Below are 115,343 nucleotides of genomic sequence, written 5' to 3'. Positions count from 1 at the left end.
GTCGATATCTCCGGTGAGCGTCAGGGCGCCGGAGCCTTCGTTGCGAATGTTCGCACCGTTTCCGTTGATATCCCAGTTGCGGTTCGAGATGTCGCCATCGCCGATATAGATGATGCTGTCGGAATACTGGCTCTGCTGGTTGAAGACGATCGTGCCGTCGGCAACCGTGGTCGGCGCCCCCAGCGAACTTGCCACGCCGAGATCGGCGATCGAGGAGAAATAGGCGAGGCAGACACCATTGCATCCACTGAAGATCGTTGCGCCAGTATAGCTGTTGGCATCGTTCGACAGGCGAACAATGCTGGCCGCGTTGTTGGAGGGGGCGACGCTCACCCTGCCGTTGCCGCTGATCAGCGCCGAGCCGATGCCGGCGCCGGACACGGTCAGGGTTCCGCCGTCTCCGATCGCGATGGATCGCGCCGTTCCGGCGCCATCTATCCGGAGTGTGACGCTGGAGCCCGCCGCTGTCGTGACGGTGTTCGTCGCCGCACCAAGGCCTGCATCCGTTGCTGCGTAGAGAGAACCGCCGAGAAGAGAGATGCTGCCGCTGAATGTATTTGTGCCATAGAGTTGTAGCGTCCCGCCGCCCATCTTGGTGAGACCGGACGTGCCGGCGACGATCGAGTTGATCCGGGTCGTTCCGGTGGCGACGGAGATTGTCGGCGCGGTTCCGCCGAGAGTCAGCGTGTTTCCGGTGAGTATATAGCCGTTCGTGTTGAAGGTCAGGTTATGGGCCGTGATCGGCGAGGCCAGGGTGACGGTCCCGGCGGTGCCCCCGAAAACCCCGTCGTCAAGCGCACTATTGTCCCAAGGGGCAACATAAGGGCCGCTGACGCCATCGCCACTGGGGCTCCAGTTGAGATTGCCGAGGTCCCAGGTCCCAGTCCCGCCGGTCCCGACACCGGTGCCGTTGGCATCCCAGTGACGCTCCTCTGCGTGAGCGGACATGGGAATTCCCGTGGCAAGGACCGCAACAAGCGAAGCGCTGCAAAGAAGGGTACGCGGAACGATCCGGGATGCGTGACGACGCTTGCCTGACCTGCCGGTTCCAACCATGAAATTTACCCCTCGTTCGGATTTCGCGCGCACAGTTATCCGGAGCGCCTAGCACCATCAGACAGTCGTTCCTACATCATAATGATGTAAAATATTATGATTTGGTTAAAGCTGGCGGATCGGAAGGGGTTTATCCGTCATCATTCACACGCATATGATGCATGGCAGAATATCCTTGATCGACAATCCCATAGGCGCGAGGTGATGCCATCCAAGCGAATAGCCCTGTTGATCCGATGCGCTTCCTGGAAGCCGGAGACCTGTCGCGGGCCGAAGCGCTCGTCCGTGCACATCTGGCGAGAGCACCGCATAATTCGGATGCCTTGCGCCTGCTTTCCGCGATAGCGGCCGCAACCGGCCACTTCGCCGAGGCCGAGCGATTGCTACGGCAAACCGCCGCCGGACGCCGGGAACTTATTGGCGCCTATACGGACCAGTCATCACTGCTGTGTCGAATTGGCCGGGCCGATGATGCCATCACGCTTCTCGACCGGATGATCGTCGCAGATCCGGAGAGCATCTGGCCGCTATCGATCAAATCAGGTGTTCTGTCCGCCGAACGCCGTACCGGGGAAGTGCTTAAGATCCATCGGGAACTTGTAGAGCGAGCACCCAATGCCACTGTGCTGTGGATGAATTATGCGAACAGCCTGAGCGCTGTGGGACAAACCGACGAAGCGATTGCCGCCTATCGCCGGTCGCTGCAACTGGATCCCGCCAACGGCGCCGCATGGTGGGGGCTTGCCAATTTGCGCACCATCCTGCTGGACGATGACGATGTTGAGGCGATGGAACGGATATTGCCGCAGATCGGCGATCCGTTCCAGAAGATCCAGATCCAGTTCGCGCTCGGCAAGGCGTGCGGCGATCAGGGCCGGTTTGAACAATCCTTCGGCTATTATCGGCAAGCAAATGCCCTGCGTGGAACGGTTGTTCCCTATGATCCGCAAGCGATCCGGGAAACCGTGCTGGCGCACGAGGAGATCCTGACCCCATCGGTCTTCGCCGAACGCCGAGGTTATGGACACGATTCCGATGAGGCGATCTTCATCATCGGCATGCCGCGTTCGGGTTCCACGCTGGTCGAGCAGATACTTGCCAGTCATCCGATGGTGGAAGGGGCCGGCGAGCTGTTCGAGCTTCAGGAGATTGCGGCAGCGCTTCCCGGCAACGACCCGTCAGGAAAATCTCTGCCCAATGTGCTTTTTCGGCTCATGCCGAACGACAGGAAGGTGCTGGGGCAACGCTATCTGGATGCCACGCGGCGGCACAGAAGGAGCGGCCTCCGCTACTTCACGGACAAGATGCCGGCGAACTGGCGATTTGCCCCGCTTATTCATCTGATCCTGCCCAACGCCAAAATCGTGGATGTCAGGCGGGAGCCGCTTTCCTGCTGCGTTTCGACCTTTTTGACCTATTTCAACCGTGAAAGTCGTTTGCCGACCGACCTGTATGACCTCGGCTGCTACTATAATGACTACAGGCGGATGATGGACTATATGGATACGGTGCTGCCTGCGCGCGTGCATCGGGTGCACTATGAAAAGCTGGTGGAAAGTCCCGAGGCGGAAGTGCGCCGCCTTTTGGACTATCTTGGCCTGGACTTCGATCCGTGCTGCCTGCGCTTTTACGAGAATCCGCGGGCCGTTCACACGCCAAGTGCCCAACAGGTTCGAACCCCGATCAACAGGTCTGGTCTGGATCGCTGGCGCAATTATGAACCGTGGCTGTCTCCCCTTGCAATGAGTCTCAATGGATCTGCCAGAAAGTGAGCGTTGAAACCGCAGCACGCCAACATTTCACACGATGTGAAAACCGTCACTTCAGCGGCTCGGAATAACCTGAGTGGGGTACAGCTTGCGCGATACGGCAGATCTCCAAATCCGCCTCTGATGGGATGCCTGAAATTGCAGACGTCACGCGCGTGATGTCTGCAATGGCCTGCCGACAATCCTCACTTCTTTTTCAGTACATTAGCGAGCTCAGCAGGTGGATCAAGGCCGAGCACCGTTGCGACATCAACAAATTCGATGACGTCGAGCCGCCTCTTGGAGAGTTCATAGCGTGAGATAAATTGCTGAGGTCTGCCAAGCTGGCTGGCGAGTTCAGCCTGAGACAAGTCGATCTCGCGGCGGGCATCGATCAACACCGCGAGAAGCTTTTGATAGCGTGTATCCTGAACGCCTCTTGTCACCAGGGACCACCTTTCCTAGCCTGATACGCATACACCCGATAACGTCACTTTCCCGCCAAATATAACAAGGTTCATGGATCATGTCCCGCGTGATGGTGTAGCGCGACGGCAGGGTGTCGGCATCGGCGTGCCGATTGGTCGCAGTTGGCACTTCGCCGGCGCCGGGTTCGATCTTTTAGGCGAGCCCTCGGCGAGAAGGCCTGGCAGATTTCCCTGAAATTCCCTGCCAAGGGAGAGGGTGTCGTTGGTCGGCGCGCGTTGAAGATGTCGGGTCTCGAACAATGGCCAGGCACCGTGGATCTTGAACGTGATCAGCAGCGGCAGGTCAGGCAAATCCGTATAGGCCCTGTAAACGCTGCCGATCATCAGCCGTAAAGTACAGCTTCGGAGGTTTCCTGGTCTTAAAACTCGATGTCCAGAACGATGTTGTCGACATAATGCCCGACTTGCGGGGTTGTTTGAGCCGGATCGATGCGGGCTCCATAAGTGAAACCCTGCTGAACGATGCCGTCGTAGATGCCGGGATTAACCTGCGCCGCCGCGCTGCTGCGGCGCTCTGCGCCGACACTGCCCCAGCGGATACCCGAAGAGGGGACCTGGTAAATTTCGTAGCGCAAATAATCACTCGTCGCTGCGCGGCGCATTCGCCGCCATCCGCCATCGAAGTTGTTCCCATCGCTTAGGCCCACGCTATAAGCGGCGCCGGCGCTGCAGCGGATAGTGATCGTCTGGGTCGCCTCGGCGAAACTGCCTGCGAGCGGCGCGCTGCCAAAGTCGAGGTCCGGTGCTGCGATCGCGCAATCATTCTCGACGATCATGGTCACCGTCATTGTGGTGAGCACGCCGCTCCCCCAGTTGAGGGGCGTGAGCAGAATCGGCCGTTGAAATCCCGGGCTCTCCGAAAAGTCGCAAATCACGAGCACCCCGAGCGTACAGACCGAGAAATACCACCGCAGATTGACGGTCCCGCTGTAAATGCCTGCCCGCAGCCCCGGCTGCGCCTGCGTCTTGACATAGAGCGGCAAGCTGCCTCCTGGACCGGAAAACAGATTGAGAAGCTGGAAACTCGTAAAGTCGAACTCATTGCCGGTGGCGATTGCCGTGCCTCCCTGCGTTGCGGAGATCGTGAACGGGATGGTCTGGTTATCGGGGCCGCCGGTCAGCAGAAACATTGAACTCTCGACCTTGACCTTGATGTAGGACGTGCTGAGCAACGCCAGCGGCGGCGTACAGGCAAGGCCGCCGGCGCCTGCACTTTCCTGTCCGGTCGATGCCAGATCGAATGAGCTGTGACTGCCAAGATCGGCATCGCTGCTCGAAACCGTGCAATATTTGAACGTCTGCGCCGCACCGGGTGACGGGAACGCGATGATTGCGATGAAGATAAGACAGAGCCAGCGGATATGAACCCATGGCCCCCGATCCGCGACGGTGTGGCAGCTCATGGCTCATTCTCCATCAGGCAGGTCAAAGGCCCAACCTTGCTGATCTGGTCAGGTGCCGCATCAAGGTCGAATGATGCGGCACAGGTCCCGCCATGGGGGAGCGTTATGATGAGCCTGTTTTGCGCCTGAAGGCCCTCAATATAGGCGATGCCGTCCCAGCCGACATAAGCGCCGGGCGTGCCATTGACTGCAACGGCGGCGCCGACCGGAAGGGGCTTTCCAGTCGTGTCGTGCAGCCTGACCATCGCCGCTACGACCCGGGACACAGGAAAGTCGAGAAGATAGCCGCTCCCGCGACGCACGGCGACGCGTTGTTCCACGATCGGAGTTTCGACCGCAGGTGGAAGCCCCAGGGGGTCGATGGCATATTTCGCGCGATAATAGGAACTGGCCCATGGCACCAGCAGATGACCGTTGCCATTGGTCTTGCCGATCAGCTGGTTTTCGTAGCGGACAGGCACGTTCGGCTCGCCATTGGTACTGACGACAGCGAAGGCGTCGTTGATCCGGTTGGCGACAAAAGTCGATCCGTCCATCATGACGATAGAGCCGCTTGCGCCGGCCCAGCGGGTATAATCGCCGTTTGCCCCATAGACGCCGCCGCGCAGTTGCATCAGATCGTTGCGCCAGGTGAGATCGGCCTGGGCATAGCGCTCTGTTCTGCTGCCCTCGGCATAGCCGAGATTCCACCCTATGCCGCCATCGCTCGGTACGGCGCGATTATAGTTGACGCGCCAGGAACTGCCGCGGGCCGAGCTGCGCTCAAATCCGCTGCTCGCGGTTCCCCGGTCACGGCCGAGGGGCATGACCAGCTGAAGCGCCGCCGCCCATTTGCTCTCCCCGATCTCATGGTTGGCCGAGGCATAGAGGCTTGTGCTCTTCCAGAACGGCAATCCCCATGAGAGATTGGCGAGACGCGTTCGTTTTCCGTCGCGTGCGCGCGTATCGAAATAGCCGGCGCCAAGACTGCCAAGGCGGTCCAGCGAAACGCTGCCGGTGATGGATGTGCTTCGCCTGCTCAGGCTGAAGGATCCGGCATCATAGACAGACAGATCGGCGAAGCCCGCGCTGCGCCTGCTATGCAGAGCCGTCATACTGAACTTCCGCGCGCTATACTGGTATCCTAAGGTCCATTGATCGCCACTGCGCCCCTTGTATCGGCTATGGCTCCAGGCCGTGTTGACGATGCCGATGTTACCCAGGCGAACCACCCCGCCGACACCGGCAAGCCCGAACCGCTCGCCCGCTTCGCCATGAAGCTCCAGCGTTAGTGTGTCGCTCATGCCGCGCCGCAAGGATGCGCTGGCGGCGACAGCGCCATAGGAGAAATTTTTCAGCCCATAGTCCCGTCGGACAAACCCCGTCGCCAAAGCAAAATCGGAGAGGCCTTCGCGCAGCAGGGCGCCGCTGACGTAAAAGGGTATTGTGGTCGATGCCTGCCGTCCGAGCGCGTCGGTGACCACAACGACAGCCTCGCCGGCGCCATTGATGGACGGAACATTGGTGAGGGTGAAGGGACCCGGCCTTACCTCGGCACCATCAGCCCGATAGCCGTTTATGAAGAGATCGACGGTCGACGGGACGGAAGCATTGCCCGCGAATTGGGGGAGGGGATAGGTAATGACATCGGGGCGTATCGCAAAATCGCGCGAGATCTGGACGCCGCCCAAACGCATGGTGCTGCCCCAGCTCAAGCTGCGCGTGAGAAGATCACCGGCTTCATAAGTCAGCATGTGTCGCTCGTCGGAATAGCGCCAGTAGCTATCATAGCGCCTGAAGCCATCTTTCCCGCTGGCCCCGGACGCCGCCCGATACACGCCGGTCGTCGAGACAATGCCGAACGATCCGAAGGCACGCAGTTCGTTCCATACGGAAAGACTCGCCGCCCCCCGGTCCGGGTCGCTGGCATAAGCATCATAGTTGATCAGCAAGCCCGGGCTGCTGCGTGCGGGCGCGTAATCATAGCGCCGGTCGCTGCCGATTTTCTGCTCTGGCAGCCATTCAGCCGGCACATAGAGCATCAATCGTAGCGTAGTAGCGTCATATTCGGTGCGCAAACCGGCGATGGAGTCGACGGCAACCATGACGGCGTCCTCGTCCTCGACCGCAATGCCGACACTGCGCAAATCAGCTGCCGTCACATGATAACGGCCGCCGCGGAGCAAGGCCGGAACGATCTTGCCGGTCGGGAGCCTGTTGACGACCAGTTCCAGATGCAGCGTCACCTCGTCGACCGGCTGCTCTGCCTGTGGTGCCGGAGGGAGGGAAGAGCCGGACCAGGCACCGCTTGCAATGGCCGGGCTTGCATGAAAGATCGAGCATAATCCTGCCGAGGCCATAAGCCTGAGCCGCCACCGGCGCGGTTTCCATTCGAAGACGCTTCCCTTTTGCATAGAATGCGTCCGGCATCTATTTCGCCGGCGCGACAGCCAGCGCCTCTGAACCGCCATTGATCGTTGCCATCAGGATGGCGTCCGCTTTGATCGCGTCCGGCAATGGCCGGCGGAGACTCGATCCCGCCAGCACATAGCCGAGCAATCCCTGGGCCAATGTCGTCGATCCGGCGCCATGCCTGAAATAAACGCCGGTCAGCCGCGCATGGACCGGTCCAATGTTATGAATTTCCAGATATGATTTTCCGTTCTGGGCACCAATCCGCCAGGAAAGCTCCGGTTGACCGGCGCTCGCCGGATCGCGTTTCCGGTCGGCCCTCGGCTTCCACCACAGACCCTCGCCATAGACGAAGAGGGGAATGGAATAGCGGAACTGCAAGCGGACACCGACGGATGGACCCGTCCCTTCAGCTGAATCGGTCCCTGCATGGGTGGGCACTTCATCGATGAGCAGCCTGAACGCCCGTTCCACGCCTGGCTGCACCGGAACGGTTCGGGTCAGCCGGACCATTTGACGTTTCCCGGCTTCGATCCTGATCATCGGCGGTGTGCCGATAATTTCCTCCTGGTCCGCATATCGGTCTTCGCCATCGACCTGGGTCCAGGACAGTATCCGCAACTGGAGCAACGAAGATCTGGAGCCGCGATTTTCAAGCCACAGGGCAACGGCTTGCTGATCGTGCTCGATGACAGGGTCGATCGGCCAGACGAGGATTGATCCTGCGGCATGCACCGGCCTGGCGGGAGCGAGCGTGACGAACAGGAACAACAGCGCACCAAGGCACAATCTTGTCCGCCACAGCATCACAGGCTTACTCCCCCCAAGATCCGACCGTGTTTCACCAGGTCAGGGTGACCAGCAAAGTGTCGGTATATGTTCCCGCAGCGCTCCCTCCGGGGAGCGAAACCTGGCCGTAAACATGCAATTGCACGTCGTTCATATTGGCTGCCGTCACAAGGATCGACCGGTCCTGATCTATGGTGATCTCGTCCGTCATCCCCGCATTGGCGTATAGGCGATATGGCAGCCGATCCGCGGTCGATGGTCCGAGTTGCATGTTTCGATTGCCGCCGCTTGCGTGCTGGCCACCTCCGAGCCTCATGCTGAGTGCGACGCCTGGCGTACAGCGCAGGGTAATCATCTGGTTTCCCGTAAGCGCGGCACTATGGCTGGCCGTGGACAGGGTCGTATCATTGCCGAAGTCCAGTGTGCCGATCAGGCCGGCATCGCCGCTCGTGCCGACCCCGTCGGCTGCGCATCCGGCGACGATGGTTGCCGATACTTCGAACGATGCGGTTGTATCGGCTTGGGCAGGGCCAGGCATGGCCATGAGAGCCCATAAGCCGAATATCGGCGGCCAGGCATGTTTCCCTGTCAGGCGATGCATGCCGTGACCCGCCGCTCTTCACAACCCCTGCGTCAGAGTTCCAGCACGACGGTGACGGTATCGTTGTAAGTGCCTGCAATTAGGCCGGCTGCGCCATAGGCGCGGCCATTGACTATGATTGTCTGTTCGGAGCCATCGGCGGAGAGCGCGATGTTATCGCCATTGTTGATCACGGTGACGTCGTCCGCTCGCAAAAGATTATATGCAACATACTGTGTCGTGACGGACGTGTGTTGCATTGCCTTGTTGCCGGAACCCGAGGCGTTCGCATCGTGCAGCCCAGTCTGAAAAATGAGATTGGGTGTCACGCCCGCCGTGCATTGGATGGTGATGCCGGCGCCGGTCCCCGTGACCTGGGCGCTGGCTTCGGAGAAGAGCGTCGTCTGGGTTCCGAAATCGATCGCGCCGAAATCGACACTCCCTGCACCGTCGGCCGCATTGGCGCCATTGATGATGCAGCCGCTCTCAAGCGTGATCGTCGCATCGATCGTTCCGGTGATATCGGCATGCGCAATACTGGGAAGGCCCAGGATCGAAAGACCCAGGACGGCCGGGATCACCTGCTTGATCATGCCCATATTTCCTCCATCTCCTGATGGGGGTCGATTAACCCCTGAATTCATCATTCTTCCTCCATAGCTCGCGTCTCGGTTCTTTACATCAAAAAGATGTAGAATTGGTTCGTTAAATAAGGGTTAGAGTTGCCCGCCCGACCCGTTTGGCCGTTGGCTGCGGGATGGCTCCGAAAATTCGGCGGTCTAAGCGACAGTGCCGGCTGGCAACCATTCACGGCACATGCACAACGTCTGCCCGCATCGCCTTCATGCCATGATCAGCCCGCGCCTGTTCGCCCCAACAGCATCACGTGGATCTACAATCGGCAGTTCCGGGCTGCTTTCGACCAGAAGCTGCTCGGCCTGAGTATTCGATCCGGGTGGGCGTCGTGCAGGACAACTTTGCTGCCAGCGTTCAATGGGCACCGCAGACCTGTCGTCGCCCTGGCCATTGGCATATTATGCCAATGGAAGTATGATCGAAAGGATTCGCATGCAGGAGCTTGAGCCATGCCGACCCGCAACGTCGTTCTGACCGACCATCAGCATGATGTCATTGAGACATTGGTCCGCTCGGGCCGCTATCAGAACGCCAGCGAGGTGCTCCGTGACGGACTCCGCATGGTCGAGCAGCGCGAACGCGAGGATGCGCTGAAGCTCGAGGCGCTGCGGCAGGCCGCGCAGGTTGGGCTTTCCGATCTCGCCGCCGGTCGCTTCGAGGATATCGCTCCTGACGCGATCGACGGCTTCATCGCCGACCTGGGGGCTGAGGCCGGCAAGCGAACAGGCGTGCGCGTTTGACCCGTATTGTCCGGCTTGCCGGCTCGGCGCGAGCCGACATACTCGATATATTGGAGCGCTCCGAGGCCGAATTCGGCGCCGAGGCGCGCGTGCGCTATGAACGGCTGATCTCGGCCGCCCTGCATGATCTCTCTGCGGCGCCGGAGCGCCCCGGCAGCGCCGCCCGGCCCGAATTGGGCGCGGATCTGCGCACCTGGCACCTTCGCGGCAGCCGTGAGCGCGCGCGAGGACCGGACGGGACCGTCCGGCGTCCGCGACATCTGCTGCTCTATACGATCATCGACGATCGGATCGTCGGTGTGCTGCGCGTGCTCCACGACGCGGTGGAACTGCACCGCCATCTCCAGTGGGACGACGAGGACGCCGCACCGAAATAGCGGCGAAGATCCGCCTCTGCCACGTCGCGATCGTTCTGGGGGATCGCGCCTTGGTCGCCGCGATCCCCTTCGGCATGTCGCCGGGCAATCACGACTATGACAATTATAGCTTGTGGGAGGGCGAGAACGGTCCTGGGGCCAGCCGACCGCTTTCAGGCGGGCGGGATGGCTGCGCTTCATGGATTTCCCCGCAGTTGCTGCGATAGGCAAGACGCTGCCGGGCGTCCCTGCCACTAAACGCGGGGATATACGCCGGGGCGCGGCAGCGCGGCCTTTGCGATCAGCGCCATGATCTCAGCGCCGAGGCGCAAATCCGGGGCATGGCCGAAATGCTGTGCGCGGCGGTGGCCCTTGCGGTCGATCAGTACGAGGGTTGGCGTGCCCTGCATCCCATAGCGCGCCATCGTGATCGGCAGACCGCCCGGCTCGCCCGGCGCGTCGACGCCGACCGGGAAGGCGATGCGATATTCGTGGAGAAAGGCCTCGAGCGATGTCGGGTTCTGGGCTTCGTGATGCTCGAAGACGCTGTGCAGGCCAAGCACGACGACATCGTCACGGCTGAAGGTTTCATGGATGCGGGTGGCTTGCGGCAGGCCGTGACTGACGCAGCCGGGACACAGCATCTGGAACGCCTCGATGACGACCACCCGGCCGCGCAGCGCATCGAGCGACGGCGGCGTATCGGTGTTGAACCACTGAACTGCCTCGATCGCGGGCGCTGGTCTTGTCGGTGATGTCATCGCATCGCTCCCGAAAATGAGTGATGGTCCCGGCGACCGCCGCCTCCGGGACCATCCATTCAGGGTTAGCCCTTCACATCAGCGAGCGAGGCGCCGAAATTGATGTGAAAGGGCTGGCCGGCGATCACCAGCGCCGGGACCGAGGCGACGCCAGCCGCCTCGGCCTCCGCGATCCGTCCTGGCGCGTCGCCGAGATGGACGACCTCGACGTCATATTGCGCGGGATCGAGCGCATGGGCGAGGCCCTGTTCGGCGCTGACGCAGACCGGGCACCCGGCATGGTAAAACGTCGCTTTCTGGGGCATGATGAGATGTTCCTTCCTTGCTTTCGAGGGTGGAGAACCGAGCGCCCCGTTCGTTGCCGCGAGCGGGGCGCTCACATATGGGCAGGCTCCTTTAAGAAGCGAGCCCAGCTTTCAAGCCGCGCGGATGCGTCGGCTTCGACGTGATCGCCGCAATCGAGACGCAGCGATGCGTCGCCGAAAGCGGCGTCCACGAAGGCGCAGTGATGCGGCGTGGCCGCATCGGAATGGACATTGGGCCGGAAATGCGTGCAGGAGACGCACATGCGCTGGACAGGGATTGCGCCGCGTATCTGGAGCGCGCCGATCATCTTGGTGAGTCCTTTGAGGAAGGCGGCGCGCTCTCCCTCATCGAGCATCTCGACGGCGCCCAACAGGGCATCCGGCCAGACCGCCATTTCGCCGGCCAGGTGCTTACCTGAGTCCGTCGGATGAAGCCGCACCGCACGTGCGTCATCGGGATCCCGAAGCTTCTCGACATAGCCCTTGCGGACCAGCGCGGCGACGGCGTCGCTTGCCGTCGGATGGGTCACGGCAATCTCGGTTGCGATTGCACCGACGCGCGCGGGGCCACGGGCGACGAGATAAGCGAGGATCTGGGCCTGGGTTGGCGTGAGCCCGGTTGCCTCAGCCTGCCGCCAGCCTTCCGATCGCAGCAGCATCCCGATCCGCGACAATCCGGTCATGATATGGGCGTCGGCGGTCATCGGTCCTCGACTCTAATATAGTAGGAGTCCTATATATAATTATCGGGCAGGTCAAGGAAGGCTGCGTCAGCCCTGAATGAAGGAGGGATGATCGATCCCTTGAACCGACTGGCGCATAATCGCGGCGACTTGCGCAAGCTGGTCCAGTCCCTCTCAAACGAAATGGTCGCCGAGCTGTGTCGACGCCAGCGGGCGCAAAGTCACGGGTCGCCCGTGATCTCTGCCACACATCGCGAAGGTTCGTCGTCCGACCGACACGGCTTTCGGCTGATCCCTATCTCGCTTGGGGAATCGCGGCGCCGAACGGAAACTCAATCTTCCTTCCCGCGGCGCGGGACCGCGTTCAGGAAATCCTTGAGGTCCATCGGGAAGGGAAAGACGATTGTCGAGCTGCGCTCGTTGGCGATCACGTTGAGGGTCGAGAGATAGCGAAGCTGCATCGCTTCGGGTTTCTGGCCTAGGATTTCGGCGGCTTCGAGCAGCTTCTGCGCGGCCTGCTGCTCACCTTCCGCGTTGATGATCTTGGCGCGCCGCTCGCGCTCGGCTTCCGCCTGGCGCGCGATCGCGCGAACCATCGATTCGTCGATGTCGACATGCTTGATCTCGACATTGGCGACCTTGATCCCCCAGGCGTCGGTCTGGGCGTCGAGGATCTTCTGGATGTCGGCGTTGAGCTTGTCGCGCTCGGCCAGCATGTCGTCCAGCTCATGCTTGCCGAGGACGGAGCGCAGCGTCGTCTGGGCAAGCTCGCTGGTCGCCTGCATGAAGTTTTCGACCTGAATGGTCGCCCGTTCGGGATCGATAACCCGGAAATAGATTACCGCGCTGACGCGGACGGAGACATTGTCGCGCGAGATCACGTCCTGTGTGGGCACGTCGAGCACCACCGTCCTGAGATCCATGCGGACCATCTGCTGGACATAGGGGACGAGAAGGATGAGGCCGGGGCCCTTGACGGCGGTGAAGCGGCCGAGGGTGAACACCACGCCGCGCTCATATTCGCGCAGAATCTTGATCGCCGCTGTCAGGAACAGAAGAACGAGGACGAACGCCGGAATGTAGAAGGCCAGACTACCGAGCATATCCATCCTGCTTCTCCTTAGTTTTCCATGGAACTGGCGAAATCCGTATCGGCCTGTGTGACGTCGAGCGTCAGGCCTTCAAGCCCTGTGACACGCACGGACATGCCTGCTGTTAGATCGGCAACGCCCGCAGCCTGCCAGCGTTCGCCATGCGCGAAGACATGACCGGTTCCGTTGTTCCAGTCGAGCACCGTGCCGCTGGCCCCGATCATCTCTTCCCGGCCGCTGACGATTTTTCGTCGCCGCGAGACCAGCGCCAGGCGGGCGATCACGACTGTAAGTGCCAGGCTTGCGATGGCCACACTGGCGATGGCTGGCCAGCTGATCTGGAACTGCGGGACGTCGGTGTCGATCAGGATCGCTCCGCCAAGCATGAACGCGACCAGTCCGCCAATGCCCAATATGCCGAAAGAGGGCGAGAAGGCTTCCGCCGCCATCAGGGCGATGCCAAGCAGGATAAGGGCAGCGCCGGCGTAGTTCACCGGCAAGGCCGAAAAGGCATACAAGCCGGTAAGGAGACAAATCGCGCCGATCGTCCCGGGATAGAGCGCGCCGGGGTTCATGAACTCGAACATCAGGCCATAGATGCCGATCATCATCAGGATCAGGGCAACGTTCGGATCGGTGATCGCGCCGAGAAAGCGCGTGCGCCAGTTCGGCGGCGCATCGGCCAGCGTGAGATCGCGGGTCGCGAGCTTGGCCTCGCGTCCCCCGATGGCGACCGTGCGCCCGTCGAGCTGGGCGAGAAGATCGGCACGGTCTCGGGCGACGAGATCGATGACATTCTGCTCGCGCGCGGCATTCGCGGACAAGCTGGCCGCGGTTTGTACGGCTGCTTCCGCCCAGTCCGCGTTGCGCCCCCTGAGCTCGGCGAGCGAGCGAATATAGGCGATGGCGTCGTTGCGGGCCTTTGCCTGACTTGCATCCTCCGCTTTGGGCGCGGCCGCTTCATCCTTTTCGTCCCCGTCGTGGGGCGGGGACAGGGGATTGCCCCCGCCGCCGATCTGCACGGGCGTCGCCGCGCCGAGATTGGTGCCCGGCGCCATCGCCGCGACATGGCTGGCGTAGAGGATGTAGGTCCCGGCACTGGCGGCCCGTCCGCCGCTCGGGCTGACATAGGTCACCACCGGCACCGGCGAACGCAGGATCTCCCGGATGATGTCGCGCATCGCGCTGTCGAGGCCGCCCGGCGTGTCCATTTCGATGACCACCAGCGGCGCGCGCTCGGCGGCCGCGCGCTCCAGCCCCCGAACAATATAGTCGGAGGTCGCGGGGCCGATCGCGCCCTGCAACGACAGTACCGGGGCCGTACGTGCAGGTTGCGCCAAGCCCGGCGCCGCCCAAAACAGCAGGCCCGCCAAGAGACCCAACAGAACCAGGACGAACGACGGACAGAAGGTGGAGCGGATGCGCGTTATGGGCCTCTCCTTTCGCGGTGATTTACCCGGAAGCGTCCATGCTGGACGCAAGTGCCGCGAACAGCAACCTTATGCGCAACATGCCTTCCTTGCCTTTTCCCAGCCATGACAGCCCTCTCATCCAGTCTCACCTCGGGAAGCACCGCGAGACCGTATGTGACATTGCGGGTTCGATCCCGCAGTGTCGCTACGTGAGTTTCCGTAGCGTCGTTCTATGAGTGGAACCGACGCGTAACGAAATTGCGCTTACATTTTTCGCGTTCACTCTGACGAGGCACGCCGCGCGCCTTCGCCCGGGATGCAGCCGCACCAAAGCTATCGATGGAATGGCCGGAAACGACCACTACTAAGCCTTCGGCACACCGTGCTTCAGGGCCGCCCACTATCATGAATCGAGATATTTCACCTTCAGGTCCTTGAGCATGTCGTGCAGCTGTTCGTGGCGACCTGAGCCCATCACCTCCTCTTCGTGTCGATCAAAGGCGGAGACCAGGCCATCCATCACTTCCGGTGCGACGATGCGATCAGCCATCGGGAACAGGACGGTATTTTCCTTCTCGATATGCGTTCTCATGTGGTCGGCATAAGCAGTCGCTGCTTCTGAAAATTTCGCCGGTAACATTGCTGGTTCGGTTGCATTGGCCATTGCCGCGACAAGCGCGCGGCCCTGTTCATGCTCCGACAGCATCACCGACACCGGTCCGCCATCGGCTGGTAGACCTGCCTCAATCATGGCGGGAAACAACAGGCCCTCCTCTTTGCCATGGTGGCATGTGTCGACAAATTCCCGCAGAAACCCCAGAAACTGCATGATATCCTCTGATGTCGCCTTCCCCTGTCTGGCTTCGTCCGAGATTTGATCGAGTATCTTGAGGGCCATCAGGATGGCGTCATGTTCGTGCTTTAGAACATCAATAGCCTGGCTCACCATCGTCTCCCGCTGATTTATGGCATGGATAGGATGATCAAGCATGGAATAGACGACGCTGTCGACCAGATTTTCAGGACCATTGAGTGGCTTTGTGGGGGTCGCGCGAAGCGTTACTGTCACCTGGTGAATGCGCCGCCAAGGAGCAGCGCTGCCGCAGCCAGATCCTTCACCGCACCGCCGCCGGCCCGCGTTCCAGCAGCGGTTTCCTGTGTGCCACTGACGCCAGATAGACCGGATCCTGCTGAATATGAATCGTGTGATCCGAGCGCTGCTTAACAGCCGAGCCGTGAAATTTGTCGTGGATATCAGGACTTTCGCGACAAGGAAAACTTCCTGCGTAGTATTTCGTGGGGCTTATCTGCGCGACCGCTACAAACTTGGCATGGACCGCTTCTTCGCCGAGCATGATCCGGCGGCACGGACCAGGCTGGCGCATCACATGTTCGATGCCATCAAGCGCGGCGACTGGCGCGCGGATGCGGCGACACGCGCCGAGATCGAGACGCTGGCGGGCGCGCCGTCGTCCGTGTCCGGGGCCGATGCGACAAGGGCATCCACAACCGTGCCCCGGCCACTTGTGCCGGTCGCCCCGGCACCAACTCCGAACACGCCTGCGGTGAGTGGTCCATCCGCTTCCGGAAGGGTCTCCGGCTACGAGCTTGTCCCCGCCCAGTAGGCCCGCAAAGCTATGCCGCAGCAGCCGATCATGCCCTTGGTGATGATCGGCTTGTCGTTGATCGGCTTGTCGTTGATCGTGCTGATCGGGGGAGGGGTGATCATCCGGCTGCGGCACGTCGGACCTTTGCCACTGAACAGCTGAACTTAAATTCCCTGCTCAATTCCGTCCTTGATCTTGACCGGGATGCGTAGGAACCGCACGCCATTGGCGTCCGCGGCTGGAAAGCGCCCGCCACGGATGTTCACCTGAATCGACGGTAGCAGCAACTTCGGCACAGCTAATGTCGCGTCGCGTGCTTCCCGCATTGCGACGAATTCATCCTCGCTCACCCCGTCATGCACATGCACGCTGGCGCGGCGTTGTTCACCCACGGTCGTTTCCCAGCGATAGTCGTCGCGGTCGGGCGCCTTGTAGTCGTGGCAGAGGAACAGCCTTGTGTCGTCCGGGAGGCTGAGCAACTTGCGGATCGAGCGGTATAGCTGGCGGGCATCGCCGCCGGGAAAATCCGCCCGTGCGCTGCCGTAATCCGGCATGAACAACGTATCGCCGACGAAGGCTACATCACCGATCCGGTAGGTCAGGTCGGCGGGGGTGTGGCCGGGCGTGTGCATTGCCTCGACCTCCAGCGTCCCAAGCGCGAAACGCTCTCCATCGACGAAGAGCCGGTCGAAGTCGGAGCCGTCGGTCTTCAGGTCATCGAATGCGAAGACTGGGCGGAAGATCTTCTGCACGTCACGGATATGCTCGCCAATGCCGATCTGCGCGCCGGTCTTTGCCTTGATATAGGGCGCCGCCGACAGATGGTCGGCGTGAGCGTGTGTCTCTAGAACCATGGTGATGCGCCAGCCCTTCTCCTCCGCCATCGCCAGTATCCGGTCGGCCGAGCCGGTATCGACCTCGCCGTTGGGCAAGTCGAAATCAAGCACGGGGTCGATCACGGCGGCAAGGCGCGTGGCGGGATCGATGACCAGGTAGCTGATCGTGTTGGTGGACTCGTCGAAGAACGCTTCGATGATCGGCGTGGCAGTCATGAGAACCTCCATTCGTTCCTTGACTATATATTAGTATATTCTATATTAGCAATATCTAACTGAAAGATGTTGCGATGCTCAAGCCCCCGATGGACCTCGCCGCCTTCGAGAAGAAGGCCGGCGAAGTGGCGCAAATCCTGAAGGCTATCGGCAATGACCGGCGCCTGATGGTGCTGTGCAAGCTCGTCGAACATGGCGAGCGCACGGTCGGCGATCTCGCCGATGACGTGGGCCTCTCGCAGTCGGCCCTGTCGCAGCATCTGGCGAAGATGCGCGATGAAGGGCTGGTCGCCTTTCGCCGCGAGAGCCAGACGCTCTGGTACCGGATCGCCGATCCCCGGACCGAGGCGCTGTTCGCCACCCTCTATCAACTCTACTGTCAGGAGGACTGATCCGATGACGATGACATCCGTTACACCTGCCGAAGCGCAGCGCCTGATACGGAACGGCGCGAAGCTGATCGACATCCGCGCGCCTGACGAACATGCGCGCGAACATATCCCCGGCGCGGACAATGTGCCGCTGGCCGAAATCGACCGCCTTCGGGCCGGTGATTGCCCGGTGGTGTTCCATTGCCGCTCGGGCGCGCGTACCGGGGCCAATGTCGCACGCCTTTCTGCCGCCGCTGCCGGTGCGCCCTGTTATCTGATCGAGGGCGGGATCGACGCATGGCGCCGCGCCGGGCTGGAGGTCGCGGCCGACCGGCGCCAACCGCTGGAACTGATGCGGCAGGTGCAGCTTGCCGCCGGCGGGCTGGTCCTGCTGGGCGTTGCACTCGGTTTTCTCGTTGGTCCCGGCTTTTTCGCCCTCTCCGCTTTTGTCGGCGCCGGGCTGATGCTCGCGGGCGGGACGGGCTGGTGCGGCATGGCGCGGCTGCTGCGACATATGCCGTGGAACCGCCGGATGGCGGCCTGACGATCGTGACCGCGACGGAAATCCTGCTGGCGCTGCTCTCGGGTGGTCTCATCGGCATCGTGCTGGGCCTGGTGGGCGGCGGCGGCTCGATCCTTGCCGTGCCGCTGCTGGTCTATGTGGTCGGCGTCAGCTCGACCCATGCGGCGATCGGAACCGCCGCCGTCGCGGTTGCGGCCAATGCCGCCACGAGCCTTGCCGGTCATGCCCGTGCGAGCATGGTCAAATGGCCCTGCGCGATCGTCTTTGCGGCAGCCGGCATAATTGGCGCCGCGATCGGAGCGGAGATCGGCAAGGCTGTCGATGGAAGCAGGCTGCTGATGCTGTTCGGCCTGCTGATGATCGGCGTCGGGCTTTCGATGCTGCGCAAGCGCCGGCGTGAGGATGATCCGAATGTCCGGCTGTCGCGCACGACAGCTCCGGTGCTGCTCCCCCGGCTGGTGCCGATGGGGCTGGGCGTTGGACTCGCCGCCGGCTTCTTCGGCATCGGCGGCGGCTTCCTGATCGTGCCCGCGCTGATTGCGGCGACGGCCATGCCGTTCGCCTATGCAGTCGGCACCTCGCTGGTCGTCGTCACCGCGCTCGGGCTGACCACGGCCACCTCCTATGCGCTGTCCGGCCATGTCGACTGGCCGCTTACGGCGCTGCTCATCGCCGGTGGTGTCGGCGGGGCAGCACTGGGCATTCTGCTCGGCCGGAAGTTTGCCGCCCACAAGATGCTGTTCGAGCGTGCGTTCGCCCTGCTCGTCATTACCGTGGGCATCTATATCGCGATCGGAGCGGCCTGAGACGCGTCCCGGGGTTTGATTTCCTAGAGTCGGATGCGACCAAGTTGAATCGGCGAGGATTCCCATCGGGCTGATTTTCTGATTCAGAGTGCTGGCTGGGACGGAGGCCGGCATGGGATGGGCAAGCCTTATTCAGATGATCTGCGCGACCGTGTCGTTGCGGCGATGGCGGCGGGGAGGAGCTGCCGTGACGTTGGGGCGGCGTTCGCCATCGCGCCGAGCACGGCGGGCAACTGGTATCGACGCTATCAGCGAACGACGAGCCATGCGGCGCGGCCGATGGGTGGCGACCGGCGCTCGAAGCTGACGGAGCAAGCGGGATGGATCGCCGATCGGCTGGCGCAGGCGTCCGAGCTGACGCTGGGCGAGGTGCGGGACGATCTTGCCAGGCGCGGCGTCGCGGTCAGTTACGCGAGTGTCTGGCGGATGGTCAGGCGGCTCGGGCTGCGGCACAAAAAAAAGGACCATCTTCGCGACTGAGCAGGACCGGCCCGATGTCGTCATCGCCCGCGACATCTGGCGCGCGGCGCAGGCCGGGCTGGACTTCGCTTCGCTGGTGTTCGTCGACGAGACCGGGACCACGACCAGCATGACCCGGCTGCGCGGCTGGGGTCGCAAGGGCAAGCCGCTCTACGGCCAGGCGCCGCATGGCCACTGGATGACGTCCACCTTCGTCGCCGGGCTCCAGCACGATGGCATCCTCGCGCCGATGCTGATCGACAGACCGATGAACGGCAGCATCTTCCGGCAATGGCTCGTCGAACACCTGATCCCCGAGATGCGGCCGGGCAGCATTGTCGTCTGCGACAACCTGCCGGCGCACAAGGTGGCCGGGATCCGCCAATGCCTCGAGGACGCCGGGATGGGACTGCTCTACCTCCCGCCCTACAGCCCCGACTTCAACCCGATCGAACAGGCCTTCGCCAAGCTCAAAGCCTTGCTACGCCGCGCCGCACCCCGATCGTTCGAAGCCATCTGCGACGCCCTCAAGCTCATCCTCAACCGCTTCAGGCCAGCCGAATGCGCGAACTACCTCCGACACTCGGGCTATGTGCAAACCTGAGCGAGTCTGACTCTAGAATGCATGATCCTGGCGAGAACAGCGAAGGACTGTCGCGCACTACTGGGCAGGTGAAGCGGGTACGCACTGGCTCGCCCAGCTCGACCGTTTCGAAAGCATGATCGAACCGATCAGCGAAGCGCTGCTCGTGCAAGCCGCCTATGCTATCGGGGGAGAAGGTGGTCGATGTTGGATGCGCCGTCGGCTGGGCGACGAGGCATATCGCCGAAGCATTTGAAAATACGGGATTTGCACTCGGACTCGACATATCGCCGGAACTGGCGGCAGCTACAGCTGGGGCAATGGGAGATATACTCTACACCGAAGTTTCCGGTGACACGCTGATCGTCGACTTCGGCGAAGGCTACAGCCTCAGGGGCATCGCCGGCTTCCGGGTCCGGTACTGATCAGGCTCCAGGATTCGAATGTTTCGGGAGATATCATGACCACTGGTCAACCGACCACGTGGATACACGTGCGCTGCCGCCTTTACCCTCCGAGTGTCGTCGATCCCGTCATCATATGGGCTACAAGGCGAAGCGGGGCCGATCACCCGTTGCAACTCCGCCATTCACAGCAGCCATTCGATCGGCATTTTGGACAGAATGGAGATGGCCCCGCGCTGCCATCCATTGGTTCCGGGTTCGCTGGTGTGTACGCGCACACCGTCGGGCGTCTGCTCCAGCCAGTTGAGGTGGCCATCTTCGGCAAGGACAACTTCATAGGCATTGGCGGGGATATCGGTCAGGAACGCGTTCGAGACATCGGCGGCAAGCTTCGGGCTGTCGATCACGAACCCCAATTCCGTGTTGAGATGCATCGAGCGGGGATCGAAGTTGAACGAGCCGACGAACAGCCGCTGCCCATCCACCGCAAAGGTCTTGGCGTGCAGCATCGAGGCACTGGAGCGCAGCACCGGGCCATCGCTACCGCCGCTGCTGCCCGAGCCGGTGCTGATGAGGCTGCGCTTGGGCCGCTTTCCATCGGCGCGATCGGGCTCGCGCATTTCGAAAAGCCGGACACCGGCCTTGAGCAGTGACTTGCGGCGCTCCGCATAACCTGCATGCACGATCCACACATCGGTCGATTGGAAGGCGTTGGTGAAAACGGCGACGTCGACACCGCCTGCCGACAGTGTGCCGAGAGCATCGACCCCCGCTCGCCCCGGCACGAAATAACCCGAGACCAGCCGCACGTCGCGGTGAGGTTCACCAATTGCATCGCGCAGCGCCACAGCCAGCAGTGCCCCCCGTGGCGCCTTGCCGACACCCTTGGCGGGATCGTCACTGACCATGTGGACTGGCGCCCATTCAAGCGGAATTGTTCCGGCCAGCGTCTGTTCGATAAACGGCAGCGAACGAATGGCCTCGACATAGGCGCGCGCCGCCGGATCGGTTTCGACCAGCGACGCCTGACGTGATAGCTGCTTCAGCTCTTCCGGCGAGACTTCCGGCAGAATGCGGGCGGCAGGATAGGCCGATTCGCTTACCCAATAGCGGTCGAAGTCCCGCGACATGTCCTCGACGACAGGACCGAGTGCGAGCACGTCGAGATCGAGGAACAGGCCCTCGTCGCGCGCGCCGAAATACTCATCGCCGATATTGCGTCCGCCGATGATGGTCGCCTGATTGTCGGCGGTGAAACTCTTGTTGTGCATGCGCCGATTGAGCCGGGGGAAGTCGGCGAGATAGCCGAGCATCTTGGGCCGGCGCAGCACGAAGGGGTTGAACAGGCGGATCTCGATATTGGGATGCCGGTCCAATGCCGCCAGCACACCGTCCATGCCCGCGATGCCGTTGTCGTCGAGCAGCATCCGCACCCGCACCCCGCGATCGGCGGCCTGGCGCACGGCTTCCAGCAACAAGGTGCCCGATCGGTCGCCGTGCCAGATATAATATTGGATATCGAGGCTGCGGGTGGCGGCGCGCGCCAGCAGGATCCGGGCGGCGAATGCGTCACGACCGTCGTTCAACTGGTGGATGCCCGAACGGCCGTCCTGATCGCGGGACAGATGCGCAACGCCGCGCCCCAACGGCGTATCGCCGGTATCCGTGATGTGCGCCGACGCTGTCCGCGGCTCAAGCTCGGGCAGCGGATAGAGCAGGTGGATGGCGATACCCGCCGTCAGCAGAACGAGCGTCAGCCCGCCCAGGCATTGCAAGACCAGAACCATGTATCTGCGCAGGCGAAGCGACAGAATCAGGCGCGCGCCACCCTGCGTAATCCCAAAGCCAGCACGACGAGGAAAGCGCCCCGGAACAGGAAGCTGATCCCGACGCAAAAGGCGAGGAAGACGAGGCCTGTGCCCGGTCCGCTGAACAGCAGCAGTCCGCCCAGGACAACGTCCAGTACACCGAGAACCAGTCGCCAGGCCCGATCATGGGCGATCCTGAACGCGCTCACGATCTCGAAGATGCCGCTGACCAGCAGCCACGCGCCGATCAGCAGTACCAGTGAGAGCGCACCGGCAAAGGGGTTGAAGATCGTGACCGCGCCCGCAACGATACCCAGCATGCCAAGCAGTAGTTCGATCCAGCGCGCGCGGCGCGACAAGGACGATACTCCGGCAATGATCGCGAAAATGCCGTAGACGACCAGCATCACGCCGATCAGAAGGCCTGTCGCCATTCCGGTCGCGATCGGGTTGAACAGCGCCAGCAGGCCGACCAGGAACACGATCACGCCATAAGCGAGAATCCAGCCCCAGCCCGTTTTGTGGCGAATGTCATCGCTGCCCGATCCCGTCTGTTGACCCATGGAAGTATCGCCCGTCATACAATCGATCTCCGATTTCTCAGCAGTGCGCGTGGGATTGTCCATGCTTTTGCCCGTCGGATCAATGCCGTTAACCTGCCAGACCAATCCTCAATGGCTCAGCAGGGCAATCGCGCGTGCGAGTTTTTCACGGACGGTGTCAGCGGCTTTTAACAACACAGGATTAGTGATGGCCTGCATTGAGGCCACAGGATCAATCGCCGCGACTTCAACTTCATCAGAACCAGACTGCTGCACAATGACATTGCATGGCAACATCAGGCCGACCTTATCCTCCAACTGCAGCGCTTCATGAGCCAACGACGGATTGCAGGCCCCGAGGATCGTATACGGACGGAAGTCGACGTCGATCTTTGATTTGAGGGTCTGCTGGATATCGATCCGACTAATGACGCCAAAACCTTCGGTCTTCAGCGCCGCCTCGGTGCGGACGATGGCGTCATCAAAGGGAACCTGTAACTTGGCGGCAATGTAGTAGGTCATCGTCTATCCTTTCATTTTGCGGAACCGGGCTTCTCCGGCCGATATGCTTGCGGTCACCAGCCCACAGCTGAACCCTTGAATTGGTCAACCCGGTAACCCTGTAACGACCGGGGCCGTAAAATATTCTTCTCAAAGGAACGGGGGGCCGGGTGATAGACCGCTAGTCTTCGCGCCTTCCGCCCTCATGCTCGCCCTCTGCCTCGCCATGCGCGCTGCGGTGGCAACGGACACAGTTCTCGATGTTGGTTATCCCTTCCTCGCGGTGCTTGGCGATAATTTTTGCCTGCTGATGCTCATGGCATCCGTAGCAGGTGTACTCCTTGTAATTGCTATCCAGGTGGCAGGTCGTGCAGGCTGTGTTGTGATCGCGGTCGAGCAGGAAATAGCGGCTGTGGTCGAATGTTGCCGGCTTCCAGTGCGCTGGCTGGTGACACGTCGCGCAGGCCAGGGCCTGGCCGCGATGCAGATCATCGCGCGGAGCCATGTGACAGGACTGGCAGTTCGCGCGCGCGTCAGCTTTCAGCAGGGCGTGATCAAATCGGACTGAGCTGGCCTTGGTCAGCCTCGGTCTTGGGTGATCGCTGTGGCAGGCCATGCAATCGGACTCGGTGAGCGCCTGATGGAAAGCCGGCCTTCGTTCCGATTGCCGGATCTCGATACCCTTTGTTGTGCGCAGGCCGATATCAGCCACGACATGGCAGCTGGTGCAGCGTTCGGCTGACGCCCCCTGAAACGGGGCATGGCACGCGAAGCAATTGTTCTGCAGCGCCGAATGCGCCGGGATCAGGTTGCCGGGACTGACCATCTCATGCGGGCGAAGGAAGCTCAGGGAGATGATCGCCGCCAGTATCAGCGAAATCCCGATCCAGAGGGAGCGTTTCATTTCCACCCCCAGAAGAGGAAGGTCGAAAGGATGTGGGCGGTGGCAAGCACAGCGAAGGCCAGCGCAATCGGCAGGTGAATGGTCCGCCATTTGCGCACCAGCCCCGCCGCCAGGCTGTTCCAGAACAGTTGCTGTTCGATTTCACTGTCGGCGAGTCCTTCATCGCGTAACTCGGTCTTGGCCTGCTTCATCCAGCGCTGCGAACGCTGGACGAGATACTTGCCGGTTAGTCCGCTGGTGATGTTCACTGCCATGGCGGCGACAGCGAGCCAGGCGAGGACGGCATTGAAGTGGATACCCGCGTGGACGAGGACGAGCGTGGCGCCGATCCAGGCCAGCCATTCGTGGAGCCGTAGCAGGCGGACCGGATTTGAGCTCTTGATCACCCCGCGCTTGCGCAGCGAATGGCCAAACGAAAGAAGGATCAGGATCACGCCGGGGATCCCAAGGTAGCGTCCGATCCAGACCAGATCCGTCAGGTGAAGGATGAGATCGATGAACAGGGTAACGGCGGCAAGGACGACCAGCCTGAAGTAGAATGGCAGAATCTCTTTTAGGATAAGGCGGATTTTCATTCTGCACGGCCCGATCGGCACGCCGACATCAATGCCGCCCCGGCAGCATGCGGCGCAAGGTATCGTCTTTGACGACATAATGATGGTATAGGGCCGCAAGTGCATGGAGGCCGATCAGTAAATATCCTATCGTCCCGACCGTCTCGTGTATCGCCTTCACCTGCGCCGCCAAGGTCTTGCTCTGGCCGACCAGAGCGGGGAGCTCCAGGCCAAAGAATGGGATCGTTTTGCCCGAGGCGCTCAGGATCACCCAGCCTGCGACGGGCATTGCCAGCATGAAGGCGTAAAGCGCAAAATGCGTCGTACTGGCCAGCAGCGCCTGCCAAACTGGCGGTTCCGGCGTGATAGGCGGCTTGCGGCTGCCGAGGCGCGCCATCAAGCGGATGACAATCAGGGCCAGCACCGCCAGTCCGAGCATGAAATGCCAGGTTTTCAGCCCTTCACGTATGTCGGTTCCCTTGGGGTAGTTCTCCCGGAGCAGGATGGTCGCATACACGGCGGAAATCAGCAGCACCGTGACCCAGTGGAGAGCGATCGACAGGGAGGAGAAACGCTGACGGCTATCGGTTGGATTCATTGCAAGCCTCGCATTCGTGTTTCATCATGGGAGCTACAAGCACAGAATGCATTGTTCTTGATCAAGGGGTTATAGTCGCCAAACGACCGTGCCGAAGATCGCGCCAATGCCAGACCGCAAACGTACTGTCTCCCTCGGAGGACGGAAGGCGACCGCGATGGCCGCGACGAGAGTAGCCAGTGGAAGAGCCTCAGCGGCGCGTCCCAGACCTTGAACCTGTCCTTGCCAGCGACCTTTGCCATGAACATCGGGATCTCCCTTGCCCATATCGCATAAAGTAGCTTGCTGACGGCAGTCTGACCGCAGTGGCACACCCCGATATAGGTCGAGATCCTCAGGTGCGCACGATCACCTTGCGTTCGGCCGGCTCGCTCCCGAACAGGCAAGCCTCGCTCAGGCCGGCATGATCGAACATTGACCAAGACCGAAGGACACGGCATGATTGTGGCATGGGGAACGCGATCTCCCCACGAGGCGACAGGCTGAAGAATCGCGTCCTGCTTCGTGAAGGGACGCATCATGCCTGTTTTGAATACGATTTCATCGGATAAACTCGTTCGCCTGGTCGGCATTCCGTCCGGGCCTATTGTGATCGACGTTCGGCCCGAAGATGAATTTGCCACCGAACCACTGCTGATCCCCGGAACATTGCGGCGCGCTGCCGCCGACATCGGCATCTGGGCGGACGAGTTTCGGGGACGCTCCGCCGTGATTGCCTGTCGTGATGGCGGATCGTTGAGCCAGGGTGCCGCCGCACGTCTGCGCCATGAAGGTGTTTCTGCCGAAGCACTTGAAAACGGTGTCGCCGGGTGGGCCAGTGTCGGTCTGCCAATGGTGCCGGAAACCGTGCTGCCATCCCGCGATAGCGAAAGGCGGACGGTTTGGGTGACGCGCGGCCGTCCCAAGGTGGACCGGATTGCCTGTCCCTGGCTGATCCGCCGTTTCGTCGATCCCAGCGCCATCTTCCTGTTCGTGGCGCCGTTCGAGGTGCAAGGTGTCGCCGAACGCTTCGGCGCTGCCCCTTTCGACATTGAAGGTGAGGGCATTGTCTGGAGCCACCGGGACGAACTCTGCACGTTCGACGTGATGGTGGACGCGTTCGGGCTGGGCGGCCACGAGCCGCTTAAGCGCCTCGCGCCGATCGTGCGTGGTGCCGACACCGGGCGGCCCGATCTCGTGCCCGAGGCGGCGGGACTGCTGGCTGCCTCGCTCGGCCTGTCGCGCATGTATGCCGACGATCTGGAGCAGCTCGAAGCCGGGATGTTGCTCTACGATGCTTTCTATCGCTGGTGCCGCGATGCCACCGACGAGACGCATAATTGGGTGTCGCATCAACCCGCGAAGGGCCGGGCCAAGGCAAAGGTGCGGTCATGAGCGGCGCGGTGACGGAACTGCCCGCAAGCAGCGAAGCAACCTTGCCGGATCACGGTATTTCCTTTCGTGAGGCAACCGGCGTCTGGGCGCGGATCGCGGCGCTGAGCTTTGGCGGCCCTGCCGGGCAGATCGCGGTGATGCACCGCATCCTGGTCGACGAGAAACGCTGGATCGGTGAGGAACGCTTCCTCCACGCACTCAACTATTGCATGTTGCTTCCCGGCCCCGAGGCGCAGCAGCTCGCCGCCTATATCGGCTGGCTGCTCCACAAGACAAAAGGCGGGCTGGTCGCCGGCACGCTGTTCGTGCTGCCGGGGTTCGTCGCGATCCTGGGACTCAGCTATATCTATGTGCTGTTTGGCCACGCTCCGCTGATCGTCGGGCTGTTCTTCGGACTCAAGGCCGCGGTGCTCGCCGTCGTCATTGAAGCGGTGGTGCGCATCGGCAAGCGCGCACTCAAGAACAACGTCATGCGGGGGATGGCGGTGGCCGCTTTCGTGGCGATCTTCTTCCTTGATGCGCCGTTCCCCTTGATCGTCCTGACAGCGGCGCTTGCCGGCTTCCTCGGCGGTCGTGCCGGTCTCTCCGCCTTCCAGGTCGGCGGGGGTCATGCGTCGGCAGGAACAGATGTTGTTCATGATCGCGATACCGCGCTGGGTGAGGGACTGCCGGACCATGCCCGGCCCAATCTCGCCTGGTCGCTCAAAATCTCCGGCGCCTTGCTGATCTTGTGGCTGGCGCCGGTTGCACTGCTGTTCGCCTTTCTCGGCCCGGATGACGTGTTCACGCGCATCGCCACCTTCTTCAGCCAGATGGCGATGGTGACGTTCGGCGGCGCTTATTCGGTGCTTGCCTATGTCGCGCAGGAAGCCGTGGGCACCTTCGGGTGGCTCAAGCCCGGAGAAATGCTGGACGGCCTCGGACTGGCAGAGACCACGCCCGGCCCGCTCATCATGGTGACGCAATTCGTCGGTTTCCTTGCCGCGTTTCGGGAAGCGACCGGCCTGCCGCCGCTCATTGCCGCCACGCTGGGGGCGATTCTCACCACTTGGGTGACGTTCATGCCCTGCTATCTCTGGATCTTCGCGGGGGCTCCCTTCATCGAGCGGATGCGCGGCAATCGCGCGCTCTCCGCCACGCTGGGCGCGATTACCGCCGCCGTCGTCGGGGTCATCCTGAACCTCGCGCTCTGGTTTGCGATCCACACCCTGTTCGGCGAGGTCCGCAAGGTGGCCATCATAGGCGGCGGGTTCGATGTGCCGGTACTTGCGTCTCTGAACATCGCCGCGCTGGTGCTCGCGATCGGCGCGGCCATCGCGGTCTTCCGTTTCAAAGTCGGGATGATCCCGGTGCTGGGCATCTGCGCGGCGCTCGGCATCGCCTACGTCCTGATCGCATAGTCCAAGAGGAGAATATCATGAAGCGAGGTGCGATAGCGATTCTGTTGGGCGCTTTGGCGCTGATGTCGCCAGCGCAGGCGGCGCAACCCTGGGAGCAGGCGATTGCTACGGCGATCGGCAAGCCGGGCGCGGAAATGCCGGGCGGGGTCTATCGCATCGGCCTGCCGCGCAGCGACCTGCATGTGGTGCTCGACGGCGTGACGCTGAAGCCCGCGCTCGCTCTCGGTTCCTGGCTCGCCTTCATGCCCCACGGCGAAGGCCAGGTGATGGTGATGGGGGATATCGTTCTCACCGATACCGAGGTGAACCCGGTCATGGCGAAGCTGATCGCCGGCGGGATCGAGATCACCGCGCTCCACAATCATCTGCTGCGCAATGCGCCGCACACAATGTATATGCACATCGGCGGGCGTGGCGATCCCGCGCAACTCGCCAAGGTCCTGCACGATGCGCTGGCGCTGAGTGGCACACCTCTGTCCGCGCCGACGGCCGCCAGCCCGGCCGCGCCGGAGAAGATCGACCTCGACACCGCCGCGCTCGACCGCATCATGGGCCACAAGGGCAAGGTCGGTGGCGGCGTCTATGCGTTCGGCATCCCGCGTGCCGAGACACCGAGCGACGGCGGCATGGAGTTGCCTGTGGCGATGGGATCGGCCGTCGCAATCAACTTTCAGCCGACCGGCGGTGGCAAGGCGGCGATTACCGGCGACTTTGTGCTCACCGCCTCGGAGGTCAATCCAGTGCTGCACGCGTTGCGCGAGAACGGCATCGAGGTGACGGCGCTGCACAATCACATGCTCGACGACGAGCCGCGTCTGTTCTTCATGCACTTCTGGGCCAATGACGATGCGCAGAAGCTGGCACACGGACTGGCCGCGGCGCTCAGCCATGTCGCCGTGGCGACAAGTTGAGGTGACGCAATGGAGGGGACTGGCAGCGGCCCTCATGCTGACGCTGCCGGGATGCGGCCAGGCGCACGCGCGCGCCGCTCGTGCTGGAGCGGACGATCCCGCTTCCCGACACCAAAGGGCGCATCGACCATCTCGCCGTTGATCTGGCGGACCGTCGCCTGTTCGTTGTCGAAATCGCCAACGGCACCGTCGACGCAATCGATCTCGATACCGGCAAGGTCATCGGGCGCATCGTCGGCCTCGCCGAACAGCAAGGCGTCGCCTGGCTTCCGGCCGAGCATGAGCTGGTGGTCGCCTTTGGCGACGGTTCTGTGCACTTCTACGGCACCGATCTACGCGAGTTGGCGCGGATCGATCTTGGCAACGATGCCGACAACGTCCGCGTCGATCCGCGCAACGCTCATGTCCTTGTCGGCTACGGCAAAGGCGGCCTCGCTACGATCGACGCAGCAAGCGGGCGCACGCTGTCGGTTCGATCAACTTGCGGCGATGCCGATGATCTGTTTCTGGTTCGCGGCCATGTCTTGCTGATCTGCGGCACCGGATATGTCGAGGTGATCGCGGCCAACGGAGACAGCGTGCGCGTGCAAACCGCAAGCGGCGCGCGCACCGGGCTCTATGTGCCTGAACTCGACAGGCTGTTCGTTGCCGTGCCGGCGCGCGGTCGTCCCGCCGCAATCTTGGCATACCGCCTGAACCTGTCGCCCAGCTAACACTGAGGCAGCGGCGTTGTTGGAAATATTTCGCCAGCTCGCCGAGCGTGGCCAGATCTTCGCCGTCTCCGGCAGCGCGGTACTCTTTTGGGCCTGGTTGTTGGGCCGTCCTGTCCCTTCCCCCGTTCAAGAACAGCGTGTCACGCGAAAGGCAGGAGGACCGACCTGCCTCAATGAGGCGGGCCGGTCCTGAAATTATATCCTCGTTAGAACCAGGATCGAATTCCGATCAGGAACTTCCATCCTCCGGCCTTTTCACCCTGCGCACGCCGGAAATCTGCCGTGTCGCCAAAGGCGCGCTCGTACTTCACGCCGACATAGGGCGCGAACTCGGGCACGAACTGATAGCGCAGACGCAATCCCAGTTCGGCCGTGGAGAGGCCGGGGCCTATGCCCAGTTCGGGAACGTCCTGCGCGGAGAAGTTCAACTCGGCTGCGGGCTGGAGGATCAGCTTTTGGGTCAGGCGCTGATCATATTCCGCTTCGAACCGCGCGGTGACGTCGCCCTTGTCCGAAAGGAACAGGGCCCCGTCGACCTCGAACCAGTAAGGAGCCAGGCCCTGCACACCCAGCACGGCGTAGCTGCGATCCGGCCCGGTGCGAAAATCGTGACGGACGCCGGCCTGAAGGTTCCACCACGGGTCGAGCGCACGGCCCCAGAGCGCCTGCACTTCGGCGCTCTCCAAACTCTCGCCGAAGCGGCTCTCACCCTCGGTCTTGAACCAGAGCCTGTCGATATCGCCGCCGTACCAGCCCTGCGCGTTCCACGCATAGCCGTCCTTGCCCTTGCCGATGACCGCCTCGAGCTGATCGATCAGGATCATGCCGCTTTTGATATCGCCATGCTCCTTGCGAACCACTTCGCGCGCGGGGGCCATTGTCGCAGCGCCGAAAATGGCATCAGCGGCATGTGCGGGGCCACCCAATGCCGCCGCCGATGGCGGCCCGCCCGGCGGATCGGGAATGCCGGGTTCATGCCCGGCATGCGCATGGTGCGCGTCCGTTGCCGGGGCCGAAGGCATCTGGTGGCCGGCGTGCGGATCTGTCGGCTCGGAAGGCTTCGGCGGCATGGCATGCCCGGCATGGGGATCGGCTGATTGTTCATCCATCTGATGTTGTGCGTGCGGATCGGCCGGGGCCTGCTGCACGGCGGCGCCATGATCCTGCTGCGCCAGGGCGGGCGTGGCGACCGCCGCGATGAAGATGCCCACGAGAGGCTTCATGCTGCATCTCCCTCAAGCGGGCGGACGGTGACGACACGGAACATCCCCGCGTGCATGTGGAGCAGCAGATGGCAATGGAAAGCCCAGTCGCCCGGCGCATCGGCGGTCAGGTCGAAGCTGACCTTGCCGCCCGGCAGCACATTGACGGTGTGCTTGCGCGGATAGCTGCCGGTATGGCCGTTCACCACCTCGAAGAAATGGCCGTGCAGATGGATCGGATGGGTCATCATCGTGTCGTTGATGAGAACGACGCGCGCGCGTTCGTTGCGTTCGAAGCGGATCGGCTCGACGCCTTCGCTGAATTTTTCGCCATCGAACGACCACATGAAGCGCTCCATGTTGCCGGTGAGATGAACCTCGATCGTGCGCTGCGGCGGGCGCGTGTCAGGATTGGGGGTGAGCGACATCAGGTCGCGGTAGGTCAGCACCTTGTGGCCGACATCCTCCAGCCCGACGCCCGGGTCGCCGGTGCGATCGATCGGCGACATGGCGATGGCGTCCACCCCGACGCCGACCTTGACGCTGTCGGGCACCTTCGACTTGTCGCGCATGTTCATGCCGCCCATCGAATGGGAACCGCCATGGTTCGCTACCGCCGCGCTCGCACCGGCGGCCATAACACCATGATCCATCCCGGACATGGCACCATGGTCCATTCCCGCCATCGAACCATGATCCATGCCGCCCATTCCCATGTCCTTCATGGTGAGCGTGGGGCGCGGGCGAAGCGGCGGGACGGGCGCGGTCATACCCAGGCGCGGAGCGAGCGTGGCGCGCGCCATGCCGGAACGATCGATCGATTCCGCGACGAAGGTGAACGCCTGGTCCTCGGTCGGCTGGATGATGACGTCATAGGTCTCGGCATTGCCGATCTGGAATTCGTCCACCGTGACGGGCCGGACATTCAGCCCGTCGGCGCTGACCACGGTTATCGGCAGGCCCGGAATGCGGACATTGAAGATCGTCATCGTCGCAGCATTGATGATGCGCAGCCGCACCCGCTCGCCGGGGTGGAACAGGCCGGTCCAGTTCTCCTGCGGGCCATGACCATTGACGAGATAGGTGTAGGTGGCGGCCGTCACATCGGCGATATCCGCTGGGTCCATGCGCATCTGTCCCCACATGGCGCGGTCCGACGCTGACATTTCCTCTTCCGGCCCACCCTTCATCATGCCGAACAGAGTCTGCTTCCGGCGATTGAAATAGCCGCCTTCCGCCTTGAGCTTGGTGACAAGATGATGAGGATTCAGGAAGGTCCAGTCGCTAAGCACGATCACATGTTCACGATCATAGGCGACGGGATCGGGTTCGGCGGGGTCGATGATCATCGGCCCATAATGGCCCTGCTGTTCCTGCAAGCCGGAATGGCTGTGATACCAATAGGTGCCGCTTTGCAGCAGCGGAAATTCATACACGAAGGTCGAGTGCGGCTTGATGCCGGGAAAGCTGACGCCCGGCACCCCGTCCATCTGGAACGGGACGATGAGCCCGTGCCAGTGAATCGAGCTGTCCTCATCAAGCGTATTCTCGACATGGAGCCGCACATTCTGCCCTTCGCGCAGCCGGATCAGCGGGGCGGGGAGCACGCCGTTCATGGTCACGGCGTGACCGGTGCGGCCGCCGACGGTGAAATGGGTGTTGGCGATCTTGAGGTGGATGTCCTCGCCAGACAGAGTGGGCAAGGTTGGCGCGAGACCGGGGGAACCAGACCGGGCCCAGGCCGGTATAAGCCCTGTGATACCGAGCCCGGCCAGGCCGATAGCTCCGGCTCGCAAGAACGAGCGGCGTTCAATAAGCTGTGTCATGGTGAATTGTCCTACGGATTCCTGACAAACCAGAAACCGGAAATGAAGGTCGAGGAAAACGGGCGGAGAACAAACTGCCTTCCGCCCCGCTCGGCTCTAATGCTTGTGTTCCGAATGCTGTGTGGCGGGCGTTTCGCCACTCGCCTTCTCGCAACATGCCATCTTCTTCATGTCGTCGTCGGCCTTATTGGCCGATGGGCTATCGCAACAGCAGCAACCCTTGCCACTCCGATCAGGCGCGGGCGTGCCATGATCCGTATGGGCGGAACCGGCGGGATTGGCGGTCTGGGCGGCAACCGGAGTTGCGGCCGCAATCGCAATTGCAGTGATAAGCATTTTCATTTTTCATTCTCCAGAAGATTGTTTGGCTTCAAGCTTCTGGAGACAGGCGTGGAGGCGGACTTGTTGCGTTGGGTCCGATTCCCTCGAGGCGGGGAGAAGGTTGTGATGCGAGGATTTGCCGAGGATGGCTCGCACAGGCCATCATCTGCGGCGCTGTGGGCGAAACTGCCGCGCAGGCGATCGCACAATCGATCATGCCGCCCGATGGCTTGTCGGGGCCCGATTCTTTGTCGAGGGATGTCTCGTGCTCGCCTGCACAATGCCCCATGTCCGGCATTCCAACCGTGGCGCTGTGCGTCATGGCCAGTCCGCTCGACATGGCCAAAGGCATGAACGACAGGGTCAAGGCCACGCACATTGCGGTGACGAGCCGCAACAGCGCCAAGCGACCGGTCCCCTGACGGGGGCCGGATTTGCCTGCCTCTACTTTGGTTCGCCTTGTTCGCACGCTGATTCAGTTCCTTCGAGTCGAAGCGACTATGGCATCTGACACTGTGTTAAGGTCAAGCGGCTCTTGACTCTAACATTATGTCAAGCACCAGATGGGCAGGCGATGGAAGGAGACGGTTGATGGCCGAGTCGAAGCATAGCGCACATTCAGGGGCCCATGGCTGTTGTGGAAGCCATGGGGCGCACGGCGAGGGAACTCCGCCGGGCCTGGCTGTCGATCCGGTTTGCGGCATGACCGTCGATCCGCAGAAGACCGCGCACCATGCAGCCTATGCTGGTCATGAGTATCATTTTTGCAGCGCGGGATGCCGAGAGAAATTCGTCGGTGATCCCGAGCATTATCTGAACAAGTCAGCCGATCGGGTCGTGGACGCCCCGCCGGGTACGATGTGGACCTGCCCGATGCACCCCCAGATCCGGCAGGACCATCCCGGCGCCTGCCCGATTTGCGGCATGGCGCTCGAGCCGGAAATGGTTACCGCCGACACCGGGCCGAGCGCCGAACTGATCGACATGACGCGCCGCTTCTGGGTCGCGCTGATCCTGACGCTCCCCGTCTTTGTGCTTGAAATGGGCGGTCATCTCTTCCCGTCGCTGCATCATCTCGTGCCCATGAAGCTCTCGACCTGGATCCAGTTTGCCCTGGCGACGCCGGCTGTGCTGTGGGCGGGTTGGCCGTTCTTCGAGCGCGGCTGGGCCTCGCTCAAGACGCGCAACCTCAACATGTTCACGCTGATCGCAATGGGTACGGGCGTGGCTTGGGCCTATAGCGTTGTAGCGACGCTGACGCCCGGCATTTTCCCGGCCGCCTTCCGGGCCGCCGACGGGTCGGTCGCCGTCTACTTCGAGGCGGCCGCCGTGATCACCACGCTGGTGTTGCTCGGGCAGGTTCTCGAACTGCGGGCGCGCGAGCGAACCTCCGGCGCGATCAAGGCGCTACTCAACCTCGCCCCTAAAACCGCGCGGCGCATCGCGAAGGATGGCAGCGAAGAGGAAATCTCGCTTGATCTGGTCGCGGTGGGCGACAGGTTGCGGGTGCGGCCCGGCGAAAAGGTGCCCGTCGATGGCGTGGTCGAGGAAGGGCGCTCGGCGCTCGATGAATCGATGGTGACGGGCGAATCCATGCCCGTCACCAAGACCGTTTCCGACGCGGTGATCGGCGGGACGATGAACCAGAGCGGCGCGCTGGTCATCCGCGCGGACAAGGTCGGACGCGACACCATGCTTTCGCGCATCGTCCAGATGGTCGCCGAGGCCCAGCGGTCGCGCGCGCCGATCCAGCGTATGGCCGATCAGGTCGCCGGCTGGTTCGTGCCGGCGGTTATCGGGGTCGCGATCCTCGCCTTCGCCGTCTGGGGCATCTGGGGACCGGAGCCGCGCCTGGCCCATGGGCTGATCGCGGCGGTATCCGTGCTGATCATCGCCTGCCCGTGCGCGCTGGGTCTGGCGACGCCGATGTCGATCATGGTCGGGGTCGGGCGCGGCGCGGGACTTGGCGTGCTCATCAAGAATGCCGAGGCGCTGGAGCATATGGAGAAGGTCGACACGCTGGTCGTCGACAAGACTGGCACGCTGACCGAAGGCAAACCCGCCGTCACCCGGATCATCGCCGTGGACGGTTACGAGGAAACGGAATTGCTACGGATCGCCGCCGGGGTCGAACGCGCGTCGGAACATCCGCTGGCGCTGGCGATCGTGGAGGCGGCGATGGGCCGGAACATCGACATCCCGTCCGTCAGCGACTTCGATTCGCCCACCGGCAAGGGCGCGCTGGGCGTGGTCGAGGACCGGCGTGTCACGCTCGGCAACGCGCGCTTCCTGGCGGAATCGGGCGTCGACACCGCGCCACTTGCCGCACAGGCCGACCAGCTTCGCGCGGATGGCGCCACCGCGATCTTCATGGGGCTGGACAGCCGGGTCGCAGGCGTGTTCGCCATCGCCGATCCGATCAAGCCGACCACACCGGAAGCGCTGGCCGCCCTGCGCGCCGACGGCATCAAGGTGGTGATGCTGACCGGTGACAATCGCACGACGGCCGAAGCCGTGGCGCGTCAGCTCGGTATCGATGCCGTCGAGGCCGACGTCCTGCCCGATCAGAAAGCCGCTGTCGTCGCACGGCTGAAACAGGAAGGCCGCGTCGTCGCCATGGCGGGCGATGGGGTCAATGACGCGCCGGCGCTGGCGGCGGCGGATGTCGGCATCGCGATGGGGCATGGCACCGATGTTGCGATGGAAAGCGCGGGCGTGACCCTGCTCAAGGGCGACCTCAACGGTATCGTCCGCGCCCGCCAACTCAGCGAGGCGGCGATGGCCAATATCCGCCAGAATCTGTTCTTCGCCTTCGTCTACAATGCGGCGGGCGTGCCGATCGCGGCCGGCCTGCTCTATCCGGTCTTTGGCATCCTGCTTTCGCCGATGATCGCGGCGGCAGCGATGGCGTTGTCGTCGTTCAGCGTCGTGGCCAATGCGCTGCGGCTCAACCGGGTGAAGCTGTGAATATCGGCGCGGCCTCGCAGGCGAGCGGTGTCTCGCAGCGGATGATCCGTCACTACGAGAAGATCGGCCTGATCCCGGCGCCGCTACGCCGGGACAGCGGCTACCGCGATTATGCGGATGCCGATGTCCATCGCTTGCGGTTCATCGCCAATGCGCGCGATCTCGGCTTTCCGATCGAGGACATCCGCGATCTCCTTGGACTTTGGAGCAACAGCCAGCGCACCAGCGCCGAAGTAAAAGCGCTCGCGATCACCCGTGCCGACGAACTGGGGCGTAAAGCTGATGCGCTTCAGGCGCTGCGCCGGACATTGCTCGAACTGGCTGAACGCTGTCATGGCGACGACCGGCCCGACTGCCCGATCATTGAGCGCATATCTAGTAGGAATCCGTAGCGGAAATTTTGGGTTACAGAGAATGGAATAGAGGGGGCGTCGCCGTGAGCTCAACACGCTCGCCGGGCATACGGCAAGCTCATATTAGCGCGGACGCGCCGATACGTACTCTTCCCGATGTCGCAGCCGGCGAGGTCCTGCGAGCATGACAGACCCACAGCGCGATCTCGTCTGCGTAAACAAGAGGAGAAAGGGACTATGGATACATCGCATGCGAATGCTCTGCTGCAAAAGCATGCAGTCCTCGACCGCCAGATTCAGGAAGAGATGAGCCGCCCCATGCCGGACGATGTCATGATTCAGCAGCTTAAGAAGCAAAAGCTACGCCTCAAGGAAGAACTGGCCAGGCATTGAAGCCTGCCCCGGGCGTGAGCCATGAACCGGCCTGATTGCTCTGGCCTGTTCTCGCTCCAGCCCAACTCCGCGTCTGAAGCATCGTTGACGCCTGGCGCGTGACGGCCCTGAAGATCAGGCGGTGGCGGTCGAAATGGGGGGAGGGGGCGCCTTTTACTCCATTAAGGATAACCGTCCGCCCTCCATCATCTGAATAAAGCAGCCGGTCAGAAATCGCCCATAGTCTCGTCCATGCCCCGCCATGATCGGCCTGGAACCAGTCGCTCACCAATGCCGTCGATTGACTCCCAAGGATACGATTCATATACGAATCATATATTGTAAATAGCGGCGAAGGGCATCCATGGGCATTGTGAAAATCAACGACGAGCTGCACGAAGAGGTCCGCAGGGCCAGCACCGTGATGTGCCGTTCCATCAATGCGCAAGCCGAATTCTGGATGAAGATCGGTATGCTCGCCGAGGCAAGCCCCACTTTGTCATTCAATGACATCGTCAAGACGCAATTTTCCGCAGCACATGTTCGCCTCGCCGAAGCGGCCTCTGCCTGACATGGTGAAGACATCTGACGAACTGGCGCTGATGCGTGTTTCCGGCAAGCTGCTGGCGTCCGTCTTCGAGATGCTGGACGAGCAAGACCTCGCCGGCATGTCGACATTGCAGGTCAACGATCTGGTCGATCGCTTCATCACCGTGGAGCTCGCCGCGCGTCCGGCGAGCAAAGGGCAGTACGGCTTCAAATTCGTCCTGAACAGCTCGATCAATCACGTCGTGTGCCACGGGGTGCCGGATGCAGACGAGATCGTCCGGGACGGCGACATCATCAACCTCGACATCACGCTGGAGAAGAACGGCTTCATTGCGGACTCGAGCAAGACCTATCTGATCGGCGACGTTTCATCTGCCGCAAAACGGCTGGTGCGTGTCGCACAGGAGGCGATGTGGAAAGGCATAGGGCAGGTGCGGCCTGGCGCCCATATCGGCGCCATCGGCTTCGCAATCGAGCGGCACGCCAAAAAGAATGGCTACTCGATTGTGCGTGAATTTTGCGGGCACGGCATTGGTCGCGAGATGCACGAGGAGCCGCAAGTCATGAATTTCGGGCGGCCGGGAATGGGCGTGCGCCTGCGCGAGGGCATGGTTTTCACGATCGAACCGATGATCAATCAGGGTACGCGCAAGGTCTCTACCCAAGACGATGGATGGACGGTCGTGACCAACGACCGGAAGCTCTCGGCCCAGTTCGAGCATACGGTCGCGGTTACCGGGAACGGCGTCGAAGTACTGACTTTGCGACGCGACGAAATGCCGATGCTGGCACGCGTAGCGTAGGCGGTTTCGTTGCAGTTACTCCCCGAAAGCGGCCCGAGGACTAACCACGAAAATCGGTCGTTCACGCCTGCGATGGCGACCAGATCTCATGGTCTTAAATCGTCGATCCGGTTGATCAGGTGACCCTCGCCGATGCTGCCGAGTACATCGGCCAGCCATTCCAGCAGATTAGGGGCGCCATCACGCCGACTGCATTCCGTTGAGGACTCCTGGCGGCGTGCCTGACGAGCGTTCCACTGGGGATATTGCTTAATTACGCGCGCGGGGCATGCGCTTAGATGCGTTCGACGGGCGAAGAGGGCTGCGCCCTGATGTTTCCGTCTGAGTGCATTGCGCCGAGGTCAAACTATGTGCCCCTATTCATCGACTGCAGGTCTCGAAACTGGACAACATATGACCAAGGAATCCCTTATTGAGAGCCCGCTGGATGGTTTGTCCGCAACGCAGGTTCGTGAGCGGCTCGACCGGGATGGGCCGAACGAGCTTCCGCGGCAGAAGAAGCGCTCGCCATGGCGGATTGCGCTCGAGGTGCTTCGCGAGCCGATGTTGGCGCTGCTGCTTGCCGCAGGGCTCACCTACCTCCTTCTGGGCGACACGGGAGAGGCGTTGATCCTGCTTCTGTTCGCGTGTTTCTCGATACTGCTGACCGTGGTGCAGGAAGCCCGGACCGAGAATGTGCTGGAAGCGTTGCGGGATCTTTCAGCGCCGCGTGCGCTTGTCATGCGCGATGGCGGGACCGTGCGCGTGCCGGGCCGCGAGGTCGTTCAAGGCGATATCCTCGTTCTTGACGAAGGGGACAGGATCGCGGCGGACGCGCTGGTGCTGCGGACCCAGGGGCTCGAATGCGATGAATCGCTTCTGACAGGGGAATCCGTTCCAGTGCGCAAGCGCAGCGCTTTCCAGGAGGACGCGGTCGCGCATGAACCTGGCGGGGACGATCTGCCTTATGTCTTTGGCGGTGCGATCGTCACTCGCGGTGGAGGCCTCGCCCGCGTGACGGCTACGGGTCCCCGCAGCCGCATCGGCGAGATTGGCAGATCGTTATCCAGCGTCGAGACCGAAGCGCCCCGGCTGCAGCATGAGATGCGCAGGATCGTGCGCATCTGCGCGACTGGTGGCATCGCGGTCGCTGCCCTGGTGGTTCTCCTCTACGGGCTCGTGCGCGGGGGATGGCTCGATGCATGGCTCGCCGGCATCGCGATCGGAATGTCGCTTCTGCCCGAGGAGTTCCCGGTCGTCCTTGCGATCTTCATGGCAATGGGCGCTTGGCGTATCGCGCAGGTCGGCGTGCTCACCCGGCGGGCGTCGGCGATTGAGTCCATGGGCGCGGCTACGGTCCTTTGCACGGACAAGACCGGAACGCTGACCCAGAACAGGATGGTTGCAGCCGGACTCTGGATGGCGTCCGGCGAAACGGCCGATCTTGGGGCGGGGATGGCCAGCGATCGTTTCGACGAGCTTTTGCGATATGGTGCGATGGCGAGTGCCCCGATCCCCGTCGATCCGATGGAGGTGGCCTTCCACGAAGCTGCCGTTTCGGCGGCCTGCCAGGATGTACGCGGATGGACGCTGATACATACCAACACCCTGCGACCTGATTTGCTGGCAATGACGAATATCTGGGAGAGCCCCGGGGAGGAGACGACGTTCGTTGCCGCGGCCAAGGGCGCGCCCGAGGCGATTGGCCGCCTGTGCAGGCTCGACAAGGAGGGTCAGGCCCGGCTCGAGGCGGCGGCCACCGCGATGGCGGTGCGCGGCATGCGTGTCCTTGGCGTGGCGGCCGGACGCGTCCCGCGCGAGGTGGCGGCGAAGGATCATCTCGAGCATGATTTTGAGCTGCTTGGACTTGTTGGATTGAAGGATCCGCTTCGCCCTGGTGTCAAAGAGGCGATTGCCCAATGCAGGACTGCCGGGATCCGTGTGATCATGATCACGGGTGACTATGCGGCAACAGCGCAGGCGATCGGCGCGGAAGCGGGTCTCGATGCCGGTGAAACGCTCACAGGACCGACTATCAGCACCCTGAGTGACGAGGAATTGTCGGAGCGGATCAAGACCGTCTCGATCTGCGCGCGGACGATGCCCGATCAGAAATTGCGGATCGTTTCGGCGCTCAAGGCTGCTGGTGACATCGTCGCCATGACGGGTGACGGCGTCAACGATGCACCTGCGCTGCGGGCCGCACATATTGGTGTCGCCATGGGCAAGCGCGGCACCGACGTTGCGCGGGAGGCGTCATCGATCGTGCTGGTGGAGGACGATTTTGGCGCGATCGTCTCGGCGATCCGGCTGGGGCGGCGGATCTATGACAATATTCGAAAGGCGATAGGTTTCATTTTCGCGGTTCATGTGCCGATTGCGGGGCTTGCACTGTTGCCGTTGCTCCTGGGGACGCCGATTTTGCTGGGCCCCATCCAGATCGCCCTCCTCGAGATGATCATCGATCCGGTCTGCGCACTTGTGTTCGAGGCAGAGCAGGAAGAAGAGAATTTGATGCAGCGGCCGCCGCGTGCGCCGCAGGAGCGTTTGTTCAACCTGCCTTTGGTGGCAAGTTCGGTGTTTCAAGGGGGGCTGGCGCTCGCGGTGCTCGGTGCGATCCTCGTCGCTTCGGGCCGTATTTCGTTGCCGGTTGAAGAATTAAGGACATTCATGTTCTTTGCTCTTGTCGCCTCGGTGATTGCCCTGGTTCTCGCCCATCGGTCGTTCAGTGCGCATATCAGCCAGGCGGTTGTCCGGCACAATGTGGCGTTCCGCTTTGTCCTGGGATTTATCCTGGCCGGGACGGTCCTGATCTTCGGGGTTGAACCGCTTCAGCAGCGTTTGGGTTTTGCGCCACTGGGCTGGGTTGAGGTCGGCTTGATCATATTGACAGGCGTTGCGTTGCTCGGCGCCTTCGAACTGATCAAAGCGGTCGGCGCGCACCTGGCGCCGTTGATCAGGCCGGTGGGTAGCCGACGCCTATCTTGAATCTGGAACTTTTATGCGGTGCGCTTCCGGGTAGCGGCGGACGGTGGCCGAGGCGGTGCAATCGCGGCTGGCCTGACAGTCTTCACCCTGTTCATGGGGCGTGGAACGGCTAAGGCCGCGCTCGATTGCAGGGGGGAGCGGATGGTGCGGTAGGTGCAGATACGCACGCGGATCCGGGTCAACGATGCCGGGTGGGTAATGCGTCGGCTCATCGTTGGATCCAACTGCGCGAATGCTCGTTCCGAAGGTCTTTGCGGGCATGATCCAGGTGCGCATTTGGCCAGCGGTCGCGCTTTCAGCGCCGCGGCTTCGCACTGCCGAGCATACGTTTGTTGATAACCTGGGTGGTTTCAAGCCCGATCCTGTCGCCGGGAATGAGGCACCCGAACATCGCCCTGGGCCCTTATCGCGCCGATGACGACGCGCTGTGACGCGGGCCCCGGTGCGTCGGCTCGAGACCGATGACATCGGTCGAGGCAAGCAGATAAACATCTTCTCCGCTGAAGAAGGTCTCGACGCGTTCGTCGTTGTTGTCCGGACGAGGGATGTGACCGAAGCGGCCCTGCCAACGCTGATCAACAAACTCCAGCAGTGCATCCCAGGCGGCGGAATCGGTGTCGTAGACCGCAAGGGTCTCTTGCCCCTGATAGAGAATGATGAGAACTATGGCCTGCATGCGCGCGTCCAGTCGGCTGCGCCGACATGGCGCGTGGGGTTCTCCCGCCTGCTAGATTCGGCGCGCACTTACTTTCAATAAGTAATCTTCCCAATCTTGAATTCGATCCGTCCTTACCAGATCCAGATGTTGGAACAGAAGATCATCCGAATTAGTGTAAATGTTTTGTTAATAATATTTATTTGATTGCGTGATGTGCGATAGCGTGACGTTATCTATGCTGTCTGGATAGGCGCCATTCCAGTGCTCGTCTTGCCATATTCTTGTAGGGCGCACTGCCAGGTCTGCTTGGCTCGATCCCGTCAACGATGGCCTATGGGTATTGTGTCGATTGCCCGGATTTGCCCGCTGCGTTAGGCTTTTGCTGAACGACAGGCCCGGTGGAACCGAGATGGGACAGCTGACGACAGTCGAAGCGGCCAACTGGATGGCATTGTATCTGGCGACCGGGATCTGTTGCGCGATGGCGTTCGCGCTCTCGATCGGGATGATGCTATGCGCGGTGTACCGCGAACGCAGCTGGACCGCAGTGACCTCCTGGCAAGCGGCGCTGTTGTTTGTGCCGCGAACCTGGTGGCGTTGGCAGAAGCTCTATTTGACCTCAATGCCCGTGACCCTCGCGATCGTCATCTTGTTCGCGGCCTCGATGAACTGGGGCTAGAGGCCGAAGCCGCGCAGGACGGCTGGTGCAATCCGGTTCCGCTCGAGATCGAGCGGTGAGACGCAGACGAGCGGAGCGAGTTGCTCCATTCGCGGGTGCGTTGCGGCTTTCGAAAGCAGGTACATCTCGTCATTCGAGCCCATGGCTTCGACCATGACGTGCCGGATTTCACCCGTGGATCTCGATCGCGCCTCAAGAAGGAAATCCGGCCGGCAGGGACCGATCTGGGTCAGGGTGTCGAACACAGGCTTCTCGATCATCAGGTCGATATCATAGCGGTCAAATGTCACGCGTAGCTTGATCAAATCGCGCAGCACCGCGCGCTCGAATTCGGAGTCGACGGGCATGAACCGTCGGCCCGAAAGGATCGGCTGGGCGTATGCGCGAAGCGGCGCATATCCATGCGCCTCGGGATATTGTCCGGCCACGATGAGGACCAGATAGGGACCCTTGATGGTATTGCCGCGCACGGAGGGAGATTGCACGCGGTTGGCGATCACGACCGGATCCGAGCCCGACACCTGGATCGTCGCGCCGCGGAACTCATGTGCGAAAAGGGCCAGGAAGGCCTGGGGCGCATGGCCACGCGGCCAACGGCGGGCGATCTCGCGCAGGCTGGCATAAACGCGTTTGCTGTGGAGCGCCTGCGCATGGGTCCAGAAAGCGCGACCGAGCTCGATCCCTGGCGCGATTTCGATTCTTGTCGCAGCGGCGGACAGGGTTCGGAACTCATCGCTGATCGAATGGCCGACATGATCTTCGCCAAGCGGCGGGACGCGGTTGAGACCGGAAATGTGGAGCAGGCGCCAAAGCAGGCGGGCGAGCCGGGGGACTGAACCCTGGCGCGTCCGGTCGTCGCTACTGTCTTCTTCGGGCTTTTGCGCGAGCTTCTCCGGCGCCGGGCGCAGCACTTCGAAATAACCCATTGGCGGATCGGCGGCGCTTTCATGGGTGCGCACCTCGCTGAGCCGATTGGTGGCCTGCTCACGGAAAAAAGGGCAGTCGGGATGGTGCTCGGGGCGGTCGGTGCTGGTGAGCCGGCGAAGATAATAGGTTTCAGCCTCGGACAGGAAGGCGGGGGTCAGGATCGGCGGTGAAGCGCCGGGCTGCAGACAATCGCAGGCGATCCATTTCTCCCCAATGCGGGCTTGCTGGACGAGGGTGATGCCGGCCTCTTCGTCATGCCTTGAGCCCCTGCCGGAATACCATCGGACAAGGGCGTCGCGCACAGGTTGGGGCAGCGGAATTCTGCCCGTGCCAAGGCCATTGGTGCGGCGAGGGATCAGCCACATGCGCTGCCGTCCCAGGCCCTCATCGCCCGGCTCTCATGGCGGCGGCGCGGATTGACAAGGTTGGATTTGATACTCTCCACTTGGCCTAATTGCGAATTGGGGAGGATCTCATGCGAGCATTTCTGATCGGCATCGCGGTCGCGGCGATAGGGTGGGAAACCGGTAGTATGGCTGCGGAGCCGCCGCCGGCGGCGCGTAGCGTCCAGTTGATTTCGATGGGCGCCACCAATCCGCAGAGGCCGCTCCGGGCGGGCGAGGATGTCGAGGATGAGGCCCCTCAGGCGGCTGATCACGCGGCGTTGCCGGCACTGCCCCCCGCGTTCCGCATCCACGATCTGAGCCGCCGCTGGGTGGAGTTTCAGATGGTTGACAGTTTCAGCGCTGCGCCGGAGGTACCGGCGCGTACCAGTGTGGCGCAGCCATCGGTGCCGCCCTCCACAGGTCTGCTCCCGGCGGCAGGATCGATCCCCGTCCCGATCTGGATGCGGGGCGGACCCATATTTGCGTCCGCTTCGCCGCGTTACGTGCCGGAATGTTCCGCAGCGCCCTACCGCCCGACCGGCTTCTTGCGGTCTGATGCGGAGTTCCGCCGGGCGACCTATTATGGATTGATGAGCAATATTGCATGTGAACATGGCATCCCGGTCGGTCTGTTCGACGCAATGATCATCCGGGAAAGTCAGTATCAGCCCAACATTTATTCGCCCAAAAATGCCTTCGGTTTGACCCAGTTGATGCCGGGAACGGCGGCGCAGCTGGGGGTCGACCGCTACCATGTGGAGAGCAACCTTCGAGGCGGCGCCAAATATCTGCGGCGGCAACTCGACCGTTTTGGTCACTATCACCTTGCCCTGGCGGCCTACAACGCTGGACCTGGCCGCGTCCGGAACGGTGCGGTGCCGCGGATCCCGGAAACGCGGGATTATGTCGACAATGTGCTGTTGAACTGGTCGCGGCTGAGCGGTTTTGAGCGCCGGGCGACCATAGTTCCCCAAGTGACCGTTGTTCCGGCAACGGCGGCACGTCCTGCCGGACGCGCGGCGACGGTGTCGACCTTTTGAACGAGGGCGTGCGGCGTGCGGTGCGTCGTTGACGCGATAGCGGCGCCTAGATCTGGAAATCATCGCCATCTGTGATCCGTGCCCGCCGTTCACGGATCTTCACGACTTCTTCGGCGACCCGCTTGACGACCGCCTTCTGGAGGGGCGCGCCCCAATCGCGTTTCACCTCCGATCCGTCGATGCCGTTGATCTCATCGAGCGCCTCGATGATCTTGCGGGGCAGGCCGGCGAACATCTCGCAAAGCATTGAAATGACGGTTGCATATCGCTCCCTGTCGGGCAATTCGAGACCTTTGAAGGTCTCGATGCAGATATACGCCTGCAGGATGTTGGTGCCGAGCGCGTGGAGAATTTTCTCAAGCTCAGGTAGAGTCATCACCGACCGCTTGTCGGGATCGCTATGAAGGAGGAGGCCAAGACGGGATTTGCTGATCCCGGTCATATGCGCCAGCCTGCGCTGCGCGGTGTCCCGCACAGCCATGGTTTGAAGGATCAGGGGTACGTAATCCCGCTGCGGCTCGTCGCGCTCGACGGCCTCCACAACTTACGCCCCCACTTTGGCAAGAGATGACATTTCGATCTCGCATTGCCGCCTGGATCAGGAGACACAATCACATGGAAATCGGCAATGCAAGCCCGGTTTGAGCCAAACAGGGCGGGTAATTGGTTGGCTAACACACTGTGGACCAAGCCGTTTAACTGGAATGACCGTTGGCGAATCCGTTACGTCCGAATGGGTCTGGGCCGCTGAGATCCAGCTTGCCCATGACCTGCGCGGCCTTCTGTTCGACCACATAATCGAACAAAAGGAATGATAAGGCATCCGCCACAGTCAGTTTGGAGTCGAGCTGGCGGCTCAGTAAATCCTTCACTTCATCAAGGCTTGTTGCGCTCGTTCTGGAAATATTGAGACGAATTCGAATGGTCCCGTCCGATGGAATTGAAGTAAGATGTTCCTTGAGAGTGCGGGTATCGTGGCTTCCGATCTTTTCGGTACGGGAACTTCTATGGTCGATCAGATTCGAAAGCGTCTGATGATGCAGGGTTTCATTTGAATGCAGGCGGATGCCTTCGGTTGTCAGCCGGAACAGGGGTTCGGAGATATTGAGGGTGATGTCTCGTGAGTCTGCGGCGCCCATAGTGCCCACGTCCTGAAGTTGCGATCCATAAGAAGCCCGATCTACGCGTCTGGCTTACGGCAGCGATTATGAACCGAGAATGGTTAATTTCCGATAATCTGGCCGCCGAATCTACCGCGATTGCCGCGTGCCCGCAAATGTGGGGCAAGCCGCCCCGCAATCACGGGCATCTTGCCCCGTTTTGACGGGCGGCCCGCCCCGGATGTCGGAGCATCGTGCCCCGTGGCCATGCTTAAAAAGCCGAGAATCGCAAAATGATGGCCGAATCGAGGGGGCCTCCTCGGGCCGCCCGTTGCGACCACGCAAGGCATCTGACCACCCTTTCACTTGGGCGCGGATCCGTCGCGTCTCCATGTGAAGGAAACCCAACATGCAGTCAGTTCTGAAAAAGAGCGGGCGCACGGAGCGGGCGATCGTCGCCATCGCCCTCCTCCTGTTCGCTGGTCTCTGGTTCGCGGGGCCAGCATTCGCCGGCGCCGATACCACGTTCGATACCGCGCTCACCAAGTTCACCGACTTCCTCGAGGGTTCGGGCGGCAAGATCATCACCGTGCTCAGCCTTGCCGGCGGCATCGTCGCCCTGGCGTCGGGTCGCTTTTCCATGGGGCAGATCGCTATCCCGGTCGGGGTCGGGGTCGGTGCGGGGACCGGAATTCCGATCGTCACGTCCACTGTGACGGCGACGATCTGAGCGTTCCTGCGGTCGGACGAAGTAGCAGCTTCGACCGATCCAAGGAGAGGGTGGTGCAATGGCCGCGGACAAGTACGTTATCCCGACTCATCTGGATGATCCCGAGCTGATCGGGCTGTGGACCCTGGATGAGTTCCTGGCGATGGTCATACCCTTCGCGTGGGGGATCCTGTCTCAGCACATTCTCATCGGCATGGCACTTTCGGGTGCAGGCTGGTGGGGTCTCAGAAAAGCTAAGGCAGGCCGGGCGACATCGTGGCTTCTCCATCTGGCCTATTGGTATCTTCCGGCCGGGTTCACCGGTCTGAGAGCCACGCCACCCTCGTACCTTCGATTGATGGCGGGGTGATATGGAACTTTCCTACAGTCATTCGCACAGCCAGCGCATCCTGCGACAGCGGAACATCCTGGCGATCGTCGCCGCCGGGCTCGGCGCGCTGACCCTATTGCTGTTCATCTTCACCGTATCGCGGGACCGGGAAGTCGTGCTGCAACCCATTTTGCGCTCGCCCGTCACGGTGAGCTCGGCCGGGGTCAGCCGGGAATATCTCGAGATGATCACCCGCGATACCGTGGTGCTCACCCTCAATCGCAGTCCGCAGAATCTCGAATACTGGATGAATTCGGTGCTCGATATCACGGCGCCGTCCGCCCAGGGCAAGATCAAGGCCGATCTGCTCAAGATCGTCAACGAACAGCGGGGGTCTTCGATCTCCCAATTCTATACCATCGAGAAAATGGACCTCGACACGAAGAACCTTCGCTCGGAGGTGACGGGCAGTCTGCACACCATCGTCGGCAACAAGGTCATTTCGAACGAACGCCGGACCTTCCGGTACGACTGGGAATATTCCGGCCTGTCCCTGAAGCTGATCGGCTTCGGCATGGTGGTGGCCGAGCAGGGGAAGGAAAAATGATGTCGGTCTATGTCTTCGGCAGTGCCGCTGCCGGCACGGCCTTCCTCTCGCGCGTCCATTGCCATTTGAGCCGGTGCATGGGCGCAGGACTGCTGGCGATCGCCGTGCTTCTCGTCGCAGAACCGGCGAGGGCGGACCAGACGATCATGGCGTCGGACAGTGCCCAGGTCGACTGCCAGGCATCGGCCAAGGACCTCACGCGCATCAGCCTTGTCGAGGATGAGTTCGCGTCGGTCTCGAAGATCTCGACCGGCAACCCGATCGATGACTTCTCGGTCGTCAACGAGCCTGTTCGCGGCGATATCTATCTATCCGTTCCTGACGGATTTGTCCGGAGCGCCCTCTCATTTTTCGCCACGAGCAAGCGCGGCTATGTCTACAAGTTCGTGTGCCGGATCGGTGGCGACCAGGCCGCGCAAGTCTTCGTCTCCAATCCGGCGATCGCGAACGAACGAGCCGCTGAGAACGGTCCGGCGGAAAAGCTCGGGACGCGCGATGCCGCTATCGAGCTCGTGCAGGCCATGTACTCGAATGCGGTCGCCGAAGGCTATGAGATGCGGCAGCGCGCCTTGCGACCGGTCTATGTCGGTACGCTTCAGGTGCAGATGATCGCCGAATACCGGGGTCCAGAACTCACCGGCAAGGTTTTGCGCATCGAAAACAAGGGCGCGTCCGAAATCGAGCTGACCGAAGCCATGGTCGCCCCCGCCAGTGCGCTGGCCGTGTCGATTGCCGAGGGCAGGCTCGCCCCGGGCAAGGTCACTACGGCCTACCTTGTCTCCCAGAACGCCCAATACGCGCAGACACAAAGGTGAGGACATGGCCCTATCCGATTTCTTGAACCGTAAGCGTCCTCCCCTCGATGGTGGGACGGGCGAGGGCGTCTCGCCGCTTTCGGGCGACCTTGCCGGGAACGAGGCGGTTCGAAGGAAGCAGCGGCTGCTCCTGGCAGGCGTAGCGGGCGGCGGCCTCATCCTGTCTTCCTTCTGGATTTTCAGCGGCGGGGACAGCGAGAAACTCGGTGAGGATGGCGTCAGCGAGGTCACCGTCTCGACCAAGGATCTGGTGAATCGCAACCTCTCCCAGCAGGAGTGGATGGCGCTCTCGGAGAACAGATTCCAGTCGACGGAAAACCAGCTCAAATCGATCGACGGGCAGAACCGGCGGCTCGAGATGCTGACGGCCCAGGTCGAGACGCTCAAGGGTCAGAATCAGGCGATGCAGGCCGATGGTCAGCGGGTTTTGTCGGCGTATCAGTCAGAAAATGAGCAACTGAGGCGGCAGATCAGCGAACGTCAGGCGGCCGCCGCTCCGGCGCCTGGACCGGCGGCGCTCTATGGCCCGAACGGACCCCAGGGCTATCAGCGGCCGGACGGTTCAACAGGGGGTCCGGGCCGCGGCGCGATCGGTGGGCCGAGCGAGGTCAAACTTGTCAGCTTCTCGACGGCTGAGACGGGTAACGCCACGCGCGTCGCCAAGGGCAATACCACCTACACCGACAGCATCAACTATCTGCCGCCTAACAGCTTCGCACGGGCCAGGGTCATTGTCGGCGTCGATGCCAGTGCCGGCGTCAACAGCCAGACAGACCCGCTTCCTGTCGTCCTGCGCGTCACTGGTCCGGCTCGCTCGGTCTACCAGAACGGGCGGTTGCTCACGACCAGGATCGAGGGCTGTCTCGTCAATGGCGCGGCGCGCGGTGACCTCTCGAGCGAGAAAGTCTATGTGAAGCTGCAGAAGATGACCTGCCCGCAGCCCGGCGGCCGCTATGCAGTGTCCGAGGTGAAGGGCTTCCTCGCCTTCGGCGGGAAGACCGGGGTGCGGGGCCGGGTTGTGTCCCGCGAGGGCTCGCTCGTCACCCAGGCGTTCATCGCGGGTCTGGCCGGCGGCTTTGGCCGCGGTTTCTCAGCGAACGCGAACAGCGTGTTCCAAGGCACCAACATCACCACCAACGGAAAGCGCGAAAAGCTCTCGACCGGTGAGATTCTGGAGGGAGGCTTTGGCGAGGGCATGGCCCAGACGGGCGACATGGTCTCGAAATATCTGATCGAGCGCGCCGAGCAATATCAGCCGGTCATTGAAATGCCGACCGGAATCGACGTCGAAATTGTCTTCCTGGAGGGTGTCTATGTCCGCAATTGACCGTATCCGCTCGCTTACCCGGCGATCGCGCCTTTTGGTCGCGACCGCCGCGGGCCTGAGCCTGGCTGGCATCGCGCTTGCTGCCGATGCCAGCAGTGCCGAGGATCGTGTCCGGGCGTTGTTGAAATCCCGGCTGCCCAAGACGTCTGTAACGGCGATCGACTGCGGGAAGGTCGGCGGACTGTGCGAAATCACCGCGGGCGAGAATCTCTTCTATGTCGATTCCGGGGCGCGCTACCTCGTGATCGGCCGGGTCTACGATATGCAGACCCGGCAGGACATCACGGCGGCGCGGCTGCTCGAGATGAATCCCGACATGCTGGTCGGCTCGGCCGCGCGCGCGAATGCGCTGGCAAGTGGCGGGGAGGAGGAAGGGGCGCAGCAACTGGCGGCTGCGCCGACACGGATTGAGCGCCCCGTCGCCCCCGCGAAAGCGCGCAAGCTTTCGCTTTCCAGCTTGCCGCGGGATGGCGCGATTATCTGGGGCAATCCGTCCGGTCAGACCGTCACGGTCTTTTCCGATTTCCGGTGCGGCTATTGCCGTGCCCTGACGGGCGTTCTCAAGGACATGAACGTGCGAGTCGTTGAGCGACCGATCTCGGTGCTGGGCAGTCGGGATGTCGCGGACCGGGTCTATTGCGCCAGGAACCGCGAAGCCGCGCTTCATGCCGCTTATGCCGGGGCGCCGATCAAGGCGGGGCCTGCCTGCAATACCTCGGGCCTCGATGCGAACGAGGCCTTCGCGCACCGGCATGGGCTCAGTGGCACGCCGGTGATCGTGCGCAGCGACGGGGCGGTGCTCGAGGGGTATCGGCCGCGCGCCTTCCTCGAGAAGTGGCTCAAGGAGGCGCAGTCATGACGAGGAGCGCATCTCGGCGCCGGCGCTTGTCATTGGCTTGCGCCCTCACGTTGTGCAGTGCTGTGGCGCTCGGTGGATGCGCGACATTCGGCGGGAACATTCGCGGCGACTTTTCCTGTGCCGCGCCCGATGGCATCTGCGCTCCGAGTTCGACCATCGATGATCGTGCGCTTGCCATGATCTCCGCCGAAGGGGCGGATGGCGATACACGTCCCGCGGCGAGTACCCCGCGTGGTTCGGCGCGCCGGGTCAATCGCGCCGCCGCGCCGCAGACTGCCAGGATCGCTGCGGCTGATCCCGCCCGGACGCGCGAGAAGGTGCTGAGGATCGTTTTCCAGCCCTATATTGATGAACGGGGCCGCCTGCATGAGGCGAGCGCTGTCCGCGCGGTTGTCGCGAACGGAGAATGGCAACAGGCGCTTGGGCAAGCAGTCGTGCCTTCCGCCCGACTGAGCTATGGGTCCGGCAGCCCCGAGACGCTTGCCGATGCTGTCGATCGCGTGGACCCGCCGGGCGGAACGCTCGCTGCCGTTGATCCGGGCATGCCGGACCCGGCGGTTGTGGCGGCTGCCCGCACGCGAAAACCTGATCCCGTTGAGGCGATCAAGGCTGATGTCGCGACCCGTCTCGCTCCCAAGACAGGCAGCGCCCGTGGTGCTGCGACGGTGGATGGTGCAGCGCATCCTCCGTCCGCGGCCGTCTCGCCGGCGCCTCCGACCCCCGCGGAGGTGCCGGCGAGCGGTAACGCAGGTGCCGACCTAGCCGCGGGAAAACCCCAGGTCGGCGTTTCCGCCGCGGGCGTTCAGGCGGTCGAACGCGTGAAGCAAGACCCAATCTACCAAAGGATAGCAGGTTCTGCGGCCGAGGGCGCGCGGGACGCGGCCGCGCAAAGCGGCGCCGTTCCAACCGCGCCATCGGCGGGCGCATCCACGGTTCGTGCCGCTGATTTTCCGGCTGCCGTGCGGGAGGACAACTGAGATGGCGGGCAAGGCCGGTATGATCGAGAGCTTGATGTCCGGCATTCTCGGCGACAGCCGGCGGCCTGATGCCGATCGGCCCGCGCTTGGCGTTCCCATGTTGGCCGACTGGCTCCCCTATCGCAGCTTCGACGCAAAGACGGGCATCTTCTACAACAGCGCGTCGCGAGGTTTCGTCGTCGAGGCTGCGCCGCTCATAGGCGCGGACGAGCGCACGGGCGAGATCCTCACCCAGTTCCTGTCTGAAGCGATCCCCGCGCCAGGCTGCCTCCAGTTCCACCAGTGGATGAGCCCGCGCATATCGGAGCGTCTCTCGCGCTGGTATCTTCCGCGCTATTCGGCGCGCGGCGTCTATGAGCGCATGGCCAAGCACCGGGTGGATTTCCTGACCGATGGTGTCTGGCAGTCGCTGTCCGCCGACGCGCCCTTTTGCCTGCGTAATCACCGTGTGGCGATATCCTATTCGACACCGGAATCGTCGAACGTGTCGGTCGAAGAGATTGTGGCCGTCATGGACGGCCTGATCTCGGCGCTCGCGTCGATCAATGTTTCGGCGCGCAAGATGGATCCGACGGATCTTATTGGCTGGGTCGATGACATCACCTCCCCGACGACGGCCGCTGGCGAAGACGTGGTCAATTACAATCCGCTCGACCCGATCGCGGACCAGGCGGTACGCCGGGATGTCGAGCTGCATATCGAGCCCGATCGCATGTTGCTGCGCACCGAGCGATTTCGGCCGACCGGGCACACGGTGGATGAAGCGCCCGAGATCGGTGAGATCCTGCCCGACGTCTTCGACGTTCGGTCCTTCTCGGTACGGAACCTGCCGACCCGCTGGGCGCCATGGGATGTCGCGCGGCTGATCGGCGACATGTTCACGGACAAGCTCCGGATGCCGTGCCCGGTCGCGACCAATCTGTGCGTCGAATTCCCCGACCTGCAGGCGTCTACCAACAAGGCGAGCTTCAAGTTCATGCGGACCACGAGTCTCGCGGACTCCAAATCGGCCCGGTTTCTGCCGCAGCTGCGCGAGCAAAGCCAGGAATGGCGCTATGTGAACGACGAACTGCGCCAGGGGCGCAAGCTGGTGCGCGTCTTCTTTTCGGTTACGGCTTTCTCGCCCAAAGGAAAAGGTGACGCTAACGAACGTGTGCTGAAATCGGTGTACCGCGCGGCGGGCTGGGATCTGCTCGACGACCGCTACCTGCAGATCATGGGCCTTTTGTGTGCGATGCCCATGACGATGGCGAATGGCCTCTCGCGCGATCTCGAACGCATGAAGCGGATGCGCACGCTTCTGACGACCACGGCAGCGAACCTCGCACCCATCCAGGGCGAGTTTCTGGGTGGGCAGGTGCCCCATCTCATGCTGATCGGCCGGCGCGGCCAGCCATTTTTCTGGAGTCCGTTCGAAAATGCGGCGGGCAACCATAATGTCGCAGTCTTCGGCAAGTCCGGGTCGGGCAAATCGGTAACCCTGCAGGAGCTCTGCGCGTCGCTGTGCGGTGCCGGCGCGCGTGTTGTCGTGATCGATGACGGACGCTCGTTCGAGCATTCGGCGAAGCTCCAGGGCGGGGCGTTCGTCGAGTTCACGCTTGGCTCGGGCTTCTGCCTCAACCCGTTCAGCATGATCGACGAGGAGTTGGCCGCCACGGATGAAGACTATCTCCTCGATTGCATGGCGATGCTCAAGGCCATCGTGAACCAGATGTCGCGCCACATCGACCGGCTGAACGACACCGAGCGAGGCCTCATCGACGGCGCCGTCAACAGCGTCTGGGCCGAGATGGGACGGCACGGATCGATCGACGACGTGATCGCCGCGCTCGACGCCACCGGCAACGGACTCGCCATGGATCTCGGTATCGCCATGCGCCCTTTTTCATCGGGCGGTACGTATGGACGCTTCTTCCAGGGGGAGGTCTCGTTCGAGCTATCCGCGCAGCTGACGGTATTCGAACTCTCGGATCTGTCCTCTCGCGAGGAACTGCGCAGCGTCGTGCTGACCGCGATCATGTTCATGTCGCAGCAGATGATGCGCAAGGTCGATCGCGCGACCCCGAAGGCCCTGCTCCTCGATGAAGCGTGGCAGATGCTGCGCGGCGGCGCGATGGCCGACTTCATCGAAACCTATGCGCGCACCTGCCGCAAATATGGCGCTTCGCTGGTCACCGCGACCCAATCGCTGAACGACTATTACAAGTCGGCCGGGTCCGTCGCGGCGCTCGAGAATTCGGACTGGTTCGTCATCCTTCAGCAAAAGCCCGAAACGATCGCCGATTTCAAAAAGCACGACCGCTTCGAGATGGACGATTACACCGACGCCTTGCTGCGGTCGCTCAAGATCAACGGCCGCGAATATTCCGATATCCTGATCAAGGGCCCGGAAACGCTGGCGGTCGGCCGCCTCGTGCTCGATCCTTTTTCGGCCACCGTCTTTTCCTCGAGCCCGGCGGTCTACGCGGCGATCGAAGCGCTGGTGGCCCAGGGGTTCAGCATGGACGAGGCGATCGAGCGCGTTGCCTACCCCGAAAATCCGGAAAAATGGGCCTCGCACGGTGATGACGACATCGCCGAGGCGGCGGAGTGAGCCATGGGGACAGCAAGCCCTCCGCCGGAAGCCGCAACCCGGAAGCACGGCCGCCTGCCGGACCTTCGGGCGATGCTCCATTTCTATTTGCATCTGATTGGTTTCACTGCATCGACATTGCTCCTGACCTGGGGTCTGTTCACGCTTCTCTTTCTCGCCCTGGGCGGCTTCTCGCTCGACGGGCTCATGCATCAGTTGAACAACCTGACGAGCCGCTATGTCCGCGCGACCCCTGAGCGGATCGCGTCATTCAAGCACCTCTTTATCGCCGCGCATCTCGTCGTTGCGTCCGGGCTGATCGTCCTGCGGCGCGAGAAAATCGTGCCCGCGGCATTGCCAGAAGGGAAACCTGATCATGGTTGAACAGACCGAGCTCGACCTGCCGAAGCCCGCTTCGCAGCCGGCGCGCCGCGCAAAACGAGCGATTTTCGGGGGCTTCACCCGTCTGCAAATGCTCGTGGGCCTCATGGTTCTCGCCGCCCTGGTCTGGGGCATGTGGGTCACCAAGATTTTGGTTACACCGAAGCAGGAGAGCATCGTCTCCGCGCGGCTCTCCACCATTGTCGGCGAATATGTCCAGGCCCAGGCGAGATCCGCGTCGCCACCGGCCCAGGTCGAGGCGGAAATGCGCAAATTCATGGCGTCGCTTGACGATGAGCTCCAGCGCCGAGGTTCGAGCGGTCAGATTGTCCTCGTCGGCGAGGCGGTCCTCACAAAGAATGTCCCGGACATTACCGACAAGCTCAAAGATGCGGTCTATGCGTCGGGTGTGGCGCGGCCGAAGCAGGCGTCGGCTCTGGAGCTGCAGCAGCTTGAGCAGCAGGCCATGCTGGCAGCGCAGCCGCAAGCGGTGATCCCGGGTCAACCTGCAGAGCCCACCGAATATCTCGACCCCATGGTCTCGGCGCAGATGCCGCAAGCGTCGCCCATGGCCCGGCCGCAATATGGACAGCCAGGGGCGTCGGTCTCAACCTTTGGAGGTCCCGATGCCAGCGGCGGCCGCTAACCGGCCGGTCCGGCGCTGGCGCCCCAACGGGCGGCTCTGGCTTCTGCTCGGGGCCTTCATCACGGGCTGCGTGGTTCTACAGGCGCTCGCCGAGTGGCGCGACAAGCATCTCTTTTTGATCAACACGACGCATTCCCTGCCGAACTGGGCTTTTCTCATCGATCGGGGACGCATGCCGGCGAAGGGCGAATTCATCTTCTTCGATCCACCGGCGAGCCCGCTGATGCAACGTCATTTCGGACCCAAGCCAAGGATGTTCGGGAAGAAGGTCTATGGTGTCGGCGGCGATGTCGTGGGTCACGATGGCTTCGAGGTCCTGATCAATGGCGTGCCGACGGTTCGCATGAAACCGTTCACGAAGGCCGGAGAGCCGCTGACGCCTGGCGCGACCGGGGTGGTTCCCAAGGGGTGCTATTTCGCGGCAACGCCGCACATGGACGGCTTTGACAGCCGCTATGCCGAAATCGGCTTCGTCTGCGGCAAGCAGATCATCGGTACGGGGGAGCCGATCCTATGAAAGCCATTCTGACAGCCAGCGCGGCAATTGTGCCGATGGCCGCGGCCCTGCTGCTCATCGGGCCGATGCGCAGTGAAGCCAGAGACTATGGCCATGCTGGCCAAACCTTCCCTGTGATCGAGCCCGATCTTCTCTCAACGATCGAAGCGCGCCTTCGCGGGGCAGAAGAGAGCGGAGAGCTGGCACGGATGAATGAGGTGTTTGCGAAGCGCGTTGAGCAGCGTGTTCGCAGGCCAAAGCCTGTCGAGGGGGTCACGCCTGCACGGACTGCCCGGAGCTGGGATTATGACCCGAGCATCGCCATCGAACGGGATATTCGCGATCAGAAGGGTAACCTCATCGCCGCGGCCGGGCACCGGGTGAACCCGCTCGACTTCGTTGCGATCAAGCAGGACCTGGTCTTTGTCGATGGGGACGATGCCGCGCAGCTCGCCTGGGCAACATCGCGCTATACCGACCTCAAGGCGAAGATCATCTTCGTGAACGGTTCGCCGATCGAGCAGATGACCGCGAAGCAGCGGCGCTTCTACTTCGACCAGGAAGGCAGGCTCACCGGGACCTTCGGCATCGAGCACACGCCCGCCGTCGTCAGCCAGAACGGCAGGACGATGCGGGTGTCGGAGATCGTCGTGAAGTCGGGGAGGCCCGGATGATGCCGCTGTGGCTGGACATGTTGCGGACGCCCATGGCGGCTCCTGAGACGATCAGGCTGCGGGTGATGCGTCTGGCCTGGCTGTCGCTTTGTGTCGCGCTGGCTGGCTCGGTAATCCTCCTGGAGCCGCTGCAGGACCATCTGGGCAAGGCGGCGCCGTGCATGATCGCGCTTCTGCTCACCGCGACGCTGACGCTCACCATCGTCTATCTGCGGGCGAAGCAGCGGGCAGACGCGGCCTATCTCGATCAGCTGGGGGAGCGGGAATGATGCGCGCCGTTCGCACGATCTTCGGTGCGCTGCTCATCGCAATCTGCGCGATTGCTTTCGCGCCGAGCGCCCAGGCGGCCGGGCCTACCTGCAACGGCAAATTCGTGAATCCGATCACCGACGTCTGCTGGTCCTGCCTGTTCCCCCTCTCCGTCGGCGGCCTGAAGATCTGGCCGAGTGGCCGACCGGACACGAACAATCCCGCCTCACCGATCTGTGCCTGCGCAGATCCGTTGCCGCGCATCGGGATTTCGGTGGGATTCTGGGAGCCGGCGCGGCTCGCGGACGTTACCATGAAGCCTTGGTGCTTCCCCAATCTAGGCGGGGTCCGCATCGCTCCGGGCTTCGATATCGGCCAGGGCTATCTGGCAGGGCCTTCGATGGTCGGGGGACGATCGCAGAGCACCGCCAAGTGGCACGTCCATTGGTATGTCTATCCCCTGCTTTACTGGATGGAGATACTGACCGACTTCGTGTGCTTCGAGCAGGCGTCGTTCGACATCGCCTATATGACCGAGGTCGATCCCCTCTGGCAGGATGACTCCCTCGCGGCGTTGATCAATCCCGAAGCGATCATCTTCGCCAACCCGCTGGCCAAAGCCGCCTGTGCCGGAGACTGCATCGCCGGAACGGTGAACCTGCCGCTCGACCAGCTGTTCTGGTGCGCCGGCTGCCAGGGCGGGATGTATCCTTTGAACGGGAACATCCCAGCCTCGATCGGCCATGTGCAGTCCTCGCGCCTCGCGCTGTCCCGCTTCGCCTACAAGATGCACCGGCAGGCGCTCGCCTGGGGCACGATGGGCTCGGCCGGCCTCTGCAAGAAATATCTGATGCCGGTGATGCGCAAGCAGCAATACCGGTTCCAGATGACCAATCCGATCCCGACCGTGAACGGGCGTTTCGCCTGTTCGGCGATCGGGGCCTCGACCATGCCGCCGGATGCTGGCCGCGCCTACCCCGCGGGTGGCGAGGACATGGGCTATCTCGTCTGGCGCAAACGCAACTGCTGCGTGTTGTGAAGGAGGGGGCGATGCGACTTCTCACCTTGGGTGCATTCGGCCTTGTCGCCGCGGCCAGTATGACGGCCCTTCTTGCTCAAACCGTCGACGGGATCGACGTGCAGGCGATCAAGAAAAAGTCGGCGGATCTGCAGGCAGACGCACAGGCCTTCGTCGACCAGATCAAGGACCGCGGCGATGCGTTCCGGGACGAGGCAGTCACGGTGCGCGAGGGCGGCATGGAGAACATGCAGCGTGTGGCCTCTACCGATCTGCCAACCGGCCCGGCCGGCCCGATCGACTTTGACGAGATCGTTCAGGGCGCGGCGACGAACGCCGCGGCGAGTGGCGGCGAGGCCCCGCAGCTGATTGCCTTTGCCAGCCTGTCGATGCCGCCAAAGGCGCTTCGGCAGCTCATCCAGGACACGGCGAGGGCAGGGGGCGTCGTGGTGTTTCGCGGCTTCCCGAACAATTCGATGAAGGCGTTCTCGCAAGCGCTTGGCAAGATCGTCGAACGACAGGACGATTTTGCCAATATCGGCATCGATCCGAGGCTGTTCCGGGCCTTCGACGTCCAGGGGGTGCCGACGTACATCGCCGTCTCGTCGGATTTCGATCTTTGCGCCGGCTTTTCCTGCCGGACCCAGCTTCCACCCTACGATCGGATGATCGGCAATGTGACGGTCGAATATGCGCTGACGTCATTCGCGGACGGGAATGGCCCCGGTGCGGGCGTTGCGGCGGTGGGTCTCGCCAATCTCCGGAAAACCACGCCGTGAGGATATGGGCGTCCGTTGCGGTATTGCTTGTGGTCCTGATGGCCAGTTCGCCGGCGGTTGCCCAGATGACCGTCGAGAAAGCGCGCCAGGAGGGGAGGGCGCTCGGCAACGAAAAGCGGCAGGATTCGACGCTGGTTCCCGCGGATAGCGCCCGGGCGGAGGCGGTGCCGGGATATGACGGGACGTCGCTTCCACAGGGCGCCTACTTCGATAACCCCGAGAGGATGGAGGCTGAGGCCGCCGCGACGAAGTCCTCGAACGAGCAGTACCGCATCGCCACGGACGCCGATCGTACGCGCCCGACCTTCAGCAATGCCGAGATCCTCGAAACGACGGCACGCGCCACGGCGGTCGAGAAGGACCCGGCAGCCTTTTTGGAGGGGGAGGAGATGAGTGGCGCCTCGGGTAGCTGTACGCCCTTGCCGCCCGCAACGGGTGGTGCGGGATATTATGAGGCGACCTGCAATGCGGGCACCAAAGTTGAGGAGCGACCACGTTCGTGTTTCATCCGAATGGTCCGGGATGTCACGACGATTACGTCATACAAATATTATGTCGTGCCCGATAATGCGTACGGGACGCCGTTCGCGCGCCGTGCAGCCATGGTCCCTCATGCCGCATCCGGTGTCTGCAAGCCGACCGGCGTGGTCAAGCAGGCGTGCGCCGCCCATCGCGATTATGGCTGGCCGTGGCCCGATAACAAATATTGCGACGATTATTATGCGACTGAGTATGAATGTTCAGCCGACCTGCCAATCGCCATGCAAGTCAGCCCGGTTACCGGTGCCTCATGGCATGCGACGGGCAGCACCAATCAGATCGTCACCAGACGGGTTGATAGCTGCGGCGACCTCGCCGGCGACGGGATGTGCCTGCCCGATGGAGGCGCAGAAGTCTGCGTTGAGGGTCCCGAGACCCGCATCATAGACGGAGTGCCGATCACCGAGGCATGCTGGGCGTGGAAACGCGATTACATGTGCCACGCGTTCTCGAGCGGAAATGATTGCACCGCACTCGAGACGAATGCGAGTTGCAGCTTCCTGCGGACCGAATGCCTGGATGAGGAGCTGAACGGCGCGTGCCAGGTTGAAGAGCGGATTTACCGTTGTCCGACCCCTGGCGGCGCGGTGAGCGACGCGCCGCAATATATCTGCGGCGATGATGTCTACTGTATCAACGGTGACTGCGAACCGATCGTCCGCGAGGCATCGACCGAGTTCAAGGACGCGCTGGTCGCGCTGCATGCGATCGATCAGGCCGGCAAGGAATTCGACGAGAACAACTTCACCGTTTTCCAGGGCACGCGCGAAACCTGCCACAAGCCGGTGTTCGGGCTTATCAACTGCTGCGCCGGCAAGGTGTCCGGCCTATTGACCGTCGGCGCCGGGGCGGCGGCACTGGCCGGTGGTCCGACTGCGGTCGCGGCGCTGGCAACCCCGTTCCTGACGCTCTTCGCTTGCTCCCAGAGCGAGATGAGGCTCGATATCAAGGACCGCATGGGCTTCTGTCACAAGGTCGGGACCTATTGTTCGTCGAGCTTTCTTGGCATCTGCAAGACCCGGCGCACGGCCTATTGCTGCTTCGAGAGTAAACTCAGCCGTATCCTTCAGGAGCAGGGAAGGGTCCAGCTCGGCAGGCCTTGGGGCGCGCCGAAGCGCGAGCAGTGCCTAGGCTTCACCATCGACGAGTTTGCGCGCCTTGATCTCTCGGTGATGGATTTCACCGAGGTCTATGCCGAGTTCGTGGATGCCGCACGGCTCCCGGACGAGGTCGAGACGATGACCCAGATCCAGCAGAAAATTCAAGGCTATTATGACCTGCACGGCAAATAGCAGGCCTGCCCGGTGCGCAGGCCGACATCGGCTTCAAGCGCCGGATCATCCCGGCGCGCCTCGAGGCGCGCTGCTGACCTCCACGCGCGGCACCACACGCGCCATCCCAATCACTTCTTCCTTCCGCGCCTGTCCTCCGAGCCGCGAAAGGAATCTCCGGAAAGGAAGTTCGTCCATGTTTCGCATTGTGGTTGCGCCATTGCTGGCGCTTTCGCTTGCCGGTGTCGCGGTACCGGTTCTGGCGCAATCGCGGGGCGCGACAACGGACGGTGTCGAAAGGACTGATGCCAGCGACGACTTCTACTGTGCCGAGCGCCGGCTGGGGCAATGGTTCTATTGCAGCAAGCCCATGCCTGCCGAGCAGGAAAGGCAGGTGTCCGCCGGTCCGCAACAAAGTTCGGTCGAGCGCATGGCCGCGATCACGCGCCAGCTTGACGAACTGAAGGCGAAAGCAATCCTCGATCCGAGCGAGGAAAACGTCATCGCCTATGTTCGCTTCCAGCGCGAACAGCTCGACCGTGCGTCGACCTTCTCGGATACCTGGCAGCGGGCGCTCTGGCAGAACCCCGACCTCGATTATACGCTGCAGCGGCCGGTTTCGACGGTCGGCAAGCGCGCCTGGCTCGACAACCGGCGTGCGGATCGCGATGCCGTGTTGGCCAGCCTCAGCCAGCGCTACGGCCTTTTCTACTTCTACGCTCAGAGCTGCGGCGCCTGCGACCTGTTCTCACCGATCCTGCGCTCCGTTGCGGACAGCCATCGGATGGCGGTCATGGCTGTCTCGATGGATGGCGGTCCGAGCCGGGATTTCCCGAACTATGTGGTGGACGCCGGTCAGCGAGCGCGAATGGGAATCCCGGGCAATGAAACACCGGCGCTGGTGCTGTTCGACACGGCCACCAAGCGCACCATCCCCGTAGGCTACGGGATTCTGAGCGCCGACGAGATCATGGACCGAATCTTCGCGCTGACCAACACCAGAGTGGGGAGCGACTTCTGATGGGACAGGATCGCGGCAGCGGCATTATTCGCCGCGTCATTCGCAGCACTGCCAGTTGGGCTGGCATGGTCGCGGTCGCCAATCTCGCTGTCACCGGCACTGCACACGCCGATGTCGCCTCCGAGATGAACAGTTTCTTCTCGGACGCCGGGGGCGCTGCCAACGTCACGGGACCATCGGCATTCCAGGGGCAGTCGGCTGGCTATTATTCGCTGGGCAATGTCTGGACGCGTTTTCCGCAAAAGAGCGTGCAGCCTTTCAACCTGCAGCTTCCCAGCGCCCGCGCCGGGTGCGGGGGCATCGATCTGTTCAGCGGAAGCTTTTCGTTCATCAACGCCTCCGAGATCATTGCCATGCTGAAGGCGACCGCGAACAACGCGCTCGGCTTCGCGTTCAAGCTCGCGATTGATTCTGTATCGCCCGAGATCGGCAAGGTGATGGATGAATTCTCCCAGAAGGCACAGCTGCTCAACCAGATGAATATCTCGAGCTGCGAGACGGCGCAGGCGCTGGTCGGCGGGATCTGGCCGCAGATGGAGACGACGCGCGCGACGATCTGCGAAGCGGTGGGCAACAGCCAGGGTGTCTTTTCGGACTGGGCCGCCGCGCGGCAGGGCTGCAACAACGGCAATCGGCGGGATTCGACGATTGCCGGGAACACCGATGCGTCGATGAAGGATCAGCTTATCGGGGAGCCGCACAACTACACATGGGAGGCCCTCAGGAAATCGGCGAAATTCGGAGCATTCGACAAGAATTTCTCGGAATATGTCATGACCCTGGTCGGAACGGTCGTGACAACGCCGCCGACCGATCCGAGTGTCGGCGGCAAGGTGGTCATGTTCGGGCCCGCCGAGGAAGCGGTGGTAACCGCGCTGCTCGATGGCACGGCGGATGCCCCTCCCGTCAGGATCCTCAGATGTAACGACGAGAACTGCTACGATGTGGGTGAGCAGACGCTCTCGGTGCCGGCTTCCTCGGCACTTCGTCCGCGGATCGGCACGATGATCCGGTCGATGAGCGACAAGATTCGCTCCGACACGCCGCTCGATGCGGCCGAAAAGCAGCTCCTCAATCTCGCGACGGTGCCGATCTACAAGATCCTGAGCGTTCAGGCCTATGCCCATTATGCGCTGACCGAAGGCGAGATAGAGACATTGTCGGAGATCGTGGCGGTCGATCTGCTTTCGGCCATGCTCGATAATATGCTCGACCGGGTCGAGCAGGCGAAGGTTCATTACCAGACCTTCGACCAGGAAACCGCGACGCAGTGGAAGCAGCAGATCGCGTCGACACGGGCCAGGTTCAGCCAGCGTGACGTGCGGCTGAACAACAAATTGCAGGTCACCATGCAGATCATAAATCGCAGCATCATGCTGGAATCGACGCTTCAGAATTCGATGACGCCGGGGATGGCGGCTGCGCTCAATTTCTCGCGCGGTCTCAACGCACAGGGTCTGAACTAGGCGCGGGGGCAGGCCATGCTTGAGGTTTTCACGGTCGGTGGCGGCGAGTATCTCGTAAACATCTTCAACGCGGTCGCGGCCTGGTCGGGCGGCGGAGGCTATCGCTCTCTGATCCGCGTCGTCATGGTGATGGGGCTCATTTACTCGTTGCTCGTGGTGGCCTTCACGCTCAACTACAAGGCGTGGCTGAACTGGTTTCTGCAGGCGACCGCGATCTACCTGTGCCTGATGGTGCCGACCGTCGACATCAAGGTCACTGATCGCATCAACCCGAGCCTCGTGCCGGCGACGGTCGACAACGTGCCCATGGGATTAGGCATCCTCGCCAGCTTTACTACCCAGGTCGGCGATTGGTTGACCCGGACGGCGGAAACGGTGTTCGTCATGCCAAACGAGCTGAATTATTCGACCAACGGCATGGTCTATGGCGCGCGGCTGTTCGATGCGACGCGCAATTTCATCATCCGCGATGCCGAGTTCTCGACCAATCTCGAAAACCACTTCAAGAACTGCCTGTTCGGCGATGTGATGCTCTATCAGAAATCGCTCACCACGCTGGCGAAGGCGACCGACCTCTGGGCCGCGGTAGGGCCAGGGTCGCAGGCTCGGTCGCAGCAGTGGCTCGAGCGTCAGGGCGACGGAACAGTCCATAGCTTCATCGTCACCTGCCGGCAGGCCTACCAGGCGCTCGATGCTCAATGGGGGCCGATGATCGAGGCCAACACACCTCTCTGGGGGAAGGAGGCCTATCCCAAGCTGAGCAATGCGCTGGCGGCGGACAAGTTGAAGCATGACGTACCCATCGTCAGTGCGGCCTTCACCGGCGCAAGTGGCAGCTATGCGGAGGTGATGCGCCAGAATACAGCGATCAACGCGTTCATGCAGGCCCGCAATGGTATGTCCGGTGGCGCCGGCGCGGCCGCGATCGACACGTTCGCGCAGACCCGTGCCGACATTCAAGCGCGCAACACCTATAACTCGATCGCCCAGCAGGCGATGGCCTGGGTACCGATCCTGAACATTGTCCTGACGGTCGTCTTCTTCGCGATGTTTCCGGTGATCTTTCCCCTGTTTCTCATGCCGCAGACGGGCCTGAGTTCGCTCAAGGGTTACACGATGGGGTTTTTCTACCTCGCAGCCTGGGGCCCGCTTTACGTCATCCTGCATATGATCTGCATGACGCGGGCGACATCGGCGGCGACCGGGGTTGCCGGGGGCGGGGTGTCGCTTGCGAGCTATGCAGGGATCGGCGCGGTGAACGGCGAAACCGCGACCATCGCGGGGTTCATGCTCATGAGCGTGCCCTTTCTTGCCGCGGGGCTGGCGCGCGGCGCGATGTCGATCGCCGGCCATTCTATGTCGATGCTGGCGCCGGCGCAGAACGCCGCGGAAGCAGCCGCGCTCGAGCAGACCACCGGAAACTACGCCTATGGCAATGTGAGTTGGGCGAACGCGACATCGAATATGCGGCAGGCCGATCAGTGGTCGACAGCACCGACCTATATGGGCGGAGGCGCGAGCTTTGGATGGCGCCAGGACAATGGCGCGATGGTGACGGGCTTCGGCAATGGGCAGGAGGTCTACGATACATCCGCGGCGATCTCGCGCCTCGGCTTCACGCCGACGATGACCTCTGGATCGGTCGCCGAATGGCGTGAGATGGCGAGTGAAGCGCACCGGCAGGCGCAAGCCTATGAGAATGCGGCCAACGAGATCCTGACGGCGACCCACGCCAATCGTAGCGCGTGGGGAACCTCGGCCGAGCACACCCGTGGGTGGGATTCGAGTAGCGGGAGTCAGGCGAATAGCTCGGTCGAGCAGTTCGATCGGCGTACGGGTAGTAGCACACAGGGCCTCGAGGAGCGTTCCATGATTTCGCAGAGCGAGCGGGTGTCGGGACGCCACGACCGTCAGGCGCAGATTTCCGATCAGGTGAGCGGGACCATCGGAGCCGGCGTTGGTGGTCGGGGTAAAGGTGGCGGTGGTGGAAAGGGGCTACCCGGTATTAGTGGTAGTGTTTCCAAGTCAGGTAGCCAGATGGACACCATGAACTGGACAACCGATGATTCCCGGAGCAGCGACAGCGGGAATACCTCGTCCAGTGGGGTCCGCGACGAACATGCAAGCGGAACCGGGGCTTCGATGTCGGACGGCACCTATGCCCGCAGCGGTGTCTTCGCTCGCGCGTCGACGACGAACTCCTCTTCGACGAGCACCGAGGATTCGTTGGCGCTGGCCAAATCCTATTCGGAAACCGCGCGACGGCTTGATGAACTGTCGCAACAGCTCTCGCGTGACGCGAGCTATGCCGAGACACACGGCATGCAGTTGAGCGAGAATCTAAGTCAGGATCTCGCGCAATGGTATCGGCATCAGCAGGTCGCGAACCCTGGGCTTGATGCGCCGGAACTCTGGGCTACCGATCTGACGGATCAGCAGCGCGCCGTGCGCCAGGAGATGATCACGCGCTGGATGCATGACAAGCAAACCTCGATCCGCTCCGAGATCGAAGGCCAACTCCATGCTCCTGAGTTGGTCGACGTCCACCGTCCCTCTGTGGACAGTGCGGCCGATGTGCGGGCGGCGTATCGGCCGCAAGGTGTTGGCGGCCTGCCCGTGGGACCGGGAAGTGAGCGACAATCGGGCGCGGCGGATATCATCGAAGCCGGTAAGGCGGAGCTTGAAGGCACGCGCGCGGCCGCGCAGACCATGCGAGGGCAGCGCGTCCAGGGCGCGGCCGATGTGCAGGGCGAGGTGAACCGCGGCCGGGACCACGGCTTCTTCCACGATCCCAAACTACGCGAATGACACCGTTCAAATGAACAGGACGAAGTATCCGATGAAGCCCGCCATCAGCGCATAGGCCAAAGCATAGCCAATTCTGCCGCCCAGCGTGGGATTGCCCTCGCTGTCAGTGATCATCTCGATGTCGGGAAACTCTTCTTCGATGTGCGTACAATTCGGCGTGCCCGCAGCCTTTGTGCGATTGTACGTTTCAACGTCGAATTTTACGAAGGTGACCATGACATTGAAATGTCTACCACAACGCCTGCTTGTTCACAACTGAGCGCGCTCGTTCTTGGAAGAAGCCGCCCTGACCCGGCCCAGGGTCCAATCCGGTGATGCTCCTTGTCGGAGCGGCCTGACGAACACCGGCTCACCTCGCGTGAGGCATGGATCCTTTCACACGCACCCCTCACAGCGTCAGCGCCCGGGTGAGGTCACTGTGTTCGAAGGCGCTGGCCATGCGCGTGATTTCGGCCGAGCGGGCGCCGACGGCCTTGGCGGTATCGCGCCACGTTGCGGTGACAACCGCGACTTCTTTGATGATGGCGCGTGCTTGCGGCAGCGTGAGTGCAAAAAACGCCGATGCGGCCTCCAGGAGGTCGAGCGAACAGGTACCTTCGTCGAGATCGATGTTCGTCGTCAGCACCCGCGCCTTGAGATCGGCCGGGACTGGATTGAGGTCATAGGCGGGAGAGAGCGACCAACCTGCCTTGCCACGCCAGAGGAAGCCATGGTTGCGCAGATGATCGTCGACATTGGAAATGAGCACGTTGAAGGCGACGCGCCGATAGAGGGCGTGAGCGTCCGTCTTCCCTTGTGCGCCATGTTGCGCGAGGGCATCGACGATCTCCGGGTAACTGCCTCTCTCTCCATCCTTGGCGCCCATCATCGCCATTGCCGATAGAAATGGAATACGGATCGCCCCTGAACGGTCGAAGCGCCGCGAGAGCATCACCGCCTTTCCCGCCACCTCGATCAATTCGTGGTGCGGGGTGACGATGCCGGCCTGGCCGGCAAGTCGCAAGGCAATCTCCTCCCAGGTCTCCATGCTGTATTCGTCGGTCTCCTTGGGAAACTTCGCGATGGAAAGATGTCCGTGCTGATCAATGACCGAGGCTTTCGGCCGCGCGCCACCGAGGGAGGAGCCGGGGGCGAAGATGAGTTGAAGGTCCTCGTCGGTTTCCTCGTCCCGGAGAATCCGCTCGGTGATCTGAAGCAGCCGTCCTAGCTCGATCAGAGCGGGAACACCGGCGCGGATTGGTGCCTGGAATGCGTCTTCGCCTGCCCATCGGAATCGCAGTGCGCCCAGACGGGTTTCGTCGGCGACGCCAAGCAGATAATCGCTTTCCGCAAGGGTGCGCACCGCGCGGCCTTCGCGCTCGGCAAGGCGACGCTCGGCCCGCTGCATCAGACGGCGACCCCATGTATCGGGCGCTGAGTCGCCGATAGAACCAAAGGTGACCAGTCCGGCGGGAGGGGCGAAGCTGCCGCGTGTCAGGGCGAGGGCAGGTTCCAGTGAGAAACGATCAGGATCGTCGAGCCATGCGCCGTCATACTCGAAGAGGATGGTCTCCGTACCTCGAACGCGATTGCTTCGTGCCAGCCCGATCGGGCGCGTCCGGCCGTCTCGGTCAATATGGACCTCAAAGTCAGCCATCGCGAGAGGCTTCCGGCGCCCGCTTGAGGTGAACGTGCTTGGGCAGCTCTGCGCTGGCCAACGCCTGACCGACAGCGTCGTTACCGATGTCGGCGACCTGGCTCAGACCTTCCAGCAAGCCGAGCGCTTGAAGGACGCCAGCATAGATACCGATGCCCACGTTGGTATCCCCTGCCTCGATCTTTTGGAGGGTGGAGCGCGAGGTGAACGCACGCTCCGCCACGATCGCCATGGGCAGCCGCCGACGCCGGCGGGCGTCGCGGATGTCCTTACCAAGCTTGCGCAGCGCGCGCCGCACAGCGGCGGGTGGATTATGTGGTGTCGGCATTTGCTACCTTCGCACTTCAGATTTGTGCATTATGTAGCACGAAGATTACAATATTTCGAGCCTGATTTGGCTGAAGGACCGTGAGTGGGTAGGGCGTGGAGAGTACGATAAACAACGCCAAGCGAGAACAAATCCGGTCCGAGGAATGATTGCGCAGGTCGGCTATCCACGATTTCCGCCTGAAAGCAGGCTAACCGGAAGCGACCCAATTGTGGTCGAAACCCGTTCCGTCATGCCGCCCGACAGCGGTTTTCGCCGCGAATGCTTGCGAAATCCGGGTCAGTGCGTCTAAGGGGCAGCCATTCGCAAGGACCCGGTGGAATCCCGGGTGGCTATCCTGGCCGCCGATCCGCCGGGCAACATCACGCACGTTCATCTCCCCCGCGCGTTCCCGCGCCGTGTACCTTGTTGCGGATTCCCTTTTTCGATGACCGAACATGTTTCCCGTTACCGCCAGGAATGGTTCGGCGGTGTGAGAGCGGCGCGCGCTGACATCCTCGCCGGGATTGTCGTTGCGCTTGCGCTCATTCCCGAGGCGATAGGCTTCTCGATTATCGCCGGCGTCGACCCTCGGGTCGGACTTTACGCATCGGTCGCTATCGCCATGGTGATCGCTTTCACGGGCGGGCGACCTGGCATGATCTCGGCCGCGACGGCGGCTGTTGCTGTGCTTGTGGGACCGCTCGTGCGCGAGCATGGTGTCGAATACCTCTTCGCGGCGACGATCCTCATGGGCCTTATCCAGATCGTCGCCGGCCTGCTTCGACTGGACCTGCTGATGCAGTTCGTGTCGCGCTCCGTCATCACCGGCTTCGTCAACGCACTGGCCATCCTCATCTTCCTCGCGCAGTTGCCGCAGCTTATCGGCGTGGGCTGGGAAACCTACGCCATGGTCGCGGGCGGCCTGGCGATCATCTACCTGTTTCCACGGTTGACGACTGCCGTGCCATCCCCGCTCGTCGCCATTCTTGTGCTGAGCGCAATCAGCATCGGTCTTGGCCTTTCCGTCCATACCGTGGGCGACATGGGCAATCTGCCCGAGGGGTTGCCGAGCTTTGCCTTTCCGCAAGTGCCGCTGACCCTGGAAACACTGCAGATCATCTTTCCTTATTCCATTACAATGGCCGCAGTCGGCCTTCTGGAGTCACTGCTCACTGCACAGATCGTCGACGACATGACCGATACCGGCAGCGACAAGCGCCGGGAATGCGCCGGCCAGGGCAGCGCCAATATTGTCGCGGCGTTGTTGGGCGGCATGGGCGGCTGCGCGATGATTGGGCAGTCCGTGATCAATGTCACTTCAGGCGGGCGCAGGCGCCTTTCAACGTTCGTGGCGGGAGCGTTCCTGCTGTTCCTGCTTGCGGTGCTCGGCCCGTGGGTCGGCAGGATTCCCATGCCAGCGCTGGTTGCCGTGATGATTATGGTCTCGATCGGCACGTTCAGCTGGAATTCGATCCCAAACCTTCGCCGCCATCCGCCGGCCTCGTCGGTGGTAATGGTCGCCACAGTTGTGGTGGTGGTGGCGACGCACGATCTTTCGCTTGGGGTGCTTACGGGCGTATTGCTCTCGGGCATCTTCTTTGCCGGCAAGGTCCGCCGTATGTTCGCGGTCGAACGTTCGATGGTCGAGGACGGCGGCGCGGTGCTCTACCGCGTTAGCGGCGAGATTTTCTTTGCCTCGGTGGACCGCTTCACCAGTGCCTTTGACGCAGAAGCGGGGCGACCCGTCATCATCGACGTATCGGCGGCGCACTTTTGGGACATTTCCGGCGTGGGGGCGTTGGACAAAATCATCGCGCGCCTGCGACGCGACGGCTCGTATGTAGAGGTGATCGGCTACAACAAGGCTAGCGCGGACCTGGTGGATCGCTTCGCGATGCACGACAAGACCGGCGTCGAGCTGGGTGCCGTGCCACATTAAGCAGCAGGGAATTGCGCTTGCGCGCAAATTCCTCGTGGGCAGACGGTCCGTTTGCCATCCCAAAATGATCATTGAACGCGAGGAAAGGTGTGCTTGAAAGCGGACATCTCACCGACCTATAGATACCGGCCAGTGCCCATGCCGTAAGGAACCGGACAGGTTGGACGCTCGATAACCGGTCAGTGTCGGCGCGGCTTGGAGATTACAGCAGGGTTTTTCCGAGCCAGCGGATAAAGGTGCCATCCGCCCAGTTCGCCGACGTCACCAGAAAATCGATTGGCGAGGATTGGCGGCGGACTGGTCGGGCCGTTCATCGGCGGTGACCCCCAGGCGAATTTCGCGGATCGTACGGTCCGGCAAGGAGAGGCTCAGCGTGATCTGTGTCGGCACTGTGCCAGAAAACGGTAATTCGCGCCGGATTGCGCATTCGGCGCCGTGGGCGTCAAGTGCCACCTGGAGATGCTCGAGCGCACGGAGCACGTCACGGTCGAGGCTTGTGGAGACGGGAACGAAACGGCGGGCATGGTAGATTGGCATCGCGCAGGCTTTGACGGCCTGTGCTCGGCCATCAGCGGTGGCCGCGCACCGGATGAGGGCCAGAAAGGGGCCGCCGGCTGCTTCATGGGCTATTTCGATGCCATCCCGGACGCGGAGAGGCTGTCTTTGCGGCAAATAGAGCAGGGGCGACCGGGCATCGACCGCGTAGAGGAGCAGAAAGCCTGGGATAGCGTGCCCGGCAGGTCCGCCGCGGATCAGCGTTGACGCGACCTCGCCAGAGTGAAGGGGCGCGGCGTGGGTCCACAGATGGTCAGCCAGGCTCATACCGGGGACCACTTCGAAATCCTGGGCGGCCACAAGCAGCGCGTCGAACGCGTCTGTTATGGACGGATGGTCTGGAGCAGCGGCGGGCGCCGGAATGATGTGCCGGCCGGAGGCGCCAATCAGGTATTCGAGTAGCGCAGCGAGGTCGTTTGCGGGGGAGAAATTGTTCACTCCGGGGAGGGGAGGAACGCCGTCGTCCATCGACAGGAAGAATGGTCGTCGGCGAGAATCCGGCGGTGAAGGATTCTTTTCGATCACTTTGGCTGCCCATCTCGCTCAGAAGACTTGAGCCTGGAGCCTGGTTCGTGACTCATGAAGTGCAGCACTATAGTTCGGCGACCACCTGGGTCGTGAGGGGCCGCCATTCTGTTCACAGGATGCGAGGGACGGTTGTCACTGCTCGCTACGGGCGCACTCGATGCAAAGCGCCGCCTCGGGTCGGACCGCGAGGCGCGCGGTTGCGATGGCGGCGCCGCAACGGACGCATTCACCGTAGGTGCCCCTCTCGATCCTTTCGAGAGCGCGGCTCACGGATGCGATCTGGCGGTCGATGAGGGCGGCCTGACCCTCGAGCGCGGCATCGTCTTCCATTTCCACCGCCTGTTCGGAGAAATCGGCGTTCAGCGGTTCCGCGAGGTCGGTCTCGACCCGAGCCTGCCTGCCGCGAAGTTCGGCGAGTTGTTCTTCAAGCCGGGTCTTGACGGCGGCGAGGTCGCTCATTCGGTCGTTCCTTTACATGCGTACGCCGTCCACCGAGGGTCGGGCTAAGGGCGCGAAATTGCAGCGGGTAGGCCGCTCAGATGGCCTGCTTCAGGCGCTGGTATGCGGCGCGAAGTTCATTGCCGAGGCTTTGCAGCGCTGCCTTGATGCCTTCGCCGCTCTTGTGAAGACCAGCCTCCGCGACGAAGCGGTTCCACTTGGCTTCGATTTCTTCCCACTCTTGCTTTGTTTCCATGGTCCCGAGGTGGACCTGAACCTTGGCTTCGTCCCTGAGCTTGGCGAGATCCGTCTTCAGGTCATCAAGTGCGCTCATGTCATTTCTCCCTGGCCGGCAAAGCGCCGCAGCCTCATTTCACTACCGAACGAGGACAACGGACGCGCTACGTAATGCACCGGATGCCGGTCGCCACCAGCCTGCCGCCGCTTGTTCATCCGATGCGCGCATGGTGCCCAATTGTCTATCCCGCTCGGGGAGTGCCTAGCGCTTCGGAGGTTTGGGCTGCTGCAAGCGGATTGCGGCAAGCAGCGTGCCGAGTTGCTTTTGTGCTTCGGCGGCCTGGCTTTCGGGATAAGCGGCGGTCATCCGGCCGCTCCAGTAGCCATAGTTGACGGTCGTCAGGCTGAAATGCCAGGGCTGGTTGTCCCGCATCCCGGTAAAGGTGCCGCGATATGCGTCGAGGCGGCGTTGGTTGGGGATCTTCGTGGGGCCCTGCGAGAGCAGCGTCGGGGCCGAGAAATGGGACATCGTAGACTGCCGCATGATCTCATAATGATCATGCGCGGACATATCCTCGATGTGGACCACGGCGATGCGCACAACGATGCGGTCGCTACCCGTACCGAGCGGACGATCATAACCCACCGCGATATATTCGCCGCCAGGGTCGAAGGCACGCTCGCGCAGCCGGGTGAAGCCAGCGAACTCGGCCGGAAAGCGGAGGCCGCTTGCGGCGTGAACAAGAGTTGTTTCGTCAGCCGCGAGGACGAAGCCGTCCGGGATCTCGGCCGTGGCCGCGTCGGTCGCCGGCGGTTGCTCGGCTGCGATGGATGGCGTGGCCAGCAACAGGCTGCAAAAGGCAAGTGGTCGGAGAGCGGAAAATAACGTCACGGTGAGATCCTGGCTGGAAGGGCCTGCTGGCAGTGAATATTCCCCCGATATCGGCGGTAAGGCACAGGCGGAACTGGGAACTATACGTAGCGGCGCGCTGAGTGCCAAGCTTTGCCGGGTAATCGGGGAGTGGTCTTGTCAAGGTGCGGTATAACCGAGGTGGATACGGTGCTTGCAGGAACAGTAAAATCGTATTTTCCAGGATCCGTCTTGGTTAATCCGTCCACAATTTTGTCGGCGCCATCTACAGGCGGGGCCTATGCCTTGATGCTTGAGCTTGCCGAACCCGTGATCTTTTGTGGGTCGAATGAACCGTATCAATTTGCGCCCGGGCGCATATGTTTATGCCGGGAGCGCCTATGGCCCGGGCGGCATGAGAGCGAGGGCGGGTCGCCACTTTCGGAAAGGCGAGGTGATCCGATGGCACATCGTCCATCTGACCCGTTCGGCCGCGACGCTGCAGGCGATCCTGATCGAGGGCGGGACCGAATGTGATATCGTCAAAGCTCTGGTTGCTACCGGAGAATTTCGAATTCCCCTGCGAGGCTTCGGGAGCACCGATTGCAGGCGCTGTCGTTCCCATTTGCTCCAGTGGCGCACTGGAAGCTGCGGGTAAACGGGCGAGGACCAATTGGCCTGACCTTGCTTCAGGCATCTGTCCCATATGCGGAATACTGGCCCCAGGGGCGATCCAATCGCCCGGCAGATATGTGATGGGCGTCAGGCTCCGGAACTTTACGGATCGGTTGGTCGCTGGTCGTGTGCCACAGGAACGGGGAAGCTGGAGGAAAACGATGACCGTGCGAGATATTCTGCTGCAGGCCAACACGCATCCCGAGCCGACCCCGGAGTGGTCGATCGACAGGGTCAGGGAGCTTGCCGCTCGCCTTGGCGCCAGGGTGTCCCTTGGAGTTTGCCAGGTTCACATTCCTCGCGTCTCGAACTGGCTGGCGAACAAGCTTCTGAACATCGATGGCATGATCGCCGGCGAGAACAAGAAGAGCGCGGTCAATGCGGACGCGCTCATGGAAACCTTCAAGGCCAGGGTACCCGCCGATCAACTCGGCGAGACATTCGTCATAAACTGCCCGGGTACGGTGACCCATTGGCAGCTTGCCGTGCGGGCGAGGACCCATGATCTCACCGTCGTCCCGGTCTATGGGCATGCGGAGACGATCTCGGTAGCCGAGGGTCTAGTCTTCGAAAGCGGTCGTCCGGTTCTTCTACTGCCCGAGGTGACCGTGCCCGAGTTCAAGTTCGACAGGATCGCCGTCGCCTGGGATGGGAGCAGCGTCGCGGCGCGGGCCCTGTCCGACGCGATGCCGCTGTTGCGGCAGGCAAGTTCGGTGGCGATCGTGCAGATCACGGGTGAGAAGGATCTGTCGAAGGCTGCGGACCCGGCGGAGGCGGTCCGCAATCTGAAGCTCCACGGCATTGCGGCCGAGGTGGTGGCAGTCGAACTGGAAGAGCGCGATGCGGCGACAACGCTCCAGGCCTATTGCGAACGCGACGGCCGCGAACTGCTGGTCATGGGTGCGTTCGGGCACTCACGGGCGCGTGAGTTCGTGCTGGGGGGCGTGACGCGATCCGTTCTCGAAGCGCCGCAGCTGCCGATATTTATCTCGCACTGACCTTCAGAACCCTTGCGAGAAGACCTGGCACGTTGCTCATTTGCGGGGCTGGAAGGGCGCGGCCGCTTCCGGCCACACCGCGACCAATTCCGACACCCACTGTTCCGCCGCAGTGGACGGTGGCGGCTCGGGCCTCTTGAATTTCGCAAAGGGACCGGAAAGGCGGTGGTAGCCGAAATCGGTCTACCGCCCCGCATACAAGAAGCGATGCTCTATCGGCGTCTTGTCTATCAAGCGGTTCTGAAACGGCCCAGCTATTATCGGCCGGGGTCGCCGTCGTCCAAGATGGAACCCCCATCTTCGAAGCCGGATGTTCACCGTCATGCGCTATGAGTTTGCCGTGATGATACGATATCGACCGTGTGAAGCGCGAGCCGTTGCAAGAGGATATGCATGGCGGATGAAATAGAATTGAAGCTCGACCTGACGCCGGAGGCGGCGGATGCGCTCGAAGCCGCCACCGTGCTGCCGGGAGATCCCGGCATCGCCGAGCAGCGGTCAGTCTATTTCGATACGCTCGACCACCAGCTGTCGAAGACCGGGCTTTCGCTTCGCATCCGCCGTTCAGGCAGCAAGCGCCTCCAGACGATCAAGGCGGACGGTGCCAGCGCCGCCGGGCTGTTCGTGCGCTCTGAATGGGAACGCCCCGTCAGCAACGATACGCCGGTTCTCGACGACACGACACCAATCCGGGCGGTGCTCGGCGATGCGGCGGATGCCATTACCCCGGTGTTCGAGGTGCGGATCGAGCGGCGCACATGGATCATCAGCGAAGGCGGCGCGACGATCGAACTGGTGCTGGATAGCGGCGAGGTAGTGGCCGGCGAGAGAACCTCTCCGATCTGCGAGATCGAGTTGGAACTGAAGCAGGGCGACCCCGGCGCGCTCTTCGCGTTCGCCCGCCGCATCGACGCGGTCGCGCCCGCCCGTCTCGGCGTGCAAAGCAAGGCCGAGCGGGGCTATCGGCTCACCGGCCCAGCCCCGACGATGGTCAAGGCTGAGCTGGTGAAGCTCGCCGCCGGGATGACGGCGGCTGATGCGTTCCGGCATATCGCCCAGAGCTGCGTGCGGCAGTTTCGGTTGAATGAGGCGTTGCTGCTCGCTGGCCGGGACGCGGGCGCGCTGCACCAGGTGCGGGTGGCGCTGCGGCGTCTGCGCTCCGCCTTCTCGATCTTCAAGCCGGTGATCGGCGGAGATGCTCATACGCCACTGCGCGATGAACTGCGCTGGCTTGCCTCGGAACTGGCCAATGCCCGCAATCTCGACGTGTTGCTCGAACGCGCCAAACCTGGCGCGTTGCGTGACCGTATCGCGGCGTCGCGCGAGGCGGCCTATGACGCCGTCGGAGAGGTACTGGCGTCGGCGCGCGTGCGGGCGTTGATGCTCGACCTGGCGGAATGGGCCGCAAGCGGCGACTGGCAGGGCGCGCCCGACACCATGACGGCCCCCGATCAGCCGGCGCGCGACTTCGCGATCTCCGCGCTCGACCGGTTTCGACGCAAGGTGAAGAGGGACGGGCGCGATCTCGCCCATATCGAGGACGAGGCCCGCCACGAGGTTCGCAAGGATGCCAAGAAGCTGCGCTATGCCTCGGAATTCTTCACAAGCCTGTTCGACCGCAAGCGCGAGCGGCGGCGGCACAAGAAGTTCGTCGCGGCGCTGGAAGGCCTCCAGGACAAGCTCGGCGCGCTCAACGATCTTGCGACCGCGCCGCAGCTATTGGAGCAACTTGGCCTTGCCGATGATCCCGATGCCGCCCGGCTGCTGGCCGGCGGTAAGCGCAAAGCGCTGCTGGAGGCGGCCGCCGAGGCCCATGAGGATCTGATCGACGTGAAGCGCTTTTGGCGCTGAGCGCCGATCGTTGAAGAATTGCGTACTACCTGTTCCGATTGGCGATCGTGAGCGTTCCTGTGATGCGGGCCTTCCGCGCTGGGGACGCTCGATGCTCAATCTCGTCGCCCGCTTCAGGTCGCGGTCCCAATCGGCGGATGAACGTCACGCGGCGCGATCCAATCGAACAGCGGTCGCTCCACAGCCCTTCACGATCCGCAACTGCGCCAGCGCCTGCTTGTCCGCTACAGCATTGAACGGCTTGTCATCGAGACATGATGAACGAGGACAAAGCCTGATAGCCGCTCCACAAGAGGGGTAGGGTCGATGCCGCTGCCAGAAACACGCATTCGATTTCGAGAACTGTGGGGCGGCGCATCATTCAGCTTTTCAACTGCCGAGTGGCAATATTGCGCAGTCCGCTTCGTGCCGGATATGCCTCCATGACGAGCATTATTCTGGATCCTCACCCGTGATCACGGTGACCGGCGCGCCCGTGCTTCCACTCTGCAAGCTATCCGCTGTCACAATAAGCGTGCTTCCCGGCTTGAGGATCGTCAAAAGATTCTGGCGGAACTCCTCGGGCAGTGTCAGCCGCTCACGCTCCTGTCGGGATACTTCGCCCGCCCGGGCGCTCCCGAGCAAGGGCAGATACATCCAATGTGTTCCGTGTTGGTCGATGGAGGAAAGCGTGAAGGCCTGCAGCCCCGAGATCCGTCCGCGGATCGCGATGGGCGTGGAGCCGATCTCGATCCCATTGCGCAAGACCACGGCCCGCTCGTCGGAAGCGCTGAGAATGATGGAGACCGGGCCGGTGGGCGCTTTTTCCGGTTGCCAGGTCGTGGAGAACGCGCTCTCGAATGATGAGGACGAACTTCCTTTGCCTTCCAGTACATCCGGGGCCGGAGCAAAACGCGGAATATCCGCTGATTGGGTAATGATCACCGTCAATCCGAGCTGGGTGACTCCGTAGAGGTGCTCAGCGAAGGCCAGGGGCAGCCGTATGCAGCCATGCGATGCAGGATAGCCTGGGAGATTGCCGGCATGCATGGCGATGCCGCTCCAGGTGAGCCTTTGCATGTACGGCATAGGCGCATCATCGTAGAGGTTTGATTTGTGATCGACCTTCTTCTGCAGGATCGTGAAAATCCCCGTCGGCGTCTCATGGCCGGCAGTACCTGACGATATGGTCGAAATCCCGATCAGGACACCGTTGCGGTAAACATAGGCGCGCTGCTTGCTGAGGCTGACGACGATGATGACGGGGCCTTCCGGAGCGGCTTCGGGCGCCCAGAGAAATTGTCCCGGTTGCAGGTTCTGGGCGGTTGCTGCGATCGAGCCTTCATCAAGCCTTGCCTGGGCGAATGCCGGCGGAATTGCCAAACCAAACGCGCTCATCGTTGCGGTTGCCAGCAAGGAACGGCGCGTGAGGTGCGAGGCTGAGCCTATTGTCATTCTACATCTCATTCATGGAACAATGCGTGGGCAGGGGATGAAACAAAGCAGATGGAAGATCGTCGACCAAAGCTGGTGCCGGCTCATAGCTATAAGGGCAAACACTATATGGTCGGGGAGCGTGGAAAGCATTTCAAGCACCAAGCCGGAATTGGTAGATTACCGGATGGCGTGTGAGGGAGGCGATGTGTGCCTGACGTCACGCGGGTCGAGCAAGCCGCACGAGGACGTTGCGCGTTGCCCCGTCTTCAGGGAACGGAACTCCGGGCGCATGCCAATCCGCGCCATCGACGAATATCCGCGCTTCCTGATCGAGATCGTGATCAACCTGCAGCGTCACGGCAATAGTTGCGGCCCCGCGACGGAAGGTCATCTCCGCTCGATCCCAATCTCGCGGCAAGCTCGGGCGGATCTGCAATTCATTCTGGATGAGCCGTACGCCAAGGATTTCCTCGACGGCCAGGCGCCACGTCCAGGCGGCCGCACCGGTGTACCAGGTCCATCCCCCGCGACCCAGATGAGGGGCCACACCCGCAATGTCGGCAGCAACCACATAGGGTTCGGTCCGGTAATGTTCCGCAGACTCTCGGGTTGATGTGTGCCGGATCGGATTGATTCGGTCGAACAGAGACATAGCGCTGTCGCCATCGCGCGTGCGCGCAACGGCGATGGCGAGCCAGGCTGCGGCATGGGTGTATTGGCCGCCATTTTCACGAATGCCGGGCGGATAGGCCTTGATGTAGCCCGGTTCGCGCGGTGTTCGGTCGAAGGCGGGGTCAAGGAGCCGGATAATGTTGTCATCATCCCGGACGAGGTGTTTTCTCGCTGATGCGATAGCCTTCTCCGTCCGCTCAGGATCACCGGCGCCCGAAAGTATGGACCAGGACTGCGCGATCGAATCGATGCGGCACTCCTGCTCTTGGGATGTACCCCAGGCCCGGCCGTCATCGTCGAATGCGCGCAGATACCATTCGCCGTCCCATGCGGATCGTTCGACGGCGGCCGCGAGAGAGTCGGCGCGCCCGTTCCAGCGATCACGAAACCCGGTTTGATTTTCGTCGAGGCAGTGCCGCGTGAAATTTCGGATGGTCGCGATGATAAACCAGGCAAGCCACACGCTTTCACCGTGTCCCCGGCTACCCACGCGGTCCATGCCGTCATTCCAGTCGCCGGCACCGATCAAGGGAAGCCCATGAGGTCCGAGACGATAGGCATGCGAAAGCGCCCGTTCGCAGTGGTTGAAAAGGGACCCGGTGTATGTGCTGACGTCAAAACGCGCATAGCGGTCGCCTTCATCGGCCGCGAGCGGCGGCGCTTGCAGATAGGAAATCCGCTCTGCAAGAATCCCCGTATCGCCTGTGGCCTCCACATAATGTGCCACGGCATAAGGGAGCCAGACGAGATCGTCCGAGCACCGGGTCCTTACGCCCCGATCAAAGGGCGGATGCCACCAGTGGAGGACATCACCTTCCTCGAACTGATGGGCGGCCGCGGCGAGGATATGGCGCCGCGTTGCTGCTGGATCGACGTGCACCTGCGCGAGGACATCCTGGAGTTGATCGCGGAATCCGAATGCTCCGCTTGCCTGGTAGAAGCCGGCGCGGGCGCGCACGCGGGCGCTGATTGACTGGTGGGGGAGCCAGCGGTTGACCATGAGGTCAAAGGCAGGGTCGGGTGTCGTGACCTGGACGCGGCTTAGCCTTTCGTCCCAGGCGGCGGCACAGGCGCTGGCGGCAGCTTCGATGTTCGCTGGATCCTGCCAGTAGTGCACGAGTTCACGAGCGTGATCCCAATTCTCGCCTTGTCCGAGAACGAAGCAGACATCCGCGGTTTCATCGGCCGGAATGTCGAGATGGACCTGAAGGGCCGCGCAGCAATCGTCGGCGGCGGCAGCCGGCCTGTTTCCGAGATCCCAGCTCAAAAGTGCTCCCGGGCGTGCGGGATCGGATTGGCCGCCCTCGAAATCCTGGCGAGAGGTCGTGAAGCTGTGGACCGGAAGCGTGCTAGCCAGGAAGGCTACCCGATCACCGAATTCCTCGGTCCAGGGATTCCTCGCTAGAATTGCGTGGCAGGACGGATCGTAATCGCATGTGCGCAGAGGTGCCTGTTCGCCGTGGACTGCGCCGAGCAGCCATTCCGCATAATAGGTCGCCGTGAGGCGGCGAGGGCCTGGCGTGAGGTTGCGCAAGCGCAGGTGGACCAGTTTAACGGACGCAGTGGTGGGAACGAAGACCGAGAGCTCCTGTTCAAGTCCCTCGCTGCTCTTCCGCCATGTGGTTTGGCCCGGGCCGTGCTGAACTTGACATGCCGAATGCCTGCCTGCCGGCAAAGGCGTGGGGGTCCACAGGCGGACATTTTCTTCGTCGCGCAGGTAAAGTCGTTCGCACTGGGGGTCGCGGATGGGATCGTTGAACCAGGGCGTGAGCCTGTTCTCACCGCTGTTGGTCGCCCAGGTGAACCCCAGCCCGCCTTCGGTCACGATCGTACCGAAGGCGTCGTTGGCGAGGACGTTCGACCAGGGCGCCGGAGTGGTGGCGCCGGGCTCCAGACAGATGACATAGTCTCCGCTATCGGGAGCAAAACCACCCCAGCCATTGTCGAATTGCAGATCGGACGGCCTCGGCAGCGGAGAGGAGGAATGTGTCGCTGCCGTGCCATCTACGGGGGTGAACGACGGCCCCTGGTGGCATGGCTGCTCCTGGCGGGTGAGTTGATCGCCGAGTGGTCCGCCGCCCTCGTCGAGGATCACCCGCGAAACCCGATCGAGGAGCGCCGCGCGTTCGCCATCGCTGGGCCCGATACCGATCACATGGATACCACCGTTCGTCCCGAGGCGATCCTGGGCGTTCTGGTCTCTGAGCACCTCCAGAAGCTGCTCGCGAACAGGCTCGATATAGCCTGACGTTCCTTCGTGGGTGATCACGAGATCCACGCTTATTCCCCGTTGCCGCCAGAGCGCCTGCACCGAGATGACGAAACGCAGAAGACCGGTTTGTTCCGCGGTTCCGGCGCGCAGCAGCAGCACGGGGTGGTCACCCGAAATGCCAAGTGCCCAAAGATCGCCACGGCGGAATCCGTGTGACGCAGATCGCGGAAGGTTGGTGCGGGCAGAGATGAGGAAGGAGAAGAGTTCCTGTGCTTGCGGTACCAACGCTGGCGCCAGGCCGAGGGCGTGCATGTCGCGCGCTGTTGCGGTCACGGCATCGCTGACGGCCCACTCGAGTGAAGCGAGGGTTGTGTAGCGTTCGGCGATATCGAGCGCGGACTGGCGGGACGCGGCGGCGATTGTCACAAAGGCGAGTTCGCGCCGGCCATGCGGCGGAAGTTCGATCCTGAGCCTGACTGCACAAACCGGATCGAGCGTCCATCCCAGCGTTCCGCTGAGCGCTTCTCCTTCCATCCCGGCCAGTCGGCTGGCGCTGCCGTAGCGGCCGAGGAAAGCCCTGCGATCGGCCTCCACGCCAAGGCGCGTGAAGCCATCGTCATCGCCGATCACCCGATGGAGCATGACGGGAGGTTTCTCGGCGGGATTTCGGGGGCGCCGGGTGAACAGCAGCCCGTCACCACCCGGCAGTGCTTCCGCGCCGACGAATAATTTGCTGAAAGCAGGATGGCGCGCCGCGTCTTGGGCCGGCGCCAGCACGATCTCGGCGTAGCTGGTGATTTCGATGATGCGAGGACGGTCTTCTTCATTGACGAGGCTGAGGCGCCGGATCTCGAGGTCATCACCATTGGCGATGGTGATCGTCGTTGTGGCCGAGAGGCCATGTGCACGCCGATGGAATTCGACCTGATGGGCGTGGAAAACCACCTGTGGCGGCTCTTCCGGTTGAGGAAATGGGCCTCCCGTCGCCGTCCAGACATCGCCGTCGTCGATGTCTCGCAGATAGAGCCAATGGCCCGCCTCCGGATCGCCGGGGGCAACCCTGGTGAGCGCATTCTGGTTCCAGCCGATGCTTCCGGCGCCGTCCGTGCGGATTCGGGTTGAGAGGCGACCATTCCCGAGGACCTGCCAGGCAGGATTGCCGTAACGGCGGTTTGGCGTCCAGCTGTAGAGCCCCGGAATTGCGCTCTCGGGCGTGGCTTGCGGTTCCCGGAACTCGACCCGTCCAATTTCGGGAGGCAGCTCCCACGGAATGCGCTCGTTGAGGAGGAGATCGACGGTTCGCACATGAGGGTCTGTGTGGAACCAGCGGACATGCAGGTTCTCGAACAGGACATTGCCAAGGGCTCCGAGGCTCATGCCATGGTGGTGCGCCATGTAGGAGCGCACGAGGGCGAACCGCTTTCCGGTCGGCACGCGCTCGGGCGTGAAGTCGATGGCCTCATAGAAGCCGTAGCGGCCGATGACGCCCAGCTCCTCAAGCACCTTGAGATTTCGTACGGCGACTGCGGGGCGTGTCGTCAGAGCAAGGACGGTTGCATAAGGGGCGACGACGAGATCACGGCCCAGGCCACGCTGCAGCCCGAGTTCCGGGACACCGAAGGCGTGGTATCGATAGACACGGTCCTGGCTCATCGAGGCAAATGACGACTCGGAAATTCCCCAGGGGATCGCCTGCGATCGACCGAACGCGATCTGGATGTCGATCGATGTGCGATCGCTCATGCCGAGAAGAGTGGTCGGATCGCTGTGCAGGAAGATATTCGGCATGAGGTATTCGAACATCGAACCGTTCCAGGACACCAATGCCAGTCCGGTATCCTTCCTGGTGATCGGGCGGCCCAGGTGGAACCAATGCTCCGGCGCTATGTCGCCCTTGGCGATCGAGAAATAGCTGGCAAGTCGGGCCTCGCTGGCCAGGAGGTCATAGTGATGGGGATCGATACGATCGGCGCTGAGATTGTAGCCGATGTGGAAGAGCCGGGTGGCGGGATCGAAGAGCAGCGCAAAATCCATCTCGTGGGCGAGTGTGGTCGCGCGGTGGGCGAGGCTCTCCAGGCGATCGGAAAGATCCTGCGCGGCCAGGCGGCCCTCCGCGATCGAAGCGCGGAGATCCTGTATCCATTCCCGGACGGCATCAGGAGCCGCATCTCGTGAGAAGGCGTCGAGGGCGTCGAGGGCTTGCGCCTCCCCGGCGCCAACCGGCGATGTCACGCCGTAGGTCATCAGATTAGCGATGCTGGCCGCGATTTCGGCGCAGCCTGCCAGCGGAGATGCAAGTCGCTCGGTCCAGGGGGCAAAGATACGAAGATCACGCCGCATGCCCAGCAGATGATGCTCCAGCCGCTCAAGCCAGGTCTGAACGTCCCGAAGGGCGGCGATATTGTTCTCGGCAACGCTCTCGGCAAGCAAGCCGGCCTGTTCTCGCAGCCTTTCCATGTCGATCGTGATCAGATCTTCGATCGCCCAGATCCATTCGGGTTCATTGTCCCAGGCGTGCTCGGCGGTTTGACGCATGGTAGCGAGAGTGGTGCGGATTCCTTGAGCCGCCTCCGAATCGAGTGCATCCAGCGCCCCGGCGAGCAGGCCGATGGTGTCTTCGAGCCCATGCCACAGATCGAGGCCAACCGGTGGTGCGTTACGCGCATCGCGCAGAGCTTGCGTGACGGTGATCAGGCTAACCGCCAGATTGCCGCTATCGACGGTTGAGACGTACCGGGGCTCGAGAGCGGCCAGCGTTCTGGTCTCGTACCAGTTGAGAATATGGCCTCGATAGCGTTCGAGGCGATCGATCGTGTCGAGTGCGTTGCGCAGGCGCATCTCGAGTTCATTGAGGCCGATATGTCCGAACCGCCAGGCGGTCAGGGATGAGATCAGCATCATGCCGATGTTGGTTGGGGAGGTACGGTGCGCGGTCTCTTCGTTCGGCGGTTCCTGATAATTGTCGGGAGGGAGCCAGTTGTCCTCCGGCCGCACGAAAGTTTCGAAAAAGAGCCAGGTGCGGCGCGCCACAAGCCGGAGGAACTTCCTGTCCGCTTCGGAGATGGTTTCCGTGCGCCGGGGGAGAATGCGGCTGATCGAAATCGCAACTTCTGGCGCAACAAACCAGAGCAGCAGCACAGGTGCGGCGGCCGGCAAGGCGGCAGGGGCGATCATGACAATGGCGCCAGCAACAAGCACTGCGAGCACTGGAGACGCGGCCATATCACGCCAGGCGGCGAGCCGGGGATGCCGGGCGGCGATGCGGCCCGCCATATGTGCAGCCGAGGTCCATTCGAGCCTCTTTCGCCCCGATCGCAGCCGCCAGAGGGTGACGAAGATCGCGTGGAGCGCGATAAATGAGTCGCTGACGAGGAACGTGATCGCCAGCGCCCATCGGCCGAGCTGATCTGCTTGTTGCCGAAGAACGCGTTGCATGACACCGCGCCGACGGCCCCGGGCGACGCCGGTGACGAGATCGGTGAAGAGATAGGCGGCGGGCGCAGCAAGTGCGAGGAGCGTCCATACCCAGGGCTGCCCATGGAGCAGGAACCAGCCGCCCAGCAGAAGCGCGACGATGCTGAAGGGGATCAGACTGCGGCGCAGATTGTCGAATATCTTGAGGCGGTCGAGCCAGCCGAGCCGGTTGCGGAGCCAGCGTCCGTCGCGGCCGGGTACGAAGGGAAACAGCCACGGCAGGATTTGCCAGTCGCCGCGCACCCAGCGGTGCCATCGCCACGCGAAATCGAGGTAGCCGGTCGGGAAGCTCTCGTAGACGATGATATCGCTCGCCAGCGCTGCGCGGCCATGCAGGCCCTCGAACAGATCATGACTGAGCAAAGTGTTCTCAGGGGCGCGGCCATCGAGACTGCGCTCGAAAGTGGCGACCTCATAGATGCCCTTTCCGACGAAGACACCGGAGCCAAGGAGGTCCTGGTAGACGTCCGATACGGCGCGCGAATAGATGTCGATCGCCGTGTCTCCGCCATAAAAGCGGGAGAAGAGCGACTGACCGGTCGTGTCCGGCGCCAGCTCAACGCGAGGCTGGATGATCGTGTAGCCGCGTTCCACGCGACCTGAAGCGGGATCGAAACGGGCTTTGTTGAGCGGATGCGCGAGCGTGCCGACCAATCGGCGAACGACCCCGTGCGGGAGACGGGTGTCGGCATCGGCGGTCACGACGAAGCGACATTTGCGCAGGGCGTCGATCCGACCGGCGATCACGCTGAAAGGCGTGGAAATCCCATGGAGGATGTACGCATTGAATTGTTCAAGTTTGCCGCGTTTGCGTTCCCAGCCCATCCAGGATCCCTGTGTCTCATTGTAGAGGCGAGGCCGGTGGAGCAGGTGAAACGGACCGTCGCCCCGGGCGCCCGGGTAGCGCTTGTTGAGCTCGTCCACACCCGAGACCAGCGCCTGCGTAATGTCGTCATCGGTCGGCATGTCCTCAGCATCTGCGTCCGCGAAGTCGCTGAGCAGGACGAACTGGAGAGCTGTATCGGAATTTGCCAGTCGATGCGCCTCAAGCCGTTGCAGGAGGGAAGGGATGTCGGAGGCGTTCGCAACGAGGACAGGCATGGCGATGGCAGTGGCGCAGTCCTTGGGGATTCCTTTCTTGAATTCGAGCTTGGGGAGGACCCGTGGAGGGACGATCTGGGTCACGAGCCAGTTCACGAACGTGATGCTCAGGATCGACGCAGGGAGGAGCGTCAGGGCGATGCCGAGCAGCCAGGAGCCGATCGAGGCCTCTGTTGACGCGAGATAGGCGGCTGGCACGGCGAAGGCGGTGAGTCCTGCCAAGAGTAAAGCGCACGCGTAAAGGACGCCAGGGTAACGGCGTATGCGGCGCAGCATCGAACCCAAAGTCCAGGGGCGCGGATCGATGGCATCTGAAAAGAAGGCCCGCCCTTCGTCGATCAACCAATAGCCGACATGACCCGAGGGCGAGTTCTCGCTGCTATGGCACTGACGCAGGGCTCGCTCCGCAACCTCCCATTCCGCCAACTGTGACTGCGACGCAAGTTGCTCTACGGCGTGACGGTATCGGTCGCGGGTGTCGAAATCCATGCGCGGATAGACCCCGGCCGGATCGCGCCTGAGGATCGCCTCGACCCGGCTCGTTCGATCGAAAAAGTCATTCCACTGGATGGTCGCGATAACCGCCAGGTTGGCGATTGCGCGCGCTACATATTCTGTATCGTCGAATGCCGCTGCGCAGGCGTCCGGGGTCTCGACGATCTGGAACGGTGGCTCAACATCGGGGAAAAGGCGACTGAACGCGGTGACCAGAAGCTCCAGGCAGACGATGCGGAGCATCGTCGGGAAGGCCCAGATTTCAGCGATGCTGAGCGGCATCTGCTCCTGATAGCGGTCGACATAATGGACCGCCGTGTTCAGCGATACCTGAAGGTGGGAAGCCTGCAGGAGCGAGTGGGCCAGTTGATGGATGCGCGGGCGCGCGAGGCCGCCTTCGCCGAGGCCTGGCAGTTTCGCGTAGAATTCCTGCGGAAGATCCTCACGGATCTGGAGGATGGCTCGCTGGATCTGATAATCATTGTCTAGCAGCCACTCGGCCGCCGAACTGGCCTGTGGTTCGGCCTTGCCCGCAGCGAGCCGCGCCCTGGTCAACCACCCTTTCATCGCATCAAGGCGGTTCCAGGCCATGAGGGGGGCCGAGCGGCTGATCAGGCCCGTGAACTGGTGGCGGGCCGCAGTGTCCGCGGCGGCCCCGCTGATGGGATCGCGTTCCTCGAGATCGGCCATGATCAGCCCAGGCCGCCGACCGGCAACCGGAGCCTTTCGTGCACAGTTGGGAGGGATGTCTGCGCCGGGCGAACTGTGGTCGGCAGAACGAGCATCGGTACGCTGCAGTGCGTCATCAGGTAGGAGGCGACCGTGCCATAGGGAACGTCCGCCACATGCTCGCGGCTATGGCCACGGGCTGACATCACGGCGAGATCCACGGCTTCCTTTTGGATCAACTCGTTGAGCGCCTCGCGGACATCGTCTGCGCGGGTGGACAGGATGCGAACGCGAAGGCCGGTCGCTGTCAGGTTGGATTTAACCCGCTGAAGATAGCTGCACGCGGCCTGTTCGTTGCGCTCGATGAGACTTTGGCGAAGCTCCTTGTCTTCCATTTCCAGCGGCCGTGCCTCGATCATTTCGGGGGCAGGGACGACATGGGCGAGGAGGATCTCTGCGTTGGCGGCGCGCGCAATGCGTGCGGCCAACGGCAGCACGCTCTCCGCCCAGCGGGAACCGTCAAGTGGTACGAGAATTCGCTGGTAGCTCTGGTCCGGCGCTTGAGCCTCGACGGGGACGAGCAGAATGGGGCTGGGCGCGTGGGCCAGGATTTTCTGAGCGGTGCCGCCTATTCCGGTCTTGCCCAACTCCTTCCTTCCGCGCCTTCCCAGCACGATCAGGTCATCGCTGCGTTCGCCGATGAAGCGACAGATCTCCTCTGCCGTTTGTCCTTCGGCGAGTTCGATCGTGGTATGGGGCGTTGGCGTTCGAGCAGCGTTGGCGCATCGATCCAGCGCGCGCAATGCTTCCCGGCGCCGAAGATTCCACTCTATAGGATCGGGGCGCACGTCAGGAGACGCCTCGGCGTCGAGAACCTGAAGGAGTGTTACCGGGAAATCGAGTGCGTCCGCGAGCGCAGCGGCGTGCGGATAGACCCAGGCATTGCGATCCGCGCAGTCGATACAGGCAACGATGCCTGGGTCGCAAGCGGGAGGGTGGGGGCGGGAGGGGAGAGAAAATGCAGCGACAGCAGACATGGGACACGACCTCCAGTTGCCGTTCGTCCCCCGGCGATCGGCGGCTTTGAGTGCGGCGGACCCTTTTGGTGCGCTGCGTGGACCAGCTCTTGCTCCCTGCCGATTCGAGCCAGTGTGGGGCACGCTATCGGGGCCAGTCGGGGGATGACATTAGGGCTTTTACGAATAGGGATGGCTGGGGGTGGAGGAACCGAACCGGCGTGGCGGCAAATGCCGCGACACACACGCCGGTCAGGCAAGTCGGAGATCAGCTCGTCGAGAGACCCTCAGCTGCCGAGACGGCTTGTACTGTCCGTACGAAGCTGTCCGGGTTCAGCGATATGGAGTCGATACCCTCAGCAACGAGGAAAGCAGCGAAGTCGGGATGATTGCTCGGTGCCTGGCCGCAAATGCCGATCTTGATGCCGGCCGCGTGAGCCTTTCGAATGGCCTCGGCGATCATCAGCGTAACGGCCTCGTTGCGCTCGTCGAACAAGCTGGCCAGAAAGCCCGAATCGCGATCGACGCCAAGCACCAGCTGGGTGAGGTCGTTTGACCCGATTGAAAAGCCGTCGAAGCGCGTGGCGAACTGCTCGGCCAGGATGACGTTCGAGGGAATCTCGCACATCATATAGATTTGGAGGCCGTTCTCGCCGCGGCGCAGGCCGTTCTCGGCCATGGCTTCGAGTACGCGATCGGCTTCGGCCGGGGTGCGGCAGAACGGGACCATCACGATGACGTTGCGGAAGCCCATGGTTTCGCGCACCCGTTTGAGGGCGCGGCACTCGAGCGCAAACCCTTCGCGATAGCGTTCGTCATAATAGCGCGAAGCGCCCCGGAATCCGAGCATCGGATTCTCTTCCTCGGGTTCGAAAACGTCACCGCCTACAAGGTGGGCGTACTCGTTGGTCTTGAAGTCGCTGAGGCGAACGATGGCGGGGTGCGGGTGATAGGGACTTGCGAGCTTGGCGATGCCGCGAGCGAGGACATCGACGAAATAGTCGGACGGATGCGCGTATCCGCGTGTGAGGTCCCGGATCTGGCGCTGGACTTCCGGGCTCGTCCGCTCGGGATGGACGAGCGCCATGGGATGGACTTTGATGTGGGCGTTGATGATGAATTCCATACGGGCAAGGCCGACGCCCTTTGCGGGCAGCCTCCACCACTGGAACGCGGCTGCCGGGTTCGCGATATTGACCATCATGTCGGTCCTGGTGGCCGGCAGGGCGCCGATATCGACGTCGGCCACCGAGAAATCGAGGATGCCGTCGTAGATCGTGCCGACGTCGCCGTCGGCGCAACTGATCGTGATATCCTGGTTTTCGGCGATGACCTCGGTGGCGTTGCCTGTACCGACGATCGCGGGCACGCCAAGTTCGCGGCTGACGATGGCGGCATGACTGGTGGTGCCGCCGTGGTTGGTCACGATGCCCGCGGCCCGCTTCATAATGGGAACCCAGTCGGGATCGGTCGTCTCGGTTACGAGGATCGATCCGTCGCGGAACTGTTCGATGTCGGCGGCGGTGCGGATCACGCAGGCCTTGCCGGCGGCGATGGCGGTGCCGATGGCGGCGCCGGTCGTGATCGCGGCGCCTTTCGATTTGAGGCGGTAATGCCGGAAGGTGGTGGCGCTGGATTGTGCCTGGACCGTCTCGGGCCGGGCCTGGACGATGTAGAGTTCGCCTGTCTCGCCATCTTTCGCCCACTCCATATCCATCGGGCGTTGATAATGGTCCTCGATCGCGACAGCCCAGCGGGCGAGCTGGAGGATATCGGCATTGTCGAGCACGAAGGACCGGCGTTCCTGCACGGTCGTCTCGACGATGCGCGTGCGGTGGCTTCCGCCCTCGCCATAAACCATGCGGAAGGCTTTGCCGCCGAGCTCCTTGTCGATGATCGGCTCGTTTTCCGGCTGCGCGAGAAGCGGCTTGAAAACGACATATCTGTCCGGATTGACGGTCCCCTGAACCACGGTTTCACCAAGGCCCCAGGCGGCACTGATGACGATGGCGTTGGGGAATCCGGTTTCGGTGTCGATCGAGAACATGACGCCCGAACCGGACAAATCCGAACGCACCATCTGCTGGATGCCGATCGAAAGGGCGACTTCGAGATGATCGAAGCCTTTCGCTTCACGGTAAGCGATCGCCCGGTCCGTGAACAGCGAGGCGAAACAGCGCCGGCAGGCATCCTGAAGTGCAAACTGCCCTTTCACGTTCAGGAAGGTTTCCTGTTGACCCGCGAAACTCGCATCGGGAAGGTCCTCGGCCGTGGCGCTGCTGCGCACGGCGACGGCAGGCCGGTCAATTCCCACCCTGCGACCGAGTTCCGCGTAGGCGGCCAGGATATCTTGCGCGACATAGGAAGGGATTGCGCCCTCCAGGAACAGGCGACGAATGGCTTGTCCGGTTTCCTGCAGCGTGCATTTCCCCGAATGGAAAGCGGCAAGATGTTGGGTGATCCGCGGCGCAAGCTGGTTGTCATGAACAAATGCGCGATAAGCCTCAGCGGTTGTAGCGAAACCCGATGGCACCTTGACGCCCTTTTGAGAAAGAGCCGCCGTCATTTCGCCCAGAGACGCATTCTTGCCGCCAACGGCCGGCACGTCGGCGATGGCGATTTCCTCGAACCACAGGATCAATGGCTTGGGCATGGCTTTCCTCCAGCTTGGGCATGGCGCCAGGCGAGCTGCCGCCTTGATCGCCTCGTTTTCGGGGCAACCATCGCCGGGCAGGAGGTGAGGGTCATTACGTAAGGGTCCTATGCGTGGGTTGCACAGGAGGGTCCGTTGGTCAGGGCGCCATCGGAGGTCTTCGCGGGTTTTGCCTTCAGTCGGGCTGCTTCAGGCGATCCCCGTCCGCCGTCCGCAGGATGGTGATCGCAATTCAATCACCGAAGAACTGGGGATTGCGAGCGATGAAGCGTCTTGCCCAGTTGTCCAGGTAGGAGGATCGGGCGCGACTGAGATAGCGCCAGCCAGCCACGCTGATCGCGAGCGCGCCGATGGCGTTGACGATGAGATCCCACATTGTGTCGGTGAGGCCAGACGGGTCGCCGAGCATGGGCTTCTGCATGGTCAACCCGAAAGCCTGGTCCATCGTGAACTCCAATATCTCCCAGAGAGCGCCGATCGCCTGGGAGAAGCAGAATGCAAAGACCGCGAGAAATGAAGGCCTCATATGGAGGTCCACATGCCGATCCTCATTGAGGATGTAGACCGTCATGAACCCCTGAAGTCCCAGCAGTAGCCCTGCCGTTGCATGGAGGATCAGATCCCACCACCAAAAGCGCTCGTAATAGTCGCGCACCTCTCCGAGGAAGAGCGCCGCGAAACCGAACAGAATGGCAAGTATCTGTACTTCGGGCGGTATGTGAACGGAAAAGCGGGCTTTCAGCACGATGGGCATCGCCATCGTCAGCATGATCCCGGCCACCAGGAAGACGTGGATCCATTGCTGCTCGATGGTCAGGAGAATGAGCTCCGCTGCCATCACGGACTGTAGGGCGACGAGGATGACGAGATGAGCGAGCCTGGCTCGCCTTTCTTCATCTCGCTTGTTATCCCGCATCGTCAGGTGCGTTTCCCTGGATAATGCGTTGCGCTGGTTCGCTCGCCCGGCTGTCCTGTGGAACAAGCAGTACGTCGCATTCAAGGCAGCCGACAAGGGCTCGCGCCGTGCTCCCGAGCATCGCTGTCGCTAGCGCCGAGCGTCCATGGGTTCCAATGACCGCGAGATCGACAGCGTTCGCCTGCACATGGTCGCGCGCAACCTGGCGGACGTCACCATAGTCCACGCTGACATCGAGGAGTGCTTGCGTCGCAGGAGACAGGGCGGTCGCGCTCAGGAATGCGTCCAGCTCGTATGCGATATCCGCCTGTTGCGCCGCGGCAGGGCCCTCGCGACCGCGCAACGTCTCGAGCCGAACATGATACGCGTGCAGGAGCGTGATTGCCGCCGTCGGGAACAGGTCGACCGCGGTTGTAAGCGCAGTTCTTGAGCATTCCGAAAAATCCGTGGCCGCCATCAACTGCCGATACTCTGCTTCCGCGCGGCCCTTGACGATCAGGAGCGGCAAGCCTGCCCGCCGTGCCAAGCGTTCGACCGTGGTTCCAATGAGGAAATCTCCGAGCTCATCCTTGCGGGAAATGCCCGTGACGATGAGCTCGACCGAGAATTCGGCAGCGACATCGAGAATGGTCGAAGTGACATCGCCGAACGCGACCCTCGTGCAAATCGCAATATTATCGTCTTGCACTTCGCTCTCGAGCTTCGCCTGGGCCCGATCCATGGCTTCTTCGCGATCCCAAGGTATCGTCGCATCGTTCTCGAGGACGTGAAGAAGCACTAACCTGGCGCCCCAGGCGCGTGCCAATAGCACCGCCCGGTCGCGGGAGCGATCGCACCGGCCGGTAAAGTCGGTGGGCAGCAGGATAGTTCGTGGCGTGACCATAAATTCAACCGAGGAGACAAGCAGGTACCATGGACGGGAAGGTATCAGCGGTCGTCGACGTCTGCAAAGGGACTTGCATCAGCTTGTCTCAACTTCAGGATATGGGCCGGTTCGATTGCGGCGCGTGCGCGGCGATATCCCGAGCAGGAAATTTATTAGCTTTCTTGCTGGGATCGGATCAATAATATCCCGATCGGGTAAATTGTGGGTTGAAATTGCATCCAGGACTTAATATTTCCCGACCGGGAAAGTGAGGGGTCGTGCTGGACGCAACAACGATCGGGCAGATCGTCCGGAATGAGCGCAAGGAGCTTGGACTTCGCCAGGATGAGCTGGCAGCCGCTAGCGGAGTTGGACTGCGCTTCGTCGTCGATCTCGAGCGGGGCAAGGCGACTGCGCAGATCGGCAAGGTCATCACAGTCCTCGCCGCGCTGGGATGTGAGCTGCAGATCCGGCGGCCGGACGGGGTCGTGCTTGTAGGCCGGCCGGCATGACCCCCGATATCGTCGATCGCCTTGTCATCTGGTCGGATCAGCGCATTGCCGGGGAGCTTGCGCTCGATCGCGGCGGTGCGATGCATTTCACCTATGCTTCCGAATGGCTGGCGGATCAGATAGCAAAACCGCTCTCGCACGCTCTACCGAAGCAGGCGGAGTCGTTCGGCGACGCGCTATGCAAGGCTGTTTTTGGGGGACTGTTACCCGAGGAAGGGCAGCGAACCGCCATCGCGCGGGTGCTCGGCGTATCGCCTGACAATCCGTTTCGTCTGTTGGCGGCGCTTGGCGGGGAGGTCGCCGGCGCACTTGCATTTCTCCCGGAAGGGGAGACGCCGCCCGCTGCACCCGCAGGTGAGCCCGCCCATCCGCTGGATGAGGCTGAGCTTGCGGCCTTGCTTGTTCGTTTGCCTCGTGTGCCGATGCTGGCCGGGGAAGGGGGCGCCCGGCTCAGCCTGGCCGGCGCCCAGGGTAAGTTGCCCGTCGTTCTGATCGATCGTGCCATCGCTATCCCCCGCATCGGCGAGCCATCGACCCATCTCATCAAACCAGAGCCTGACCGCTTTCCCGGCCTGGCAGCCAATGAGGCCTTCTGTCTGGCGCTGGCGCGGGCGGTGGGTCTCGACGCAGCCATGGCGGAATGGCGGGCCGTCGCCGGCAAACCCTATTTGCTCGTGACCCGTTACGATCGCTTTGGCCGGGATAACGGCACAATCCGGTTGCACCAGGAAGATTTTGCGCAGGCACTCGGCGTGCCGTCAAATCGGAAATATGCGAGCGAGGGTGGGCCGACGTTCCGCGATGGCTTTGCGCTGGTACGCCAGGCCACCACGAGACCCGCACGCGAGGTGCTGAAGCTCGCCGACGCAGCCATCTTCAATCTGATCATCGGCAACGCCGACGCCCATGCCAAGAATTACAGTCTCTTGCGCCGGGATAATGGCCAGGTGGTGTTGGCGCCGCTCTATGATCTCGTGGCGACCCATATGTGGCCGGAACTCTCGGCAAAGCTCGCCATGCGGTTTGGGCGCGCGCCGATCCTCGAGGATGTGGATGCCGAGAGCTTTGCCCGCTTCGCTGAAGATGCGGGCCTGGCTCTTCCGTTCCTGCGCCGGCGCGCAGCGGCGATGGCCGCGGGCATCCACGGCGCCATCGTCGATGGGATCGAGGTGCCGGGGTTAGCGGATATGTCATACCTTGGCGGGCTGCCGGCGATTGTGCTCGACCGTGCTGAGCGGTTGGCGCTCAAGAGCAAGTTGTGAAAGTGTCAGATATACAACCAATTGATATAAAACGATATGTTCCTGCCGGATAGAGAAGGCACTTTCTGTCCCCGATAGAGATGACACCCTTTGAGGATAGCAGGGGCTGCGTGGAGCCCTCGGGATAGCGCAGCGCAGACCCTGCTGAGAGCGCGACATAGAGGGGAAGGGCACGGACCCGCTGCGCAGGCAGCGGGCTCGGTCAAAGCCGATCAAACAGTCTCAGCGGGCCTTCACAAACTCCAGCGTGCCGCGCGCCTGCAGCTCGGCCCGGCTGAGCCGTGGACCGCGCTTGAGTTTTGGGCCGCCCACGCGACGGCGATCGACCTTTACCGGTGCCTCCGGCTCGGGGAACAGATGCGTGGGCTGGTCACGGCGGGCAGGGGCATTGTTATTGCGCTGCCGATGATGTGGCGCAATCGCCTGGATCTCCTTCGCCAAGACCAACGCTGCGTCGAGATGCTTGTTGTCGACAATCGCCGGTTGATTGATCCGAGGCATTTTGTCGAACAGTCGATAGGGAAGCACGCGCCCCTCATGGCGGATCTCGACCTTGCCATCTGGATATTCGCAGACATCGACCCGCTTGCCGGCCAGCGCCCTACTGATGTCATTCGGTTCGAGAATGAACAGCACCTTGTTATAATGCAGTGTCAGCGCCGACGTGACCGTCCGCTGTTCGCGCCAGACCATGACGGCGCCCAAATCATCCCGCGGTGCCAGAGGCCGGTGCAGATCATGACTGTTCGCTGCCGGGCGGGCGAAGCGCGCATTATGTGTCGTCTGGTAGCTGCTCAAAAAGGCATTGGCTTCTCGGATTGAGGAGATTCCCTCCAGTCGCATCGCCTTGACGAGCCGATCCTGCAATGTGCCGTTCGCACGTTCTACCCGACCTTTGGCCTGTGGCGAGTTGGCGCAGATAATCTCGATGTTCAGCGCGTCCAGCGCGCGCCCGAAGTGCGTCATGCCATCGCCCTTCGCCGTGGCCCTGGGGTTGCGGAAGACCGTGTGCTTGTCGGAATAGAAGGCCACCGGCTTACCGTGCCGCTCGATATATTCGCGCGTCGCTTCCATGTAGGAAAAGGTGCTCTCGCTCTCGACCATCTTGAGATGCATCAGCTCGCTGGTCGCGTCGTCAATGTAGACGAGCAGCGTGCAGCGCGGACCGCGATCCTCGAACCATTCATGATCCGAACCGTCGATCTGAATCAACTCGCCACGGCACTCCCGCCGATGGCGGGGCTGATAGGGGCGCGAACGACGAGCGGCGCGATCCTGCCAGATACCCGCCTCGATCATCATCTGCCGCAGCGTCTCACAGCCGACCGAAATGGCGTGACGCTCCGACAGATATTCTCGGGCCAGGGTCGGTCCGAAATCCGCATAATGCGCGCGGACCAGCGATAGGATCTGCTCGCGAAAGGCATCGCTGTGACGCCGGTTGCTGGGCCGGCCACGCTTGCGCGACACCAGGCCTGAAGCGCCTTCCGCGTGCAGACGCTCAAGCAACCGGAAAATCTGCCGGCGCTTCAATCCCAGCAGCGTTGCCGCGTCCTCGACCCGAAGCGCGCCGCGCTCCACGCGCATCAATGTATCAAAACGCGAAAGCTCGCCATGGCTCATCGCCACCACCGTCATAAGCGCGTCCTCCCGAACTGCCAGGAGGACCATGCCACCAAGCTCTGCTGAGGACGCCCGAGGGTGTCATTTCTATCCGGCGCTTACACGATAAAAGATTGATAATATATCTTATGTTAAATCAAAAAAAGGCTGGCCCTGCAAACGAGGAGGGAGCCCTTTGTCACGCAGAACCTCGCTGCCTACGTTTTCTGCTGTTCCATTCACTCGAAACCAAAGTGCTTTCGATGCCACGCCATCTGGCGATGATGCGCGTTGGTCAGCGGCAAAGGCGCAATCTCGTGTGGCGCAAGCAGGGAAATCACCGCCGGGTCGAGATCTGATCTGATGAGCGCTTTGCCTCCATCATCAAAGCTGACGAGACCAGCATCAAACGCGGCATCCCAGTGTGCGGTGAGCAGCAGGCCGTTGAAAACGTCCAGTCTCTCCTCATCACTTCGGCAACGAGCCCAGGGGACGATATGGCTCGCGCGAAGCAGCGCACGCTCGGAGATGCCCGTGAGCGGGCATTTGTTGTTCCAGTAATCGAGCAGGGCACCCCGGAAATAGCCCTGCCCAATCCGCTCGCGAGTGATCCGTTCGACCTCTGTGTCGCCTAGACTCGCTACATCGGACTCGAACTGGGACAGTGGAAAGGTCGGAAGCGCCCGGGCCAGATGAAAGGCGCGGCTGAGGGCCTGGCGCATCTCGGCCTGATCGGAGAAGGCGAACGCACCACGGAACTGGCCCGGTACGGGTTCCGCCAGGGCCGCTGGAAACTCACCACGTAGCTTTGCGGCGACGCCGGCATGTTCCACTGCGAGGAACCACGGCTCGCCCCCTTCCTCATTGCCGGAGGCGAGTGCAATTTCTCCGGGAATACCATCGTCAGACCGAAAATAGAGCCATCCGTCCGCTTCACCATTTTCCTTGCGGAAGCCGTGGTTATACGCGGCCTGTTGTAGCTCGGAGCGGTAAATCGGGTGGACGGGGCGGCTGCGGACACTGGTGGATCGCGCCATCATCGATACCCATCCAGCCTTGGCCGCATACCCTGCGCCATCAGTTCGTCATAGGCGGCGAGGACAAGGCGCTGCGTACGATATTCGCCATATTTCGCGCGTTCGTTGTTTTGGAGAACGCGGAAGGTTTCGCTGGGGTAGTCGGGACCCATGACGTCCTTGGGGTCGAGCACATACCGCAGCTCGTCGCGGGCGAGGCCGTAGGCGAGGGCGTACCAAGCGTCGAGCTCGGCACGTAGGGTGGCGCGTCCGTCCTCATCCCAGGCAAAGGGCGGGCCCTCATAGCCTAGGTCACGGGCGAAGGGCGCCATGGCGTGGCTGGTGTAGGTCAGCTCCAGTACACGCGGGACAATGAAAGCTAGGTCGGCTTCTGAGTACGCGCTGGGCGGGAGGATGGGGAGTTGTTCGATGAGATAAAAACTCATGTTCGCGCCACCTGCTTTTTGCCGAAGGCAAAGGTCGACAACGAGCGAGTTCCAATTTGCATAAAAGGCAGCAAAAAAATTCGGTGATTTCGCGAGGAACGCAGTGAACAAATTGTCGCCGATACCGCACCGCGGAATCAATACTGCTAACAGTGTGCGCTCGTCAGTTGCGCGGGCATTACGTCGCCAGTTGAATGTCCACCCGCGCTGCCAGTCTCGCTCAGAGAATGAGCTATCAACTTCCGTGGATGGCACCCAATACCATGGATGAACTACATAATCGGGATCTGCAATTTCATGCGACAGCGGGTTCGGCCAACCGGTGCTGACAGGTCTCTCTTCGAGCTTTCCTCCGTCTCCAAAGCGGTGGTTAAACTGGTGGATCATCTTCGCTTCGTAGAGCGGGACGTAGCGTTCGGCCCCATGTGTCGACACCGACAGCGGTTCGGGTGCGAGCGTCAGCGGGGCGAGTAGGTCCGGCGCGTTGCGGGCGACGGCTTCGGCCATGATGGCCTGCATGGAAGAGGCCGGCGCAGGTGCTGTCACTCCCTCCCGCAGCCAGTCCGGACCATCGCGGAAGAAGCCTTCTTCCGTCAATTGCGCGGCCGTGCGGAACAGGTGACTATCGCTGGTCATGTTGAACAGGCCCTGCCGGAACTCCACGCCCCACGCGTTGCCGCCTTCCTTGCCCTCCTCGATCAACACGGGCACGCGGTTGCAAATGCTCGCAGTCAGTTCGGCGTCTCGGCGTGAGCGGAAGACCGGGGCTGTTTTCGTATTCGGATTGATCCGGGCGATTTCCCCCGGCGAGAGGGTGAAGCGGCGGCGCTCATCCTCAAGCTGTGCGGGATCGGTGAGGAAGAAGGCGAAGTCCGCCGACGCCACGGCACTGCCGATGGTAAGTAGACACAACTTGAAGCTGCGGTGGACGCCCGCAAACAGTGGCGCGCTGTTTTCAAAGTCGGTCAGACCGGCAAGCCGTTGGCCGCTCACCAGATGGCCGAAGAAGGGCGCGGTGGTGGCGTCGGTGGCGATGCCGGTTGGCACTATCACCCCTGCCCTGCCGCCTTCCCGCGTCAGGTTCAGGAAATGCTCGGCAAACAGGCCATAGGTGTTAACCTTGCCGCGCGCAGTCAAATCGAAGCGGCCGCTGGCACGGGCAAACTCGTTCATCGCCTCGAACGTGCGCTTGTCGCGGGCGAATTCTTCAAAAATTTCGGGGTGTGACTGTTCAAGCGCGGCAATCGCCTTCTTGCGTGCCGCGCCTTTCATCTCGGCGATTTCGGGAACTCGGCTCTCGAAATATTCCTGCTCGCCAAGCTGGACGACTTCCCACGGCGGATTGCCCAGCACCACATCAAAACCGCGGCGCCCGACAACCACGTCGGGAAACTCTAGCGGCCAGTGGAACGCGCTGGCGGCAAAGGCGGCGCTGTCTATCGCCATGGCAAGCTCCCCCTGCACCGTACCGGTTTGCAGCATGGTTCCGCCAGAAACAGTGTTGCGCAGGTGGGCCGTCGTAGGGACGAGCGGCTTGGCCAGGCTCGGCAGCTTTGGCTTGGGCAGCAGGAAGGCAGAGACATAGATATCGCAGGCCTGCCGCAACGCCAGCCAGTCCGGCGTCTGGCGGATGCGATCGAACTCGGCCGCGCGGGCGGCAACTTCGCGCTGGCTGTTCTCAGTCATGCGATGGAACTTGCTGAACTCGCCCGAAAGCTTACCGGGATCGAAGGCTAGCTTCAGCAGGCCGGCATCACGCTCACTCTTGTTCAGTTTGCGAAGGCCGCTGGCAGTTTCCTTGTCGTCCCCTGTCAGTGGCTTGTAGGCTTCATCCGGAATGCCCTCTTCCAGCGCAGCGAAATCGAACACGCCCAGCAGCGCGTCGCCACAGCGTATGTTGCCGTCAAGAAAACCCAAAGGCTGCCCCGGGGACACGGATTCTATCCACAGCGCCACCTTGGCGAGTTCGACCGCCATGGGATTGCGATCAACGCCGTGGATGCAGCGGGATATGACATCGCGCAGCGCGGCCTGCGTCTCTTCCTTGCCGGCGTCTTCATTGCGCAGCTTTGCCACCCGGTCAGCCATGCGGCGGGCGGCACCAAGCAAGAAATGGCCCGATCCGCAGGCCGGATCAATCACCCGTAGATCAAGGATAGCGGCGACTTTATCCTCGGCTGTATCGGCGCCATCTTCGGCCTTTTGCAGCACCGGATCGAGCGCGGAATCGAGCAGCGTTTCAACGAGAGAATCCGGCGTATAATAGCTTCCGCTGGTCTTGCGGTCATTGCCCTTGGCGCCGCTGTCGAGGGTGAAAGCGCCATTTGGTTCAAGGCGAGGACGGATTTCGAGCAGGCTTTCGTAAACGCTGCCCAGCTCTTCTGTTTTGAGGTCGCGCCAGTTGATGCGGTGCGTCACGCCATCCTTGCGGATGAAGCCAAGACAGAAGATCGCGGACAGAAAGCGGCGGTTGGGAATGAGCGCATCGTTCAGCGACGGCGTTTCGCTCTTCGCGAATAAGCCGCCGAGAGCAGGTAGGCCCAGCAATTCCTGGCCATGTTCCAGACTGGAAAGCGTGACTTTCATCGCCTCCCACGCATCGAGGTGCCCATCGCGGGCGACGCGGCGACGCGAGCGTTCGCGCCAGAAGGTGAAGGAATAGCTGTCGGCATAGAGGCTGCGTGCCGCCTGCGGCGTGCGGCGAGGGTGCAGCAGATCGCGGTCCTCGGCCACGGCAAGGAAGATCAGGCGATAGACGGTGCGGAGAAGCTCCCTGAACAGCGATTGCAGAGGGAGTGCACCGGAGCGGATGCGTTCAACCAGCTCAGGATTGGCCTCTACCAACCCCTGACCTAGTTCGGACAGCGCATCTTCGACGTTACGGCGCAGATCGGCGCGGGCCTGGATGCCCTGTTTCATCCCCTCTTCGCGCCAATGTTCCAGGGGGCTTTCAGAAGGCGGCGCGCCCGCTGCGCCAAAACGGGTGGCGTGAGCGACCAGCCACCATGCAGTGAAGTCAGCGAACATCTCGTCGCGGAACATCGCGCCAAGGTCCGCCTCGATCCATGCCGGTCGGGTCAGACTGGCATTGTCGCGCATCAGGCGCACGCGGTCGCCGGCAAAGACGAGGCCCCACAGTGCATGGTCTGTGGCGTTGAGCCAGTCCTGCAACAGTGAAACAGGGCTACGGCGCGGGCGTCCGCCCTCCCCGTCCCCGAACTCGGGCTGCGCTTTGTTGAAAGCGTCGGCGCCGACGACCGGCGCGGCGACGACGACGGGAACACGGCCATCCTTGGCCTCCCAGGCCAGGCGATAGCGGCGGGTGCCGTCCTGATGCTCGACCGGGCCGGCAAGATCGGTGAAGCCGAAGCACTGGGTTAGCAGGTCATGCGCGAACTGTGCGGTTTGCGTGACAGTGGGCGCATCGATCCGGTCATAGTCTTTCCAGATATGCTGGCCGATGCGGAAATAGCGCGAAATCTCATCGCCGAGGCCGGTGCCCTTGGGGCAGCCATAGCTGTCGGCGGTTTTAGCGGTGCGATCGGCAGCGACGATCTTCTGCACCTGTTCGGGAGCGATCAGCCCGCCCTCGATGGTGACGGCGACAAGGCCGAGTTCGGCGGCTCTGGTGGAACGGGCCATCAGTTCGCCTCCGGCACGAGGACATAGAGGCCGATCACGTCGGCGGGTAGGACGGCTTCGACGTCGGTGGTGGCCCCCTCGCCCCGTGTGGCGAACTTCACGCGGTCATGATCCTCTGAAAGCCGGGCCGCACGATCCTGGGCATAAGCGCTGATCGCGACATCATATTCGGGCAGGCGGGTTAGCGCCTGATCGACCTGCCTTGCGATGACGGGCGGCGCGATGTCGCCGCTGGCATCGGGTTCGAGCAAAGCCAGGGCGTCGGGGCCTTGTGCGATGGCGGTATTGTCGCCCATGGCGAAAGCCAGCGCGGTGGCTTCTTCGGCCAACAGTGTCTTTCGACCGCTGGTCGTCAGCTTGAAGCGCAGGCGCAGCAACAGGACGGTGGTGAGTTTGCTCACCGCCGTAGAGCGCCAGGCACCGCAGCGGCCGAGCGTGGCCTTGCCTTCGACACCGCCGGGATCGAGCGCCCCTTCGGCCATGGTTTCGGCGAGCATGGCGACCAGCGGATGCGTGCGGCCGACATGGGCCACATTGGGTTGCAGCTTGTCGGCAAAGCCAATCGCACGCGTGCCCGTCAGATTGCGGGCCGCAAGGCGCTCGCCAAGCTGTTTCGGCAAATCCTCATAGCTGACCCGGTAGTGGCTCCCGACCGTACCGAGCGGCGTATCGATGCGCGCCAGTGCCCGGCGGGTGAACCGCTCTACTTCATCGGGGCCGCCGAGAAGTTCGCGCAGTCGGTGCCATTCGGGGAGAACTTCGTCGGGCTTGAGCGCGGCCTGGGCATAGCGCGTCTGGCTTTTACGCGCGTTTTCCTCCGCGTCCTTCCACTCCATTTCAAGCCGTTCCTCGGCGTCGCCGAAATCGAACAGTCCCTGCGCGCGCGGTTTGCTGGAATGCAGCAGCATCGCCTGCATCAGCGCGTTGGAGACACTAGCGGAATCCTCCGGCACCGGCACGATCACGCCAGTCGCCTGTTGGATGCGCTTCATCTTCTCGGTGATGACCTTGATGACCGCGCCGTCGATGATCGAGTTTGAGCCGAACATCATCACCGACCAGACCGTATCCTCGGGCTGCCCAAAACGATCGACGCGTCCGTCGCGTTGCTGGTGCCGTGTCGGATTCCAGTTGAGATCGTAATGGATCACTGCGTTGAACAGCGACTGGAGGTTGATCCCTTCGGACAGACAATCGGTGGCGACGAGAATGCGATTGGGATGATCCGCCATCGCCTCGACGCGCCCACGCCGCTCCTCGGGCGTCAGGCGGCCCGTGACGATTTCAACTTCGTACTTCCTGAACTGGGCGCGCAGCGCTTCACCGACAGCTTCGGCCGTTGTGATGAAGCGGCAGAAGATGACTGGCCGGGCATCCTTCTTGGCGGTAAGGTCTTTCACCTGCCGGACGAGTTCGCGAAATTTGGGATCATCATCAAAGCGGGCCGCCAGCCCTTCCGCGCGCGTGATGAGGGCTTTCAGCTCGGCCAGCTCCTCGCGGTCCAGTGCAGTCGCTGGTTCAATGTCGGTGTCGGCCAGCTCATCACCGTCGTCATCAAACAGCACTGGCGCGAGCGCGGCTTCCTCCGCCATGCCCCCGAGCCGATTGCGCAAGGCGCTGAGGGCTGCCGCCGGCGACGAGCCGATGCAGCGCATTAGTGCGAGTGTTCCCCAGAAGGCGAGCCGCCGCGCCCGTTCCCCATCGGCACGGGTTGCGACACCAAGGCAATATTCCAGCACGTCCTCCTGGAAGTTCTGGAAATCGCCGGTCAGCGTATAGGGCGCATCCGCTTTCATCGACTTCGCAAAAGCGCCCGCATCCCCCCACTTGTCGGCAATATCGGGGCGGCGACGCTGGACAAAGTGTTTGGCGAGCCGGTCTGCATAGCGGCGCCGTGCGTTCTGATCGCCCGCCTCGGGTCCGTCCGCGAGGTCGCCGTGCAACAGACTGAGCAGGCGCGCATAGGCATCCTGATTGCCGCTATGCGGGGTCGCAGTGAGCAGGAGCAGGTGGCGCGTGGCGTCTTCCGCGAGCCGTTCGAGCAGAGCGTAGCGTTGCTGTGTGCCCTTCTCGCTACCGCCGACGCAGGTGTGGGCCTCGTCAACGATGATGAAGCCAGGACAAGCCTGAGCGAAGCTTTCCCGCCGGCTGTCGGCCTTGATGTAGTCGAGGCTGACGACGGTGTAGGGATAGACGCCGAAGATGGTGTCGCCGAGCGCCAATCCGCGTTCCAGCGAACGGGCGCGAGCCGATGTGACGGCTACAGCATCAATGTCGAACTTTTCCGCCAGCTCGCCGACCCACTGATCCACGAGATGCGGCGGACACAACACGGAGAAGCGCTCGACCTCGCCCCGGTCGATCATCTCGCGCAGGATCATGCCCGCCTCAACGGTCTTTCCGATACCAACGTCATCGGCAATGAGCAGTCGCTTCACGTCGAGCCTCAGCGCCATGAGCAGGGGGACGAGCTGATATGCGCGCGGCTCGACGCCCAAATGCGCGGCGCTGCGGAAAGGCCCTGCGCCGCGACGGAGAGACAGGCGCAGCGCATCGGCCAGCAGACGGGCGGCGTCCTGCGTATCGGGATGATCCGCCGTCGGCAGATCGAAGGTGGCGGGACGAACGGGCATCCGTTCAAGGCTGGGGGCGATGATGATGGCGTCTTCTTCGGACCCCGAAAGGGGCCGCACGCGAACAAGCCCCTCATCCGGCTTACCAAGCACGATCCATTCCCGCCCACGGGCCTGGATCAAATCGCCCGTCTGGAGCTGACCAGTCTGGAAGGCGGGCAGGTTCATGCGGATACTCCGAGCGCCGCGGCAAGGTCAGGCGGCATGGTTTCGTCAGGGGTTGCCGGCAGCGCGATCAAGTCGCGGCCAATTTCGGCGCAGCGCGTCACCAGTGCTGGCGGCGGCGCACCGGGCACGGCCATGACCATCAGCCCCGGCCAGCAAAGATGATAGGTCTCGCCGCCAATGGTTTCCGTGGAGGGCGTCGGCGCTCCCCACTGCGCCAGCGCCGCCATCCATGGATCATGAGCCCCGGCACCGGCGGGAGCATCGGCAGGCCAGTCATTCTCGCTGCGCGCTAGCCGATCGAGCACGTCAATCACCGCAGGATCGCGCCGGTCGATCAGTTCATGATCCGGTTGGTTGTAATAGGACAGCAGGCAGCGGTAGCAACCGGCAACACAAGGTTCGTTGGCCTCGACCAGCTCGCCGTTGTCGCGGCGGTAATGCATCAGGTCGAGCGCCACCTCCGCGACGCGATGCCAGCGCTCAGCGCCGTCCATCAGCCGCTTGAGAACCCCTGCCCCGCCTTCGGATGCCTCATAGAAGAGGATCGCCTTGCGATCGTCGCGGGTCGGTAACGGCTCGCCCAGAAGCTCGCCGGTTTCCAGGACATGCTCGGTCTCTATGGCGCGGATCAGGGCGTGCTGGAGGGTCGCCATCTGCGCTTCTTCAAGGCCGAGCTGGCGATCGAATTGCAGCAGCAGTGCGTTCTTCGTGTCCTCGACCAGAGGCACGATGGTTTGACGAATGGCGCTTTTGGGATCGTCACCCTCATCCTCACCTTTTGTCTCATTCTTGAGCCAGCGGCCCGAAATCGTGTCGATGTCGAAGCCAGTATCTTCCTTTTTGGCGCGGCGGCGAAGGCCGAGATTGACGCGCGATACGCGCGTCTGTGGTCCGTAGCGCAACGCCGCCAGCGGGCTGTCGTCGGACTTCAGCAGAAGCTGGTCCTGGCGCATCGGTTCCCACTCGAAAATCGTGCGGATTTCAAAGCCGCGGCGCTGCCGATCCTCGTCATTGGCCGTAATGCGCGCACCGGGAACGGCATCGACATTCTCGATCCGATAGAGTCTGGAAAGCCGTCCTTCCTCGGTCAGCACATCGCCGCAGGCAATGCAGCGTTCCTGCGTTTCCACGCTATGGGCCGCGCCGCAGGAATGACAGCATCGCACAGTCATCGTCGTCAGCTTGTTGTCGGTGGTCCGCGTTGCGGCAGGCAGCTTGGCGCGATTGCAGCGATAGGCCTTGCCCTCATGATAGACGAGGCTGTTCGGCCCGAACTCCGCGATCGCCAGGAAGCGCGGACGCTGGAGCACCGTCGATGACTTCTCCCCGTCTATGAAGGCGTAGAGCGGCAAGCGCGGGAAATTATAGCCCGGCAGGAAGCCTTCGGTCGCCAGATAGCGATAGGCATAGAAGTCAGAGCTGGTGGACGATGCGCCAGTTTCCAGTAACTGTACCTGACGATCGGCTGCCAGATAGCGGGTTCGCGCCTCTTGGCGTTCCTGCGCTGACAACCCGGTTTGATTGCCGAGTTCACTGGCAGCCTTCCGTTCTTCATGGGCGGAATTGTAGAGTGTCCGCCAGCGCTTGAACGCCGTATTGAATGCCGCTGCCGCGTTGCTCCAGAGCTGGCCGACAAAGTCCGAGGCTTCGCCGATTTCGGCTGCGCCTTCGTGTGGCAGGACCGAGAGGACGACCCGCTCGGCACGTTCACGGGCATCGAAGTCCGCACTGGCCACGGCAAAAGCTTTGTGTAGCCGTTCGCAGACCGGCAGGTCGGTCTCGGTCATATCAAGGTTTTCCGGGATCGACTTGCCCAGCCCCTCCTGCGCGGCAGCGAGCCATTCGGCATGGACATGCGCGGCAAGCAGGTCGCGATTGATAAGGTCGATCGCGGGTGCGCGAACGATGCCGGCGACGAGATCGGTCCGACGCTCGAAATAATATTGGTCGTGCGGACTTTGCGCGGCGCAGTAGGTGATGACCAGCGCGGCCTGTCCGCTACGGCCAGCACGGCCTGCGCGTTGTGCATAATTGGCCGGGGTTGGCGGCGCGTTGCGCAGGTAAACGACATTGAGCTGCGATATATCTACGCCTAGTTCCATGGTGGGTGAGCAATAAAGCAAGGGCAGAAAGTCACGCTTCTCATTGAGAACGCGCGCATCGCCGGCAATTTCCTTCATGCGTTCATGGTCGCTCTTGCCGTACCGGAACCGACACTCACGCATTTCGCGCAGGAGAGAATCGACCTGCGCTGTATGCTCGCGCGCTTCGAAGGCCATGGGCAGCCCGCCAGGTGTGGCGAGACGCGCGGCAACGTCGCTATAGAGCTGGCGGAAGAACGCATTGTCCTGGCTCGGGCTTGGTGTCCCTTCACCTGCACTGAGCTGCAAAGCACTCGGGGCGAGCCGCCAACCGGTGAGCGGACCGGCAGAAAACTGGCGCACGATCTGGTGGCGCGCCGCCGCCATCAGCATCGCTTCGATCAACGGTTCGCGATCGGCAAGCGGCAGCGCCCCCGCCAACTTCGCCAATTCTTTGGCAAGGCCGCTCCGCGCAGAAACCCGGATAATCCTATCCGCTTTGCCGCCCTGTGTGCCGAGCACAAGCGTCGTTTGGCACACAAGATCCTTATTCTCTTCTTCCCGGCTGATTGCCCAGGGATCTTTGAGAAGCTGGCGGGATTTCTGCGCGACCTGCTCGATCTCATTGAGATCGAGCGCATCGACGGCAACGGCGAGGCCTTGCCGCATGGCGTCGAACACCAGACGAAACATTTCGCGCCGAACGTCACTGGAAATTTGGGAAAGCAGCTCGAAGCCACGGCGCTGGCCGTCATTGAGCTGTTCCTGGTCCATGCCGGCGCAGGCGCGATCGTCGCGGGCGAGCATGGTGATGCCCGGATATTCGACGCGCAGCAGGTCCAACTGATTGAGGTTGGGATTGGTATAGCGCCAGCCCCGCCGCAGATCGTTCCAGAGGCGATAGGCCAGCACGCGGTTTACCGCCTTCTTGGCCTCGTCCAGCGCTGCGAAGCTGGCCGGGTTCGGATCGAGCATCCATTCCGCGCGGCGATCGACGCTTTCGGGATCGAAACCGAGCGCGCGGCGCAGGGCATCGCCAAATTGCTCATGGCTTAGACCGTCTTCACCTGCCTTGAGGACAGCGCGCAGCATGGCGCCGCGCAGGAGCGTTACGAAGATAAAGTCGTTGAAGTGTCCGGCCTGGAGCGCGGCATCCTGCCGGTTATCGGTGAAGCCGAGCAGCTTGCGGCGATGCTTCTCAGACGGGATGTGGCCCCGTTCCATCCAGTCGAGGGCAACCGACGTGATGAGCGTTGTGGCTGAGCTGCGACCTTCCGCCGAGAGGCCCGCCAATTTGTTGATGTCGCGAGCGCCTGGCGGCGGCTGATTGCGGCAATGCGGACAGAAGCGGAATTTACCGGGGAAGAACCACGAGCGAACGCCATGCTCATCGCGCCGCCCGTTAGCGCCCAGCATCATCAGGCGGCCGTCATGCTTGCCGCGATGTGAGGATTTGAGCCGCGGTTCGCCCGATGCCGTCAGCTCGATCCAGTCATCAGGATAATCATCAATGGATCCGGCAAAATTCAGATCACCCTTGGCGTCGGGCACGAGAAACCCGTGCTCCGCCCCGCTTTCATCAACCCCGTCTCGTGGGGTCTGATCGATCGGACGTGCGATGACGGCGCCATCATCGTCAATGGTGACGCTATGCACCTCCTGTCCGCATTCGCGGCAGAAGAAGACCGGATAGAGGCGGGCCTCGCTATTGTCGCGGTCGAACTTTTCCGCCGCCAGCGCCACCCGCCGCTTTCCAGCAGCTTCGAGCGTCGCATGTGCGTGGCCGGCGCCGGACAGGAAGCGATGCAGCTTGAACGCCATGAAGGCCTGGTCGCGCTCATCCTTGAAATCGCTCATGGCGATCAGGCGGTCCTGGAGGGCCGTTCGGCAGGCTTCCGCCTCGATCCCCGTCTCTTCGGACAGGCGGTGCGATGCATCAGTGAGGGTCGAAGGCTTCGCCCGCTTCAGCGTTTCGCCGACCTCAAGACCGATATTGGTTTCTATCCAGATCGCGAGGGGATCGACCTTGAACGCCTCTGCCGTGGATGGAGCGTCAGCGGAGTTGACGATCGCAGATTTCAGGGTCGCCTCGTTGGCGATGCCTTCGGTGCAGCGCCTCAGGCTTTCGGTGATGACATCATCCGGATGCACGGGGCTGCCGAAAAGTGTTGTGCCGACAGACGCCACCGCCTTGCGGCCCGCATCCTCATCCCCGGACGCCATGGTCGCCGAGGTGCCGACGCAGAGCATTTTCTTCGCTCCCATGCGTTCGCGCACTCGTCGCACCAGCAGCGCAACATCCGCCCCCTGTCGGCCGCGATAGGTATGGAGTTCGTCGAGAACCAGAAACTCCAGGCCCGCCATATTGGCGATAACCTTCTGGTCGAGTTCGTCCTGCCGGGTCATCAGCAGTTCGAGCATCATGAAGTTGGTGAGAATGATGTCCGGCTTTTCCTCAGCCACGCGCTTGCGCTCGGCTTCTTTCTCCTGGCCGGTGTAGCGGGCGAACGTTGGCTTCATCCCATCGGAAAGGCCGCACTCCCCGATGAACTTCTCCAGCTCCTCCTGCTGCGAATTGGCGAGCGCGTTCATCGGGTAGATGACGATCGCCCGCGTGCGCTGGGCCTCGCCGGCGCGGCGCGCCTTCAGGATGCGGTCAATGATCGGCACGAAAAAGCATAGCGACTTGCCCGAGCCGGTGCCGGTGGTGACGATATAATTTTTGGCTTGGAGCGCTTTCATGAGCGCTTCGTCCTGATGGCGATGCAGGTTGATCGGGCTGCGCCCGGCTCCCACGGCGAACACCTTGGGTAAATCTGGATCAACCACGCCGTCCTTGGCAAGATCGACGAGATCGCGGCCTTCGAGGAAATGGGGGTTCAGACCGATCAGGGGTTCGGGCCAGAATTTCTGCCCGGCGTAAATCGCGTTGACCTGTTCGCTAATGTCGTCTGCGCGGATCGAAGTGAACGAACGCGCGAAATTTTCATAACGCTTTATTAGGTCAGTATCGAGATCAAAAACGTTCACGCGTCCCCCTCGCGACATGGCAATCAAGTTTCAGCCAAAACAGCACTTTCCTGTATTTTTCGATACTTAAATTATCATCGCCTTTGTCATTCTCGCATGCCCGTACTCGTGAACCAAATCCTGCGTAACTCCTAAATCGTTCAATGCGAGCGCCAGGCAGCAGGCTCAAAGCTGCACCCGCGTTGCAGTCAAATGCCGGAATGCCCGATCGCGGCAGGTTAGCAGGATCACCTGCATTCGCTGAGAGGCTTCCTCCAGGATTTCCGTCATCAGATCGAGCCGGCCGTCATCGGAATAGACCAGTGGGTCGTCGAGGATCAGCGAAACCGGCATGCCCTGCTCCAGCAGCATGTCGGCAAAGGCGAGGCGGGTGAGGACCGCCAGCTGCTCCTGCGTCCCCTTTGAGAGCGTTCCGCAGGCTTCGCTCAGGCCGGATCGCGTGACCGAGGCCAGACCGAGTTCTTCATCGAAGCTGAGGTCGGCGCCGGGGAAAAGGCGCTCGACATGAACGCGAGCGCGCTGGGCCACTGGGCCAACGAAGGTTCGAGATGCCTCTGCGCGCGCCTCGTCCAGCACATCCTTGAGCATTTTGACCGTGGCCGCCTCTTCGTCGAGCCGAGCCAGCGCTTGCGTTGCGGCATCGGCTTCTTCGGCTGCAGCTGCGGCCAGGCTCGCCAGACCTTTGCCACCCTCGCTCTCAATGATCGCCTCAAGGCGGGCGATATCCTTTTCGAGGTCGCTCCGCCGGGTTTGACCAGCCCTTGCCCGGCCATCGATCGTTTCGATCTTGCGGTTGATCGCCTGCACATCATGTGCGGTGGCGTCGCGCTTCGCTTCGGCCAGCTTGACAGCGGCCTGGGCAACATCCTCCCGGGCTTTGGCGATGACGTCGGCAAGCCCGGGAAAATCGGGCTTCCCTTCGAGCTGAGCGATGCGATCCGATGCATGGGTCTGGTCGCGCTCCGCGCCCGCCTGCTTGGCGGCAAGCGGGCGGTCCCTATCCTCTATTTCTCGCAAGTCCTGAACGGCTTGGTCGTGCAGGGTTTCAGCGCGCACCGCAGCCGTTTCCGCCTCTTCCAGGCGTCGGGTGAGCTGATCGGTCGAGATCTCGTCTTCATCAGACGCCGGCGATTCCGCTGGGGCACCGGCCACGAACAGCTTGAGCGCATCCGGGCCTGCCGCGAGATCCAACAGCGGCTGCGCCGGCGTGAGGCCGGTAATTTTGGTTTCGAGCAGTTGGACAGTCCCCTGCGCGTCGCGCGCAGTATCGTTTCGCGTCCGGGCCGCAATGAGGTCGGCCACATCCCATTCGGCTAGTTCCAGTTCCTGTCGCTCGAGCAATTCGGCGAGACGGGCTTCCGCACTGGCTGCCGTTGCCGGCGGACGGATGACGAGGATGCCCCCGCCCAGGGCAATCTGCGTCTCACCGGTCAAGGTGCGCGGGCTATTTGGTGTCAGGGGCTCGCCGTCCATGGTGATGCCCGTAGCGTCGCCCGTAAGCTCGATTGTGGTAGCGCCAGCATTGACGGCTGCCCGCGCCTCCGCGACAGCGCGGTCATTGGCTTCCAAGCGAGCGAGCGCCTCAACCGGAATGACACGTGCGGCCTGATGGCGAGCATCGACCAGCTGCCTTTCAAGGTCGAGCAGATCGGTGCACCGCTGGCGCGCATCGGCGATCGCCGCGCGGCGCTGACGCCCAGCGAGACGTCCCTCCCCCTCGACAAGCGCCTGGCGGGCTGTGGCGCGCTCATTACGCGCCTTGTCGAGCGCTGCCTTTGCGTCAGCGACTTTCGTGCGTCCCGCGTCCAGCTGACCTGCAAGCTGATCGCGATCGGCGGTGATTGCGGCCAAAGATTCACCAGCGGCCGTCAGCGCTTCCCTCGCCGCCTCGTGCTGAGCCTGCAGATCCTCGAGACGATCGAGGTTGGTAGAGAGATTTTCATGTTCAGCTTTGCGCGTCTCCAGGATCTGCGCGGCAGCCCTGGCGATCTCCAGAGACTGAACGAGATTGGCGCGTTGTTCTTGCTCGGTCTCGTCCGTCAGCTCCCGCTCGATAACCTTGAGTCGGCCGCGCGCTGTTTCCAGATCGCTGAAGCTCTTTTCGAGCGCATCGAGCCGCGTGGTCGCGTCCGTAGCGACTTGCCGCGCCTGCTGGTCGCGATCCCGCGCCGCTTGCCAGCGTCCCTTCGACTGCGCCTTTCCAGTCGGCGTCCAGTAAATGTCATACTGCTCATCGATCCGCTTTCGGACGCGCTCATAGGCAGCCCCGCCGACGATCGTCCCAACCTCCGCCTCCAGCGTCGCCTGGATGCTGCTGCGCACGATGCTGCCGGGTGCCGTCACTTCGAGCGCCTGCGCCTGCGGAACCCATAGCAGACCGAGCGCGCCATAGGTGGCCGGGTCACCGCGCTGACTGCTATCCTTGACGAACCCTAGAAGCGTCTGCAGGCGATTTTCGGCCTCCTCGCCCTGCGCCCGACCCTGCGGTCCCGTGACTTCGACTTGGGGGCCTTTGAGAAAGCGCTTTGCGATTTTCCAGCTTTCGATGCCAATATCGAAACTGACTTCGATCTCTGGCGCGACCGCCTCGCCATAAGGCGCAAAACTTTGGGCGAGCTGATTCTTCGTGGCATGGCGGACGAAGAAAGCCGCACGCAGGGCCTCAAGGATCGTGGATTTTCCACTCTCGTTGGGCTCGATGATGATGTTGAGCCCCTCGCCCAGCCCTTCGATCGTCAGGGGCTCGCGGAACTTGCGGAAATTGTTGAGGCTGATCCGCCGGAGTTGCAGGCTCATGCTTGGCCTCCCCGATGATATTCGACAAAGAGCCGCTCCATTGCGCGCCGCGCTAACATGGCTTCAGTCCCGCCGGCTGCGATCGTCTCGGTGAGTTTCTCAGCCGCTATGCCGAGCAATCCCTCGACCTTGAGATCCGCCAAGTCCTGCTCGCCCGGCCGGCCGACAAGATCGTCCGCCCGGACATCCAGGAAACGGAGGCGATGCCGCAGGTCATCTTCGAGCCGCGACAGGATCTCGACGCGGTCGGCAAGGCTCGTGATGCCTGCAAGCGAAAGGCGCAGCAGCGTTGCCGCAGGATCGATAGCCGAGAGCAGCACGTCGCACTCCGCCGAAAAGGCGGCCGTGTCCTGCAAGGTCCAATCTCTGAGCAGCCATTGGAAGCGGCCGGTGCGCAGGGGTTGCACCTTCGGTTCCACTCCCGGCGTAAGCTCGACCATCAGGGCATGGCCCGGCTCATCGCGCTGAAAACCGTCGGTTTCGGGGGTGCCGGCATACCATGTGCGCGGCTCAACCTTGAGCGTGCCATGCCAATCACCGAGCGCAAGATAGTCGAGATTGGACCGCTTCGCGCGATCGGGTGCGATCTGGTTCTTGGTCTCGCCGCGCGCGGTAAAATCGCGGATGGAGCCATGTGCAAGGCCGATACGCAGCTTCGCGCCTGGCGTTTCCATGCTGTCGAACAACTCGGTCGGATCGTCGAGATGGTGACGATGGAGGAGCGGTGCGGGTAGCAGCCAGACCCCTGCTTCCATCTCCTGCGCGATGGGTTCGGCGAGCAGGATGATATTGTCCGACGCTTTGTGACGGACGCGGTCCCACAAACCGCCGTTGCGGGCATAGTCATGATTACCCGGGAGCAGCCACCAGCGGCAGGGATAGCGCTGCATCCGCGAGACTGCCTGGACGATGACCCTATCTTCGGGACCTTCGGTATCGAAGATGTCGCCCGCGACGATCACATGCCCCACCTGCTGGGCTGCAGCGACCTCGCCGATCCGGTCGATGGCGTCGAAGCGCGCTTCGCCAAGCGCCGCGCGCACCTCGGGCTCGAACCGGCCGAAGGGTTTGCCGAGCTGCCAGTCAGCGGTGTGGAGGAAACGCATGGATCAAGATCCCGTACTGAGAGGCGCAGAAAATGGCGGAAGGGCACAGAGCGTGTTGACGAGCCGCATCTGCTCGATGCTGGTGCAGTTGGCCTCGCGTAGGCGGTCGCTGCCAAAAACGAGCGCAAGCGCTTTAGCTCGTGAGACCGCGACATTGATGCGGTTGAGCGAAAAAAGAAACTCCATGCCGCGGGCCGTCTCGTCGGCCGAGGATGCCGTCATGGAGACAAGGCATATAGGGGCCTCCTGGCCCTGGAACTTGTCGACCGTGCCGACGCGGATGCTGCTCGGCAGCCCTGCCCGCAGCGCGTTGACCTGTGCGTTATAGGGGGCGACGACGATGATGTCGCCGGGGCCGATAGGGCGCGTGGCGCCGTTCTTGTCGGTCCAGCTCCCTTGCAGGAGATTCTCGATTGCCGCTCCGATCGCCGCAACTTCCTCGGCGGCAATCTGGGCATTACCGGCATGAGCAACCGAAACCCAATATGCGCCGGCCGTGGGCCAGGCCGTTCCGGTAACCCTCTGGCGCTCGGTATCGCTATGGCTGGCAAGGCGTCCCTCGTAGACCTGGTCTGAAATGAAGTCGCAAACTGCCGGATGCATCCGCCGGGTCTCGGCAAGGAATATGCCCCGATCGGGCGGGACGGTGGCATGCTCGCCCAGCATCCACTCCAGGCATGACAGGTTGGCGGGCGCAGGATGCGCGCCCTGGATGACCTGAGGCAGCTGGCGCGGATCGCCGACCAGCACGATATTGCGCGCGGCACGACCCATGGCGACCATGTTGGCGAGGCCCACTTGTCCAGCCTCATCGACAAACAACCAATCGAAGCGCTGCACATTCTCATCGCGCGCGAAGAAGAAGGCCGTGCCGCCGACCACATTGGCGCGGGCGAGGATCAGGTCATCATTGGCCGTGGCGCGGTGAACGGGACAATCGCTGGCATAGCCATCATCGCCTCCGGAAACTTTGTGGGCAAACGACACGGGAAAGGTGCCACCTTCTTCCTCGCGAGCACGCAGGCAGCCGAGCAGGACATTGCGGATCGCTTCATGGCTGTTCGAGGCGACGGCGACCCGATGTCCCGCTCTGACCAGCGCCAGGATCACCCGGGCCGTGACGTGCGTCTTGCCCGTTCCCGGCGGCCCCTGGATCGGGAGCAACGTCTGGTCCATGGCGTGCGCCGCGGCAATGGCGCCCGCCACCGGTTCCCCGCCGCAGAGGATATCGCCGTCAATGCCGTTCAGACGCGGGGCGGCGCCCGACAGCAGATCATCGACGGCAGACAAGCGCCGCGGCCCGCATTGATCCTCGATGACGTCGCGAACCGCTGCGGCCAACACCTTGGTATCGAGCGGCCAATCCGGATGCAGGGTCAGACGATCGGCGAGCAGTTCGGCCCTTGCCACACCGACCTTCAAGGTGATCGTGCACGCATCGCGATCCAGCGCCTCAATCGCAACGGTTGACGGCGGCCCGTCAATCCCGGGCACAGTGGCCTTGCCGCCTTCGCGCAATTTGGTTTCCTGAGACGGAAAGCGATAGGTGCGCATCACCGAGCGCTTGATGGGTTCGATCCCGGATATCGCCTCGAGGCCCGCCAGGGCGTCGAGATCGTCGACAAGCTCTTCCTCATCGCGCGCCGCGCTGTCGAAAACCGTCCACTGGGCAGGCTTGGCTTCACGCTTGTGGAACAGCCCCAGATTAAACAGCAATTCCTGACGTTCTGGGGCCAAAGTGGACGCCGCCAGGCGATCGCGCAGCGCCGTCGTTTCCTCGTCTTCGATCACCTCCTGCTCGGCCGCGTCTTGTGTCAGCACGGGCCAGGGACCATCGGGCCGGATGCCCACTAGCCAATCGCGCAGAAGCTGGGTCGACTGGCAGTCGACCCGATTATAGTCCTCGATCTCATCGAGGATTTGCTGATCGCCCGTCTCGCGCCAATTTTCATAAGCAACGACCGACCCGCCCGCCGTCTTGACCTCGCCCTCGCGCTTCAAGCCATAAAAGGCTTCCAGTGCCTTGATGGAGTAGCTCGGTTCGGAAGCAATCAGCGCGCCGCGCACGACCGCATAGAGGTCGACAAAGCGCCGTTCGCGCATGAGCCGGTCGAGAAAGGCCTCGCCAATGCCATAGCGCGTGGTGAGACGCCGCAGCGCGGTGATCTCATAGGGCGCATAATGATAGATGCGGGCCTCCGGATAAGCCGTGAGCCGATCGCGAAAAAAGGCAAGCAGCCGTTCGAGCGCTTGCGCTTCGGCGGCATGGTCATGGGCCCAGAAGGCATGGAAACTATCATCGGCCCACACGCCGTGCAGATATTCAAGGCCTCCCTCATAATGGGGGTCGCCCTCGATGTCGTAGAAGAGATCGCCCGCCTGCGGCCGAGGGAGCAGGTCAAAGCCTTTGCCTGGCTGTGCCGGACGCAACTCGAAGGCGGGTTCGCCGGTTTTGCGCGCGTGCTGCAATCTTGCCTGGCCGACAAGTTTCTCCGCCGTCGCACTCGCAACGCCGCGCACCGGGCCGTGATGCCGAGCAAGCCCGGCCATGGTTTCGATGCCGGACGCCTCCAACTTCTTCACTTGGCCGCGGGTAATATTGGCGACCTGGAACAGGCTGTCCTGGCTGGCGAGGGCGGCGTCGCAATGATCGGCCCATCGGCAGAGCGAACAATCCGCGCAAGGGATCGGCCGCGTCAGTTGAGGGGAAGCAACAAAGGCCTCGAGCTTCGCCCGCGCACCGCGCGCATAATAGGCATAGTCGGCCAAGCGCAGCGTCGCGCGCGTACCATCGCCGAGCTGCACATGGGCATGCTCCGGCATCACGCCCTGAATCTCCGCCAAAAGGTCGGAATAGAGCACGAGCTGCAACACATGCTTGGGATGGGCTTTGCGCTTGAGCTTGGTGTCGGTCACTTCGTAGCTGAACGGCCCCAGCAATGATGGTCGCTCGACCCGCTCGAGAAAATCGGACCAGCCACCCCACCGCTCAGCCAGAAAAGCCCCTTGGAAGATGATCTGCGAGCCCAGCGCCAGGGCCGCTCGCGTCTCGTCCGCGTTCTGTGCAAGGTCGCCACGCGCGATCTCGACTACTCCATGGCCCGCGTCCTTCAGCGTCACCAAATGGGCGGCCTCATGGGCATCGCCCTGTTTCTGAAGCAGCGCGGCATCCTCGGTATCTTCCCGGGGGGTGAGCGGCTCGCCGCGCATATAGGCAAGATCGAGCGCCGTCGCATGCGCACAGCCGACGAACCGCATTAGGTCCGTCGCTGAAAACAGGATGGTGTTCCCGATCGTCCTCACTTGGCCCCCTTCGATTTGCCCTGCGCCCCCGCGAGGGAATCACCTCGACAGGCGTTACCCTGATCCTTAGCATGCGAGGGTGTCAATCTGTGACATGGACATGCAATGACTTTCGCCAAGGCTAACGATCTCCTGCGCCTCGCCCAGCTCGCCGCCTCGCGGCGCTTGGGCATCAGCCTTGAGGAAATCTCTCAGGAATTTGGCATTTCGCATCGTACGGCGCAGCGCATGACCAGCGCGCTGGAGGACAATTTCGCAAATGTCGTTGTCGTAGAAGATGACGATCGCCGCCGGCGCTGGCGGATCCAAAGTCCCATCCCCGAGCGGCTGCAACCGCGCCAGGAAAACACCATCGAGGCTCTGGAAATCGCCGCCCGCGCGGCCCGTGACGAGAACCGGCTTCGCCATGCCCGCGCGCTGGAAGATCTAAGAGACAGCCTGATCACGCGCCTGTCCCCGCGTGATGCACTGCGGTCCGAAGCCGATGCGGAGGCGGTCCTATCGGCTTTGGGCCAAGTGGCGCGGCCAGGTCCAAGGGTCGCAATGAAGCCTGAGGTGACCGACGTTCTGATCGAAGCTCTGCGCGGACCGTTCAAGATGCGCATTGTCTATGGCGACACCGACGCAGAAACCCGGACGGTCGAGCCGCATGGGCTCTTGCTGGGATTGCGCAGCTATCTCGTTGCGCGTCAGGCTGACCGAGGCGAGAATCTTCGCCATTTTCGCCTGGACCGCATTCATAGCGCCGAATGTCTCGATGAAAGTTTTCCCATCCAGTCCGGCTTTTCCTTGAACGATCATGCGGCGCAGGCCTTCGGCGCCTATCAGGACCCCGCCCAATATGGCGAGGTCGTCTGGCGTTTTCTTCCCGGCGCAGCCTCGCGCGCGGCGGAATTCCAGTTCCATCCCAACCAATCGGCCGAATATCGGGACGACGGCAGTCTGATTGTCCGGTTCAAGGCCGCAGGCTGGCTGGAAATGGCCTGGCATCTCTA

99 protein-coding genes and 1 other annotated feature (2 of these 100 running past the window's edge) are annotated in these 115,343 nt (G+C 62.4%); of the genes, 49 read left to right on the top strand and 50 right to left on the bottom strand.

Going from position 1 to position 115,343, the window contains the following annotated elements; translation table 11 throughout:
• Positions 1–948 carry the 5' portion of an autotransporter-associated beta strand repeat-containing protein gene (locus L3X40_RS00770; RefSeq protein WP_175485392.1) on the bottom strand. It extends 12,816 nt beyond the left edge of the window, so the window shows 948 of its 13,764 coding nt (coding positions 1–948); the start codon lies at positions 946–948; the stop codon falls past the left edge of the window.
• A gap of 344 nt (positions 949–1,292) precedes the next feature.
• Between L3X40_RS00770 and L3X40_RS00765 the strand changes: the two genes are divergently transcribed.
• Positions 1,293–2,828 (top strand): tetratricopeptide repeat-containing sulfotransferase family protein, encoded by a 1,536-nt coding sequence (locus L3X40_RS00765; RefSeq protein WP_092959702.1) that lies wholly within the window; start codon positions 1,293–1,295, stop codon positions 2,826–2,828.
• A gap of 182 nt (positions 2,829–3,010) precedes the next feature.
• On the opposite strand, the gene L3X40_RS00760 is transcribed toward L3X40_RS00765, so the two are convergent.
• The 6 genes from L3X40_RS00760 to L3X40_RS00735 form a co-directional block, all read right to left on the bottom strand.
• Positions 3,011–3,250: a helix-turn-helix domain-containing protein gene (locus L3X40_RS00760; RefSeq protein ID WP_092958944.1), complete on the bottom strand. Its 240-nt coding sequence runs from the start codon at positions 3,248–3,250 to the stop codon at positions 3,011–3,013.
• A gap of 401 nt (positions 3,251–3,651) precedes the next feature.
• Positions 3,652–4,695 (bottom strand): Csu type fimbrial protein, encoded by a 1,044-nt coding sequence (locus L3X40_RS00755; RefSeq protein ID WP_092958946.1) that lies wholly within the window; start codon positions 4,693–4,695, stop codon positions 3,652–3,654.
• Positions 4,692–7,088 carry a fimbria/pilus outer membrane usher protein gene (locus tag L3X40_RS00750; protein WP_237363830.1) on the bottom strand — a complete coding sequence of 799 codons (2,397 nt, stop codon included), beginning with the start codon at positions 7,086–7,088 and terminating at the stop codon, positions 4,692–4,694. Before L3X40_RS00750 ends, L3X40_RS00755 begins: the two co-directional genes overlap by 4 nt.
• 16 nt (positions 7,089–7,104) lie before the next feature.
• On the bottom strand, positions 7,105–7,893 hold the full coding sequence (locus L3X40_RS00745) for a fimbrial biogenesis chaperone (RefSeq protein WP_092958950.1): 789 nt from the start codon (positions 7,891–7,893) through the stop codon (positions 7,105–7,107).
• A gap of 34 nt (positions 7,894–7,927) precedes the next feature.
• Entirely contained in the window at positions 7,928–8,419 is a 492-nt protein-coding gene (locus L3X40_RS00740) for a Csu type fimbrial protein (RefSeq protein WP_175485355.1), read from the bottom strand.
• A gap of 89 nt (positions 8,420–8,508) precedes the next feature.
• Positions 8,509–9,048, bottom strand: coding sequence for a Csu type fimbrial protein (locus L3X40_RS00735; protein ID WP_237363823.1), 540 nt, complete (start codon positions 9,046–9,048; stop codon positions 8,509–8,511).
• Positions 9,049–9,540: 492 nt separating this feature from the next.
• On the opposite strand from L3X40_RS00735, the gene L3X40_RS00730 reads away from it, so the two are divergent.
• Positions 9,541–9,831 carry a type II toxin-antitoxin system ParD family antitoxin gene (locus L3X40_RS00730; RefSeq protein ID WP_092958956.1) on the top strand — a complete coding sequence of 97 codons (291 nt, stop codon included), beginning with the start codon at positions 9,541–9,543 and terminating at the stop codon, positions 9,829–9,831.
• Entirely contained in the window at positions 9,828–10,208 is a 381-nt protein-coding gene (locus L3X40_RS00725; protein ID WP_175485357.1) for a type II toxin-antitoxin system RelE/ParE family toxin, read from the top strand. The genes L3X40_RS00730 and L3X40_RS00725 overlap by 4 nt, the downstream gene beginning before the upstream one ends.
• Before the next feature lie 233 nt (positions 10,209–10,441).
• Here the strand turns inward: L3X40_RS00725 and L3X40_RS00720 are convergent, their stop codons facing one another.
• From L3X40_RS00720 to L3X40_RS00690, 7 genes are all read right to left on the bottom strand, one after another.
• The gene (locus L3X40_RS00720) at positions 10,442–10,948 is read right to left on the bottom strand and encodes a redoxin domain-containing protein (RefSeq protein ID WP_092958958.1); all 507 of its coding nucleotides are present in this window, start codon (positions 10,946–10,948) and stop codon (positions 10,442–10,444) included.
• Between the two features lie 65 nt (positions 10,949–11,013).
• Complete coding sequence (locus tag L3X40_RS00715) at positions 11,014–11,253, bottom strand: thioredoxin family protein (RefSeq protein ID WP_092958960.1); 240 nt, start codon at positions 11,251–11,253, stop codon at positions 11,014–11,016.
• Between the two features lie 71 nt (positions 11,254–11,324).
• Entirely contained in the window at positions 11,325–11,957 is a 633-nt protein-coding gene (locus L3X40_RS00710) for a MarR family winged helix-turn-helix transcriptional regulator (RefSeq protein WP_092958962.1), read from the bottom strand.
• A gap of 311 nt (positions 11,958–12,268) precedes the next feature.
• Complete coding sequence (locus L3X40_RS00705; RefSeq protein ID WP_092958964.1) at positions 12,269–13,045, bottom strand: slipin family protein; 777 nt, start codon at positions 13,043–13,045, stop codon at positions 12,269–12,271.
• Between the two features lie 11 nt (positions 13,046–13,056).
• Positions 13,057–14,367 carry an NfeD family protein gene (locus L3X40_RS00700; protein ID WP_237363821.1) on the bottom strand — a complete coding sequence of 437 codons (1,311 nt, stop codon included), beginning with the start codon at positions 14,365–14,367 and terminating at the stop codon, positions 13,057–13,059.
• A gap of 475 nt (positions 14,368–14,842) precedes the next feature.
• Positions 14,843–15,508 (bottom strand): hemerythrin domain-containing protein, encoded by a 666-nt coding sequence (locus tag L3X40_RS00695; RefSeq protein WP_139181313.1) that lies wholly within the window; start codon positions 15,506–15,508, stop codon positions 14,843–14,845.
• 46 nt (positions 15,509–15,554) lie between these two features.
• A complete protein-coding gene (locus L3X40_RS00690) occupies positions 15,555–15,794 on the bottom strand; it encodes a hypothetical protein (protein ID WP_139181314.1) in 240 nt (79 codons plus the stop codon).
• Between the two features lie 33 nt (positions 15,795–15,827).
• Here L3X40_RS00690 and L3X40_RS00685 point away from each other — a divergent pair, with 33 nt between their 5' ends.
• On the top strand, positions 15,828–16,064 hold the full coding sequence (locus tag L3X40_RS00685; RefSeq protein ID WP_237363819.1) for a hypothetical protein: 237 nt from the start codon (positions 15,828–15,830) through the stop codon (positions 16,062–16,064).
• Here the strand turns inward: L3X40_RS00685 and L3X40_RS22280 are convergent.
• Both L3X40_RS22280 and L3X40_RS00680 read right to left on the bottom strand, forming a co-directional pair.
• On the bottom strand, positions 16,040–16,168 hold the full coding sequence (locus tag L3X40_RS22280; RefSeq protein ID WP_272907901.1) for a hypothetical protein: 129 nt from the start codon (positions 16,166–16,168) through the stop codon (positions 16,040–16,042). The two genes, L3X40_RS00685 and L3X40_RS22280, sit on opposite strands and share 25 nt — an antisense overlap.
• Positions 16,169–16,210: 42 nt before the next feature.
• Positions 16,211–17,098 carry an MBL fold metallo-hydrolase gene (locus tag L3X40_RS00680; RefSeq protein ID WP_237363817.1) on the bottom strand — a complete coding sequence of 296 codons (888 nt, stop codon included), beginning with the start codon at positions 17,096–17,098 and terminating at the stop codon, positions 16,211–16,213.
• Positions 17,099–17,172: 74 nt separating this feature from the next.
• Here L3X40_RS00680 and L3X40_RS00675 point away from each other — a divergent pair, with 74 nt between their 5' ends.
• The 6 genes from L3X40_RS00675 to L3X40_RS00650 all read left to right on the top strand — a co-directional run bounded on the left by L3X40_RS00675 (position 17,173) and on the right by L3X40_RS00650 (position 20,265).
• Complete coding sequence (locus L3X40_RS00675; RefSeq protein WP_092958972.1) at positions 17,173–17,490, top strand: ArsR/SmtB family transcription factor; 318 nt, start codon at positions 17,173–17,175, stop codon at positions 17,488–17,490.
• A gap of 4 nt (positions 17,491–17,494) precedes the next feature.
• Positions 17,495–18,013 (top strand): rhodanese family protein, encoded by a 519-nt coding sequence (locus L3X40_RS00670; RefSeq protein ID WP_092958974.1) that lies wholly within the window; start codon positions 17,495–17,497, stop codon positions 18,011–18,013.
• A complete protein-coding gene (locus L3X40_RS00665) occupies positions 17,989–18,798 on the top strand; it encodes a sulfite exporter TauE/SafE family protein (RefSeq protein ID WP_445177134.1) in 810 nt (269 codons plus the stop codon). Before L3X40_RS00670 ends, L3X40_RS00665 begins: the two co-directional genes overlap by 25 nt.
• A gap of 117 nt (positions 18,799–18,915) precedes the next feature.
• Positions 18,916–19,278 carry a helix-turn-helix domain-containing protein gene (locus L3X40_RS00660; protein WP_070936432.1) on the top strand — a complete coding sequence of 121 codons (363 nt, stop codon included), beginning with the start codon at positions 18,916–18,918 and terminating at the stop codon, positions 19,276–19,278.
• Positions 19,214–19,861 (top strand): IS630 family transposase, encoded by a 648-nt coding sequence (locus L3X40_RS00655; RefSeq protein WP_056379675.1) that lies wholly within the window; start codon positions 19,214–19,216, stop codon positions 19,859–19,861. Before L3X40_RS00660 ends, L3X40_RS00655 begins: the two co-directional genes overlap by 65 nt.
• A 158-nt stretch (positions 19,862–20,019) precedes the next feature.
• Positions 20,020–20,265 carry a hypothetical protein gene (locus tag L3X40_RS00650; protein ID WP_237363815.1) on the top strand — a complete coding sequence of 82 codons (246 nt, stop codon included), beginning with the start codon at positions 20,020–20,022 and terminating at the stop codon, positions 20,263–20,265.
• A gap of 164 nt (positions 20,266–20,429) precedes the next feature.
• Here the strand turns inward: L3X40_RS00650 and L3X40_RS00645 are convergent, their stop codons facing one another.
• From L3X40_RS00645 to L3X40_RS00620, 6 genes are all read right to left on the bottom strand, one after another.
• Positions 20,430–22,031, bottom strand: coding sequence for a phospholipase D family protein (locus tag L3X40_RS00645; RefSeq protein WP_237363812.1), 1,602 nt, complete (start codon positions 22,029–22,031; stop codon positions 20,430–20,432).
• Between the two features lie 26 nt (positions 22,032–22,057).
• Entirely contained in the window at positions 22,058–22,633 is a 576-nt protein-coding gene (locus L3X40_RS00640) for an HdeD family acid-resistance protein (RefSeq protein WP_237363809.1), read from the bottom strand.
• Positions 22,634–22,723: 90 nt separating this feature from the next.
• Entirely contained in the window at positions 22,724–23,116 is a 393-nt protein-coding gene (locus L3X40_RS00635; RefSeq protein WP_237363807.1) for a DUF302 domain-containing protein, read from the bottom strand.
• A 160-nt stretch (positions 23,117–23,276) separates the two neighbouring features.
• Positions 23,277–23,999 (bottom strand): cytochrome c3 family protein, encoded by a 723-nt coding sequence (locus L3X40_RS00630; RefSeq protein ID WP_237363805.1) that lies wholly within the window; start codon positions 23,997–23,999, stop codon positions 23,277–23,279.
• The gene (locus tag L3X40_RS00625) at positions 23,996–24,574 is read right to left on the bottom strand and encodes a hypothetical protein (RefSeq protein ID WP_092958982.1); all 579 of its coding nucleotides are present in this window, start codon (positions 24,572–24,574) and stop codon (positions 23,996–23,998) included. The genes L3X40_RS00630 and L3X40_RS00625 overlap by 4 nt, the downstream gene beginning before the upstream one ends.
• Before the next feature lie 28 nt (positions 24,575–24,602).
• Entirely contained in the window at positions 24,603–25,151 is a 549-nt protein-coding gene (locus L3X40_RS00620) for a cytochrome b (protein ID WP_237363802.1), read from the bottom strand.
• Positions 25,152–25,670: 519 nt separating this feature from the next.
• Here L3X40_RS00620 and L3X40_RS00615 point away from each other — a divergent pair.
• The 4 genes from L3X40_RS00615 to L3X40_RS00600 all read left to right on the top strand — a co-directional run bounded on the left by L3X40_RS00615 (position 25,671) and on the right by L3X40_RS00600 (position 29,549).
• Positions 25,671–26,525: a chromate resistance protein ChrB domain-containing protein gene (locus L3X40_RS00615; RefSeq protein WP_237363801.1), complete on the top strand. Its 855-nt coding sequence runs from the start codon at positions 25,671–25,673 to the stop codon at positions 26,523–26,525.
• Complete coding sequence (gene chrA, locus L3X40_RS00610) at positions 26,522–27,925, top strand: chromate efflux transporter (protein ID WP_237363799.1); 1,404 nt, start codon at positions 26,522–26,524, stop codon at positions 27,923–27,925. Before L3X40_RS00615 ends, chrA begins: the two co-directional genes overlap by 4 nt.
• Before the next feature lie 17 nt (positions 27,926–27,942).
• Positions 27,943–28,836 carry a DUF1259 domain-containing protein gene (locus tag L3X40_RS00605; protein ID WP_145075895.1) on the top strand — a complete coding sequence of 298 codons (894 nt, stop codon included), beginning with the start codon at positions 27,943–27,945 and terminating at the stop codon, positions 28,834–28,836.
• Positions 28,837–28,916: 80 nt separating this feature from the next.
• Positions 28,917–29,549, top strand: a complete 633-nt coding sequence (locus tag L3X40_RS00600; RefSeq protein WP_237363797.1) for a YncE family protein — start codon at positions 28,917–28,919, stop codon at positions 29,547–29,549.
• A 206-nt stretch (positions 29,550–29,755) separates the two neighbouring features.
• On the opposite strand, the gene L3X40_RS00595 is transcribed toward L3X40_RS00600, so the two are convergent.
• From L3X40_RS00595 to L3X40_RS00585, 3 genes are all read right to left on the bottom strand, one after another.
• Positions 29,756–30,772 (bottom strand): copper resistance protein B, encoded by a 1,017-nt coding sequence (locus tag L3X40_RS00595; RefSeq protein ID WP_237363794.1) that lies wholly within the window; start codon positions 30,770–30,772, stop codon positions 29,756–29,758.
• Positions 30,769–32,577, bottom strand: coding sequence for a copper resistance system multicopper oxidase (locus L3X40_RS00590; RefSeq protein ID WP_237363793.1), 1,809 nt, complete (start codon positions 32,575–32,577; stop codon positions 30,769–30,771). Before L3X40_RS00590 ends, L3X40_RS00595 begins: the two co-directional genes overlap by 4 nt.
• 96 nt (positions 32,578–32,673) lie before the next feature.
• Complete coding sequence (locus L3X40_RS00585) at positions 32,674–32,919, bottom strand: hypothetical protein (protein ID WP_237363784.1); 246 nt, start codon at positions 32,917–32,919, stop codon at positions 32,674–32,676.
• Between the two features lie 266 nt (positions 32,920–33,185).
• On the opposite strand from L3X40_RS00585, the gene L3X40_RS22275 reads away from it, so the two are divergent.
• The 7 genes from L3X40_RS22275 (at position 33,186) to L3X40_RS00555 (ending at position 40,909) form a co-directional block, all read left to right on the top strand.
• Entirely contained in the window at positions 33,186–33,320 is a 135-nt protein-coding gene (locus L3X40_RS22275) for a hypothetical protein (RefSeq protein WP_260401663.1), read from the top strand.
• 169 nt (positions 33,321–33,489) lie between these two features.
• Positions 33,490–35,865, top strand: a complete 2,376-nt coding sequence (locus L3X40_RS00580; protein ID WP_272907900.1) for a heavy metal translocating P-type ATPase — start codon at positions 33,490–33,492, stop codon at positions 35,863–35,865.
• Positions 35,862–36,257: a Cu(I)-responsive transcriptional regulator gene (cueR, locus tag L3X40_RS00575; RefSeq protein WP_237363779.1), complete on the top strand. Its 396-nt coding sequence runs from the start codon at positions 35,862–35,864 to the stop codon at positions 36,255–36,257. Before L3X40_RS00580 ends, cueR begins: the two co-directional genes overlap by 4 nt.
• A 198-nt stretch (positions 36,258–36,455) precedes the next feature.
• Entirely contained in the window at positions 36,456–36,611 is a 156-nt protein-coding gene (locus L3X40_RS00570; RefSeq protein WP_145075999.1) for a YdcH family protein, read from the top strand.
• A gap of 343 nt (positions 36,612–36,954) precedes the next feature.
• Positions 36,955–37,161: a ParD-like family protein gene (locus L3X40_RS00565; protein ID WP_145075996.1), complete on the top strand. Its 207-nt coding sequence runs from the start codon at positions 36,955–36,957 to the stop codon at positions 37,159–37,161.
• Position 37,162: 1 nt separating this feature from the next.
• Positions 37,163–37,942, top strand: a complete 780-nt coding sequence (gene map, locus L3X40_RS00560; protein WP_145075993.1) for a type I methionyl aminopeptidase — start codon at positions 37,163–37,165, stop codon at positions 37,940–37,942.
• 393 nt (positions 37,943–38,335) lie between these two features.
• On the top strand, positions 38,336–40,909 hold the full coding sequence (locus tag L3X40_RS00555; RefSeq protein WP_145075990.1) for a cation-translocating P-type ATPase: 2,574 nt from the start codon (positions 38,336–38,338) through the stop codon (positions 40,907–40,909).
• Positions 40,910–41,312: 403 nt separating this feature from the next.
• Here L3X40_RS00555 and L3X40_RS00550 read toward each other — a convergent pair whose 3' ends face one another.
• Entirely contained in the window at positions 41,313–41,585 is a 273-nt protein-coding gene (locus tag L3X40_RS00550; protein ID WP_145075987.1) for a hypothetical protein, read from the bottom strand.
• Between the two features lie 391 nt (positions 41,586–41,976).
• Between L3X40_RS00550 and L3X40_RS00545 the strand changes: the two genes are divergently transcribed.
• Positions 41,977–42,246: a hypothetical protein gene (locus L3X40_RS00545; protein WP_067104971.1), complete on the top strand. Its 270-nt coding sequence runs from the start codon at positions 41,977–41,979 to the stop codon at positions 42,244–42,246.
• Here L3X40_RS00545 and L3X40_RS00540 read toward each other — a convergent pair.
• Positions 42,243–43,538 carry a hypothetical protein gene (locus L3X40_RS00540; RefSeq protein WP_237363777.1) on the bottom strand — a complete coding sequence of 432 codons (1,296 nt, stop codon included), beginning with the start codon at positions 43,536–43,538 and terminating at the stop codon, positions 42,243–42,245. The two genes, L3X40_RS00545 and L3X40_RS00540, sit on opposite strands and share 4 nt — an antisense overlap.
• Positions 43,539–43,648: 110 nt before the next feature.
• Between L3X40_RS00540 and L3X40_RS00535 the strand changes: the two genes are divergently transcribed.
• Positions 43,649–44,599 carry a lytic transglycosylase domain-containing protein gene (locus tag L3X40_RS00535; RefSeq protein ID WP_237363775.1) on the top strand — a complete coding sequence of 317 codons (951 nt, stop codon included), beginning with the start codon at positions 43,649–43,651 and terminating at the stop codon, positions 44,597–44,599.
• Between the two features lie 46 nt (positions 44,600–44,645).
• Here L3X40_RS00535 and L3X40_RS00530 read toward each other — a convergent pair whose 3' ends face one another.
• Together L3X40_RS00530 and L3X40_RS00525 are read right to left on the bottom strand one after the other, a co-directional pair.
• Complete coding sequence (locus L3X40_RS00530; RefSeq protein WP_067104974.1) at positions 44,646–45,140, bottom strand: hypothetical protein; 495 nt, start codon at positions 45,138–45,140, stop codon at positions 44,646–44,648.
• A 154-nt stretch (positions 45,141–45,294) separates the two neighbouring features.
• Positions 45,295–45,738, bottom strand: coding sequence for a hypothetical protein (locus tag L3X40_RS00525; protein WP_221442133.1), 444 nt, complete (start codon positions 45,736–45,738; stop codon positions 45,295–45,297).
• Between the two features lie 370 nt (positions 45,739–46,108).
• On the opposite strand from L3X40_RS00525, the gene L3X40_RS00520 reads away from it, so the two are divergent.
• The 19 genes from L3X40_RS00520 (at position 46,109) to L3X40_RS00430 (ending at position 65,245) form a co-directional block, all read left to right on the top strand.
• Positions 46,109–46,429, top strand: coding sequence for a TrbC/VirB2 family protein (locus tag L3X40_RS00520; RefSeq protein ID WP_015460524.1), 321 nt, complete (start codon positions 46,109–46,111; stop codon positions 46,427–46,429).
• A gap of 58 nt (positions 46,430–46,487) precedes the next feature.
• On the top strand, positions 46,488–46,778 hold the full coding sequence (gene traL, locus L3X40_RS00515) for a type IV conjugative transfer system protein TraL (protein ID WP_092958472.1): 291 nt from the start codon (positions 46,488–46,490) through the stop codon (positions 46,776–46,778).
• 1 nt (position 46,779) lies between these two features.
• Positions 46,780–47,346: a type IV conjugative transfer system protein TraE gene (locus L3X40_RS00510; protein WP_092958474.1), complete on the top strand. Its 567-nt coding sequence runs from the start codon at positions 46,780–46,782 to the stop codon at positions 47,344–47,346.
• Complete coding sequence (locus L3X40_RS00505) at positions 47,343–48,161, top strand: type-F conjugative transfer system secretin TraK (protein WP_092958476.1); 819 nt, start codon at positions 47,343–47,345, stop codon at positions 48,159–48,161. Before L3X40_RS00510 ends, L3X40_RS00505 begins: the two co-directional genes overlap by 4 nt.
• Positions 48,162–48,165: 4 nt before the next feature.
• Positions 48,166–49,488 (top strand): TraB/VirB10 family protein, encoded by a 1,323-nt coding sequence (locus tag L3X40_RS00500; RefSeq protein WP_092958478.1) that lies wholly within the window; start codon positions 48,166–48,168, stop codon positions 49,486–49,488.
• On the top strand, positions 49,475–50,347 hold the full coding sequence (locus tag L3X40_RS00495) for a DsbC family protein (RefSeq protein WP_092958480.1): 873 nt from the start codon (positions 49,475–49,477) through the stop codon (positions 50,345–50,347). Before L3X40_RS00500 ends, L3X40_RS00495 begins: the two co-directional genes overlap by 14 nt.
• Positions 50,344–51,324: a TraV family lipoprotein gene (locus L3X40_RS00490; RefSeq protein ID WP_092958482.1), complete on the top strand. Its 981-nt coding sequence runs from the start codon at positions 50,344–50,346 to the stop codon at positions 51,322–51,324. Before L3X40_RS00495 ends, L3X40_RS00490 begins: the two co-directional genes overlap by 4 nt.
• 1 nt (position 51,325) lies before the next feature.
• Positions 51,326–53,917: a type IV secretion system protein TraC gene (gene traC / locus L3X40_RS00485; RefSeq protein WP_092958484.1), complete on the top strand. Its 2,592-nt coding sequence runs from the start codon at positions 51,326–51,328 to the stop codon at positions 53,915–53,917.
• Between the two features lie 3 nt (positions 53,918–53,920).
• Positions 53,921–54,280, top strand: a complete 360-nt coding sequence (locus tag L3X40_RS00480) for a hypothetical protein (protein ID WP_092958486.1) — start codon at positions 53,921–53,923, stop codon at positions 54,278–54,280.
• Positions 54,273–54,923 (top strand): TrbI F-type domain-containing protein, encoded by a 651-nt coding sequence (locus tag L3X40_RS00475; RefSeq protein ID WP_237363774.1) that lies wholly within the window; start codon positions 54,273–54,275, stop codon positions 54,921–54,923. Before L3X40_RS00480 ends, L3X40_RS00475 begins: the two co-directional genes overlap by 8 nt.
• Positions 54,904–55,440 carry a S26 family signal peptidase gene (locus L3X40_RS00470; RefSeq protein ID WP_237363773.1) on the top strand — a complete coding sequence of 179 codons (537 nt, stop codon included), beginning with the start codon at positions 54,904–54,906 and terminating at the stop codon, positions 55,438–55,440. The genes L3X40_RS00475 and L3X40_RS00470 overlap by 20 nt, the downstream gene beginning before the upstream one ends.
• Positions 55,441–55,475: 35 nt before the next feature.
• A complete protein-coding gene (gene traW, locus L3X40_RS00465; RefSeq protein ID WP_237363772.1) occupies positions 55,476–56,093 on the top strand; it encodes a type-F conjugative transfer system protein TraW in 618 nt (205 codons plus the stop codon).
• Positions 56,093–56,362: a hypothetical protein gene (locus L3X40_RS00460; RefSeq protein ID WP_237363841.1), complete on the top strand. Its 270-nt coding sequence runs from the start codon at positions 56,093–56,095 to the stop codon at positions 56,360–56,362. Before traW ends, L3X40_RS00460 begins: the two co-directional genes overlap by 1 nt.
• Positions 56,359–57,381 (top strand): conjugal transfer pilus assembly protein TraU, encoded by a 1,023-nt coding sequence (gene traU / locus L3X40_RS00455; RefSeq protein WP_237363770.1) that lies wholly within the window; start codon positions 56,359–56,361, stop codon positions 57,379–57,381. The genes L3X40_RS00460 and traU overlap by 4 nt, the downstream gene beginning before the upstream one ends.
• Before the next feature lie 11 nt (positions 57,382–57,392).
• A complete protein-coding gene (gene trbC, locus L3X40_RS00450) occupies positions 57,393–58,139 on the top strand; it encodes a type-F conjugative transfer system pilin assembly protein TrbC (RefSeq protein WP_145075581.1) in 747 nt (248 codons plus the stop codon).
• Positions 58,140–58,177: 38 nt separating this feature from the next.
• Complete coding sequence (locus L3X40_RS00445) at positions 58,178–59,971, top strand: conjugal transfer protein TraN (protein ID WP_184205017.1); 1,794 nt, start codon at positions 58,178–58,180, stop codon at positions 59,969–59,971.
• 175 nt (positions 59,972–60,146) lie between these two features.
• Positions 60,147–60,971: a conjugal transfer protein TraF gene (locus L3X40_RS00440; protein WP_067105015.1), complete on the top strand. Its 825-nt coding sequence runs from the start codon at positions 60,147–60,149 to the stop codon at positions 60,969–60,971.
• Positions 60,971–62,437 carry a conjugal transfer protein TraH gene (locus tag L3X40_RS00435; RefSeq protein WP_445177133.1) on the top strand — a complete coding sequence of 489 codons (1,467 nt, stop codon included), beginning with the start codon at positions 60,971–60,973 and terminating at the stop codon, positions 62,435–62,437. Before L3X40_RS00440 ends, L3X40_RS00435 begins: the two co-directional genes overlap by 1 nt.
• 15 nt (positions 62,438–62,452) lie before the next feature.
• Positions 62,453–65,245, top strand: coding sequence for a conjugal transfer protein TraG N-terminal domain-containing protein (locus L3X40_RS00430; RefSeq protein ID WP_145075584.1), 2,793 nt, complete (start codon positions 62,453–62,455; stop codon positions 65,243–65,245).
• Between the two features lie 6 nt (positions 65,246–65,251).
• Here the strand turns inward: L3X40_RS00430 and L3X40_RS00425 are convergent, their stop codons facing one another.
• The 3 genes from L3X40_RS00425 to L3X40_RS00415 form a co-directional block, all read right to left on the bottom strand.
• Entirely contained in the window at positions 65,252–65,461 is a 210-nt protein-coding gene (locus tag L3X40_RS00425; RefSeq protein WP_145075586.1) for a hypothetical protein, read from the bottom strand.
• A 172-nt stretch (positions 65,462–65,633) separates the two neighbouring features.
• Positions 65,634–66,881, bottom strand: a complete 1,248-nt coding sequence (locus L3X40_RS00420; RefSeq protein ID WP_145075589.1) for a type II toxin-antitoxin system HipA family toxin — start codon at positions 66,879–66,881, stop codon at positions 65,634–65,636.
• Positions 66,874–67,209: a helix-turn-helix domain-containing protein gene (locus L3X40_RS00415; RefSeq protein WP_145075592.1), complete on the bottom strand. Its 336-nt coding sequence runs from the start codon at positions 67,207–67,209 to the stop codon at positions 66,874–66,876. The genes L3X40_RS00420 and L3X40_RS00415 overlap by 8 nt, the downstream gene beginning before the upstream one ends.
• A 306-nt stretch (positions 67,210–67,515) precedes the next feature.
• Positions 67,516–67,571: a sequence feature (sul1 is cis-regulatory element that is thought to sense ions involved in sulfur or methionine metabolism; They are found in Alphaproteobacteria), on the top strand.
• Positions 67,572–67,636: 65 nt separating this feature from the next.
• Between L3X40_RS00415 and L3X40_RS00410 the strand changes: the two genes are divergently transcribed.
• The gene (locus tag L3X40_RS00410; protein WP_145075595.1) at positions 67,637–69,130 is read left to right on the top strand and encodes a SulP family inorganic anion transporter; all 1,494 of its coding nucleotides are present in this window, start codon (positions 67,637–67,639) and stop codon (positions 69,128–69,130) included.
• A gap of 261 nt (positions 69,131–69,391) precedes the next feature.
• Here the strand turns inward: L3X40_RS00410 and L3X40_RS00405 are convergent, their stop codons facing one another.
• From L3X40_RS00405 to L3X40_RS00390, 4 genes are all read right to left on the bottom strand, one after another.
• The gene (locus L3X40_RS00405; protein WP_145075598.1) at positions 69,392–70,210 is read right to left on the bottom strand and encodes a hypothetical protein; all 819 of its coding nucleotides are present in this window, start codon (positions 70,208–70,210) and stop codon (positions 69,392–69,394) included.
• Positions 70,211–70,345: 135 nt separating this feature from the next.
• Positions 70,346–70,672: a TraR/DksA family transcriptional regulator gene (locus L3X40_RS00400; RefSeq protein WP_092958512.1), complete on the bottom strand. Its 327-nt coding sequence runs from the start codon at positions 70,670–70,672 to the stop codon at positions 70,346–70,348.
• A gap of 76 nt (positions 70,673–70,748) precedes the next feature.
• A complete protein-coding gene (locus L3X40_RS00395) occupies positions 70,749–70,985 on the bottom strand; it encodes a hypothetical protein (RefSeq protein WP_092958514.1) in 237 nt (78 codons plus the stop codon).
• A gap of 165 nt (positions 70,986–71,150) precedes the next feature.
• Entirely contained in the window at positions 71,151–71,780 is a 630-nt protein-coding gene (locus L3X40_RS00390; protein ID WP_237363768.1) for a hypothetical protein, read from the bottom strand.
• A gap of 307 nt (positions 71,781–72,087) precedes the next feature.
• Between L3X40_RS00390 and L3X40_RS22480 the strand changes: the two genes are divergently transcribed.
• From L3X40_RS22480 to L3X40_RS00380, 3 genes are all read left to right on the top strand, one after another.
• Entirely contained in the window at positions 72,088–72,396 is a 309-nt protein-coding gene (locus L3X40_RS22480) for a DUF123 domain-containing protein (protein WP_092958516.1), read from the top strand.
• 178 nt (positions 72,397–72,574) lie between these two features.
• The gene (locus L3X40_RS00385; protein WP_092958518.1) at positions 72,575–73,411 is read left to right on the top strand and encodes a universal stress protein; all 837 of its coding nucleotides are present in this window, start codon (positions 72,575–72,577) and stop codon (positions 73,409–73,411) included.
• A 411-nt stretch (positions 73,412–73,822) separates the two neighbouring features.
• On the top strand, positions 73,823–75,262 hold the full coding sequence (locus tag L3X40_RS00380) for a CYTH and CHAD domain-containing protein (protein WP_237363764.1): 1,440 nt from the start codon (positions 73,823–73,825) through the stop codon (positions 75,260–75,262).
• 432 nt (positions 75,263–75,694) lie between these two features.
• Here the strand turns inward: L3X40_RS00380 and L3X40_RS00375 are convergent, their stop codons facing one another.
• From L3X40_RS00375 to L3X40_RS00350, 6 genes are all read right to left on the bottom strand, one after another.
• Positions 75,695–76,657 (bottom strand): L,D-transpeptidase, encoded by a 963-nt coding sequence (locus L3X40_RS00375; protein WP_237363761.1) that lies wholly within the window; start codon positions 76,655–76,657, stop codon positions 75,695–75,697.
• Between the two features lie 238 nt (positions 76,658–76,895).
• Positions 76,896–85,322, bottom strand: coding sequence for a GH36-type glycosyl hydrolase domain-containing protein (locus L3X40_RS00370; RefSeq protein WP_092958524.1), 8,427 nt, complete (start codon positions 85,320–85,322; stop codon positions 76,896–76,898).
• A gap of 2 nt (positions 85,323–85,324) precedes the next feature.
• Complete coding sequence (locus L3X40_RS00365; protein ID WP_092958526.1) at positions 85,325–86,338, bottom strand: universal stress protein; 1,014 nt, start codon at positions 86,336–86,338, stop codon at positions 85,325–85,327.
• 247 nt (positions 86,339–86,585) lie between these two features.
• Positions 86,586–88,970: a phosphoenolpyruvate synthase gene (gene ppsA, locus L3X40_RS00360; protein ID WP_092958528.1), complete on the bottom strand. Its 2,385-nt coding sequence runs from the start codon at positions 88,968–88,970 to the stop codon at positions 86,586–86,588.
• Between the two features lie 232 nt (positions 88,971–89,202).
• A complete protein-coding gene (locus L3X40_RS00355) occupies positions 89,203–89,808 on the bottom strand; it encodes a hypothetical protein (protein ID WP_237363760.1) in 606 nt (201 codons plus the stop codon).
• A gap of 67 nt (positions 89,809–89,875) precedes the next feature.
• Positions 89,876–90,769 (bottom strand): universal stress protein, encoded by an 894-nt coding sequence (locus tag L3X40_RS00350; protein ID WP_092958532.1) that lies wholly within the window; start codon positions 90,767–90,769, stop codon positions 89,876–89,878.
• A gap of 260 nt (positions 90,770–91,029) precedes the next feature.
• On the opposite strand from L3X40_RS00350, the gene L3X40_RS00345 reads away from it, so the two are divergent.
• Positions 91,030–91,263, top strand: coding sequence for a type II toxin-antitoxin system Y4mF family antitoxin (locus L3X40_RS00345; RefSeq protein ID WP_174521634.1), 234 nt, complete (start codon positions 91,030–91,032; stop codon positions 91,261–91,263).
• Positions 91,260–92,525, top strand: a complete 1,266-nt coding sequence (locus L3X40_RS00340) for a type II toxin-antitoxin system HipA family toxin (protein WP_092958534.1) — start codon at positions 91,260–91,262, stop codon at positions 92,523–92,525. The genes L3X40_RS00345 and L3X40_RS00340 overlap by 4 nt, the downstream gene beginning before the upstream one ends.
• 222 nt (positions 92,526–92,747) lie before the next feature.
• Here the strand turns inward: L3X40_RS00340 and L3X40_RS00335 are convergent, their stop codons facing one another.
• From L3X40_RS00335 to L3X40_RS00300, 8 genes are all read right to left on the bottom strand, one after another.
• Entirely contained in the window at positions 92,748–94,163 is a 1,416-nt protein-coding gene (locus L3X40_RS00335; protein ID WP_092958536.1) for an ISNCY family transposase, read from the bottom strand.
• A gap of 203 nt (positions 94,164–94,366) precedes the next feature.
• A complete protein-coding gene (locus L3X40_RS00330; protein ID WP_092958538.1) occupies positions 94,367–95,167 on the bottom strand; it encodes an HNH endonuclease in 801 nt (266 codons plus the stop codon).
• The gene (locus tag L3X40_RS00325; RefSeq protein ID WP_092958540.1) at positions 95,164–99,231 is read right to left on the bottom strand and encodes an Eco57I restriction-modification methylase domain-containing protein; all 4,068 of its coding nucleotides are present in this window, start codon (positions 99,229–99,231) and stop codon (positions 95,164–95,166) included. The genes L3X40_RS00330 and L3X40_RS00325 overlap by 4 nt, the downstream gene beginning before the upstream one ends.
• Entirely contained in the window at positions 99,231–102,032 is a 2,802-nt protein-coding gene (locus tag L3X40_RS00320) for a DEAD/DEAH box helicase (RefSeq protein ID WP_175485342.1), read from the bottom strand. Before L3X40_RS00320 ends, L3X40_RS00325 begins: the two co-directional genes overlap by 1 nt.
• A complete protein-coding gene (locus L3X40_RS00315) occupies positions 102,029–107,143 on the bottom strand; it encodes a DEAD/DEAH box helicase (protein WP_092958617.1) in 5,115 nt (1,704 codons plus the stop codon). Before L3X40_RS00315 ends, L3X40_RS00320 begins: the two co-directional genes overlap by 4 nt.
• Positions 107,144–107,308: 165 nt before the next feature.
• Positions 107,309–109,939, bottom strand: a complete 2,631-nt coding sequence (locus L3X40_RS00310; RefSeq protein WP_092958542.1) for an AAA family ATPase — start codon at positions 109,937–109,939, stop codon at positions 107,309–107,311.
• Entirely contained in the window at positions 109,936–111,045 is a 1,110-nt protein-coding gene (locus L3X40_RS00305) for a metallophosphoesterase family protein (protein WP_092958544.1), read from the bottom strand. The genes L3X40_RS00310 and L3X40_RS00305 overlap by 4 nt, the downstream gene beginning before the upstream one ends.
• 3 nt (positions 111,046–111,048) lie before the next feature.
• Positions 111,049–114,348, bottom strand: coding sequence for a TM0106 family RecB-like putative nuclease (locus L3X40_RS00300; RefSeq protein WP_092958546.1), 3,300 nt, complete (start codon positions 114,346–114,348; stop codon positions 111,049–111,051).
• Positions 114,349–114,453: 105 nt separating this feature from the next.
• On the opposite strand from L3X40_RS00300, the gene L3X40_RS00295 reads away from it, so the two are divergent.
• Positions 114,454–115,343, top strand: partial view of a helix-turn-helix transcriptional regulator gene (locus L3X40_RS00295; RefSeq protein WP_092958548.1) — the 5' portion only. The gene runs 94 nt beyond the window's last position; only the first 890 of its 984 coding nucleotides appear in the window; the start codon lies at positions 114,454–114,456; its stop codon lies beyond the right edge, outside the window.

It is taken from the genome of Rhizorhapis sp. SPR117, assembly GCF_021742065.1.
Note: the sequence above shows the minus strand (reverse complement) of the source record. Positions and strands in the feature narration are given on the sequence as shown.

Coding starts and splice junctions, on each gene's coding strand:
- L3X40_RS00765 (WP_092959702.1), top strand. CDS start 1,293: ATGCGCTTCCTGGAAGCCGGAGACCTGTCGCGGGCCGAAGCGCTCGTC.
- L3X40_RS00755 (WP_092958946.1), bottom strand. CDS start 4,695: ATGAGCTGCCACACCGTCGCGGATCGGGGGCCATGGGTTCATATCCGC.
- L3X40_RS00750 (WP_237363830.1), bottom strand. CDS start 7,088: ATGCAAAAGGGAAGCGTCTTCGAATGGAAACCGCGCCGGTGGCGGCTC.
- L3X40_RS00745 (WP_092958950.1), bottom strand. CDS start 7,893: ATGCTGTGGCGGACAAGATTGTGCCTTGGTGCGCTGTTGTTCCTGTTC.
- L3X40_RS00740 (WP_175485355.1), bottom strand. CDS start 8,419: ATGGCCATGCCTGGCCCTGCCCAAGCCGATACAACCGCATCGTTCGAA.
- L3X40_RS00735 (WP_237363823.1), bottom strand. CDS start 9,048: ATGATCAAGCAGGTGATCCCGGCCGTCCTGGGTCTTTCGATCCTGGGC.
- L3X40_RS00730 (WP_092958956.1), top strand. CDS start 9,541: ATGCCGACCCGCAACGTCGTTCTGACCGACCATCAGCATGATGTCATT.
- L3X40_RS00720 (WP_092958958.1), bottom strand. CDS start 10,948: ATGACATCACCGACAAGACCAGCGCCCGCGATCGAGGCAGTTCAGTGG.
- L3X40_RS00715 (WP_092958960.1), bottom strand. CDS start 11,253: ATGCCCCAGAAAGCGACGTTTTACCATGCCGGGTGCCCGGTCTGCGTC.
- L3X40_RS00710 (WP_092958962.1), bottom strand. CDS start 11,957: ATGACCGCCGACGCCCATATCATGACCGGATTGTCGCGGATCGGGATG.
- L3X40_RS00705 (WP_092958964.1), bottom strand. CDS start 13,045: ATGGATATGCTCGGTAGTCTGGCCTTCTACATTCCGGCGTTCGTCCTC.
- L3X40_RS00690 (WP_139181314.1), bottom strand. CDS start 15,794: ATGCTCGGCGAAGAAGCGGTCCATGCCAAGTTTGTAGCGGTCGCGCAG.
- L3X40_RS00685 (WP_237363819.1), top strand. CDS start 15,828: ATGTTCGATGCCATCAAGCGCGGCGACTGGCGCGCGGATGCGGCGACA.
- L3X40_RS22280 (WP_272907901.1), bottom strand. CDS start 16,168: ATGATCACCCCTCCCCCGATCAGCACGATCAACGACAAGCCGATCAAC.
- L3X40_RS00680 (WP_237363817.1), bottom strand. CDS start 17,098: ATGACTGCCACGCCGATCATCGAAGCGTTCTTCGACGAGTCCACCAAC.
- L3X40_RS00675 (WP_092958972.1), top strand. CDS start 17,173: ATGCTCAAGCCCCCGATGGACCTCGCCGCCTTCGAGAAGAAGGCCGGC.
- L3X40_RS00670 (WP_092958974.1), top strand. CDS start 17,495: ATGACGATGACATCCGTTACACCTGCCGAAGCGCAGCGCCTGATACGG.
- L3X40_RS00660 (WP_070936432.1), top strand. CDS start 18,916: ATGGGCAAGCCTTATTCAGATGATCTGCGCGACCGTGTCGTTGCGGCG.
- L3X40_RS00650 (WP_237363815.1), top strand. CDS start 20,020: ATGCTATCGGGGGAGAAGGTGGTCGATGTTGGATGCGCCGTCGGCTGG.
- L3X40_RS00645 (WP_237363812.1), bottom strand. CDS start 22,031: ATGGTTCTGGTCTTGCAATGCCTGGGCGGGCTGACGCTCGTTCTGCTG.
- L3X40_RS00640 (WP_237363809.1), bottom strand. CDS start 22,633: ATGACGGGCGATACTTCCATGGGTCAACAGACGGGATCGGGCAGCGAT.
- L3X40_RS00635 (WP_237363807.1), bottom strand. CDS start 23,116: ATGACCTACTACATTGCCGCCAAGTTACAGGTTCCCTTTGATGACGCC.
- L3X40_RS00630 (WP_237363805.1), bottom strand. CDS start 23,999: ATGAAACGCTCCCTCTGGATCGGGATTTCGCTGATACTGGCGGCGATC.
- L3X40_RS00625 (WP_092958982.1), bottom strand. CDS start 24,574: ATGAAAATCCGCCTTATCCTAAAAGAGATTCTGCCATTCTACTTCAGG.
- L3X40_RS00620 (WP_237363802.1), bottom strand. CDS start 25,151: ATGAATCCAACCGATAGCCGTCAGCGTTTCTCCTCCCTGTCGATCGCT.
- L3X40_RS00615 (WP_237363801.1), top strand. CDS start 25,671: ATGCCTGTTTTGAATACGATTTCATCGGATAAACTCGTTCGCCTGGTC.
- chrA (WP_237363799.1), top strand. CDS start 26,522: ATGAGCGGCGCGGTGACGGAACTGCCCGCAAGCAGCGAAGCAACCTTG.
- L3X40_RS00605 (WP_145075895.1), top strand. CDS start 27,943: ATGAAGCGAGGTGCGATAGCGATTCTGTTGGGCGCTTTGGCGCTGATG.
- L3X40_RS00595 (WP_237363794.1), bottom strand. CDS start 30,772: ATGAAGCCTCTCGTGGGCATCTTCATCGCGGCGGTCGCCACGCCCGCC.
- L3X40_RS00590 (WP_237363793.1), bottom strand. CDS start 32,577: ATGACACAGCTTATTGAACGCCGCTCGTTCTTGCGAGCCGGAGCTATC.
- L3X40_RS00585 (WP_237363784.1), bottom strand. CDS start 32,919: ATGAAAATGCTTATCACTGCAATTGCGATTGCGGCCGCAACTCCGGTT.
- L3X40_RS22275 (WP_260401663.1), top strand. CDS start 33,186: ATGTCCGGCATTCCAACCGTGGCGCTGTGCGTCATGGCCAGTCCGCTC.
- L3X40_RS00580 (WP_272907900.1), top strand. CDS start 33,490: ATGGCCGAGTCGAAGCATAGCGCACATTCAGGGGCCCATGGCTGTTGT.
- L3X40_RS00570 (WP_145075999.1), top strand. CDS start 36,456: ATGGATACATCGCATGCGAATGCTCTGCTGCAAAAGCATGCAGTCCTC.
- L3X40_RS00565 (WP_145075996.1), top strand. CDS start 36,955: ATGGGCATTGTGAAAATCAACGACGAGCTGCACGAAGAGGTCCGCAGG.
- map (WP_145075993.1), top strand. CDS start 37,163: ATGGTGAAGACATCTGACGAACTGGCGCTGATGCGTGTTTCCGGCAAG.
- L3X40_RS00555 (WP_145075990.1), top strand. CDS start 38,336: ATGACCAAGGAATCCCTTATTGAGAGCCCGCTGGATGGTTTGTCCGCA.
- L3X40_RS00550 (WP_145075987.1), bottom strand. CDS start 41,585: ATGCAGGCCATAGTTCTCATCATTCTCTATCAGGGGCAAGAGACCCTT.
- L3X40_RS00545 (WP_067104971.1), top strand. CDS start 41,977: ATGGGACAGCTGACGACAGTCGAAGCGGCCAACTGGATGGCATTGTAT.
- L3X40_RS00540 (WP_237363777.1), bottom strand. CDS start 43,538: ATGTGGCTGATCCCTCGCCGCACCAATGGCCTTGGCACGGGCAGAATT.
- L3X40_RS00535 (WP_237363775.1), top strand. CDS start 43,649: ATGCGAGCATTTCTGATCGGCATCGCGGTCGCGGCGATAGGGTGGGAA.
- L3X40_RS00525 (WP_221442133.1), bottom strand. CDS start 45,738: ATGGGCGCCGCAGACTCACGAGACATCACCCTCAATATCTCCGAACCC.
- L3X40_RS00520 (WP_015460524.1), top strand. CDS start 46,109: ATGCAGTCAGTTCTGAAAAAGAGCGGGCGCACGGAGCGGGCGATCGTC.
- traL (WP_092958472.1), top strand. CDS start 46,488: ATGGCCGCGGACAAGTACGTTATCCCGACTCATCTGGATGATCCCGAG.
- L3X40_RS00510 (WP_092958474.1), top strand. CDS start 46,780: ATGGAACTTTCCTACAGTCATTCGCACAGCCAGCGCATCCTGCGACAG.
- L3X40_RS00505 (WP_092958476.1), top strand. CDS start 47,343: ATGATGTCGGTCTATGTCTTCGGCAGTGCCGCTGCCGGCACGGCCTTC.
- L3X40_RS00500 (WP_092958478.1), top strand. CDS start 48,166: ATGGCCCTATCCGATTTCTTGAACCGTAAGCGTCCTCCCCTCGATGGT.
- L3X40_RS00495 (WP_092958480.1), top strand. CDS start 49,475: ATGTCCGCAATTGACCGTATCCGCTCGCTTACCCGGCGATCGCGCCTT.
- L3X40_RS00490 (WP_092958482.1), top strand. CDS start 50,344: ATGACGAGGAGCGCATCTCGGCGCCGGCGCTTGTCATTGGCTTGCGCC.
- traC (WP_092958484.1), top strand. CDS start 51,326: ATGGCGGGCAAGGCCGGTATGATCGAGAGCTTGATGTCCGGCATTCTC.
- L3X40_RS00480 (WP_092958486.1), top strand. CDS start 53,921: ATGGGGACAGCAAGCCCTCCGCCGGAAGCCGCAACCCGGAAGCACGGC.
- L3X40_RS00475 (WP_237363774.1), top strand. CDS start 54,273: ATGGTTGAACAGACCGAGCTCGACCTGCCGAAGCCCGCTTCGCAGCCG.
- L3X40_RS00470 (WP_237363773.1), top strand. CDS start 54,904: ATGCCAGCGGCGGCCGCTAACCGGCCGGTCCGGCGCTGGCGCCCCAAC.
- traW (WP_237363772.1), top strand. CDS start 55,476: ATGGCCGCGGCCCTGCTGCTCATCGGGCCGATGCGCAGTGAAGCCAGA.
- L3X40_RS00460 (WP_237363841.1), top strand. CDS start 56,093: ATGCCGCTGTGGCTGGACATGTTGCGGACGCCCATGGCGGCTCCTGAG.
- traU (WP_237363770.1), top strand. CDS start 56,359: ATGATGCGCGCCGTTCGCACGATCTTCGGTGCGCTGCTCATCGCAATC.
- trbC (WP_145075581.1), top strand. CDS start 57,393: ATGCGACTTCTCACCTTGGGTGCATTCGGCCTTGTCGCCGCGGCCAGT.
- L3X40_RS00445 (WP_184205017.1), top strand. CDS start 58,178: ATGGCCAGTTCGCCGGCGGTTGCCCAGATGACCGTCGAGAAAGCGCGC.
- L3X40_RS00440 (WP_067105015.1), top strand. CDS start 60,147: ATGTTTCGCATTGTGGTTGCGCCATTGCTGGCGCTTTCGCTTGCCGGT.
- L3X40_RS00435 (WP_445177133.1), top strand. CDS start 60,971: ATGGGACAGGATCGCGGCAGCGGCATTATTCGCCGCGTCATTCGCAGC.
- L3X40_RS00430 (WP_145075584.1), top strand. CDS start 62,453: ATGCTTGAGGTTTTCACGGTCGGTGGCGGCGAGTATCTCGTAAACATC.
- L3X40_RS00425 (WP_145075586.1), bottom strand. CDS start 65,461: ATGGTCACCTTCGTAAAATTCGACGTTGAAACGTACAATCGCACAAAG.
- L3X40_RS00420 (WP_145075589.1), bottom strand. CDS start 66,881: ATGGCTGACTTTGAGGTCCATATTGACCGAGACGGCCGGACGCGCCCG.
- L3X40_RS00415 (WP_145075592.1), bottom strand. CDS start 67,209: ATGCCGACACCACATAATCCACCCGCCGCTGTGCGGCGCGCGCTGCGC.
- L3X40_RS00410 (WP_145075595.1), top strand. CDS start 67,637: ATGACCGAACATGTTTCCCGTTACCGCCAGGAATGGTTCGGCGGTGTG.
- L3X40_RS00400 (WP_092958512.1), bottom strand. CDS start 70,672: ATGAGCGACCTCGCCGCCGTCAAGACCCGGCTTGAAGAACAACTCGCC.
- L3X40_RS00395 (WP_092958514.1), bottom strand. CDS start 70,985: ATGAGCGCACTTGATGACCTGAAGACGGATCTCGCCAAGCTCAGGGAC.
- L3X40_RS22480 (WP_092958516.1), top strand. CDS start 72,088: ATGAACCGTATCAATTTGCGCCCGGGCGCATATGTTTATGCCGGGAGC.
- L3X40_RS00385 (WP_092958518.1), top strand. CDS start 72,575: ATGACCGTGCGAGATATTCTGCTGCAGGCCAACACGCATCCCGAGCCG.
- L3X40_RS00370 (WP_092958524.1), bottom strand. CDS start 85,322: ATGGCCGATCTCGAGGAACGCGATCCCATCAGCGGGGCCGCCGCGGAC.
- L3X40_RS00365 (WP_092958526.1), bottom strand. CDS start 86,338: ATGTCTGCTGTCGCTGCATTTTCTCTCCCCTCCCGCCCCCACCCTCCC.
- ppsA (WP_092958528.1), bottom strand. CDS start 88,970: ATGCCCAAGCCATTGATCCTGTGGTTCGAGGAAATCGCCATCGCCGAC.
- L3X40_RS00355 (WP_237363760.1), bottom strand. CDS start 89,808: ATGGCAGCGGAGCTCATTCTCCTGACCATCGAGCAGCAATGGATCCAC.
- L3X40_RS00350 (WP_092958532.1), bottom strand. CDS start 90,769: ATGGTCACGCCACGAACTATCCTGCTGCCCACCGACTTTACCGGCCGG.
- L3X40_RS00340 (WP_092958534.1), top strand. CDS start 91,260: ATGACCCCCGATATCGTCGATCGCCTTGTCATCTGGTCGGATCAGCGC.
- L3X40_RS00335 (WP_092958536.1), bottom strand. CDS start 94,163: ATGACGGTGGTGGCGATGAGCCATGGCGAGCTTTCGCGTTTTGATACA.
- L3X40_RS00330 (WP_092958538.1), bottom strand. CDS start 95,167: ATGATGGCGCGATCCACCAGTGTCCGCAGCCGCCCCGTCCACCCGATT.
- L3X40_RS00325 (WP_092958540.1), bottom strand. CDS start 99,231: ATGGCCCGTTCCACCAGAGCCGCCGAACTCGGCCTTGTCGCCGTCACC.
- L3X40_RS00320 (WP_175485342.1), bottom strand. CDS start 102,032: ATGAACCTGCCCGCCTTCCAGACTGGTCAGCTCCAGACGGGCGATTTG.
- L3X40_RS00310 (WP_092958542.1), bottom strand. CDS start 109,939: ATGAGCCTGCAACTCCGGCGGATCAGCCTCAACAATTTCCGCAAGTTC.
- L3X40_RS00305 (WP_092958544.1), bottom strand. CDS start 111,045: ATGCGTTTCCTCCACACCGCTGACTGGCAGCTCGGCAAACCCTTCGGC.